Origin of the sequence: Marinitoga sp. 38H-ov, assembly GCF_011057715.1 — a bacterium.
In the GTDB taxonomy this organism is placed as follows: domain Bacteria; phylum Thermotogota; class Thermotogae; order Petrotogales; family Petrotogaceae; genus Marinitoga.
Genome location: NZ_LNGH01000053.1, coordinates 1 through 108883, shown reverse-complemented (window position 1 = coordinate 108883; position 108883 = coordinate 1). Strand labels below are relative to the sequence as shown.

The following is a 108883-nucleotide window of genomic DNA, read 5'->3' as shown; positions in this document are numbered from 1 at the left end:
AGCCTAGGCTTCCTTTTTTGTTGGGGTGGCATGTGGGATTTGAACCCACGACATCCTGATCCACAGTCAGGCGTTCTACCACTGAACTAATGCCACCATCACTAAAAAAAAAGGTGGCGCGCCCAGAGGGATTCGAACCCCCAACCCTTGGATTAGAAATCCAATGCTCTATCCTATTGAGCTATGGGCGCTGGAGCGGCCGACGAGACTCGAACTCGCAACCCCTGGCTTGGAAGGCCAGTGTTCTACCAATTGAACTACAGCCGCACATCTAAGGTCGCCACCTTCTGGTCGGAGCGACTGGGGTCGAACCAGCGACCTCCGGTTCCCAAGACCGGCGCGCTACCAACTGCGCTACGCTCCGACTCATTCGCTGTCCGAGAATTATAATACCATAAAAAAGATTACTAGTCAAGTAAAAAAATATTTCAAGATTTTTACAAATTAAATTTTTTCTAATTCCTTTATTATCTTTTGTAAAACATCAGGTTCTTCATAAAATGATATCATTTCTCCATCTTTTGTAGTAATAGTTAGACAAAAGGTTTCTAAATAAGGTTTATGCAATGTTCTTATACGTCTATTAGGTAAAAATAAATCTTGCATTTTTACATAATAAATATCTTGTTTCCCCTTAATATCATAAAGATTATATTCTTCAATATTTGTTTTTGAAATAATTTGTTTATAATAATCTCCATTTGGCATTTTAAATGAAAAAGCAATGTTTTTTTCACCAATAGCAAATACTGAAGGTAATAATTTCCCAGCTTCTTCTAAGGAAGTTATCTCACCTCTACCAAAGAATAAATGGTAAAACTTCCAATTATTCTTATTATATTTATTTAAGGTTATATAATCTTTTAAAATATCCACTTTATTTTCTTCATTTGCAGCTACTAAAAAAACACCAGAAACAACTAAAAGATAAAATAATACAAAGAAATTGGTAAATCCAAAAATCATTGCAATAGCTTCACTTGCTATTATAGTCCCTGCAAGAAATGAAAAAACTCTTTTACCTTTTGATTTTAATATTTGATAAAAAATAATAAAAGCTATTAAAGAAATTCCAAAAAACAACCATCCTTTTATAACTACTTGCATTAATGGGATTAATCCAAAAATAACAGATAATACCAAATAATTCATAGTCACACCTACTTTCCAACACAAAAATTTCCAAAAATATTATCCAATAATGTTTCTGTATAGTCTTCTCCTGTTAATTCGTTTAATCCTTCTATAGCTTTTCTAACATCAAACATTATAGCATCATTGGTTAACCCTAAATTTATTCCTTCTATTGCATTAGAAATTGAATCAATAGCTTTCTTGACAGCATTTTTTTGTCTTTCATTTGTTAAAGTTAATTCATTTGTTATAACCAAATTTTTTAGCTTATCGTATATTTTATCTTCTAAATTTTTTATATTCCCTTTTGAAGCAGATATTTTTACTATATCATAATTCCACGGTATTTCAAATTTATTTTCAACATCTGTTTTATTTACAACTATTATTATTTCCTTATCACTATACTTCTTAATTCTTTCATATATTTCAATATCATAATCTTCTATACCTGTTGAATTATCTAATACAAATAATATTAATTTTGATTCTTCTATCGCTTTCAAAGATCTTTCTACACCTATTTTTTCTACTACATCATCCGTTTCCCTTATCCCAGCTGTATCTATAGATCTTATAAAAATACCTCTTATATTTAAATTTTCTTCTATTGTATCTCTAGTTGTTCCTGGAATATTTGTTACTATAGCCCTATCTTTTCTTAGTAAAGCATTTAAAAGCGTTGATTTGCCAGCATTAGGCTTTCCAACTATAGCCATTTTTATACCTTCAATGGCTGATATTCCGTTATCTGCATTTTCATATAAATATATTAAATCTTCTTTTATATTATTTAATGAATTTAAAAATTCGAAATTATCAACCTCGAAATCCTCTGGATAATCCATCTCAACTTCAATTCTAGAAGCAATATTAAATAATTCTTTTTTCAGTGAATTTATTTGTTCAGAAAGTTTCCCTTCCATTTGATTTGCAGCGGCTTTTAATGCATAATCAGAATTAGCATGAATTAACTCATTAATTGCTTCTGCTTTTACTAAATCCATTTTTTTATTCATAACTGCTCTTTTTGAAAATTCCCCAGGCAATGCTTCTCTTATACCTTTTGATAAAATTAAATTCAATATCTTTTTTGTGACTAAGATACCTCCGTGGCCAAATATTTCAAGCATATCTTCACCTGTAAAACTTTTTGGCCCTTTATGATATACCCATGTAACTTCATCGACTATTTCATTTTTTTCTTTTATCCAACTATAATACATTTTTTTAGGTTCTGGATTTGTTATATCAAACATATCATTAATTAATTCTTTTGTTTTATCTCCCGTAATTCTAATTACAGATATTGCACCAGTACCTAATGGCGATGATATAGCTGCAATTGTATCAAAAATCATATAATCACCCCATTTTACTTTTTTTCATATTATATCATTAAAAAATATCACAAAATATAATTTTTGATGAAGATATTGTTTGACAGAAATTATATGTATTTGTTATAATACATTAATTTAAATATTTTGAAACATAAAGGGGGAATCTAGATGATAGATGGAAAAAAAATTAGATTAAGGGGGTATTCAAAAAAAGATTTAAAAGATGTTTTAGAATATATTAATGACTATGAAATTAGGAAATTTACAACTCCTGGAATCCCTTTTCCATTTAGAATAGAAGATGAAGAAAAATGGTATGAAAACAATAACCCTTTTGATAATGGAAAATATAGTTTTGCTATAGAAAGGATTGAAGATAATAAATATATAGGCGGATGCGGAATAAACGAAATTGATTGGAAAAATTCTGTTGCTACGGTTGGAATTTTTTTAGGAAAACCTTTTTTAAATAATGGATATGGAACAGAGGCTATGGAGTTATTAGTCAATTTTATATTTAATGAAATGAATATTAATAAAATAAAATTATATGTATTTGAATTTAATAAGAGAGCTATTAAATCATATGAAAAGATAGGATTTAAAGTTGAAGGAGTTTTAAGAGAAGAAATTTTCAGAGAAGGAAAATATCATGATGAAATAATCATGGGAATTTTAAGAAAAGAATGGAAAACTCGCGACTAAATTGTCGCGAGCTAATGTATTCTTTTTTCCATTTCTATTTGTTTCAAGAATGGTGAAAACTCTTTCTTTTTTAAGATATTATAAAGCGGATCATTCTCTGGTAAAGATACCATAGTTACACTTTTAAAATTCATAAATGCTAGTCTATTTAAAAAATCTTGAACTATTTCTTCATACTTAGATTCATCAATTATCGGAGAAATATCGACAATAAAAGCTCCTTCTTTTGTTGTGCCCCAAACAACATACCCTATTGTAAACCCTTTATTTGTTATTCTTTCCATCTGATACCTATCTCTAGACAATTCCAAAGTTTTAGGCTCTCTTTGCCAATTAGGATTTCTTCCAACATAATGCAAAGCTTCTACAGCCCTATCATGAATATATTTACAATCTGTCTGAATATAGTTAAATTTAGGTTCTTCTATCTTTTCCAAATATTTAACAAAACTTTCTAATATTCTTTTCTCTTTAAATCCATGTTTATTGTAGAACTTTTTTGCACTTTTTTCTTCATCTACAACTTCCAAAATAATTTTAGTAATCCCTCTCCATTTCATTTTTTCAGTTGTATAATATAATAATTCTGATCCATATCCCTTTAATCTATATTCTTTTAAAAAACCAAATGCATCTATCCTTCCCCTTGCCCCTCTTATAGATACAAGAGAAAAACCTATTGGATTCCCAGATTCATATACTATATAAGAATCATCTAAAGATATTGAATTTTCTCTAACATCATATTCAAAAGATGTTATAGTCCAGTTAATAGGGACTGAATAATCTTTAAATGTATTATTTACTAAATCTACAATTGTTACCATGGGAACCTCACTAGCTTTTTTGAATTCCATAAAATCCCCCTCCTAAAGATACATTATAGATAGCCTTATATAAATTATAACACAATTTTTTCTTAAAGTTCATAATTATTTTTATACTAATATCAATAAATTCAATTAACCTTAAATTAATATTAATGGAATATATCCCTAATATTATTTGTAGCAAAAATTCTGTATAATTAAAATAATAAATAAAAAAATAAATAGAGAGGAGAGAATATTTTGAAAAAGAACTGGAGGGTCTTTTGGGACTCTGATAGTCCTTTATTTATAGAAAATCAAAAACTAGCTAGGAAACTAGCTAATGAAACTGGACTATCAGAATTTTTAATAAAATTACTTATTGCGAGAGATATTAAGACAAAAGAAGATATAGAAGAATTTTTATATCCCGATGAATCTTCAATAATTGATCCATTCCTATTAAAAGATATGGATAAAACTGTAGATATTCTAATTGATATTAAAAACAAAAAAGAAAAATTAGTTGTATATGGAGATTATGATGCTGACGGCGTAACCGCAGCCGCCGTTCTATATCAAGGTTTTAAGGCGCTAGGTTGGGATGTTGAAGCATATATCCCAAATAGAATTGATGAAGGATATAGTTTAAATACAGAGGCTATTGATGAATTATATGAAAAAGGATATAAAAACATTATTACCGTTGACTGTGGTACAACTTCTTTAAAAGAAGTTGCCCACGCAAAAGAAAAAGGCATGAAGATTATAGTAACAGATCATCACGAAACACAGGATGTATTACCGAATGCAGATGCCGTTGTAAACCCTAAAAGAAAAGATGATAATTATCCATTTAATGGTTTATCAGGCGTTGGTGTTGCCTTTAAAGTACTTTTAGCTGTTCATAACACTTTAAAAAATACTTCATTTGATCCTTTCTCTTTGGTAGACCTTGTAGCTTTGGGGACTATTGCCGATATTGTTCCGTTAAGATCAGAAAATAGATATTTTGTAAAAAAAGGATTAGATAAGATAAGAACTAATCCTAATCCAGCTTTAAGGTATTTAATGAAAGAAATAGGAATTGTTCCAGAAGATGTAAAATCATATGTTGTAGCATATAAAATTGCTCCAAAAATAAATGCCGCTGGTAGAATGGCTGATGCCATGAAAGCTTTTGAATTATTAATGACAGAAGACAATAAAAATTTAGATAAAAAAGTGAAACAATTACTTGATTTAAACACAGAAAGACAAAAACATGAAAGAAGAATATATAAATCAGCATTGAGTTTAATGGATATAAATCCTGATTTTCATGATAAAAAGGTTATTGTTTTAAGTGGTCAGGATTGGCATTTAGGCGTATTGGGAATTGTAGCTTCTAAATTATCAAATAAGTTTAATAAGCCCGTATTACTAGTTTCAACAACAAATGATGACGATACTGGTAAAGGATCAGCAAGAAGTCCTCAAGGAATTAGTTTAATTGAATTAATGAAAAATTTATCGCAAAAAGATGAAAATTTCTTTAAAGAATATGGCGGACATGAATTAGCCGCTGGTTTTACTATAGATTCCGATAGAATTGAATACTTAAGAGATGAAATAAATAGGGTTTATTATAATGTATATGGCGATAAGGAACCTGAAGCGGAAATTGAAATTGACATGGAAATTGAAAATCTTTGGAATTCATTTTTTGATGATATTTCTGCTTTAGAACCATATGGTTATAAAAATCCAGAACCAACATTTTTAATAAAAAATGTAAATTTAGAAAAAGTAAAAATATTTGGTGCTGAAGATGAAAATATAGCTGCTATAGCAAAAACAGAAAAAGGTATGATATTTGAAGTTGTTGGATATAGTGTATTAGCTAATAGAAAAGATAATTTAACTGGAAATGTGAAGTGTAATCTTGTTGGTAATTTTAGAATAGAAAGAACATTCTATAGCAATCAAAAAATTTTAAAATTCTATATTAAAGATATTGAATTCATAGGAGATTCATTAACAGAAAAAGGTAATTCAGGTAATATATTAATATCTTTACACGCTAAAGATAATGTTCATCATTTAGCAAATTATAAGTATAAAATATTATTAGATATGATTGAACAAAATAAAACTGCTATATTTGCTCCTTTAAAAATTAAGAATACATTATTAATAGAAAAAATTAAAAACAAGATTTCAAAAGGAGAAAATTTAATAATTATAGGCGCTTCTCATTTATTGCTAGAATATACATATAAAATAATTAATCAATATATATCTTCTGATAGCATTTATTATAATAAAAAATCAAAAATAGAAAATACTATTTTAAAAAGTAAAAAAGTTATATTAGTTACTGTACCAGCTTATATTCAAAATATTCAAAGATTAAATGATTTTTCAAATAATATATTAATAGATGAACCAATATATTCATTTTCTCATCCAACTATAGCTAATATAACAGAGTATATTCAATTAAGGAAAATAGTTAGATCTAAAAATTATAACATAAATATATTTGGAACATTTTATGATGAAAGTATAAAAGAGTTTTTAAAAATGAGTGGATATAGAGTAGCGAATGTAAACTCCAATGTACCTCCTTTTGAAGTAATTAACGAAGTTAATTCAAACAAATTGTCTTTAATAAAAGATTATCTATACAATTCGAAAAACCTTAATATATTTGTAAATAGTATTGAACCATATAAAAACCTTAAAAATTATATATCAAGCACTTATGAATACTCAGAAGATTTCATTTTATATTACTCTCATATGCATACATTTTTTGAAAAAATTAATATTAGAGAATTAAATAAAAAAGGACCATCAAGAATATTAATTTCTGAATTTACTAATGATGGTATATCTTTAGAACAGAAAGATAGGCAGTCAATAATAATGTTATATGATGTTCCAAAAACACGACTTGAATTATTAGATTTAATTTCATCTTGGCCACATAACAAAAAAGATAATATAATTTTTGTTATGGCATATAATAATGATTTTTCTACAAAATTTATGTATGATTTTTCAAGAATATATCCATCAACAGAAATGCTTAAGAAAGTATATGAAATAATTAAAGAAAATAACAACATAAATATTAATACTATTTCTAAAGAATACTTTAATAATGACATAGAATTTACAAAGAATATAGTTGATGAACTAATAAATTCTGGAATAGTAATAAATACATCTGATGGATTAAAAACAATGGATGACTTTAGATTAGATTTAATACATAAAAATGTAAAATCAAAGGAAAGTATATTAGATAAATGGATAATAAAAAATTCCATTAGATTTTTTACAAATTTCAAATCAAGAAGTTTAATTTCATTACTAAACAATCAAATTGCGGAGGTAAAATAATGAAAAAAACAACTAAAGATTTAAACATGTATATTAAAGTAGAACAAAAGCATTTGGTTAAAGTGTTGGATAATTTAAGAAAAAATAAAATTTTTTCAAAATTCTTTCCTCTAGGTGGATTCCCTATAATCGCTGTGTCGGAAGAAGATATAAAAGATGTTGAATCTATATTAAAAGATATGAATATTGACTATGAAACAAAAAAAACTAAGACTGATATTATTGAGGAGATGTTGAAATTTTGAATTACATTGGTCTAGATTATGGTTTAAGTAAAACCGGCATTGCTACAAGTAACTCAATAATAAAAGTTGCTACTGTAAAAGATACAGTAAGAACTGATAAGATTATAAACTATTTGAAAAATATATATAAAGATGAAGATATTTTTGTAGTAGGTCTCCCTATATCAATGTCTGGAAGATATTCAAAACAGACATACGAAACCATTGAATTTTCTATTAATTTAAAAAAAATATTTAATTCAAAAGTTTTTCTTATTGACGAAAGATTAACTACACAACAAAGTTATTCATTGACAAAGAGTTTTTTAAATTCTAAAAAGGCTAAAAAAGCTAAAGATCAAAATAGTGCTCTTTTTATACTTCAAAGATTTTTAAACAATCAAAATTTAGCCATAGAATTAATAGAAAAAAAGGAATATAAATTAGAAAATATTGACTCTAATTCTATTTTAATTAATAATTTGATAATAAAAAATAGTAATATATATAATAAAGCTGATATTTTAGCTATAGACCCTTATATATTTTGGTGGTACTATAAGAGAAATAAAACATCTACTGCATTAAAAGAAGATTTAAATTATGAATATGATTTTATTATTTCAAATGATGATATAAATATAAAATATAATAATTTAATAAAATTAAATAATGATTAGGGTGATTATATGCCAAAAACTTTCTGGTTTATTATTTCTTATCTAATTTTTTTCTTAGTATTATTAAAAACATTCCCTACTATTATAGGAAGTTTAATTGTCGCTCTATTTTTTACAATTTTAATTGATGTAATAGCTAGTTACTTAGAGAAATTAAAGATTTCTAGAAAAATCTCTGCTCCCTTATCTTCTTTAATATTTTATGGAACATTGGTATATGTGCTATATAGCATAATACCAATTACTATAGAAGAAGGGAAAAAAGCTTTTGATACAGTAACAAAAATTGATTTAAATGTAATACCTGGTAAGGCCGGTGAAGTAGTTAATACTTTTTTAGATACTACAAATAACTATTTAAATGATATAATAGTTCAAATAGCAACGTATATTGCATCGAATATTTCTAATTTTATTACTGTAGGATTACTACTTATAGTTGCATCTGCATATATAGCTATAGCAAGTAAAAATTTGTTTAATTCAATCGATAAATTTTTTCCAAACTCAGAAATAAAGAAAACAAAAAGATTTCTATTAACAACATATATAGATTTAAGAAAGTTTGTTTCAGGGCAAATTATAACTGCATTTTTTGTTGGTTTGATAACTTGGTTTTTATCTTTAATATTAGGGTTCCCTTATGCAGTCTTCCTTGGAATTTTAGCAGGAATAACAGATTTCATCCCTTATTTAGGTGTTGTTATTACAGCTTTACCTTTGACTCTATTAGGTTTTACTAATTTTGGATTATCTGGAATAATTAAAGCTATTGTTATACTAGTTATAGCTAATCAAATAGAAACTTGGATATTATCTCCAAGAATTTCTGGTGGAAAAGTAAATTTAAATTGGTTTTTAGTTCTAATATCTTTATTAATTTTTGGACAGGTATTTGGTGTCGTAGGTGTTTTGATTACTATACCTCTTCTAATTATAATTAGAAACATCTGGAATATATTTATTTATCCATATCTAAAAAATATATAAAAAAAGCAGCCTTTTTGGCTGCTAAATGTTAAACAGGGGGAATTACTTAATTTTCCTATATGTGGTTATTATTCTGTTTTATTGGCATTTATTTAAATTTATCGTTATTATACTATATTTTTTGAAGTTTGTCAACTGAAGGGAGAATCATATGAAAACTAGTGAATGGCTAAAAAAATATAATATATTTTTAAAAAAAAGTCTTGGTCAAAACTTTCTTTCAACACAAGAATACGCTAAAAAAATCGTACAAAAATCTGATATTTCTAAAGATGATATTGTTATTGAAATAGGACCTGGAGCTGGTACATTAACCGAAGCTTTGGCTCAATCTGGAGCAAATATTTTTGCTTTTGAAATAGATGAAAGATTAAAACCTCTTCTAGAAGAAAGATTTAAAAATTTTAATAATGTGCACATTCAATTTATTGATTTTTTAAAAGCTGATTTGTCTAATTTTAATAACCCAAAATATGTTGCAAATATTCCATATTATATTACATCTCCAATTTTAGAAAAAATATTTATGGAAACACCGGATTTTCAATTAGCTACCTTGATGGTTCAAAAAGAATATGGTAATAGAATGATAGCAACTTCTGGAAAAGATTATAGTCCTTTAAGTATATTTGTACAATTTTTTTGTAATGTTGAAAAAATTATTACAGTTCCTCCTCATGCTTTTATACCTAATCCAAAGGTTGATTCAGTTGTTATTAAATTAACTCCAAAAGAAAATATTCCTGATATAGATAAGAATAAATTCTTTAAATTTATTCATATTGCATTTTCTCAAAGAAGAAAAACTATAAAAAATAATTTAAAAGGAATATTTGGTGAAAATACAGATGAAATATTAAAAAAATGTTCTATAGATCCTAAAACACGTCCTGAAAATTTATCTATTGATAAATTTATCGATCTTTTTTCATATTGGAATATATAGTTTTTAATTTTCTATTTATATTTTCTTTATTGATTTTATCCATTTTTTTTGTTAAAATATTCTTAGTCCTAAATTTAATTATGCCCTCATAGTTCAACGGATAGAACGGCGGATTCCTAATCCGCAAATGGAGGTTCGATTCCTCCTGGGGGCACCATAATAATCCGGGAGTACCCCGGATTTTTTGTTATTATAAAAAATTGTTATAATATATAATGAGGTGAATACAATGTGGTATCCTGGACATATTAAAAAGGCTAAAAGTAAAATTAAAACTTATTTAAAAACAGTTCAAGGAATTTTAGAACTAGTAGATGCTAGAGCGCCATATGCTAGTAGGGCATATGAATTTGAAGATTTATTCAAAAACAAAGATAGAATAATATTATTTAATAAAGTAGATATTGCGGATGAAAAAAATTTGATTTTTTGGGAAAATTATTATAAGAGTAAGGGATATAAAGTTTTAAAAACATCATTAAAAAATGTTAGTATTAGAAGTTTTTTAACTAAAGTTGTATATAAGTCTTTTCCAAAAAAATTCAGTGAATTAAGGGTCATGGTTGCTGGTATTCCAAATGTTGGAAAATCAACTCTAATTAATAGTATTAAAGGGAAAAAATCATTAAGAGTAGGAAATACACCAGGTGTAACTAGAGGTGTTCAATGGATTAGTGTAAATGATCAATTTATGTTATTAGATACTCCTGGAATATTATATAGCGAAATATATAATAAAAAGATATTGTATAAACTAATTCTTATTGGTTCCCTAAAACCCGAAGAAGATGAAAAAGAATTTGCAATAGAATATGGATTTAATTTCTTCAAGGAAAAATATCCAGAAATAATAAAAAATGCTTTGAAATCAAATGAAATCCCTGAAGATTATTTGGCTTTTATAGAACTTTTTGCAAAAAAAAGAAATTTTATTGCGTCTGGAAATTCATATGATACAGAACGAGCTATGAATATATTTTTAAAAGAATTATCTGATGGAAAATATGGAAAAATTGTATATGATTTTCCTGAAGATTATGATATGTTAAAGTGAGTGATAATTATTCTAAATGGTATTTTTAATACAAATTTTCTTAAAGAATTTATTAAAACAAAAAATATTAAAACATTACTTGCCTTAATTGAGGCAATAGATAAGGATATTATTCAATTAAAAATTGATAATAATAAACGAATAATTATTGAAAATCCAAATTTAAATCTTAAACCTGGAGATTATATTAACATTATTGATGAAAAACAAGAAAGCACAATTCATGTCAAAGAATTATTAAGTATTATAGAAAACAATAATATAGAAAATATTATTAATTTTAATTTATTTGATGAACCAATTCAAATGAATTTAAATGGTAGTTTAAATATGCCAAAAATAAAAAATTTTATTATATGGCTTAGTAAATTTATTAAAAATATAAAACAATATGAATTACCAAAAATCAATAAAAGCTTTAAAAGCTTTATAAAACTATATATTAAAGAAGTAGCAGATAAAATTATAGAAAATACAAATTTAAAAGTTCCAGATCCTAAAAATAGTTCCGAAATTATAATTAAACTATTTGTTAAACCAGACAAACTTGAATCACCCGAAAATATTTCTAAAAATAATATTGATATAGAAGAAAAAAAATTAGATAACATAAAAATGGAGGTTAAAAAATTAGACGTTAATAAATTAAACGTTAGTAAATTAAATGTTAAAGATTCAAATGTTAATAATTTAGATATTAAAGATTTAGAGGATACAAAACCACTTTTTAAAAAAGCTATTGACGCATATAAAAGATTTTCTCAAATAGAAAGTATACCTCAACAAAATTTTATATTTTTTCAAATATTTAATATTCCTATTTTTATTAATATCAGTGATATATTAGAGCAAAACATGCAAAAAAAAGTTAAAAGAATTTCATTTTCTTTCATATCAAATTTATTTGGTTTAATAAATACTATTATCTATGAAAAAAACAATTCTATATCTCTAATATTTAATATTGAAAATAATATTGATATTTTTAAAGAAAATTTAGATGAATTATTAAATTCCATTAAATCAGAGGGTATAAAAATTGAAGTTTTACAATTACACTCTTTAACTGATGAAATAATCTTAAATAAGAAGGGATTATATGGATAAAAAAGTTGTTGCTATAAAATATAAAGAATTTGAAGATGATGTTCCAATTGTCATTGCAAAAGGCGTAGGAAAGATTGCCGATAAAATACTTGAAATTGCTAGGGAAAATAAAATACCTATAACAAAAAATACAAAAGTTGTAAATGACTTATACTCTTTAGATATTCCTTCAGAAATACCAGAAGATATGTATTTTATAATTGCAAAAATAATTGCCCATGTTATGAAATTAGATGCGAGGTGAAATTATGGGGTTAAAATATGCTATTGTTTATTTAGATTTAAAACCAGAATATGCAAAATTATATAATTTACCAATTAAAATGCCAATTTTAGTTGATGATATGAAAAAAGTTACAAATAATAATAAATTGCCATTAGATGTTATTTTGAGAGGTTTAGAAGCTCAATATGAAGTATCTAAAGATGAATATTATAAAAGCTATTTAGTATATTTCTACTATGAAGCTTTTAAAAACTTTTTAAATAAAAATGATTTTGAAAATGCCAATTTTTATTTAAATAAAGCTAAAACTATTGGTGGAGAAGATTATAGATTCCATTTTTACAGAGCATTATTATTAAAAAAAAGTTCCCAAGACGAATTAGCAGAAATAGAATTAAAAGAATCTTTAGTTAAAAACCCAAACTTCTATCTTGGCCATTTCGAGTTAGGGAATTTGATGTTTGAAAGGAAATTATATGACGAAGCTTTAGAATCTTATAAAAATGCTATGGAATTAAATCCAGAATTTGTAATCCCGCATTTAAAAATAGCCGATATTTATATTGAAAATGGTTTATTTCCAGAAGCAATAGAAGAATTAAATGAAATACTAAAAAAGGACCCTAACTTTTCTGCTGCTTATGTAAGATTAGGTATATTATTTAATCAATTACAAAGATATGAAGATGCTATGTATATACAAGAAAAAGGTTTATCTAAAGACCCGGAAAATTACGAATTATTATACAACATTGCTTTTACTTATTCAAAACTAGGCAAACATATAGAGGCTACAAAAAAACTCGAAAAGGCTGCTAAGATATATGAAAAAGATTTTATTTTACATGAATTAGCTATATCTTATAAAAATATTGGTGAATATTTAAAAGCATTTGAAACAGCTAAGAAAGCATTTGAAATATCAACTGAAGAAAATAAAAATTTAATATTATTATTTCTTGTAAAATTATCAGCCATTATTGGTGATTTAAAAGAAACTGAACATTATATTAATTTGTTAAAAGACACTGAATTTGAAATATCTGCAAAAACATTTTATATGTTTTCATTATTATCAAATGATAATATTGAAATTGCAAAAAAAATAGCTATTGAATTAAATAATTATGGAATATATGGCAATTTACATTTAGTTATAGATAATTTAGATTCTTATCTAAATTACTTAGAATCTATATCAGATAATAATTATACAGAGGCTTTAATAGAGTCTTTTGACGAATATGGTGATATAGACAAATTAGGATTATACAGAAATTTAAAGAAAAATAACATAGATTTAATAGAATTAATTAAAGATGAAATTAATGAAAAAGTTGATGGAATCGAACTTATTTTAAACGCCTTATTATTAAGTGGTATAGATTATGGCCTATCTGAAAGAGTTTCCACATTATTGTCTAAATTCATTTGGAAAGATGGAAAAGGTTTGTTAATATCAAGATTTTTACTAAGATATTATCAAGATAGAGTATTTGGTAATTTTAGCTCATTAGATGTATTTGTAAATGATATAATTGAAGAAATGAAAGATTTACATTTTGAATTATCTAGATTAATCTCTGAATATGATATAAATATTATAGATTTTGATGAATTATTAGATTATAACACTAATTCATTTGAAGATGTTATTAAGGTTTTATTATCTTATATGCATATAAACCCAACCCTTGATGAAATTGAAAATTCTAATTTTTATGATTTTAAAACTAAAAATATTCTATTATGGGCTTCTAAACTGGATAAATTAATATTATTATTAAAATAACAGGGAGGATTTTATATGAAAAAATATTTTATATTTTCATTATTTCTATTATTTCTTTTAATTGGTTGTACAATTAAAGAAGATCAAAAACCAATTATACAATTAATTGAACCATCATCTAGCTTAATTAGCGAACCGTTTAACCTAAAGTTTAAGATCTCTGATGACATTTATTTAAAAAATTGGGAAATATCTATAGATAATCAAATTATAAGCGCATTAAAATTTGATAGAATAAAAGAAAATGAAATTGAAGTTAGTTCTATAAAACCATATAATATTGATAATATTCCAGATGGCGATGCGTTAAATATAATAATAAGCGCTGAAGATAATATTGGAAATAAAACTACACTAAAAAAAGAAATCAAAATCGGAAGATTACCTAAAATAAAATTATTACCAGAAGAAAGCATATATGATACAGTAGAAGGAACATTTAATATTATTGCTAATATTAAAGATATTGATGTTTTAAATAAAGAAGATTTATATAGTTATACTTTATCAATTTCAAAAAATGATGATTTTGTATATTTATTTAATTCTGATGATAGTGTAAAAACTGATGTTAATAACAAAGAAGCGACTATTACAACTGATGAATTCAAAGCTTCCAATTATAGCATTAATGATATTTTAACATTAAATATTACTGCAACTGATAGAGCATCAAATACTGCATATTATGAAAAAAAGATTAAGATAGGTGGATATCCTCCAGAAATAAATTTAATTGAGCCTAATAAATATTCAAGTAATTCTACAAATTTAATAATAATTGCAGAAATTTCAGATGACGTTGAAATAACAGATATTAATTTAAAAGTAAATAATATAGATAAAACCATTGATAGTAATTTTTATATAGATTCTTTAGATTCAACAAGCTTATCATATAATAATTTTAAAGAAAAATCTTATTTAAAAAAGGTATATTTAAAAAATGATAATATAACATTAGAAGACACAAATTATATTGAAATAATTTCAAAGGATCGTGCAGGAAATACAACAACTAGAGGTTTTATTGTTACATATGAAAATAAATCTTTTAAAATAACAAAAGCGTGGTGATATTATAAAAAAGGGATTTATTATATTATTATTAATATTTTCAATTAGTATTTTTGGTGAAATAAACAATATTTACCCTTCAAATAATCAGTATAATCTTTCACCAACAGGATTTGTTTTGAAATGGGAGATTTCAGATAATAAAAAATATACATATGATTTGTATTTAGGGGAGACTAATCCTCCCCAATTGTTTGGTTCAAATATTCCTTCTAATATTTATCCATTAAAGCTGTTAAAACCTTCAACTACGTATTATTGGAAAGTTGTTGCAAAAGAGAGGATAAATAAATACGAAAGTCCAATTTGGTCCTTTACAACAAGAGATTATTATAATGGTGAATTAATTTGGGTTTCTATAATAAAAAATTCACAAAAAATCCTTTATTCAGATAATTATGTTATTAATGCATATGATAATAACATAGATATATATAATCCATATAGAGATATTGTATATAATTTAAAAACAGATTTTAAAGACATACTTGTAAATAATGATTTGTTATATATTTTAAAAAATAATTCTATTGAAATATATAACTTTAAAAGCGGCAAAACTGTAAAAAGTATTACTCTCAATAAATCATATGAAAATATATATTTAAAAAAAGACAATTTAATATTATACTCAAAAAATTCAATTGATGTATATGATAATAATTACAAAGAGATTTTAAATTTAAACTTCGACAATACTATTAAAAATCTTTATTTATTAAACAACTTTTTTATTGTTAATTTAGATAATAAAATTATTATTTTTGACTATTCTGGAAAAACAATAAAAGAATATAAAATATCAGCTAATCTTATTGGTTTAAATTCTAATTTTATGTTGTTAAAAATAAGTGATGTATTATATGTACTATCGTATGATAATCAAATGTATAAAATAGATGATAATGTAAAATATGCCCACTTAAATGATAATTTTATTTTTATAGAAAAAGATCAAAAATTAATTATATACAATATTAATACCAAAAAAAGAAATACTATATATTTAGATTTTACTTTTAATAAGGCTTTATTCTTTGAAAATAATATCATTTTAATTGGCGATAAAATATATTGTATAGATTATAGCGGAAACATATTATGGAAACAAGATTTTAACGCTCAAACTATTAAATCAAACATAATAACTACAGATAGAAATACTATTATTTTCTCATTAAATGATGGAACTTACAATAAAATAATAGAATTATTTGAAAATGATTTAATCGATGTTTCAATCAACTTAAAAAGTTTAGATTTGAAATTTGAAAACAATATAATACCTGTTATTAAAGATACCAAATTACCTACTCCTATACTTTTAAATCCAAAAAACAATGAAAAAATTTCTAATTTTACTACTACTTTAAGTTGGACATTACCTGAATATGACAATGAGTCAGTTACTTTTGAAATTCAATTAAAAGCAATAACTAATGGTATTATGAAAAATATATTATTAAACAATATTAAAAAAAATAATATATTAATACAATTAGAACCAAACACAAAATATTTTTGGAAGGTTATAGCTATTGAAAATAATCAAAGAACTGAAAGCAACTGGAGTACATTTTTTACAGATGATTTGTCTTTTGTCTTTAAAAGAATAAAAATAACAAACGCTCAAATGATAGCCAATGCAAAAATTGTTAATGATATTATATATTTTACAGGATATACTCAAAAAGAAAACAGTTTAAATCTATTATATGGACAAATTAATACTAATTTCTTGAATTTAAAAGCATGGGATTTTTCTAATAATAAATATGGGCAAGCAATAGACATAACAAATGAAGGCACTATTTTAATTGGCGGATTTTCTGCGGAAAATGAAATACGCGGAGATATGTTATTATACTCATTAACTTCTGATGGGAAGGTTATTTGGAACTCAGAAAGTGGTGGTTCTAAAAGAGATTCTATAAACGATATATTATATGATGATAACTATTTATATTATATTGGTACTATTGGCACTGATAATATGGAAACAAATATACAATTTGCAAAATATAATTTGAATGGATATAGAATTTGGTCAAGAGATTTTGGAGGTTATGAATTAGAGTTTGGAAGTAAAGTTAAAAGAATTGACAAATATTCATTTGTATTATTAGGTACCACTAAATCCTTTGGCGAAGGTGGCTATGACTATTATATTATCAAAACAAATGAATTGGGTCAAAAAATTTGGGATTTGACAATAGGAACTTCTAAAGATGATTTTGCATCTGATATATTAATTCTAACGAAAAATGAATATATTATTTTAGGAACATCTTTTGGAGATACATTACAACCTTTAATTTCAAAGATTGATAGTAACGGATATAAGATTTTTGAAAAAACAATTCCTTTTGTAAATGATGTGAATTTAATAAAGGCTGTATTATATAAAAATTATATATATTCTGTTGGTTGGTTTAGATATAATAACTCCATACAAAGAACTGGTATAATAACCAAATTTGATATAAATGGTAACTTAATCTTTGCTAAAACTTTTGATATAGATAATCAAGACACTGTATTTACAGATTTAATTATAAAAGATAATAAATTCTTTTTAATAGGTTTTTCTGAATATCCAGAACCAAATTCTAGAGATATAATTCTCATTCAAACAAATGAAGATTATATATTAAATAATTTTAAAGAGGCTAAGTGAGGTTATATGAAAAGATCATTTATATTTATAATTATTCTTATTAGTTCATTATACATAAATTCAATTTCTCCTTTAATGACAACATTTCAAGAAACATTTAATGTTACTATATCTCAATCATCTGCACTTCCTTTTACAAATACTATTGGAAATATAATATTTGCTACTATTGCTGGATTTATTATTTCTACTATAGGATTGAGAAATAGTTTAATTTCATCATTTTTTTTCTTGATATTAAGTATATTAATTTTTATTTTTTCAAATAATTTTTTAGGTTTAATTCTTGCTATGTTTTTTGTTGGAGGTGGTTTGGGGCAAGTTTTTTCTGTTACTACTTCCATGTATGATCATTTAGATGAAAAATTACAGAATTATGGTTTATTTCATGCATTTTTTGGTTTAGGTGGAATAATCGGTCCTTTACTAGTTTCTCTTTTTTTAAAGTTTAATTTGAGTTATAGAAATTTATTTAGCACTTATTTAATATTAATATCATTGCTATTATTATATATATTTATAACTAAAAAACCTGAAAATATAAAATATGAATCTTTTTCATTATCTGAAAGTTTTATATTAATAAAAAAAAGAATTGTTATTATCTCATTAATAATGCTTATGTTATATGCAGGGTCTGAGATTGGAAGTATTACTTGGGCCGCTAATTTATTTAAAAATTCTTTTAATTTCACAAAAGAATCTTCTGCTATATTTATTAGTTTATTTTGGTTATTTTTTACTTTTGGTAGAGTAATTTCAGATAAATTATTTTATTTTTTCAAAGAAAAAACATCATTTTATTTGCCAATAATATCTTCTATTACATTATTAATATTATTTTTTTTGAAAATACCTTTTATATTTGCTATATACGGATTATTCTTGGGCCCCATTTTCCCAGCAACACAAAAATATTTAAATGCTCATTTATCTCATAGAGAAGTGGGATTAATATCAGGACTTGTATTTGCAGGAACTGGAATTGGTTCTATGATTATCACAACAACAATGGGATTTATTGCTGATTATAATGTTATAGCCAGTTATTTTTTACCATGTTCTATACTAATATTAATTGGTATGCTATCATTAATAAGAGAAGGTAAGTAAATTATTTAATTGATTTTAATTAATGAAAGGGGACATTTTATGGGGAATAATTTATTTAATAGTAAAGATATAAAAAAGATTTCATTCTTAAGTAGTTTGAATATTCATCCAAAAGATCGAGTTTTTGCTTTTGTTAAAACAAATATAGTAAAAAATGAATATGAAAGTTATATCTATTTATCTTCATTTTCTGGTAAATACAAAAAATTTGTTAAAGGAAAAAATCCATTATGGTCTCCTAACGGAAAATTACTTTTATTTATAGACAAAAAAAATAAAGATTTTAAAGGTCAAGAATTATATTTAATACCATATGATGGTGGAGAGCCTTATCTTTTAACAAAAATAAAAAATGGAAATTATATAGATATTAAATGGTCTGAAGACTCAAAAGGAATTTATGCTATAAAGAAAATTGAGGAAGAAAAAGATTCTGATGTTAGAGAAATTGAAAATTTACCCATTTGGCAAAATGGTGGATCTTTTATTGAAAGATTTAAATATTCTTTAGTATATACTAATATTAATGGAAAAGAAAGAGAAATTAAACCACCAAAAGATAATTTTGAGCCATTAGCTATTTCATTATATAAAAATAAATTGACTGTTATTGTATGGAGGGATAGAGTAAAATATCCTGCAGAAACAGAAATATATGTATATGATTTGAATAAAAAACAATGGAAAGAAATTCCTCTTTCTTACAAAAAGGTTTATTGGCTTGAATGGGTTGATGATAAACATTTTATATTTTTAGGGCATGATGGAAAATATGGTTTAAATACAAATATTCATTTATACTATTATAAGAGTAAAAATAATATTATAGATTTATTCAATAATTTAGATCTTTCTTTTGGTAACTCATTAAATTCCGATGTTAGATTTGGTTCAACAAGAAAAATAAAATTAATAAATAACTCTATTTATTTTGTAGTTACAGAAAAGGAAAGAGCTCCATTATATAAGGTTACAATTGATGGAAAATTAGAAAAAATATTAAAAGATGGTTCATGTGAAGATTTTGATATAAATGATGAAAATATTATATACATTAACCAAGACTTCTTAAATTTACCAGAAATTTATTTCTATAACAAAAATAAAAAGTTGACAAAATTCAATGAAAAAATAATTAAGAACTATACTATAAAACCACCGTATTATTTAAAGATTAAAAGCGAGGATAACAAGGATTTAGATGTATGGTATTTACCACCATATACAGAAGAAAATAAAGGAACAATACTCGAAATACATGGTGGTCCAAAAACTGCATATGGTGATTCTTTTATGTTTGAATTTCATCTTTTGGCTTCAAATGGATATGGCGTAATATTTACAAATCCACATGGAAGCGAAGGGTATGGTAATGAATTTGCGGATATTAGGGGAAAATACGGAACTATTGATTATAGAGATTTAATGAAAGCAGTAGATTCAATAGTAGAAAAATTCAATTTAGATAAAAACAAATTAGGAGTTACTGGCGGTTCATATGGTGGATATATGACAAACTGGATAGTGACACAAACTAATAAATTTAAAGCCGCTGTATCCCAAAGATCTATTTCTAATTGGTATAGTATGTATGGAACCACTGATATTGGATATTACTTTGTTACTGATCAAATTGGAGGACATCCTTGGGAAAATAAAGAAAAGTATATAGAATCATCGCCATTATTTCATGTAGATAAAGCTAATACTCCATTATTATTAATTCATTCATTAAAAGATTACAGATGTTGGGTTCCAGAAGCGTTACAATTTTATACCGCATTAAAGGTTCGTGGAGTAAAAACAAAATTAGCATTATTCCCAGATGAAAATCATGAATTATCTAGAAATGGAAAACCTGATCATAGAATTAAAAGATACAATTTAATAATAGAATGGTTTAATGATAATATAAAATGAGGCCAAGGCCTCATTTTATATTAATATCATAGATATTCCTAAAAATATAAAAGATATAAAAAAGATAGTGTCTCTAAATCTCCAATTAAATTCCTTATACCTTGTTCTTCCTTCCCAACCATTATAACATCTTGCTTCCATAGCAACACTAAGATCATCAGCTCTTCTTAAAGCAGATACCAATAATGGTACAATTATTGCAACTAACCCCTTTAATCTTCCAGATATTTTTCTGGAATCAAAATTTGCCCCTCTACTCATTTGCGCTTTAAAAATTCTTTCAGCTTCACTCGCCATAACAGGTATAAATCTAATAGCAATAGTCATAACCATAGATAATTCATGTGCAAATGACCTTTTTACTCTAAACCAAATTAAAACATCTTCCATAGCATTAGCTAATAATGTTGGAGAAGTTGTCAATGTTAATACAGATGACAGCATAATTGCAAAAAATAATCTAAATGTTATTATTGCAGCATTAGATAAACCTGTATCTGTTATCTTTATAAACCAAAGTTGGTAAATAACATTCCCTTCATAATTAAATAATTGAACAACAAAAGCAAATAAAATTAACATCCACATTGATTTTATTGATTTACCGTACATTCTTAGTCCAACTCGAGATAATATCATTAATACAAGAGTATAAAATGACATTAAAGCAACATCATAAAAACTATTTATTGTAAAAGCAAAACCAGCTAAAAAGAATAATCCTATCAACTTTGCTCTTGGATCTAATGAATGCATTATAGATTTTTTTTCAATATATCTTCCAATTGCAATATTTTCTGCAAACATTTCACACCACCAATTTAATTTTTTATTCTATTATATATTATACTATCTAATTTTTAATTATGTTAAAAAATAATTTCATATTAAAAAATGTGGAGCATTTGCTCCACATTAATTTTCCTTTGATTTTAATTCTTCTATCTTTTTTTCAATTTCTTCTAGTTCTTTATTTATTTTTTCCCATTCCTTCTCTAAATTTTCATCATGTTCATGTGGCCCCATATATTTTTTTATAGCTTCTTTCTCAATTTCTAAAACTCTTTTTCTTCCTAATAATTCTTCTAAATCCATATTATCCCCCCTTTGAATTGTGAAAATATAATTATATAATATCAACTTTCACACTTCTATTTTACCATTTTGTTTCAAAAAAATCAAATATCTTTATTAATCATTTTTTTAATTATACTTTTTTAATTGAGAAAATAATAGGTTAATAAACTCCTTTCTATCAACTTTTAATGCCCATTTAGAATTTGGCTCTTTCAAATGCCAGTAATCAACAACAGTTTCACCATATGTTAACTCACCTTTTGTTTCTACTTGTGCATAATATTCTTCAAACTCAAATATTTCTGGTTTAATTAAATATGCAATTGTACATGGATCATGCAATGGTGCTCCTTCAATTTTAAATATATCATAATATGTTTGATGAAAAAATTCTAATAATACTCCCATTTTTGATACTATTTCTGATTCAAATTTTTGCATTTCTTTTATTTCATCCATATATATTTTTGCTTGATGAGTTACATCAAGTGGAAATACTGTTAAATTAAATCCTGCATTAAATACTATTTGAGCAGCTTCTGGGTCGGCATAAATATTAAATTCTGCTCTTGGAGTTGTATTTCCAAATTTTATTCCACCACCCATAATGACTAATTCTTTAACCAAAGGAATTAAGTCAGGATAATTTAATGCAAATTTTGCTATGTTTGTTAATGGTCCTACGGCAACTAATGTAATTTCATTTGGATTGCTATACACATTTTCTGCAATAAATTCAAGATAATTTTTATTTTCTAATTCTTTTTTAGGCTCAGGTAAATTCGCCCCTTCTAATCCACTTTCTCCATGAATATTTGGAGCTACTATTTGCTCTCTTAATAACGGCTTACTTGAACCAGCAAAAACTGGAACATTTATATTAGCCATTTCTGCTAAAATTAATGCATTTTTTGCAGTATTTTTTAAATAAGAATTTCCAGCTACTGCTATTATCCCTAATAATTCAATTTCTTCTGCAATACCTGCTAATAATATTGCAACCGCATCATCGTGACCAGGATCACAATCTAAAATAACTTTTCTTTTCACAATATCACCTCATATTTTTAAGTTTTCTATTTCACTTTCTAAATGTTTTAAAAAGTTCAAATCATAATTATATTTAATATTCTCAAATTTTTTAATTGGCAATATCCGCATTAATGAATTACTCAAAAACGCATAATCAAAATTTTTTATTTCTTTGCTTTCTATTATAACCTCTTTTGTATTAAAATTCTCAATGAGTATTCTTCTAATAATTCCATTTAATAATCCGCAATCTATTTTAGGTGTATATATTTCATTGTTTTTAACAAAATAAATATTAGAAATAGTCCCTTCAGTTATTTCATTTTTTTCATTCAAAAATATTGCTTCATCCTTATTTAATTTTATAGCTCTTTCTAATTCCAATATATTCATTACATAATTATTTGATTTTACATAATTTAATGGATTCTTGCTATATTTTTTTGTTTTGGCGAATATTACATCATATCCCTTATTTTTTACTTCTTCTAAATATATTCTATTATTAGAAGATATTATAATATCATATGTTTCTTTGTTTTTCAAAATACTTATCTTTAAACTTCCATTATCAATTTTATTTTTTCTAATAACTTCATTTGATATATCATATAATTCTTCTAGATGCATATCAAAATTTATATTTAGCAAATTACATCCATTAATAAGTCTTTCATAATGGTATTTAAAAAATTCTAATTTACTTTTATTTACTTTCAATGTTTCAAATATACCTTGACCAAACATTAACCCTTCATTAATTTTATATGGTATTTCATTATTATAATATTTTCCATTAAAATATATCATTTCATTCTTAACCCCTCTATTAAAGCTTTTCCTTTTGATAATGATTCATCGTATTCATCTTCAGCATTAGAATCCCAAACAATTCCACCACCGAAATTAGCATAAGCTTTCTTATCTTTGCAAATTATCGTTCTAATTACAATATTTAAATCCATTGAATTATCAAACCCTATATATCCAATTGTTCCTGTATATATTCCCCTTTTATTTGGCTCCAATTCTTCTATTATTTCCATAGCCCTAATTTTAGGAGCTCCAGTTATTGAACCTCCTGGAAATGTTGCCATAATTAGATCAATAGCATCTTTTTCATCCTTTAATTCTCCAACAACGGTAGATACTAGATGATAAACCGTTGCATATTCTTCTAATGTGAAAAGTTCAGGTACCTTTACGCTTCCTGGTATACATACTTTTGATAAGTCGTTTCTTTCTAAATCAACTATCATTAATAATTCTGCCTTATCTTTTGTACTATGCATTAAATCTTTTTTATTTTTTTCATCTATTTTTTGGTTTCCAGTTCTAGGTCTTGTACCCTTTATTGGTCTTGTTTCAACATATTTGTTCTTTAATAAAATAAATCTTTCCGGAGAGCTAGATACAATTTGAAAGTCTCCTGTATCTATATATGCAGCAAAAGGGGCTGGATTAATCTGTCTTAAATCTAAAAACAATTCATCAGGAGATTTTATTAAATCTGCTTCTATTCTTTGAGTAAAATTAATTTGATAAACATCACCTTGATAAATATATTCTTTTACTTTTGCTATAGAATTCATATAGTATTCTTTACTCATATTAAATTTAATATTTATATCTGCTAAATTATTTTTTTCTTGTGAGATATATTTTTTTGAATTAAAAACTATATTTTTTATTTCATTATGTTTTTTTTCATCTTGACTAGATAAATATAATTCATCATTATTATGATCATATATTAAAACAGAATCATAGAAAGGAAAATAAATATCATATATTCCAATATCATCTATTGCTTTTGATTCAATGTTTTCAATATATTTATTACTATCATATGAAATAAAACCCATTGCTCCACCAATAAACGGAAATGTAGTATTATTTGTTGCTTCATATTTTTTTATTAACTCTTTCAAATCTATAAATGGATTTTTTGAGTAATATTCTTTAATTTCATTATTATATTCTATAATAACCTTATTATCCTTTGCTTTAAATATTAAAAATGGATTTACTCCTAAAAAAGAATATTTTCCTAATCTTTTTTTATCTTTTTGACTATCTAAAAAAACTATATGTTTTTTATCTATTATAGAATTAAAAATATCCACTAAATTAATCGATGTATTTAATTTTTCTATCATAATATCTCCTTCCTATAATTTTTAGCAAAAGATAAGAAGTTTTTTAACATATCAAGTCCATGCTCTGTTAAAACAGCTTCTGGATGAAATTGAACACTTTCTATTGGATATTTCTTATGTTTAATCCCCATTATTTCACCATCGATTGATTCAGCTGTAATCTCTAAATCTTCTGGAAAATTCTCTTTAGAAACTATAAGAGAATGGTATCTTGTTACATTTAAAGGATTTTTTAATCCTTTAAATACACCATTATTATTGTGAATTATCGGAAATACCTTACCATGAATAGGTTCTTTGGCTTTAATAATTTTAGCGCCAAAACTTTGCGCAATAGTTTGATGCCCTAAGCATACACCAAAAATAGGTATTTTTTCCTTAAATTCTCTTATTATTTCTAAAGATATACCAGCCTCATTTGGTGTTTTAGGACCAGGCGAAATAACAATCATATCAGGATTTAATCTTTCAATATCTCTTATTGTTATCTTATCATTCCTATACACCAAAACCTCTTCTTTTAGCATATTTAAGTAATGAACAAGATTATATGTAAAAGAATCATAATTGTCAATCATTAATATCATAACTTCACCTCAACTTCTATAATACTTTCTTATTAAGAATTATTGTTATTATACAAATTATATCATATATTATATTTATACATGTAAGTTAAAAAAGTAAATAATCTAACATAATAAAAAGTTAATAAATTCCGCAGAGGATCTACTAATTAGTGGTTGAAAGTGAAGCAGAAACATCTAACCCTCATAACTTGATCTGGTCAATACCAAAAGAACAGAAATTGATTTTTATTATTTATATATATAATTTTTAACTTAATTAATATATCATACAATATAATAATTAAGTAAATTTATTTAATTTTGGAAATATAAAATTAATAGCAATTTAATTACAATTTTATTTACTTTCTTTTTTTTTGATAAAATGATAATTGAATTATAAATATATAAAATAAAAAAGCTTTTTTTATGCGTTGTGAAAATATTATCAATATTCTTCTTAAATTTCTTTATACTTATAATAAAAATTTAAGTATTGAAAAAAAGTTATTACCTTGATATAAAAGATTCTAACAATATATTTCCAATTTATGTTTAAAGAAAAAGATGGTTACTTAATTTGTATAAATGGGGGAAATTGCTATGTATAATACGAAAAACCCTAAAAATTTATTTAAAATTATTATTTATCTAATATTAGGAATATTATCAGTATATTTTTTAATAACATTTATATATAACACATATTTTAATCCACTACTTATATTAAAAAAATATTATGATACAATGTTTTATGCTAGAATATATTACCTTAACGTCCTTAATGACAATACATTATCTTCTAATACTATAAATGATTCCCTTAAAGCTTATTTAAACAAAATGATAGAAGAAAGAAAAAAATATGTTTTAGATCCAAAAACATCAGAGAAACTTATGAAAGAATATTATATACATTTAGATGATGATGCTATATCCATAGATACAAAAAGTTTAAATATAAAAAAAGTAAATAATGGATATATTGTACATATTATAAATGGTGATTTAGTATCCTATGATTTAGATTCTAAAGGTAATATAATAAAAAGAGTAATAAAGAAAGAAAAACTCAGAAAAATAAAATATCCTGAAAATAAAGAAATAACCTTTTATATCGTAAGAACATGGAAAGGATTAAAAATTGATTGGATAAAATCCGTTTATAATTACTCTAAAAATGTAGATTAAAAAGTAAAATAATTCCTATGAAAGTAAGGAACTATAAAATTAATCATGAGTTTATTTTTTGTTTTTAGTGAAATAAAATGTTTTAAAATGGTTTTAGAATTAAATAATCATTCAGTATTTAAACTATCATCTAGTTTTAGAACAATTGGTCTAAATCTTTTAAATTAGGATTGGGCGGGATGAATATTCAACAGAAATTACAAAAATATATTATGTATCAATTTCCACTGGTACTTATTATATAAATCATTCTCCATAACATTATTTGTATTGGAGATTAAGATAGGAGGGGTAATATGAAAAAGAGAGTTTAGTGGGATTTATCATGAGTGTATTTTTTATTTTAACTTTTGCAGCTTATAACGTTTTAATTCCTTCTGCTAATAAATTTATTAAAACCATGGAAGTAGAAAATTATAAAATTAAGTTTTTATACTCAAAAGAAATTGAAAAATATATAAGTATCGATAAGGTTGCATATAATAAAAATGGAAATATTATATTGTTTGAAAATAAGGGGAGAAATAATTTATATGTATCTAATTTAGATGATTTAGCTAAATGGAATGCTATTACATTAGATAATTCCCCAATACTTTCATATGATTCAACTTTTCATTTTGTAACAAATGACAATTCTGTAGTATTTTTTTATAATAATCAAAAAAATAATAGCTTAGAAATTTATCAATACTCTTTATCTGAAAAGGATTGGAAATTGATAAAATCTTATTCAGACTCATCATATTTCGATACATATCCATTAAAAATCAATAATAATTTCTTATCTTTTGTTATACAAAATAAAAATGAGTTAGAATTTCATATTATAAATACAAACAACAAAGAAGATATTATTATAAAAAGAATTTTATTGGCGGAGATAACTTGGATATAAATACAAAAGGAGATGTTGTCCTTATAAGTAACATCAAACTTGAATACTTTAATAATAAAACTAAAGCAATAAAAGAAATAAATTTAAATAATGCTTATCCAGAGATAATAACAAATCCACCATATTTTGTAACCTTTATAAGTGATAGTGATATTGCTATATACAGCAATAATAAATTAATAATACTTGATACCGAAAATTGGAAAATAAAAGATGTTATATATGAAATTCCGGAAAATATCATTGGTTTAACTGGACTGAATGATGGTAGTATTTTAGTAAATCTTTATGCATATAAAGGAGAATAACATAAAGATTATCATTATAAAATTTATATCCTTTTTTATATTTTGAAAAAGAATATTCTTTAACTAGTTTTAAATATAGTGAGAAAAAATTTTGAAACATCATCAATAGAAAATTTGATGAATATCTTCAAATATTTCATAAGGGGTATAATTAATATATCAAAACTTAAAAAGAAAAAATAACTCTCTTGAAATAAAAGAAAAATAATGATATAATCAGAAATGATATAATTAAAATGAAAAGTGAATAAAAAAGATCCGCAGGGGAGCTACTAATCCGTAGCTGAGATTGAGGTGGAAGCCTCTAACCCTCATAACTTGATCCGGATAATACCGGCGAAAGGAGCGGAGCAGAGATAAAAATAATCAATCTCCTGCTTCGTGCAGGAGATTTTTTTATAACAGGGGGTGATTTCTTGAGAGTATATATAAACGGTAAAGCAATGGAGTGTAAAAGTAGTACATTAAATGAATTACTAGAAGAACTCTCTTTCAGTAATAAACCTGTTGTTGTAGTAAAAAACGGCGAGATTATCTCAATCAAGAATTATTCTGAACATCGTTTATCTGAAAATGATAAAATCGAAATCATTACCGTAGTGGGAGGTGGTTGATATTAATTTTTATGGTGAAGAAATCAACAATCTTTTTTTCATGGGAACAGGAAAATTTCGAGATTACAATGTTATGAAAAAAGCCATAGAAGAAGCAAAAATAGAAGTTGTTACTGTTGCTATGCGTAGAGCTTCATATAGTAATATGAATGAAAGTATTTTAGATTATATCAATGTAAAAAAAATTATGGTGAATACTTCGGGTGCAAGAAATGCTGAAGAAGCATTATTGATTGCTAAAGCAGGAAAAGAACTTATGAAAACAGATTGGGTAAAAATAGAAATAATAAATGATACAAAATACTTAATGCCTGATAACCAAGAAACAATTAAAGCATGTAAATTACTTACAGATAACGGATTTAAGGTATTTCCATATATGTACCCAGATATATATGATGCAAGAAAAATGATAGAAAATGGAGCAGAAGTACTAATGCCATTAGGCGCCCCTATAGGTACAAATAAAGGTTTTACAACTAAAGAATTAGTGAAAATATTATTAAATGAATTTGATGCAAAAATAATAATAGATGCTGGTATAGGAAAACCTTCTCACGTTTCCGAAGCAATGGAAATTGGATGCCATGCAGTTTTAGCAAATACTGCAGTTTCTATAGCCGATGATCCCATTAAAATGGTAAAGGCTTTCTCATTAGCAGCACAAGCTGGACATTTAGCATATTTATCAGGTATTCCAGAAGAAAATGATTTTGCAGAAGCATCTTCGCCATTGTTCGACTATATAGGAAGAGATTAAAATGTTCTCAAAGTATGTTGATAACATTTCAAAATACATAAAAAATGAAATTAAGAATAAACACAGTGTGAATTTAAATAAAGAGTTTTTCCTCATAAATGATATCTTTGGATTATTAGAAAATTCAGATCTTCGAACAATGGCGAAGAAAGTAATAAAGAATAATAAGAAATATTTTGGAAATAATATTTTTCTATATGCCCCATTATATATATCTAATTATTGTATAAATGGTTGCAAATACTGTGGTTTTAAGGCTTTAAATAAAATCGATAGAAGAAAACTAAATTATGATGAAATAGAAAAAGAACTTATCTATTTAAAAAATACAGGCATTGATCATATATTAATTTTAACTGGCGAAGATCCAATTAATAGCGATTTTGAGTATTTAAATTATACCATAATAATGGCTAAAAAATATTTTAAAGAAATATCAATAGAAACATACTCATTAAGTCAAAAAGAATATGAAATATTAATAAATTCTGGTTTAATTGGAGTCACATTATATCAAGAAACATATGATAAAGAAAATTATAAAAAATATCATTTATTTGGACCTAAAAGCGATTATTATAAAAGGCTTGAGACTATAGAGTATGCTATAAAAGCTGGTGTTAGAGAAATAAATATTGGCGCATTATTAGGTTTAAGCAATCCTGATTATGAAATAATAATGCTTGCTCATCATATGAATTACTTATTAAAAGAATATCCAGAAGTGGAATATTCTATATCATTTCCAAGAATTAAAAACGCATATAATGTAAAAAATGAATTTTTCACAATTAAAGACAAGCGTTTAATTCATTATATTTTAGCTCTAAAGTTAATTTTTCCAAGGATACATATCAATATATCAACTAGAGAAAATAAAGAGTTTAGAAATGCTGTGCTTGGCTTTGCAACAAAGATGTCTGTGGCATCCGCTACAAATGTTGGTGGTTATACATTATATAAAAATTCAACAAAACAATTTGAAACAGATGATAATAGAACTTTCGAAGAGTTTTTTGACTACATTAAAAAAAGAGGATATTATCCTACTACTGTAAATTGGTTTTAAGGAGGAAATAATATGACACAATTGGAATATGCAAAAAAAGGAATTATTACAGATGAAATGAAAATCGCTGCAAAATATGAAAATATATCGCCTGAAATATTAATGGGAAAAATTGCAAAAGGTAAGGTTGTCCTACCTAAAAATAAAAAGCATAATTTTAAAAATATTAGAGCTATAGGTGAAGGATTAAAAACAAAAGTAAATATAAACCTTGGAACATCTCAAGGATATAGCACTTTAGAAGAAGAAATAGAAAAATTAAAAATTTCAGAAAAATATGGCGCTGATTCTATAATGGATTTATCCACTTGGGGAGATTTAAGTTATATAAGAAGGGAAATTGTGAAAAATTCCAATATTATGGTAGGTACTGTACCTGTATATGACGCAGCCACAAAAGCTATACAAAAACAAAAAAGAGTTATAGATTTTGAAGTTGGTGATTTTCTTCAAATGGTAAAAGATCATGCAGAAGACGGTGTCGATTTCATGACAATACATGCAGGTATTACTAAAACCACTATTGAAAAATTAAGAAATTCTAATAGATTAACAAAAATAGTTTCCAGAGGTGGATCTATTATAGTTGGGTGGATGATAAAAAATCATCGAGAAAATCCATTCTATGAATTCTATGATGAAATATTAGACATATGTAAAGAATACGATATTACAATAAGTCTTGGAGATGGAATGAGACCAGGTTCTTTGCACGATGCTACTGATGATTTACAATTCGAAGAATTGTTGAGATTAGGAGAATTAGTAAAAAGAGCAAGAAATCATGGCGTTCAAGTTATGGTTGAAGGTCCCGGGCATATGCCTATAGATGAAATAGAAGCTAATGTAATATTGCAAAAAAAAGTATGTGATGGCGCACCTTTTTACGTTTTGGGACCAATAGTAACTGATATAGCTCCTGGATATGATCATATAACTTCTTCAATTGGTGGCGCTATTGCTGCTTCTAAAGGAGCTGACTTTTTATGTGCAGTAACTCCTGCTGAACATTTAAGACTTCCTACTTTAGAAGATATAAAAGAAGGATTAATAGCGACAAAAATAGCTGCTCATTCAGCAGATATAGCTAAAAATAGAATTCATATGGAAATTGACAATGAAATGAGCAAATCAAGAAAAGAATTTAACTGGGATAATCAATTTAAATTGGCATTAGATGGAGAAAAAGCAAAAAAATATTACAATGAAAGAAAAGGTGCAGAATCAAATATGTGTTCAATGTGTGGTCAATTATGTGCTTTAAGAATAACAGAAGAGTATTTAGAAAAATCCGAAATTCTATTTATTGAATAGGGGGAATAACAATGTTAATATTTTCAGGATTTGATCCATCTGGTGGTGCTGGTATATTACAAGATATTACTATAATGAAACTATTTAAAATAAATCCTAAAGCTATAATTTCCGCTTATACTATTCAAAATGAAAATATTTGTAAAAACATAGAATTTAGAGATAACTTTGAAGAATTTAAATTATTTGATAATTTTTCAACAATTAAAGTTGGAATGGCAAATGCAAAACAACTTAAATTATTAAGAAATAAATATAATAATGCAAAAATAATCTGGAACCCTGTAATAAAAACATCATCTGGCTATGAAGCGATATCTCCTGAAGAAGTAATTGAAGGAGCTAAATATGCAGATTTAGTAATAATGAATTCAAAAGAATATGAATTAACAAAAATAGAAAAAAATGTAATTATTACTGGTGGTCATAAAAATTTAGATAATATTGAAGTTTTATATAATAACAATAAATTTTATTCTAAAAAGTATGATAAAGATATACATGGTACTGGATGCGTATTTTCATCATTAATTTCTGCTCATATTTACATGAATTACACTGTTGAAGAATCTATAAAATCTTCATTATATTATATGGATAATTTAGTTAATATATCCAAAGAACATTTAGAAACTGAAACTTTAGCATATAATTTTCATAAGAGTTATATATTAGAGGAATTATGGCATGTAAAAAATAAAATTATAGAATTAGGGAAATATACCATTCCTGAAGTTGGACAAAATATTGTTTTTGCTTTACCAAATGCACAAAATGAATTTGAAGTAGGAAAATTCCCAGGAAGAATACATAAATTAGGCGATGAAGTAAATTTTATACATGAACCTGGTTTTTTTGGTAAAAGCCATATGGCTAGAGCTGTTATCGCTACAATGAAATATTTTCCCTGGATAAGATCTGCAATGAATATAAAATATGAAAAAAAATATATAGAAAAAGCAAAAGAAAAAGGTTACAAAACATTTTATTTAGATAGAAATCAAGAACCTGTTGAAATTCAAACCAAAGAAGGCCATTCCATCCCTTATGGATTATCAAATATATATGATATTACAAAAGAACCTATAGATTTTGTATGGGATGATGGCTTTTATGGAAAAGAAGCTATGATAAGAGTTTTTGGAAGAAATCCTCAAGAAGTTATAGAAAAAGTAAAGGATGTGGTTTTATCTGATTGATACTATTTTTTTTGATCGACAAATAAAATGTATTGGTTTAGAAAATACAAAAAAATTAATTAATTATACTGTATATACCAAAAACCCTTTAGCAAATAAAATTTTAAAAAATTGTGGCGTAAATATTAATAAAAACGGGAAAATAAAAGATATTAAATTATATAAAAACATTAAATTAGTTGATAATTTTCAAGGAGAACAAAATATACCTGAAGATTTAGCAGGAGCATTAATTGCTCAATTAGTTATTTCAGAATATCTATTTGGAGTAAATTCAATAAAAATACCTATTCCTTTAAATAAAAAAATAAAAATAAAAAAATGTGCTGTTGTTGGAGCTGGAGGTTTAGGTAATCCTGTTTCGTATGTTCTTAATAAAAATAAAGTATCTTTTATTGTAATTGATGATGATATTGTAGACCATACTAACTTAGCAAGACAGTTTTTATTTAATAAAAATGATATTGGAAAATATAAATCTAAGACTTTAGAAAAAAAATTAAGATATTGCATAAAAAGCATAGTTACTAAAATAGATGAAAAAAATATTGATATTTTAGATGATTACGATAATATTTTTATTTGTGTAGATGATATTGATAGTAGATATTTAATAACAGATTATGCTTTAAGAAAAGGAAAAAACGTTATCAATGCTGGTGTTGAAGGCCAAACTGGTATTATATTTAAAAATTTTGATTTAGAAAAATATATTTTAAGAAATAATTATTCAAATACTATTAATGGTATCACTCCGCCAATAGTTGCTTTAACAGGAATTTTACAAGCATATGCCGTAAACATAAATAAATCCATAATACATATGGATTTTTATACAGGAAGAGGATTTTTTATTTGAGGTGCTTTAAGCACCTCCTTTTTTATAACTCAATATACTAAAAAAACTAGGCCTGTATTTGCAGACCTAGTTTTTTAGTATATTAAACTCATATTTTTGGGTAAGTTTATATGTATAATATCCAAGTATTACTTTTAATGAATCAAATAGTACAAATGGTAAAAATCCTATTTTAATTGCTTTTATTAAAGATAGATCAAGATTAATCATTAATCCCGAAACACCAAATATATATATAATTAAAATAGCCAAAAATCCATTAATAATATTTTCAAAAGGCAAAAATGCAACTAATGTAGCTAATAAAAATCCTATTATATATCCTCCAGTTGGACCAAAAATTACAGAAATACCTCCGGAAAATCCTGCAAAAACAGGCAATCCCAAAGCTCCTAATAATACATAAATTAATATAGCCTTCCAAGCATCTTTTTTTAGGAAATATATCGTCAATATAACTCCGAAAACTTGAAGAGTAAAAGGTACTCCAAAAGGTGTTGGAATTTTAATCCATGATGTAACAATTAAAAAAGCTGTAAATAACCCTAATAAAGATACCTTGTTTTTCATACTTTCCCTCCTAAATATCCCTATTTTTCTTATTCTTAGCCTTATTCCAAGCATAAAAGGCTAAGGCACCTACTGTAATTATAAACGGCATAGATTGCGTAACTTCATATGGGATATTTAAGAATTGTAAAGAAAACGATAATGCTTCTGAAAATCCAAATAATAATGATCCCAGTGCTACACCATATGCGGACGTACCGCCTAATGCTTGGGCTGCCAATGCAATAAACCCTCTACCTGATGTCATATCTCTTGCAAACCACTCGACGTATCCCATTGATAAGAATATTCCACCCAAACTTGCAAGCATCCCACTAATTATTAAAGCTGTATATTGTGTTTTAAATACAGAAATACCTACTGAACGAGCAGCATCTGGAGATTCGCCTACAGATCTAATTCTTAAACCAAGAGGAGTTCTATATAACATATACTGGATTAAAAATACTAAAATTATAGCTATATAAGTTAGAATATGATGACCACTTAAAATATCTCCTAATATTGGTATATCTTTTAATATTGGTATATCTATACTTGGTAAAACCAATGATTTTAACGATGCAGATGATCCTTTATCTCCTGTAAGCAAATATAATGCATATATAGTTCCACCACTAGCAAAAATATTTAATGCAATAGCTGCCATAATTATATCCGTTTTTAATTTTAATGAGAAATACGCTAAAATAGTTGACATTATTATTCCAGTTATTAAAGCACCTATTACTGATAACCATAGACTATGGGTAAAACCACTAATAATTACACCAACAAATGCAGAAAATAACATTGTACCTTCAAGAGCAATATTTGGAGTTCCCGCTAATTCTGCAACTAAAGCACCTAAAGCTGCTAATAATATTGGTGTTGTAACCCTTATTCCTGCCGCCACAAATTCCCATGATAATATAGAACTTAATACATTATTCATTTGCATCACCACCAGCTATTGCTTCCTCTGTACTTCTAGCTTCCTTTTCTATGGCTCTTTGTCTCATTTGTGATAAGAATGCTTCTGCTGTTACTAATAATATAATTGTTGCTTGTAGTATAGATACCATTTCTGGTGGAATATTCGTGTATCTACCCATGGTTTTAGCACCAACTCTAATGTAAGAAAGGAATAATGCTGCTATAGGAACATAAATAGGATTATTTCTAGCAAGTGTAGCTATAATTATTCCATCCCAACCATATCCTGGTGAATATAACCATACAAATCTTCCATAATATCCTAATAGTTCAATTATTCCAGCAGTTCCCGCTATTGCCCCACTTAATAAATGAACTTGGAAAAATGTTTTTTGTGTGTTTATTCCAGAATAATATGCAAAATGCTTATTATTACCTATCAATCTCACTTTATAACCCCAAGTTGTTTTTTTCATAACAAACCATAATGCAAAACTAAGCGCTAATGCAATTAAAATACCGCTATGCCATCTATACCTTGAATTTAATAAAAATAATGTTGCTGAATCAGAAAATTTCAAAGATACTAATTGTCCAGCATTAGGATCTCTTAAAAATGTTTTGATTATAAATAGGCCCATATATAATGCAACATAATTAAGCATTAAAGAGGTAACAACTTCTGATGCATTCCATTTTGATTTCAAATAACCAGGTATAGCAGACCAACCAGCACCAACTAAAGATGCCAGTAATATTACTACAATTGGTGTTATTATTGGTATTGATGGGAAATAAATTGCTGCCCCAGTTGCAATTGCTGCTCCTAAAAACAATTGACCTTCAGCACCAATATTAAAATGTTTTGCAGTAAATATCAAAGATACTGCTAACCCAGTTATTATAATGGGAACACTTTCATTTATCCATTGTATAAACCCTCTTAAATTAAATATCCATTCACCTCTTCTTTCTTTAAGAATAGGTGAAAGCAAAAATGTTTTAAAAGATTCATTTGCCTCTTTAAAAGCTATTTTCATTTTTTCTGCAAAAACCATACTACCTTCTGGATATACCGTAACTAATATTAAAATATATCCTAAAAACAATGCAATACCTATAGCTATAGCTGTTCTATATATCTCATATCTCTTCATATTAAATCACCCATTTCTTCTTTAGACATTTTTTTAATTCCAAGCATATATTCACCTAAAATTTCTTCATTAATCTTTTTAACATCCTCAAAATGAGCAACAAATTCCCCATGATATATAACTAATATTCTATCTGACACCTCTAATAGTTCTGTTAAATCAGAGGATACTAATAATACTGCAACATTATTATCTCTTTCTTTAACTAGACGTCTTCTAATAAAATCTGCAGCTGCAATGTCTATACCTCTAGTTGGTTGATCCGCTACTATTATTTTTGAATTAGCTGTAAATTCTCTAGCAACAACCACTTTTTGAATATTTCCACCTGATAACATCTTTACTGCTGTCTTAGGTCCATCTGTACGTATATCAAATTCCTTAATCATTTTTTCTGCATTTTCTGTAATTTTATTATATTTTAATACTCCTTTTTTAGAATATGGTTCTTTTTCAAATCTATCACTAATTAAATTTTCTTCTATAGAATCTTCTTTTGAAACGCCGTATAACATTCTATCTGCTGGTATAAAACTCATGCCGGTTTTTCTAAATTCATGCGGATTATCTGCATCCATCATATTTTTTCCAAATATGAAGATTTCTCCTTTTTCTGGTTTGTCCATTCCTGTAATAATATCTACTAATTCCGTTTGTCCATTTCCTTCAACACCTGCAATTCCAAGTATTTCTCCTTCTCTTAATTTTAAATTTATACCCTTAAGCATTTTAACTCCATCAAATCTTGTATACTCAAGGTTTTTAGCCTCTAAAACAATATCTCCAGGTTCTGCAGGTTTTTTATCTATTTCAATATCAACATCTCTTCCAACCATCATTCTTGACATATCTTTTTCAGTTATATCTTTTACTTCAGCTTCTCCAATTGTTTTCCCTCGTCTTAATACTGTAATTCTATCAGCAATTTCCTTAACCTCATTCAATTTATGTGTAATAAATATAACTGTTTTCCCAGCTTTAGTTAAATTCTTTAAAGCCTTAAATAATTCTACTGTTTCTTGTGGGGTTAATACAGCTGTTGGTTCATCTAAAATAATTAAATCTGCACCTCTAACCAATGTTTTTATTATTTCAACCCGTTGTTTCATACCAACACTAATATCTTTAACCTTTTCATTCAATGGTACTGGCAATCCATATTTATTCATTTCTTTCTCCACAAATTCAATAGACTTTTTTAAATCTATTGATAATCCTTTTCGTGGTTCCATACCAAGAACAATATTTTCAACAACTGTTAATGATGGTACTAACATAAAATGTTGATGCACCATCCCTATCCTTAATTCTATAGCTTTATACGGCGAATTAATATGTACTAACTCTCCGTTGTAATAAATTTCACCTTCTGTAGGTTTTTCAAAACCAAATAATATTTTCATTAAAGTACTTTTCCCAGCACCATTTTCACCTAATAATGCGTGAATTTCACCTTTTTTCACCCTTAAATTTACACCTTTATTTGCAGTAACACCATTTGGATATACTTTCCAAATATTCTTCATTTCAAGAACAAATTCACTCATTTTATCACCTTTCTTTACAGGTATTATTTAAAATAGGGGCTAATAGCCCCCATTATTTTTTACATTATATTATTTATATGTTATTATGGTCTTACAGAATCTCTAATTTTATTTAATTCTTCGTTACTCATTCCATATGCTGTTGGAACTTCTATATCTCCTCTAATAATAGCTAATTCTAAATCCTTTAATTGAACTAATACCCAAGGATCAACTTTCATAATTTCTTTGAAGTATTTATTATCTGCTAATCCAACGCCTCTTTCTTTTAATCCTAATGCTTCTGCTTTACCTAATGGCATTTTACCTTCCATATATAATTTTATAGCTCTGAATAATGAATAATCTACATTTTTCATCATTGATGTTAATGTGTGCTTTACTATATCCATATCTTTTTCTTCATATAACAATTGCATATCAGAATCAACACCTATACCCCATCTATCCATTTCTTTTGCTGCTGCTAAAACGCCATTTCCTGTTTCACCCGCAACTGCAAATACAACATCTGCACCTTGTCTGTACATTGATAATGTGAATTCTTTACCTTTTGCTGGGTCATTCCATGCACCTACATATGAGATTAAAACTTTCATTTCTGGATCAATATATTTTGCACCTTCAATATATCCAACTAAGAAATCGTTAATAACAGGAATATCCATACCTCCTAAGAAACCTATTATCTTTTTATCTGGAACAGAATATTTAAATTCATTTGATTTTGATACTAATGCTGCTAATGCACCTGCTAAGAACGATCCTTCATTTTGTTTATATGTAATAGAATATACATTATCCAAATTTCCTTGTGAATAATCAACTGCATCATCAAATATTACATAATTTTGATCTGGATATAATGGTGCTATTCTTTGTATTAATTCAACCATTTGCCATGTACCTACAATTATTAAATCATATTCACCAAGATCTGAAATATCTTCTAATGTTGGTTCCCATTCTGCAGGATTATACCCCATTTCAATAATCTTTGTTTCTGCTCCTAATTGTTCTTCAGCCATTTTCATTCCTCTTGCTGCGGAATCAAAGAATGATTTATCACCTAATGTACCATTAATTAATAATGCTACTTTTACCTTACCAAATAATGATAAAGATAATATAATTACCAATAATACTACTAACAACTTTTTCATATAAACCCCTCCTTTTTTGTATATGTTAATTCTACTACAAATTTATATTTTTTACAATATTCCTAATCAACAAATAAATCCACATATTCTTGTTTATTAACGTCTACCAATCCATTATTTGTAATTTTTAAATTCGGAATAACTGCTAATTGTAAAAAGGATAATGTCATAAATGTAGCATCAACTGCACCTAGTTTTTTTACGTTTTCTTCTAATAATTCTAAATCCTCAACTACATCTTCTAATTCTTTATCTGTCATTAATCCTGCTATAGGAAGAGGTAACTTTGATAATATTTTACCATTATCAACTACAACCATTCCACCATTCATTTTTTCTATTTCTTTAGCAGCTAAATACATATCTTCATCATTTGTTCCAATTATTCCTATATTATGTGAATCATGTCCTATACTTGAACCAATAGCTCCACTTTTTAAACCAAAACCATGAACAAAACCCAAAGAATAATTTGTACCTGTATGTCTTTCAAATATTGCAATTTTTATTATATCTCTTTCTATATCAGAAACAACAAAACCATTTTCTATTTTTGGTTCTAAAATTAATTCGTCTGTTAATAATGATCCTTCAAATATTTTTATTACCCTTATTTTATTTCCTTTATTCTTTATTTTTAAATCATTAGCAGAAAATTCTGGTAAAACTACTTTACCAAATTTTTTAGGAATATCATTATATACACCTTTCATATCTTCAACAAATTTTCCATCTTTAACAACTAATTTAGAATCTTTAAATACCATCCTTATATTCATTTTTTTCAAATCATCAACTACTAAAATATCAGCCTTATAACCAGGTGCTATTGCTCCCATACTTCTTAGATTATAATATCTTGCTGTATTAATTGTTGCCATTCTAATAGCTATAATAGGGTCTATTCCTTTTTCAATACTTCTTCTTACTAAATAATCTATATCTCCTTCATTTAATATGTCTAAAGGCTCCCTGTCATCAGTACAAAATGAAAAACTATGATGATTCATTTCGTTAACTGCTTCAATTAGTGCATCGAGATTTTTTGCAGCTGTACCTTCTCTTATAAACACTTGCATACCTTTACTAATTTTCTCTAATGCTTCTTCTTTTGTTGTACATTCATGATCAGATCTAATAAACGCGTCTATATATGCATTTAATTCTTTTCCTCTAACTCCAGGTGCATGCCCATCTATTTTCTTATACATATGTCTTAATATTTCTATTTTAGTTAATAATTCAGGATCCCTATTTAACACCCCAGGAAAGTTCATTACCTCTCCCAATGCAATAATTCTATTTGGGTATGAATCAACAAAACCAACTATATCTTCAGGACCAAGCCTAGCTCCTGATATTTCCATATTTGTTGCAGGAACAGCCGAAGGAATTGCTATATATACATTTAAAGGTATTCCTTCAGTTGATTTAATCATATACTCTAGTCCATCTAGTCCCAGCACATTGGATATTTCATGCGGGTCGGCTATTACTGTAGTTGTTCCCCTTAATAATACTGCTTTGGCAAATTGTCTTGGAGATAACATAGAACTTTCTATATGTAAATGAGCATTTATAAACCCAGGTAAAACATATTTGCCTTCTAAATTAATTATTTCTTTTCCTTCATTATAATCACCAATTCCTGCAATTCTTTTTCTAAATAATGCAATATTTGTTTCTTCAATTTCTCCTGTAAAAACATTTACAAGCTTTGCGTTTTTTAATAATATATCCGGTTTCTCCTCCCCCAGCGCCACAGGAATAATATCTTTTATTTTCATCCAATCCCCCCTAAATATATATTATATTTGTGATATAATCTTAACATATATTATACATCAAATGGAGGTTATTAAAAAATGAAAATATTAGGAGTTATTTTAGCTGCTGGACTTTCTAGTAGATTTAAGGGAAATAAATTGCTATTTAATTATAATGGGAAACCTCTTTTACAATGGACAATTGATTTATTAAATTCCTATAATTTTGATAAAATAATAGTTGTAAATGATAAATGGAAAAATAATTTTGAATTATATGATTTTAAAATAGTTATTAACAATGACTATATAAACGGAATTTCTTCTTCTGTTAAAACTGCTATAAAATATGCTTTAAAAAATAGTTATGATTATGTGTTAATATTTCTTGGAGATATGCCTCTTGTAAAAAAAGAAATTGTTGATATGATTTTAAATGTTAAAAGCAATAAGCTTATAATTGCTCCATATTATAATAATAAAAAGGGATTTCCAACTTTAGTGAAAAAAGAATTATTTGAAGATATATTAAATCTTGAAGGGGATTCGGGAATTAAACAAATTATAAAAAAACATCCAGAATATGTTGAAAAAATCAACGTTAATACACCTGAAGTAACAATAGACTTTGATTATAGATTGGAGGGATAATATGGATGATAAAATTAGAGAAAAATTAATGTTATTTCAAAAATATGAAATAACCGAATATTACGTATATAAAAATTTAGCCAAAAGAATTAAAGGAGATAATGGAAATATATTAGAAAGTATATCAAAAGATGAGATTAAACATTATAATATAATAAAAAAATATACAAATAAAGATATTAAACCAAATAAATTTTTAGTATTCTGGTATGTGTTATTATCCTATATATTTGGATTAACTTTTGCCCTAAATGCAATGGAAAAAGGAGAGGAAAAAGCTCAAATTGCTTATGATGATGTGAAAGAAATAATTCCAGAATTTAATGAAATAATAGAAGATGAAAATAACCATGAGAAAAAATTATTGAGTTTAATTGATGAAGAAAAAATTCAATATGTTAGTTCTATGGTATTAGGATTAAATGATGCATTAGTTGAATTAACAGGAACATTAGCGGGTTTAACCTTTGCATTTCAAAATTCTCGTCTTGTTGCATTATCCGGATTAATTACAGGAATTGCCGCATCATTTTCAATGGCAGCATCAGAATATTTGTCTCAAAGAGCAGAAAAAGATGCTACAAATCCATTAAAAGCATCCATTTATACAGGAATAGCATATATTATTACTGTAATTTTACTTGTTGCTCCGTATTTTATATTTTCCAATCCAATGATTTCATTATTGTTCACTATAATAAATGCTATTATTGTAATAATATTCTTTTCATTTTTTGTTTCTGTTGTTCAAGAAAAAACATTTAAATATTATTTTTTAGAAATGATTACTATTAGCTTTAGCGTTATGATTATTTCATTTGTAATAGGTTTAATCGCAAGAAAATTATTCAATATTGATATTTTATAATTTATATATAATAATAAATGCGGGGAAAATCCCCGCATTATTTATGTTATTATCCTATTAATTCTATTAATCCCAAACTTCCATCTTTTCGCTTATAAACAACATTAACCTCTTCTGTATCAGAATTTCTGAATACAAAAAATTCATGACCTAATAATTCTAATTGCATAATAGCTTCTTCAAGAGAATACATATTTAAATCAAAACGTTTTCTTTTATCAATTTTGTTTAAAATGTCATCTTCATCAACATACTCTACATTTAATTCCTTTAAAGGATTGGGGGATACGTGATTTTGTAATTTTTCTTTAAATTTCTTTAGTTTTCTCTCATATGCATCCGATACCCTATCAATAACTTCATATAAATCTGTTCCTCTTTCTTCAACCTTCATAATATTTCCTTTTAGATGTGATGTTACTTCAACTTTAAATAATTCTCTGTCTTTTTCTACCCTAACATCTGTACTCATTAATAATTCATCGTGTTTTTTAAATACCCTATCAATTTTTTCCATTCTTTTTTCTAAATAATCTTCTAATGCTGCAGTTAATTCTATATTCTTTGTGAATAACTTATATTCCATATAAACACCCCCTTTAGATGTTCCCTATTATAATAATAGCACTTTTTTTCAAAAAAGTCAAACTTTCTTAATCTTTTCATAATGTAATCAATAGTTTTTTAAATGTAAAAAACTACTTGATGAAATATAATTATATATTATTTAATATTATTAAAGATTGAAAAATTATTATAGAAAATCTGAAAATTATTTCGTGACCATCCTGAATTTTCATCTTTAATAGGAATAGAAGATATACCTTCATTTCAAATAATTTCGTATAGGACTAATAAATTGAATTTTAGAAAAATTAATAATGCTTTGATTAATTAGATATATAAAAAATGGAAAAGAATTTGGTAAAAAACTTTATTTATCTTTAGATGTCAAGAATGATTTTGTTTTTGATTTTACTTTAGGCATCTTTTCATGAATCAAAATTCTTTGATGATTATTTCAATAAAATCTTTTTCTAAGATTTTATTAGATGCAGCATATGATTCATACGATATTTTTCTAAAATAAAATCTTCTGGTTCTATTCCTGTTATTGATTAGAATATGAGAAATACTAAATATCATGAATCATATAATATGTTATGAAATCTTTTAGAACAGTATTTAAGGATGATTATAAATTATGTTGGGAAATAGAACTCGTAAATGGCATTATGGATACATGAACTGAGTATGTTTAGTATGTTAGAAATAGAAATTATTTAACTTTTGCTGGTATTGTTGTTTTATTATTAATTCTTCTCTTTAATCTTTTCCATGGTTATAATTTAAAAAAGATTTCTAATTTTTTCGGTCCTTAGACTTTTTGGACAGCCTAATATATATATTTTTATTTCACTTGTGTTTATTTTAAGTTATTATTTAATAGAAACTTTTCAAACACCTTATTTATTAAAGCTTTTTACTTTTAGTTTTTTTATCAAATACTCTCTCTTATTATATATGATATTTAAAAAGATATATATTTAATATCTGGAATACACTCAATAATTAACTATTTTGCATTTAAGGAGGCTTTTTAATGAAGAAAAAAATTGGAGAAAACTATAATAATTTTGTTGTAATAGATGAAAATAATGTCATATTATTAAATAATAATAAAATTTTAAAACTTCTTTTATTATGGTTTTAGAAAATTTAATTTTACTAAAAAATTAAATAAGAAAAAAAGGGACTCCAAAGAGTCCCTTTTTCATTAATGTCCTAATGCTCTTGGATCCAAAGCATCCCTTATAGCATCACCAAATAAATTAAATGCAAGAACTGTAATGAATATAAATAATCCTGGTAATAATAACCATGGATAATTTGTTAAAGCTGTGATATTTTGTGCTTGAGATAACATAAGTCCCCAACTAGCTGAGGGTTCTCTAATACCTAACCCTAAGAAACTCAATCCAGCTTCACCAAGTATATATCCTGGTATTGATAATGTAGCAGAAACAATAACATATGTTGCTGTATTAGGTAATAAATGTTTCCATATAATTTTTCTTGATGGATAACCTAAAGCAACAGCTGCTTGAATAAATTCTGTTTCTTTTAAACCGAGTGTCATACCTCTAATAACCCTTGTCATACCAGGCCATCCAATAAAAGATAATATAACTATAATTAAAATATATTTTATTGATGGTGATAATTCAGAAGGTAATATAGCACTTAATGATACTAATAAATAGAAACTTGGAATAGACATTAATATTTCTGTAAATCTCATTAATATCTCATCAATCCAACCACCAAAGTATCCAGCTACTCCACCTAGCATTAAACCAATTGTAAATGTAATAGCAATACCTAATAAACCAATTGTCAATGAAACTCTACTACCAAATAATAATCTACTAATCATATCTCTACCGAACTTATCTGCACCCCATAAGTAGATAATACCGTCTTTAGATGCATAATCCTCTGCAAAATATGGTAATTTACTTTTTTCAACACCAAATAAATGAATATTTCCAGGAATAAATCCTAACCATTTATATTCCCAACCTTTAGTAAAGAATTTAAGGTTAAATTTCTTCAAATTAACTCCTAAAATGTTTTCTGGGTAAAATTCATAGAAATCATCTTCTGTTTCAACTTCAATTACATCTAAAGAAACATATTTTCTAAATTCTTTAATATCTTCTGGTTTTAAATTATATCTTTCTAAATTTGATTTTGTCTTATAATTTTCTTCAAAATAGAAAGTTGAAGCTATACCTCTATCCTCTACAGATAATAATACATTTTCACCTTTTAATAAAGGTATTTGATCAATATTTAAAAACCCTTCTTCATTTTTATTTATAATCTTATCTTTAATTCCTAATTCTTCAAAAGTTACTAATGGTTCTGTTTTTGATTCTGTTAAAATATTGTACTCTTTTCCATCATTTGTCACAGCAATTGTATTATAGCTCAATACAAATTGATAATTTGTAACTGTAGATTCATAATCTGGGTTATATTCTCCTACTTTTAATGTTGTCTCTACACCTGAAAAATCATCGTATACTTTAAAATTATCAAAATAAGTTGCTTCCTTATATGTACTTTGGAAAGTTACTGGATCTTTAACTCTTTTGTATAAATAAACATGAGGCCCTGCAAGTTTTCCTGTTTCATCTTTCCAAAAAACTTTCATTGGAGGAGCATATTTAAATTGTATATGTTGAACCCTATAATCCATTGGTGAAAGAAAATCTGCAAATAATGCAAAAATATATAATATAAGTAATATCCACATAGCAACAAGACCAAATTTATGTCTTTTTAACGCTCTCCATACTAATTGAGGGGTAGATAAAAATTGTTTTTCAAAAACATCTTGTTGTTGTTGTTCATTTTTAATTTCTTCAGCCATTATTTTCCCTCCATTATCCTAATCTCAAACGAACTCTTGGATCAACTGCTGCTAATAATATATCTGCAATTAAATTACCAACAACTAATAATACAGAAGCTAACATAATATCAGCCATTATAACAAAAATATCTTGTTGTAATAATGCTTCAATGATTAATTGTCCCATACCTGGCCATCCAAATACGTTTTCTGTTAAAACAGCTCCACCTAAAAGACCTGATATGGAAAATCCTAAAGCTGTTATTATTGGGTTTATAGCATTTCTTAAGGCGTGTTTATATATAACAACATTTTCAGGCATACCTTTTGCTCTTGCAAATTCAACATAATCTTGTTTTAATTCATCAAGTAATTGACCTCTCATAATTCTCATTGTACCAGCAAGACCCGATGTACCTAAAGTAATCATTGGACCAAGTACATGCCATACAATATCTAGAAATTTCTTCCATACAGGGAATGAATCATAATCTAATGATATGTATCCACCAACAGGGAAATATTTTCCTCCGGTTTTTGCTGCAAAAAATAAAAATAATAACGCAAAGAAGAAATTAGGAATTGATAATCCTATAAATCCAATAACTGCTACTATTTGATCACCTAAACTATATTGATGCAATGCTGCATATATACCCAGCGGGATACCTATCCCCCAGGTAAAAATGAATGTTGTAATACTTAATAATAATGTTGCTCCAACTCTTCTCCAAATTAAATCCCATACAGGAACTTGATATGTGAATGATTGTCCCCATTCACCTTGAAGCATATTTTTTAACCATAAAAAGTATTGAACAACTGGTGATTTATCAAGACCAAAGTTTTTTTCTAATAATTTTACTTGTTCTGCATCTACTGCAGGATTTAGCCTATATGAATCTAAAAAATCACCAGGAGCTAAGGATATAATCATAAATGAAACAATAGATACTCCCAGTAGAACGGGAATAGATAGAATAATCCTTCTAAGGATATACTTTAACATCCATAATACCTCCTCAATTTAATTTGAAAGGGAGTGGAGAAAACTCCACATTCCCCCACTCCCAATTAAAATAAAATTAATTATTGATCTTTCCAGATATTCCATCCTGCCCATAATACGCCTGCTGCTGGGTTTGGTTCTGGGTTGTATATATGAACTGTATTTTTGTAAGCTATTAAATAATTTTGTGCAACTGTATATACTAATACTTGATGTTCTGCAACTAACATTTGGAATTCATCAAATAATTTTCTTAATTCATCCTTATCTACAGCTGTAACTTGTAATCTCATAATTTCATCTATTCTCTTTTCATATTCTGGTACCATGTAATCTGCTTTTAATGCATCATCGTACATATCTGGTTTTACTTCTGGTGAATAATTCCAGAAATGTAATCCACCGTCTAATCTCCATACATTCCATCCTGATGCTGGATCAACTGAACCTGTTAAACCAATAATAATTGCTTCCCAATCACCTGTTGAAACTAATTTTCCAACTAATGAATTAAATTGCATTGGTGCGAAGTTAACTTCAATTCCTAATTTTGATAAGTTTTCTTTTAAGATATTACCAATTTCTTCCCTAACATTATTACCTGCATTTGTTGTTAATTCAAATTTAACTTGATTTCCATCTGCATCATATAATTTTCCACCTTTTAATACAAAGCCACCATCTTTTAATTCTCTCTTTGCTCTTGCTAAAGAATATCTGAATCCTAAGTTTTCTACTTCTGGATTATAGAATCCTGATGATGGTGATACTGGACCGTATAATGCAGCACCTAAACCATTATATAATACATCAATTAATGTTTGTTTATCAATAGCATAAGCAATAGCTCTTCTAAAGTGATCATTTCTAAACCATTTTCTCTTTACAGGATCTTTTGCGTTAAAGTTAAATGTTACAAAGTTTGATCCTAAGTTTGGTCCACCTTGTTTTACTATCCAACCTTTTTCTTCTGCCATTGCTCTAATTTCTGGGAATTCTTCAGCTGTTGGAGAATAAATATCTGTTTCTCCAGCTTCGAACTTTAATCTACCTGTATTTAAGTCTTTAACGATTATGTATATAATTTGATCTAAATATGGTAATTGAACACCATTTTTATCTTTTCTATAATAGTAAGGGTTCTTTTCTAATACAACTCTAACGCCTTCTTTATATTCTTTTAATACAAATGGACCTGAACCAACTACTTTATCTAATTCTGCTAATGACCAAGCTTCTTGGAATTTACCTTCGTTATAATATGGTTCTAATACATGTTTTGGTAATATTTCTGTCCATCCAATTGATTCATGACCTCTTCTGAATTTTGAGTTATAAATAAATTGTACTGTATAATCATCTACCCTAACTATTGATGGTAATTCATCATTTGAATCCATATAACCAGCATTTCCATTTGCTGTCATATTTTCATCAAACCATATTTTTTCAAATGACCAAATAACATCATCAACTGTTAATGGTTCACCATCTGACCATTTTAAACCTTTTCTTAAAACATATGTATATACTGTTTTTCCATCTTCTGTAACTTTAGCAGAAAATTCTTTTGCTAATCCTGGTAATTCTGCTAAACCTTTGTTAGAAGAATGTACTAATGTGTCTAATACCCATCCGATAATATCTGTAGATGATGTTTCTTGTGCCCATGCTGGATTCATTGTTTTTGGACCGGATGTTGTGTCTAAAAACAATGTACCCCCTGGTTTTCCAGCAACGTCTTCAATTGCCCAATCTACTTCTTCAGCAAATACTGCTAATGCTGAAACAAAAACTAATAATAAGACTAAAAACTTCTTCATACTACTCCCTCCCTTGAATTTAAGATTTTGGTTCAAATTTATAACAACCTACATAATGATTTTTTTCTACTTCATAATATTCTGGATATTTTTTAGAACATGGTTCAAATGCATATTTACATCTTGGTGAGAAGAAACATCCATTTGGTCTATTAATTGGAGAAGGAACTTGTCCTTTTATAATAAATTGCTTTCTGTCTCTTCTCTTTTTTGGATCAGGAACTGGAGCTGCATTTAATAATGCTTCAGTATATGGATGTTTAAAGTTGTCAAAAATTTCATCAGAGTCACCATATTCAACCATTCTTCCTAAATACATAATACCAACATAATTAGAAATAAATCTAACAACACCAAGATCATGAGAAATAAATAAATAACCTGCGTTTAATTCTGATTGTAAATCTTTTAATAATTTAATAATTTGTGCTTGAACTGAAACATCTAATGCTGATGTAGGTTCGTCAAGAATTATCAAATCTGGTTTTAATATAGCAGCTCTAGCTACAGCAATTCTTTGTCTTTGTCCTCCTGAGAATTGATGTGGATATCTGTCAACATGATATTTTTTAAGACCAACATTTACAAGTATTTCTTTAACTATATCAAAAGCATCATTTTTATTCTTAGCTATACCGTGAAATAATAATGGTTCTGATAATATTGCACCAACTGTCATTCTAGGGTTCAAAGATGATGTTGGATCTTGGAAAACAATTTGTACCTTTCTTCTAAAGTGCATTCTCTTTTCTTTTAAATCAGATAGCATGTAATCAATAAACTTTGATTCTCCATTTTTGATCAAATATTCAAAATATGGTTTTTTATAATCTGGTAATTCATTTAAAAATTCTGATTCTGATTTTTTCTTTATTCCATTATTTAAAATATCAATATAATGATTTTTTAAATATTCTTTAGCTTCTGATCTTTTTAAAAATAGATAACTTGTATCTTTGTCATCTATAAATATTTCTCCATCAGTTTGATTATATAATCTTAAAATTGTTTTACCAATTGTTGTTTTACCACAACCCGATTCTCCAACAAGCCCATATGTTTCGCCTTTATCCAATTCAAAACTAACATCATCAACAGCCTTTACATATCCAACAGTTTTTTCAACTATAAATCCGTGTTTTATAGGAAAATATTTTTTTAAATTATTAACTCTTAAAAGCATTATTTATCTCCCTCCATTTCTACGTCCATTGGGTTCCAACATCTTATATAATGTCCTTGTTCAACTTCTTTAAATGGTGCTAATTCTTTTCTACATCTATCTGTTGCTTTAGGGCATCTAGGTAAAAACGGACATAGTTCTGGAGGATCTAACATTATTGGTGGTTGTCCTGGAATTGGTTCTAACTCCTCTTTTTTAGCATCATGTCTTGGAATACAATTTAATAACATATGTGTATAAGGATGCAATGGCTTTTCAAAAATAGTATTCACATCAGCTAATTCCATTTGCATTCCACCATACATAACCATAACTTTATCTGCTATCTCAGCTACAACAGATAAATCATGTGTTATATAAATCATTGCCGTATTAAATTCATTTTGCAAATCTTTCATTAATTCTAATATCTGTGCTTGAATAGTAACATCAAGTGCTGTTGTTGGTTCATCAGCTATTAATAATTCTGGATTACATGATAAACCTATAGCGATAACAATTCTTTGTCTTTGTCCTCCTGAAAATTGGAAAGGATAGTCATCTATTCTTTCCTCAGCATTTGGAATTCCAACTTTCCTTAATAATTCTATAGCTCTTTTTCTTGCTTCTTCTTCAGAAACATTTTGATGATACATTATTGTTTCTATCATTTGATCAGCTACAGTATACATTGGATTTAAAGATGTCATTGGATCTTGGAAAATCATAGCAACATGTTTTCCCCTTATTCTAGTAAATTGATTGTATGGTAATTTTGTTAAATCAATATATTCCTTTTTCCCATCTTTACTGAATTCATCAGTGTAAAATAAAATTTTACCTTCAGGAATATATCCTGGTTTTTTTATTAATCCCATTATAGTTTTCATAGTAACACTTTTTCCAGAACCTGTTTCACCAACAACACCTAAAGACTCATTCTTATTTAAAGTAAAAGAAACTCCGTTTACTGCCTTAACTGTTCCTTCAGCTATGTCGAAATAGGTTTTTAAGTTTTCTACTATAAGAACTGGCTCAGACAACTCTATCACCTCATAATTAAATTTAATTATTGAATATTTTCACTTAATATATTATAATTATTTTACACCATAATGTCAAGTATTAAAAAACGATTTTAATTCACAATAATGAAAAATTTTTCACGGAGGTTGTTAATAAATGAGATTGGACAAGTTTTTAAAGGTAAATAAAATAATTAAAAGAAGAACTATTGCTAATGAATTAGCTAAAGCCGGAAAAATAACAAAAAATAACAATACACTAAAACCTTCATATGAGGTGAAATCCGGGGATATAATTAACATTACATTATACAATAAAAAAATTATTTTTAAAATTACAGATGACTATAAAATTGAAATATTAGAAGAAATAAATATTAATAATAACGTCTAATAGTTCTTAAACCCATCCCATAATTTTTTTAAACGTTGTTTTATTTTATTCTCAAATCCTATATCATATGGTTTATATATTTGAGTATTTTTTATTTTTTCTGGTAAATAATAATCTTTTATAAACCCATTATAATCATGTGGGTATTTATAATCTTTACCATATCCTTTTGTTTTCATCCATTTAGTAACCGGATTTCTAAGTTTCATAGGTATTTCAAAATCAATATTAATATATTGTTTAGCTGTCATATATGCATTTAAGGAAGAATTGGATTTTGGTGCTGAAGATAAATAAATTGTTGCTTCTGTTAATGGATATAAACATTCTGGATATCCTATTTCTTTTGTTGCTAAAAATGCAGAAACAGCAATATTTAACGCTATAGGATCTGCAAGTCCAATATCCTCGGATGCTAGTATCATTAATCGTCTCGCTATATATAATGGATCTTCTCCATTTTCTAACATATATGCTAAATAAAATACAGCTGCATCTGGATCACTACCTCTAACACTTTTTATAAAAGCTGATATAGCATCATATTTATCCTCTTTTGAATAGCCAAAAGAGGATAATATTTCTTTAAATGAATCAGGCTCTATTTCTTTTATTCCTATATCAATTAATGCCTCAATTGTATTTATTATTCTTCTTATGTCATAACCAAAATATGTTTTTAAATGAATATTTAAATTTTTAGAAAATGAAACATTCTGAAATTTCTTTTCTATTATATTTAATAATTCTTCTATATCTTCCTCATTTAAAGGGGAAATTTCAAAAGTCAATATTCTTGATAATAACGCTGGGTTTATGGAAAAAGAAGGATTCTCTGTAGTAGAACCTATTAAAATCAAATCTCCTTTTTCTACATGTAACAGCAATACATCTTGTTCAGCTTTATTTAATCTATGAATTTCATCAACAAATAAAACTATTTGTTTTTTAAAAAGAGGTGTTTCTGATTGAGCAATAATAGTTTTAAGAGTTTTTGCTCCTTCCAATGCTCCAGAAATTTTATGAATTTCATACCTATTAGTATCTAATTCATTTAGAAAAGCTGATATTATAGTAGTTTTACCGGACCCTGGTGGCCCGTAAATTACAAATGATTTAATTTTATCTTTTATTATCCAATTTCTTAAAATACCTTTTAATTTTTGATTTCCAATTACTTCATTTAATTTTTTTGGCCTTAATGATTCGTATAATGGAATATACAATTTATCACCTTATTCTGTTACAATTACACCTATACCAAATAAATCAGGACCAGAATGAACTAATAATGTACTTGAAACCTTCCCCATAATAACTTCTAAGGTATGCTCTAAATTACCAACTTTTTCAAAAAAATCTCTCTGAACTTTTTCAAATTCTTTTGTAGTTCCGCTAATATAAACAGCCGCTATATTTTTCCTATTATCAACAAACTTATTAAATTCCTCAAACACTTTATCAAATGATTTCTTAAAACCTCTTACTTTTGATACAGAATAATAAATCCCCTCATCACTTATAGATATTATAGGCTTTATATTTAACATTTCACCTATTTTTGCAGAAACTTTCCCTATTCTACCACCTTTTGCTAAGTATTTTAACGTTGGAATAGCAAAAAATACTTTTGCTTTATTTATGTTTTCATTACACCATTTAACTATTTCATCAAATACTTTACCTTCTTCAATCATTTTAATTGCATTATAAGCTACAAGTCCTGCACCTATTGAAATATTTTTTGTATCAATATTTTCTATTTTTACATCTGGATATTTTTCTTTTAATGTATTTGAAGTTAATCTAAAAAGATTAAAAGTGCCGCTCATCTTACTTGAAATATTAAAGGTAATTATTCTTTTTATACCTTCACTAATTAATTCCTCAAAAGCTTTTATCACTGAATCAGGCTTAGGTAATGATGTGGTTACTTCACTATCATCAAGTCTTTTAATTAAAAATTCTTCTGTTATAGAACCCTCTTCATATTCTTTTCCGTCAATAATTATTCTTAATGGTACTACTTTTATATTATATTTTTCTATTATATTTTTAGGTAAATCTGTACCAGAATCTACTATAATACCTATTTTTTCCATACTATCATCCTCCAATTATAATTTCAAGACACCAATACCTATTAAATCTTGACCAGTGTGAACTGATAATGTACTAGAAACCTTACCTTTAAATATCTCTAAAGTATTGCCTAATATTTTTAATTTTTCTACAAAATTATCTTGCATAATTTTCACTTTCTCATTATTCCCACTTATAACAACACCAGCTATAAATTTATTATCTCCTATATATTTTAACACCTCTTTATACAATGCTTCTACTGATTTATTATACCCCCTTATTTTTGATACTGTATAATAAACACCTTCATCATCAACTGAAATAATAGGTTTTAAATTTAATAATTGTCCCATCATGGCAGATACCTTTCCTATCCTTCCACCACGTGCAAGATACTTCAATGTTGGTATTACATAAAATACTGTAGAATTTTTTATATCTCTTTTTATATTATCAACAATTTCTTTTAAATCCATACCTTGTTCTATATATTGTAAAGCTCTATATACTACTAATCCTGAGCCTATTGAAATATTTAAAGTATCTATATTTATTATTTTTACATCTTTAATGCTTTCTGATATCATTTTAAACAAATTATATGTACCACTTAAATTCTTTGATATATTAAAGGTTAATATATCATTATATCCATCATTTATCATCTCTTCTATTGCAATTTTTATATTCTCTGGTTTCGGTAATGATGTTTTAACATTTCCATCTATATGTTCAAATAAAAAATCTTCCGAAAATGTTCCCTCATCGTATTCAACACCATCAATTATAGTTCTCAACGGAACTACTTTAAGATTATCATATTTTTCTAATATATTTAAAGGGATGTCACAGCCTGAATCTACAATTACTCCTATTTTCCCCATTTATTCTCCCCCTTTTTCTTTTTGATATTAATATTATAGCACAATTTTTATCTTTTTTGGTGTATAATATAATAAAAGGAAGAAGGAGGATATTTATGTACGTAAAATTATGGACAAAGAGGGCCTTTGAAAAATTAAGTATTGAAAACACCATAGACGACGCAATAAAAATGTTTTTTGAAAAAGATATTGATATTATTTTACTTACAAGAAAAAATGGAACTCTTCTTTCTGCAATCAGAAAAGAGGATATTGCTGTTTTACGAGAATACGATAGCGATGATTTATTAATAGATGTATTTGAACCTATAGAAGATTTTTTATATGAAGATGATTTAGTTGAAGATGTATTATTAACAATGTTAGAAACTAATTATAAGATATTACCAGTAGTTGATTATGATATGAAACCTATAGGAATTTTTGGAATTAATGAATTGCTAAAAGCAATGGTAAATATTACTGCGTTAGATGAACCAGGAACGAAAGTTATTATAACTTTACATGATAAACCTGGCGAAGTAAAAAAGGTTGTTGAAACTATAAGCAATAACAATTTAAATATTTTATCAATGACAACATGTAAAATAAATTCATTTAAAAGAATGTTATCAATAAAACTATCCTTAAAGGATGTTAATGCTATATCCTCTATCTTAGATAATAATAATATTGAATATGATGGAATATATGAAGAAGCATAGGAGGTAAAAATATGAACTTTAAAGTAATTTTAGATGGCGGATTATTAACTATAACTGGTAGAGTACACGGTACATTCTCTTCTGTATTTTTACTAGAAAATAATACTAGAAAAATACTAATTGATCCAAGTCATATACATGTTATTCAAGATATAGAAGCTAATTTAGAAATTGCACCAGAAGATATAACAGATATTGTTTTAACTCATGTGCATTTGGATCATGCATATAATTCTATGTTTTTCCCAAATGCAACAATAAGAATACATGAAAATTATTTAGGAAAAGATTATAGAAAATTTGGCCCACTAATAGGACAAGCATATCAACAAATGATTAATTCTTGGAATAACCGCGTAGAAACATTTAAAGATGGCGAGATTTTATTTGATTCTATAAAGGTTATATACACCCCATATCATTCAAAAGAGCATGTTTCTCTATATATTGAAAGTGAAAATATGGGTAAAATATTCCTGCCAGGCGATATTTGTATGACAAAAATTGATTTTTATGACATTATGAGAAATTTAAGAACTGATAAGGTTGCAGAAATAGTAAAAGAATGGTCAGAAAAATCTGATTATGTTATTTTCACTCATGATACACCTTATAAAATGAGATAGGTGGTGAAATTATGAATATTACTTTTATTTCATATGAGGTTGCTCCTTTAGCAAAGGTTGGAGGATTAGGAGATGTTGTTGGAACTTTACCGAAATTTTTACAAAACAAAGTAGATAACATAAATATAATAATGCCTTTTCACAAAATTGTTGAAAAAAACATAGAAAAATATAATTTACCTTTAGAAAAAGTATATGATGAACTTTATCCTTTTAGTCATTCATTAAAATATCCTTTTTCGGTATATAAATCTGTATTACCAAATACAAATATTCCAGTCTACTTAATAAAAAACGATAATCTTTTTTCAACTGAAGAAATATATGAATATCCTCATCCTGAACATCAAACATCTTACTTTTGTGATGCCTCTTTAACGTTTGTAAAAACAGCTCTTCCAGATATAGATATTATACATATTAATGATTGGCAAACATCATTAATTCCTGTTTATCTAAGAAATAATTATAGAGATGATGAAATTTTAAATAAAAAAACTACTGTTTTAACTATTCATAACTTAGGTTATCAAGGGATATTCTCTCCTGATACACTTAATGTTGCAGGATTACCTGGATACTTATATAATATTGATGCTTTAGAATTTTTTGGACAAATTAATTTCTTAAAAGGTGGAATTTTATTTAGTGATATTTTAAATACAGTAAGCAGAACATATGCTGAAGAAATTCAAACTGAAGAATATGGATATAAACTTGATGGCGTACTAAAAATTAGAAATGAAGATTTATACGGCATTTTAAATGGTATTGATTATGAAATTTTTAATCCAGAAACAGATAAATTAATTCCATATAATTTCAACATTAAAAACTTAGAAAATAAAACAAAAAATAAATTATATTTACAAGAAAAATTAAATTTACCTCAAAATAAAGAAATACCTGTTATAAGTTTTATAGGTAGAATTGTTGAACAAAAAGGTATTGATTTAATCTCAGAAATAATAGATTATCTAACTTTATTGGATATTCAAATTATTATTTTAGGAACTGGTGAAAAAAAATATGAAGAATTATTACTTAAATATCAAAATAAATACCCTGATAAACTATCTATAAATATTAAATTTGATTTAGATTTAGCTCAACTTATTTATGCTGGTAGTGATATGTTCATAATGCCTTCCAAATATGAACCATGCGGATTGGGACAAATGTATTCAATGAGATATGGAACTATTCCAATAGTAAGATACACTGGTGGTTTAGCCGATACTGTAAAAGAATTTTATTGTAATACTAATGAGGGTACTGGATTTGGTTTTTACGAATATACTTCATCTAATTTATTAATCTCTGTATTAAAAGCTCTTAATGTATATTTTAGAAATCAAGAATGTTGGAATACACTAGTTAAAAATGCAATGAAAACTGATTTTTCATGGGATAAATCGGCAGATGAATATATATTATTATACAAAAGATCAATCAATAAGAAAAATTATTAGGAGGATAAAATGCCTGAATATAGAAAAGATCCTATTACAAATCGATGGGTTATTATATCCTCTGAAAGATCCAATAGACCAATAGAAAAAATTATTCCTAATGTAGAAAAATTTGACTTTTGTCCATTTGATCAAGGAAATGAAAACCTAACTCCACCAGAAGTTTTAGCCTTTAAACCAGAAAAATCTAAACCAAATGATGAAAATTGGTGGCTAAGAGTTGTTCCAAATAAATTCCCAGCTGTAACAAAAGATATTCCTCCAAATTTAAATAGCAATGGAATATATTTTTCAGTTGATGGATATGGTTATCACGAGGTTATAATAGAAACACCTAATCATGATTCGAAAATTGCTTATATGAATTATTCTGAAGTAGAAGAAATTGTATGGGCATATTTAAATAGATTTAATGATATAAAAAAAGATAAAAAAATCAAATATATTCAAATTTTTAAAAATTATGGAAGAAGTGCTGGCGCATCTTTATCTCATCCTCACTCACAATTAATTGCAACTCCCATAATTCCTATTTTTATTGAAGATGAAATTAAAGGTGCAAAAAAATTCTATAATATTAAAAACAAATGTATTTTTTGTTCTATAATTGAGCAGGAAAAAAATGAAAATATAAGAATTGTTGAAGAAAACGATACATTTTTATCTCTTGAACCTTTTGCTCCTAGATTTCCATATGAAACATGGATAATTCAAAAAAAACATAATTCAAATTTTGGTAGTATTAATTCAAAAGATGTTAAGGATTTTTCTTCTATACTTAAAAATACATTATTAAGGTTAAACGTATTATTAGGCGATATACCATATAACTATATGATTCACACATCACCCTTTGATATTTTAAACAATTCATATTATCATTGGCATTTAGAAATTATTCCTAGATTAACAAATGCTGCAGGTTTTGAGTGGGGATCAGGATTTTTTATTAATTCTGTTTCACCAGAAGTTGCCGCTAGAAACTTAAAAATTTTAGAGGAGGGATTATTATGAAAAAACTTTTAACATTTTCATTTATAGTATTATTAGTATTTACATCATTTTCTGCTTTTTATGTGCGACCATTTTTTAAAACTGTTGAAGAAAATGGACAAGATTATTTAGCATATTCTATAACAGGTGTTTTTGAAAATGATAACTTCGGTATTGGTTTAGGACTTAATGCTTATCAAGAAGAAATAGGCGGAAGCTTATTCTATGGGACACCTGGTACTGATCCTTCAACAAATGTACTTTCGGGATTAACTTTGAACTTAGTAAAATTAAGAGTAGGCCCTTTATACTTTAGATATGGTATGTCATATCCAAAAACTATAGGTTTAGGTATGTTGGTTTTTAACTACAACAATGATTATAGAAATGCTTTAGACTTAGGTTTAATTTTACCAATGGCAAGAATAGAAGTGCATGCTCCATATTCTTTAGATTCATTAATGCCATTCTCATATAGTCAATCAGCACATTTATATTATGGAATTTTAAAAACAAAAGTTGGATTTATTAATTTAGAAGCATTTGCTGGAAAACCTATGGCTAAGAATGAAGTTGAACCATTAAGAGATGATCTATTAGGTAGTGTATCTGCATATATTGGCGGGAACGCATTAAAATTAGGTGGAGAAATTGGTTATATATCTTCAACATTCGATTCTACCACATTAACTGGTTATGGCGCAGGTGCTGGCGGAATATTAAATTTAGGTATTATTACATTAAAAGCATTGCCTGTAGTTTTACAAATGCCATATTATAAGCTTGGATTTGTAAATTCTCAATACGAAGAAAATTTAATGGACAATACAAAATATGATGAATTAAAAAATTATAATGATACAAGATTAGGAGGTATTGGAGAATTAGAATTTTCTTTAGGAAATATTTTAAGAGCTAGTGCAAGATTAAACTATGATTTAACCACAGAATTCGAAGTTCAAAATCCAGAATTAAATGGTTCATTACAAGCTAGAATTCCTTCAGAACAATTCCCATTATTAATTGTAGGAAAATATTATAAGGATATGGAAAGTTTAGATGAATTATCTTCATTATTCGATACAAATACAAATGCTGAAATTTCTTTTGGATATCCTATTTCAAATGGTTTATTCATGCTATATACAAAATATTATGACAATATAAACAATGAATTTAAGGACAAAATAGAATTTTCTGTTATTGCTGATTTTTAATAATTAATTTAATTTATTATAAAATATACGGGATTAATCGTTTATTATTACCGATTAATCCCGTATATTACATTTAGTTGAATTTTTTTAATTTTTTAAAAAATGATATAATGAAAATAGATTTTTATTATTGATTTTCGAAACCGTTTGCAAAAAAAGGAGGGTGTTAGGATGAAAAAAGTATTAGTTTTATCTTTAGTATTATTAATTGCTATTATGGGATTAAGTGTTAAAATTACAATGGCTGCTGGTGCTGTCGGTAAAGAATTAGAAGTATTAATGAATCAAATCAAGATGTTCAATAAAATTTATCCCGATATTGAAGTTCAATTATTACCTATGCCAAATAGTTCAACTGCAAGACATGATTTATACGTTACATATTTAGGAGCTATGACATCTGATCCAGATATTTTAATGATAGATGTTATTTGGCCTGCTGAATTTGCTCCATTTGTTGCAGATTTAACTGATGATTATGATTATTTTGAATTAGATCAATTCTTACCTGGTACAGTTAAATCCGGGACAGTTCAAGGAAGAATAGTTGCAATACCTTGGTTCACAGATGCAGGATTATTGTATTATAGAAAAGATTTATTAGAAAAATATGGTTATGATGTTCCACAAACATGGGAAGAATTAAAAACAGTAGCTTCTGATATTGCATCAAAAGAAAAGATTAATGGTATGTTATTTCAATTAGCTCAATATGAAGGTTTGGTATGTGATGTTGCAGAATTTGTACATTCATACGGTGCAGATTTCTTAGATGCTAATGGAAATGTTATTATAGGTGATGCTGATAATCATGCTAGATTAGTAAAAGCATTAACAACTTTAAAGAGCTTTATTGACGACGGCGTTGCTCCAAAAGGTGTTTTAACTTATATGGAAGAAGAAACAAGAAGACCTTTCCAAAATGGTGAATCAGTATTCTTAAGGAACTGGCCATATGTTTGGTCATTAGCAAATGATGCTAATCAATCAAAAATTGCTGGTAAAATTGGCGTTGCTCCATTACCAAAGGGAGATATTGAAAACGGAAGACATTCAGCTACATTAGGTGGATGGATGTTAGCAATTAACAATTATTCATCAGATGCTGAAAAAGATGCTGCAAAGAAATTTGTAAAATTCTTAACCTCATATGATCAACAATTATATAAAGCTATAAATGCTGGTCAAAATCCAACAAGAAAAGCTGTTTACTCAGATCCAAAAATCAAAGAAGCCGCTCCATTTATGGTTGAATTATATAATGTGTTTATAAATGCAGAACCAAGACCAATTACCCCTGTTTATACAGAAGTATCAGATGCAATACAAAGACATATTCATGACTTCTTAATAGGTAAAAAAGACGTAGAAAAAGCTTTAAAAGATTTAGAATCAGAATTAAAGATGATAATTGGTCAATAAGCCGGGGGATTTTCCTCCGGTTTATTTTTAAAAAACCTATTAGGTTTAATAGGAGGTGTGCTCTTGAGTACCAAAATAAAAATTAATTATAAAAAAAAGGATATATGGCTAGGTTTTTGGCTTATTTTGCCAGCAATGCTAGCTATACTTATTACAGCTTTTTTTCCATTATTAAAAACATTCTGGGATAGTTTATTTTCTTTTGGATTGAGACCTGGTATTGTAAAAAGATTTGTTGGATTAGATAATTATGCAAGATTATTAAATGATACTAGATTTATGACAAGTTTAATTAATACCCTTATTTTTACAGCTATTTCTGTTTCTTTAGAATTCGTACTAGGTTTAGCAACCGCTTTAATCTTAAATGCTGATTTTGCATTAAGAGGTGTGGTAAGAGCTGCTATTTTAATACCATGGGCTATCCCTACATCAGTTTCCTCACAAATGTGGAAGTGGATGTACAATGATCAATATGGTATTATATCTCAAATTTTGTATAATTTAGGGTGGTTAGCTCCAGGAACTCCAATATTGAGCAATAAATGGTCATCAATGTTTGCAATTTTAGCAGTTGACGTATGGAAAACAGCTCCATTTATGGCACTATTATTATTAGCTGGATTACAAACTATTCCATCAGAATTGTATGAAGCATCAAGAATTGATGGAGCTTCAAAATGGAAACAATTTACAAAAATAACATTACCTATATTAAGTCCTACTATAGCTGTTGCTTTAATATTTAGAACACTTGATGCATTAAGAGTATTTGATATATTCTACATTATGAATAAGTCTGTTGAAACATTAGCTGTTTATAACAGACATATTTTAATGGATAGAGCATTTACTGGTGCTTGGTTTGGATATGGTTCTGCCATATCAGTTGTTATTTTCTTAATAATTAGTATTTTTGCTATAATCTACATTAGATCATTAAACTTAAGGTTTGAATGATCTAAAGGAGGATTAGAATATGAATTACAAAACTAAAAAAAGAATTGAAAAAATTATCTTGTACACTTTTGTTATTATCATGCTTATATTTTATGTTTTTCCTTTTTATTATGCTATAATTTCATCTGTTACTCCAAATTCAGAGCTATTTTCTAAAAGTATTAAACTTTTTCCAAAAAGCCCAACTTTTAAAAACTATATTTTAGTTTTTACAGAAAGACCGTTCCATCAAAATATTTTAAATTCTGTAATTGTAGCTGGTGCAACTACTATATTATCTTTAATTTTTGGAGCATTTGCTGGATATGCTGTTGCAAGATTAAGAATGCCTGGTAAAGTAGCTATAATGTCATTGATATTAGCAGTAAGTATGTTTCCACAAGTATCTATTTTAGGTGCTTTATTTCAAATTTTAAGAAATATGAAATTAATAAATACATATCCTGGTTTGATTTTACCATATATAGCTTTAAATTTGCCATTAACTACTTGGATATTACATAATTTCTTTAAAGATATTCCTATATCTATTGAAGAATCCGCTGCTATTGATGGTTGTTCTAAATTTATGACATTATGGAAAATTATAATTCCATTGTCTGCTCCTGGCCTTGTTACAACAGGATTATTAACTTTCATTGCAGCATGGAATGAATTTATGTTCGCTTTAACTTTTATGCAATTACCAGAAAAATATACCGTTCCTGTGGCTATAGCTATGTTCTCTGGTAAAACATTTTATGAATTACCGTGGGGGCAACTAATGGCTGCAGCAGTAATAGTTACTGTTCCACTTGTAGCATTAGTTTTAATATTCCAAAATAAAATTGTAGCTGGTTTAACAGCTGGAGCTGTAAAAGGCTAAAAAAATCCCCGATTTATAATCGGGGATTTACATTTCTCTAATTGAACCTAATGTTCTAATATTAGATTGTTTCCTAAATATCATTCTATATATTGCTGATTGTAATCTTTCGGGCAAATCAAAAAACTTAGCTTCATATTCTATATTAAATAATCCTTTTTTCTTTGATAATATAGTTGCTGGAATAAAAACAGTTTCTCCATTCTGATCAATATATAGCATAACTACATCATCTTTCTTGAATATATCATTTTCAATATCTACTGAAAAAATAATACCTTCTGCACTAAATACTTTACATCTTGCAATTTTCATTTTTGATTTAATAATATTAAATATTATAGGTGTTAATTTTTCTTTTAATAATGGAGTTATTTCATTTTTTAATCCTAAATAAAATTCAAAATTCCAAAATACCTTTAACTTTGATTTTTTCGTTTCTTTTCTTTCCAGAATCTTTAATACATAACCATATGGATTTTTTAGAATAACTTGAGCCTTAGCTATTAATGGAAAATCTTTAGTAGTTATTTTTATCTTTAAAATAGAACCAATATTTATTTGTTCTATAGTTCTTACGTTTACATATATTGTATCTGATATAACCTTCTCAATAGTTCCAGTTAATTCTATTAATTCTTCTCCTAACCCCTCATATCTTAAATTTATTGTTTTCGATTTTAATGTCAACCCTAAGTATTTCCCATTATCAAATTCTGTATAGTAAATTTTAAGTGCTTCTATAGCAGCGTTTGCTACATTTTTATCATATAATTTCCCAGCGTTTTTTTCCAAAAATTCAACAATACTTTCAATCCTATTTTTACCGGATAACACTATATTTTCATCAATATAATTTGCTATTATTAAAATATTATCTTCAATAGTTAAATCTTTTTTCTTAAAATATCCTGTTCCAGACATATTTTCATGATGATTAATTGCTAATTCAACATATGGATTCATTAAAACATTTCCAAAAAACATTTCTTCTAATCTTTTTAAATGTACACTTATCAATGGATCTTTTGCATCTTCATCCTGAGAATAAAATGTTTCTTCTAATGTTTTTTCAGAAAACCATATATATCCAATATCATGTATAAAAGAGGCTATTTGTAATTTATATAAACTATCTTCACCTATACCTAATAAACTTCCAATAATATTTGTTAAATCAGCAACTCTCATAGAATGTTCATACAAAATCTCAGAATGATTTTGTAATAGCATCAAATAATTCTTTACAAATGCGTTTATAGAATACTTAGAATATTTATCAAAATATACAGCATCAATATTTTTTTCAAATACCGATAAAAATCTCAAAAAAACATCTCTGTTATCAATTTTTATTTCATCGACAGAAATTATGTATAAAAAACCATAATTTTTCTCTTTTTCTGGCAAAAGAAATGTTTTTATATTATATCTATCTAATCTATTATTTATTAAAAAAGTAAATTCATTTGAAAATGATACTTTAAAATTTGATTCTCTTTTCTCTTCAAATACATCATACATTTTTTGAGGAACTTCAAATACAACATCTTCAGAATATTCTAAATATTCTTTATTTAAATTATCAAATGTAAATATATTTAAAAAACTTGTTCCTTCTAAATTTACAGCAAGACCTATAAATACTTCTTTATTTTGAAATAATGTTCTTGAAAAAATATTTATAGATCTTTTTATTATCTCCAAATTAAAAATTTCCATCACCCCATTTATTTTGCTGGTATTTGTAATATAAAATCTGTATTTTCTTTATTTGTTTTTTGTAGAAAATCTATATGATAATTACTCAACATAGTTGAAGAAATATTAATTGCTTTTTTCAACTCTCTATTATTTATTTCTGATGAATTTATTTTAGTTTCAATCTTTAAATAATAATAACTTTCCTCGTGATATAATTCAACATTAAATTTTCTATTAGACGTATATTTCAATACAGACACAACTATATTCATTAAAGAATTAAAAAGTATCTTTCTTGATCCATATATTGTTGCATTATATTTAATTCTTGTAGTAAAACTAATATCCGGGTTAAGAAATTTGATTTTATTTTCTACTTCTTTAACAACATTTGATATATCAATTAATTCAATTGATTCATTATTATAAAAATTTGATTTATATCTCTCAACCGCTTCCTTGATTCTATTTATAGATTTTTTTAATTCATTTGAAATTTCTGGGTTTGTAGATTCAAAGAAAAAGGTTATTAAATTTATCCCTGTAATTGCACTATTTATTTCTTGAATTAAATCCCAAGACATAAAATTCATCAATAATGTTTCTTTTGCAAGATCAGAATACTCACTTAAAACTTTATTTAATTCCTCTACATGTTTTATAACTGTCATTTTCATCATAAAAGATTTTAGTTTATTTACTATATCTTCATCTTTACTATATTCCACATCAAATTTATAATACAAATTTTTAATTTTTATTGTATTTTCATCTGGTTCATCTACTGTTTCAATATTAATTTTAATTTTATATTTTCTTCTGATTTCATTAATTGTTTCATTTATAAAATCTATAACCGTATTTGCAGTTGAATATTTTTCTACTATCAACTCAAAAACATTTAAATATTTTTTAAATCTCTCTCTTTCATCATGAACTTCTTCTAGTAAAATAATATTATATATTGATGGCATAAGAAAAATTTTATTATCGTTTAATTTTTTTAAGTCGTCTAAAGTAAATTTAACAGATTTTCTATTTAAATTCATAACTCCAATTAATTTATTCTTAAAATACATAGGAAATACTATTGAAGATATAGTATCCTTTTTTTTAGGTAAGATCCCTTTTTTTTCAAGATCTTCATTATTAATAATTATTGGATTTTTAGAATTAATAAACATCTCATCTATTTTTCCCGGTTTTATATTATTAATATCAATTTCTAAATTTTTCATTATTTTAAAAATAATATTTTTATCATCATCAAATATAATTAAAGATCCCGAATCAGCTTTTAAAGTCTCTAATGTTTTATTGAATATTAAGTTTATATAATCATTAAATTCTTCAAAATTAAGATTAGATATAAAACTCATATTAACACCTCAAAGAAGTCCTAAAGTTTTCTTCCACCTTTTTACTCTTTCAACATTTTCTTTTACTAATTTAATCATATTTTCAGGTTCAAAAGGCTTTTCTACAAAATCTGTTGCTCCTAAAGTTAATGCATGTAAAACATAGTCTGGACTTGAATATGCTGTCATCATAATAACTGTTGTTAATGGTGATAATTTTTTTGCTTTTCTTAATACTTCAATACCGTCTAAATCTTCCATTATAATATCAAGCAATATTACATCATATTCTGTATTTTTTATTAATTCTATTGCCTTATTCCCACCTTCAGCTACATCTACATTATACTTTTCACTTTCCAAAACCTTTTTTAATACCGTTCTAATAACATTATCATCATCTACTACTAATATTTTGCCCATAATCATTCCTCCTTGAAAAATTTATTAAGTTTAATAAATTTTATAAATTCATCTGTTAGTATAGGATCAAATTGCTTACCTTTGTTATTAATAAGCTCATTAATTGCTTCTTCAACTGATAAAGCGTCCCTATATGGTCTTGCTGTTGTCATTGCATCAAAAGCATCCACAATTGTTATTATTCTTGATTCCAAAGGTATCTCTTTATCAGATAATCCATCTGGATAACCTTTTCCATCACATCTTTCATGATGATGCCTAATTATTTTCCCTATTTTTTCAAAACCCTTAAAGGTCTTTACTAATTCCTCTCCTCTAACAGGATGTTCTTTTATTTTTTCAAATTCTTCATTATTTAATCTTTCTTTTTTTAATAATATACTTTGAGGAATTGATAATTTACCTATATCATGCAAGGTACTTGCAACGAAAATATCATTAATAATATCTTCTCTTCCAATTATTTTTGCAAGTGTGGTAGCATAATATGAAACTCTTTCAGAATGGCCTTTTGTATATGGATCATAAAAATCAACAGCCTTTAAAAAGGCAAATGCCGTGTTTTTTAAAAATTTATTTTGTTCATTATACAATATTTTTGAAACTAAAAATGTTGAAGCTATTTTCCCCATAACATTAATTAAATCTTTTTCAGTTTTTTTTATATCTCTATCTTTTAAATCTAATATTATATATCCATGTAATTCGAATGTTTTCAATGGAATTATTAAACTCTTATTAGACTTTATTATCTTTTCTTTTAACACATTATAATTTTTTATATAATTACAGTAAAAGTTATTTATCTCTTTTATCTCATTAAATTCTTTAGTTATTATAGCAGTATCTAATAATAATTTTTTGCTATGCCCTAAAGTCGCTACAAATCTAAAAAAATCCCCTTCTTTTTCCAAAACACATCCATATGAAATTTGTGGTATTAATTCTACAAAATAAGATAACAATTTTCCAAAAAATGATTCCATTGATATATCCATAGATATATTTGTAATTAAATCTGTTACTCTAACAAATCTATTATTCAATTCTTCCAGTTCATTATATGATTGTTCTAATTGTTTATAGGCTTCTTCTAATTCATCTTTTAATGCCATTAATTCTTCATAACTCTTATCCATTTCTCAATCCAACTTTCTCAATAACTTCATTCGCTATCATATAAGATGGTAAAACTATATTTGCACCACCTAATCTAATGGCTTCAGCTGGCATTCCAAAAACAACTGCTGTTTCTTCGGATTCTGCTATAGTATAACCATTATTTTCTTTTATTTTTACCATTGCCTTTGCACCATCATCGCCCATACCTGTCATTAACACACCTATAGTTTTATTATTAAAATGTTCTAAAACAGATTCCATTAAAATATCCGCTGATGGCATGAATATAGTTCTTGGTGTTTTTGATAACATTATCTTAAGGCCATTTAATCCTTTTCTTAATTTTAAATGATAACCGCCTTTACCAACATAAACATATCCTGGTTTAACATCCATATCATTTTCCGCTTCAACAACCTTTAATTCGCAACTGTTATTTAACCTTTCTGCATAAGTTTTTGTAAATTTTTCAGGTATATGCTGAACTAAAAAAATTGCTGCATTTAAATTTGCTGGAAATTTCGGCAAAACATCATAAATCTCTCTTGGCCCACCTGTTGAAATACCAATAGTAACTCCATAGAAATCCATTTCAATATTTGTTTCAGTTTCCTTTTTTTCTTTAGGTTGGTATGAAATGTCTTTTTCAGAGAAAAATTCTTTTTTTGCTTCTTCTGATTGTGAAAATATATAAGCTGCATGAATTTTTTTTATCAATTCATCTTTTAGATAATATAAATCATCTGGTTTTTCAATATAATCAAATGCACCTAATTCAAGAGCTTCATATGCTATTATAGATGATTTTTCACCCAGTGACGATACAACAATAACAGGTATATTTTTTTCTTCTAATATATACTGTAACGCCGTTAAACCATCCATATTTGGCATTTTTATATCCATTATTATAACATCAGGGTTTAGTTTATTTGCTTTTTCAACAGCTTCAATTCCATCTCTTGCAACCCCTATTATCCTTAAACTTTTATCTGATTCTATTAATGCTTTTAGAATTTTTCTTGTCAAAGGAGAATCATCTGCAATTAAAACATTTATTTCTGGAATAAGAATCACCTCGATCTCTTTAATTTTATATTTTTAATTTTTTCTTTTCTAATTGTTTTTGTTTCCTCTTTTTCTTTAATAGGTTTATCATTTAAATTATCTGTTCTTGATTTATTAGGTCTTGTTTTATCAGTAATAGTTTTATCAAGTTTTGTTTTATCAATTTTTGAATTATCAGTTTTTGAATTATAAATAGATTCATTTAATCTTTTTAATTCTTCTTTATCAACTATTTTATTTAAATCTATTAATAATACAGATTCATTATTATATTTACCTATACCTTTAATAAATTTATCGCTTGATTTAAATTGAATATATTCCATAGATATTATGTTATTTACAGAATCTACTAAAAACCCTATTAATTGGTTATCTATATTAGAAACTATAACCCTTGAAAATTTATTTTTTATTTCTTCGAATCCTAACCTCTTTTTTAAATCAATTATTGGTAATATATTTCCCCTTAAATTACTTATCCCTCGAACGTATGATGAATAAGGTACTTTTGTTATTTTATTTAACCTATTTATTTCTTTAACTAATTTCAATTCTAATGCATACTTTTCATTATTTATATTAAATAATAAATATTTATCCTTTTTCACTTTATCTTTTTGAACTTTTACACTCTTTTTATTCAAAAATTTAATTTCATCATTCAATACATTATTTATATCTAATATTACAGCAGAAAAATCTTTTGTTTTTATATATCCTTTTAATAAATTTTTATATGGAAATTCTTTTATTTTTTCTACTTCAACTATTCTATGAATTTCTTCTACTATTACACCAATATTATATCCATCAACATCTATAATAGCTATTTTCGTTTTTTTGTTAATTTTCGAATCTATATTATATAATAATTTCTTAAGATCAATTACAGGTATAACTTCTCCTCTTTCAGAAATAATTCCTTTTACACAATCCTGATTAATTGGAACTTTGTTAGGTTCAAAATAATTGATTATTTCAAAAATTTGATTTATTTCAAATCCATATATCTCGCCATTTACTTTAAAAGTAATAATCTTTTTCATTTTAATCTTTTTATTTTGTTTCTTTATTTTTTTTCTATTTATTGTGCTTTGAATTTTTTTGTTATTTACTTCAATTAATTTATTAATGTCTAATAAAAAATATTCATTTTCCCCATTTTTTATAACCGAATTAACATATTTTGATTTTGTTTCTATTTTTTCATCGAATTTGCTTAAAATTCCGTTTATAGAATCAACTAATATTCCTATATTATTATTCAAAATTATAATTTTTGAATTGTAATTACTCTTTAATCCCAGTTTTGTTTTTAAATTAATTACTGGGATAATTTCTCCTCTTAGGTTTATTAAACCTTCAACATAATCAGGAGCTAATGGAATTTTAGTGATTTTTTTTAAATCCACAATTTCTCTTATCTCATTCATTGGAATACAATATTCTTGTTCGTTTAATGAAAATATTATATAATTCATATATACACCCTCATTATAATTGTAGATCATTTGATTGATTCATAATTTCTTTTACAACCTTTAGCATTTCATTTATACCTCTTTCATGTTCAATAGAAGCTTTTGAAGCCTCTTCTATTGAAGCAAAAGATTCTTCAACAGCACTTTGTGACTGTTCTACTGCCTTTTTAGATTGTTCAATAGCTATGACAATTTCTGAAATAGAGTGCGAAACTGTTTTATATTTATTTAATAATTCTTCTATATTTTTTTGAATTTCTTTAATGGCATTAACCGCTGAATTTGCTTCTATTAATTCTGAATATGTCCTTTTTTGATTTTCATATACATTTTCTTCGGATATTTTTATATTTTCATCAATCTCTTCTATCACATTTTTTATAGACTCTAAATTTTCTTCAGAAGTTTTCGATAATTCTCTTATATCATTAGAAACTACATAAAAACCATTACCATACTCACCAGCTCTAGCAGATTCTATAAACCCGTTTACAGCTAACATATTAATTTGAATAGATATTTTTTCAATTTTAGATATACTATTATTTATTAATTTGAAGTTTGTGGATAATTTTTTTATATTTTTATATATTTCCGAAAATCCATCATTTGTGCTATTTATACTATCAATTAAAGTATTTACTTTTGATTTACTTTCTTTTATATTATTTAATATTGTAATTATTGTGTCTTTATCATTTTTATTAATATCCAATAATTCTTTTGATAATTCAGAAAATTTTGAAACTAAATTAATCATATTATCCATTTCTTCAGCGAATACTGAAGAAATTTTTTCTAATTGTTCTAAATGATATTTTATATTCTCAGAACCATTATATGCTTCTTCTATAATACTAAACATTTCATCAATTGATGAGGATAATTGTAATAATGAATCTTTATCTTCAGTAGAGTTTAATATTTTTTCTGAAATATCTACTAAATTTTGAGATGCTTGAGAAATTTGAATAAATGCTTGTTCCTCTTCCTGTAATGCTTTAGATATATCTTCTGATTCTTTTGCAACTTGTTCTGAAAAAGATACAACATTTTCAGCGGAAGCTAAATATTTTTCTGATATTTCAGAAAATTCTTCTATTATTTTTATTTCTTTGTTTACATTATTTTTGATAGCATCAAATGTATTTTTTATATCATTAAATTCCTTATTAATTTCATCGCCTAATTTTCCTTGTTCTTCAAAATATATATTTAATTTTTCAACATCATTTATAACATAATCCATACTACTTTTTAGATTTTTTATGCTTTCCTCAATATTTTTTGCATTTATTTCTGAAGTTTCTGCAAGATTTCTAATTTCATCAGCTACCACAGCAAATCCAACACCATATTCTTCTGCTCTTGCAGCTTCAATTGCCGCATTTAATGACAAAAGATTTGTTTGATCAGCAATTAATAAGACAGAATTGATAATATCTGATATTTTTTGAGATTTTTCCTTTAATTCTAAGATATTGGAATTTGTATCTTTATTAAATTCAATACTTTTATTTACAGAATTAATTAACATATCTACGCTATTTATTGATTGTAATATTTGTACTTGAGATTTATCTGTTTCATATAATATATCTCTTGACTCTTTTTTTATTCCATCAGAATTCTTATTTATTTGATATATTGCAGCTCTAATTTCATGAATAGAATTAGATATTTGTTCTGCTCCAGAACTTATTTGCATCATAGACTTTGATAATTCTTCAACGCTAGAACTTATTTGCTCAACAGCAGCTAATAATTCCTCAGATGAAGATGTTAAATTTTCTGCTATTACTTGCCTTTTTAGTATAGTTTGTCTTTTAGCTCTTTCAATAGCTTTTTGTCTTGCTTCTTCTCTTTTCTTTCTTAATTCTTCATCTTTAATTTTCATTATTCCTGGTGTTTTTTGCGACTCCGGAGAAAGCAATTTTTTTTCTTCCATTTAAATTCCCCCTTATATTAACCAGTTATTTATATTATCTTATAATTATTTATAAAATCTTTATTTATACTCTTTCTATTCACCATAGCATTGGTAATTTTTCCCTTTAAACTTTGTCCCGTATTTAAATCCTCTGCAGTAATTTCTAATAATCCGTTTATATTAAGTGAAAAATTAACCGCTATTCTCGCTTCATTTTTTTTCCATTTTTTAGAAAATTTAAATTCAAAATCACCAAGATTAATCATTTCATCATTTTTCTTCTGTAAAACTTTAATAATAATAGTATCTTGATTATCTTTAGTATTAGTGAAAATTTCTGTTTCCGATGATGGATAATGAATTCCACTTTTTAGTATTTCTATAAAATTACCTTCATCATCTAATACTCCTAAAGAATGAGGTAATATATCTCTAAGTAAAATATTATTTATTTTTCCTTCTAATACCTGAGCATATAATCCTGCTCCTTTAACTACAATCTCTTCAGGGTTTAAATCTGATATTATCTTTTTATCAGGGAAAATCTTTTTTACTAATTCTTTTAAAAAGAATAATCTAGAAGACCCTCCTACAAATATTATTTCATCTATTTCTTCATTAGCAACTTCCAATATTAATTTTTCTATTTTTTCTATTAATCCTTTTGATATACTTAAAAAAATATCTCTATTTATATTTAAGTTTAAATGATATGGTCTATTATTTAAGGTAGCAATATATGGAATGATAATATCAGTATTTTCAACAACAGATAAATCTATTTTAGCGTTTTCAGCATGAATATATAATTGCTGAAGTGCAACTGGATCTACATTTAAATCTATTCCATCTTTTTCTTTTACCGTATTTACAATCCAATTAACTAATATATTATCGAAATCTATTCCACCTAATTCTGAACTACCTCCCGTTTTTAATACATTAAAAACATCGTCCTTTATTTCCATTAGCGTAATATCAAATGTTCCCCCGCCAAAATCTAAAACTAATATTTTTTTGTTTTCTATATTTATTCCATATCCAATAGCTGCTGCAACTGGTTCATTTAGGAGCTTTACAACATCCAAACCAGCTATAGAAGCCGCTTCTAATACACCGTTTCTTTGATTGTCATCAAAATATGCTGGCACAGTAATTACAGCACTTGAAATTTCTTCATTTACTATATTTTTTAATTTCTTAAAAATAAAACTCGCTATTTCTTCTGCTTTAAATTTTTCATTATTAATAATATACTCTTTACCTTTTCCAAGATCCCTTTTTACATTTAATATAACTTTATCTGGTCTAATATACATTTGAGATTTAGCTAAATCTCCAACTAAAACTTCATTGTTATTTCTAAAAAAAACTATTGAAGGTGTTATTCTACTACCTCTTTCATTAATAAATATTTCAGAATTTGCAATTAAAGAATTCGTTGTACCAAAATCTATTCCAACTATCAAAGTAGTCCCTCCAAATACTCGAGGTTTTCTTTTGCTTCCTTGTTATCGGGATTTGATTCTAAAGATTTTTTTAATAAATCTATTGCTTCTTTTTCAAATCCATTTTCCGCTAAAATAACTGCAGCATTATTTAAAGCTTTTGATTTTATATCTTCATTAGTTTCAGCAGCTTTCAAATAATAATGAAAAGCAAAAAATATATTTCCTTTATCATCGAGTTCTAAAGCCTTTTTAAATAAATTATCGGAATTAAAAAATGTATCTAAACCACGGCCAAGGATTTTCATTTAATCAACTCCTGAATTTCTTTAGCTATCTTTTTTATATCAATTGCTGCTCTTGATTTAGGTGAATATTTATTTATTGGAATTCCATGACTTGATGATTCTATAAGTTTTACATCATTTCTAAGCGCAGTTAATACTTTTTTTTCACCAAAAATCTTATTTAGTTCATCTAATATTTCTTTAGATATTTTTGTTCTTTTATCAACCATAGTTGGAATAACACCTAAGAATTTTAAACTAGGATTTTCTATATTTACCTTATAGTATATTTCCATCATTTGAGATAGCCCAACAAGAGATAGGAAATCACTTTTTACTGGAATTAGTAGGTAATCAGAAGCATTTAAAGCGTTAATTGTTAGTAATCCTAAACTTGGTGGTGTATCAATGAAAATATAATCATATTTATTATGAAAATCTATTAAAAAGTCTTTTAATACAAAATTCCTTTCATTATAATGGGCTAATTCAACTTCTAATGCTGATAAATTTTGATTAGACGGAATAATATCTATATTATGAACATTTAATTTTTTATCCTTATACTTCCCAGTATTTAAATAATCAATAATCATCTCATATATTCCATATTTTACTTCAAATGGATTAATTCCTGCATATACTGTAGAATGTGCCTGAGAATCAAAATCTATTAACAGCGAGTTTTTAAATATATTTGCTAAATTAAATGCTAATGTTGTTTTTCCGCTTCCACCTTTTCTATTTGCAAAAACGATTACTTTTGCCATTATATCACCAATCCAGATGGTTTGAGTATTAATACAATATCTCCATTTCCTAATATTGTTGAACCATATAGAAAGTCATGTTTCAAGTACTCCGGTAATGGTTTTACTAAATATTCATTTTCCTCTAATACTTCATCTACTAACACTGCAGAAATTCCATCATCTATCAATAATAATGACACCAAATCATATTTATATTCTCTATTTAAAATATCATCAAAAGAATATTCTCTGTTTTTTAGTATTCCTTTTAAATCAAAAAAAGGAATTATTTCATCATTATATTCAACAAATAATTTATTAGAATAATTATGTATTTTATCTTTTTTTACCTTAATAATTTTATATACTTCTTCAAATGGTAATATATACCTTTCATTATCAACTAACACCATTATGCCATTTATGTTTAAAATTGAGTTAGGAATTTTTAATGTTATTTTTGTCCCTTGATTTTTTTTAGTTTCTACAAACACTTTTCCATTTAACTTTTCAATATTATTCTTTACTATATCCATACCTACACCACGACCGGAGATTTCAGTCACTTCTTTAGAAGTGCTAAACCCAGACCCAAATATATAATTAATAATTTCTTCATCAGGTATATCTATGTTCCATCCTAATTTTTTAGCTTTTTCTTTTATTTTTTCTATATCAATTCCTCTACCATCATCAATAATTTCTATATATACATATCCACTTTCATAATATGCATTTATCTTTATTAATCCTTCTTCATTTTTACCAATTTTTCTCCTTTCCTCAACTTCTTCAATACCGTGATCAATAGAATTTCTTATAATATGAGTTAAAGGATCTGATATATTTTCTATTAATATTCTATCTAATTCTATATTTTCTCCAGTAAATTCATATATTATTTTCTTGTTTTTTTCTTTAGCCAATTCTCTTATTAATCTTTTGTATTTGTATAATAATTCTTTAATTGGAACCATTTTTAAACTTAAAATTTGATCTTGAATATTAATTGTTATCTTATTTAAATTAGAAAAAACATGAATAAACTCTTTATACAAATCCGGGGATACTTTATATAATTCTTTTAGTAAATATGTTGAAGTATTTTTTACTATTATTAGCTCTCCAACTAAATTCAATATATTATTTATTTTTTTTATGTCTACTCTAAGCGTATCAGAAAATTCTATTTTACTAATTTCATTTGTTTTTTTATTATATAATATATCATCAAATTCTTTTATAGCCTTTTTTAATTCAGTTTTATTATTACTTTCAACATATTTTATTATTTCATTAAATTTATTTGATAATTTTTCATTTCCCATTTTTTTCAATATATTTTTAATAGGTTTTCTCATTCTATTTAATTGAGATAAATTATAATTTTCAGAATTAATTAAATATTCAAAAAATTGATCCTTTAAATTAATTAACATCTTTTTAGTAACTTCATTAATATCTGTTTTCTTTTCTATATTAATATTTTTAGTATTATTTAAAAATTCTTTTACATCTACAACAGTATCATCTTTATATGATTTTAAAATTTTTTTTATCAAATCTAATCCATCATATAATAAATCTATATTCTTATCATCTTTTCCTGATATACTTAAAGATAAATCTTCTAATTTATGTGAAAGCTCCTCTATTTTTTTTGTTTTTTCTACAAATCTCTCAGGAATATCCATAGACAAAAGCAACCTAGATGTTCCTTTAAGACTATGGAACCCTCTCATTATTGAATTTATTAGATTTAAATCACCTGTTTCTTCTAAGTTCACTAAATTAACCTCGATGGTGTTTATACTTTCTTCAGCTTCAGCAAAAAAGTCTCTCATTAATCCATCGATAAACTCTTTATCAAAATGCATTTTCATTTTAATCCACTCCAAGAGCTATTTTAACACTTTCAATTAATGATTCTGGATCTGATGGTTTAACTATGTAAAAATTAGCTCCGACCTCAAATCCTTTCATTTTATTAGTAGATTTATCTAATGTTGTTACTATTATTATTGGTATATCTTTATAATTCTCATCTTCCCTAATCTTTTTTATCATAGTATAACCATCTAAATTAGGCATATTTAAATCTGTTAATATTAAATCTATACCTTCTTCTCTGTATAATACATCTAAAGCTTTTGCGCCATCTTCTGCTTCAATTACTTCAAATCCAGCAGCTTTTAATATACTGGCATGGTAACTTCTTGTCATTTTAGAGTCATCTATTATTAATATTTTATGCATTCACATTACCTCCCTTATTCCATGGTTTTTGGTATAGTATAAAATCATTTGCTTTTACAACTTTAAATGCATTAGTTATTCTATTTATTGATTCAGAATGACCTAAAAATATATATCCACCTTCATTTAAAATTGTATAAAACTTCGTGATTATCTTTTTTCTAATTTCATCAGAAAAATATATGAATACATTTCTGCAGAATATAAAATCATAATTATCATCTAATTTTTCATATGTATTATCTTCGATTAAATTTAAATTAAATATATTAACCTTATTTTTTATAATATCCTTTATTTTATAATTCTCTTTATCTTTTTCAAAATATTTATTTAAATATTCTTTAGGTACATCTCTTACTGCATAATCATTATATATTCCAGCTTTTGCTTTTAATATCATTATAGGATCTATATCAAATGCATCAATTTTATAATTAAATTCTCCATCTAACATTTCTTCTAATATAATGGATAATGTATATGGTTCTTCGCCAGATGCACATCCCGCTGATAATACTTTTATTGTTTTATTATTTTTTCTACTTATTACATCTTTTAATGCATATTCTGCAAAAGATTTCAATTGAGGAAATTCTCTAAAAAAATATGTTTCATTAACTGTTATTTCGCTAATTAATTTTACTAATTCATTTTCTGAATATTCTCCATTTACTAAAAAATTATAGTATGTGTCTGGATCATCTATTCCTATCTTTTTCATTCTTCTAAAAACTCTATTTTTAAAAAAATATAATCTTTTTTCTTCTATATATATTCCTGTTTTTTCATATATATAATCGCGTATTTTTTTGTAACTTTCTACCATGTTTCCATCTCCATTATTGTTTCTTCTATAATCATTTTTATTTCATCTGAAAATTTATTTTTTATTTTTTGGAGAATGTCTTTAAAAGATTTTAACTTTCTTTCGTTTATTATTTCTATTACTGCAATAATACCCTCAGAATTTAATTCATTTATATTTTCTAAAATTATTTTATCTATCTCATCCTGGTCTAATAAGTTTATTAAGGTTAAAATATCATATATATATTCTTTATATTTCAATAATTCTATTAATTCCTTTATTACTTTATTTTTTAATTTTGTATATGGATATATTTTCTTATGATTTTTGTATAGATAATCTAAAAATTCCTTTATTATCAAATGTTTATATTCACAATTCTCAAAAAAATCTATACTCTCAAAAACATTACTTCTTTTAAAAACATATTTTGCAAAAGGAATTATTAGATGTACCTTTTTAAAATCATTTATTTTTTCTTTTACTATATTATCTGATTTATCATCTCCAATTAAAGACAATGTTTCTAATATAGTTGTCAATAAAAATTGATTATTTGTTCTTTGCAATATATTTGCTATTTTTTCAGAATACTCTTTTGCGCCTAATAATCCCAAATATTCAATTGCTGCAATTTGATTATTTATATCTTGATCATCTAAACATTTTGCTATATATTTTATTGCTTCTTTATCATTGGTTCTATACAATCCGTCTAAAGCATATTTTCTAATATCTTTATCTTCATTTTCCAATAGTTTTCCTAAAATATTTATTCTTTTATTTATACTTAAAAGTGATAAAGCAAACTCTTTTAATAGTAATTCTTCATTTAATAATAGTTCTAAAAATATTTCATCAGGCACTTTTTCTAATTCAAGGTGTTTTAAAGTATTTATTATTGCCTCTTGAACCATTAAATCTTTTTCATATTTTAATAAGGAAAATAGATCTTTGGCATATCCGTTCAATTTATTTTCCGCTATATATTCAATTGATATTAATCTATCCTTTATGTTATCTGAAAACAACATTTCTTTAACATTCATAATTTCCCCTCACATATTATTAAATTTTAGTGTTTTTCATTATTATTATATCACATATTCGTATTTCATTATTTCAACTTTATAACATTTTATGCTATAATAATATTGAAGATAATTCTAGAGGTGTTTAAAATGATAAATAAAATTATCGAAAGAGGAATTAAAAAATCCGAGGTCATATTAAAAGAGTTAACTGGAATTGATATTAAAATGTATCCAAATAATTCCAAAGAAATAAAATTAAATGAAATAATAAATAAAAATTACTACATTATGACTCAATCAGCTAAGAGCGAAAATAAAATCTGGAATTTCTATTTCACATTATTATCCTCTGACTTTTTAAAATTTTTAGGTTTAGTAGAAAATTTTAATAATATAGAAAATATTCAGCCAGAAGATGTTTTAGATTCTTTTTTGGAAATTGGGAATATTATTTGTGGAAATGTAATTAGCATTATTGCCGAAAATGAAAAGGATTTATCCTTTACCCCACCTATTTTGCATAAATTCTCAGAAATTAAAAATGATATAATAAATGGTATTACTATAAAATTTGAAATAAAATCTGAAAATATTTCCGGATATCTATTATTTGCATTTAAAGAGGGAGTTAAAAATGAAGATTGATATAAATAGTTTGAGAATTCCAATTGCTATAATTGATAAAGATGGAAATATATTAAATAGCAATTTTTCTTTTGATTCATTTTTCCATGAAAAAAATTTTTTTGATTTAGTTAATCATTCCTATATATCTATGATTAAAAGTTTTATTGAAAATAATTCAACTCTATATTTTTCAGAAAGAAAATCTAAGAAAATATTAAAGAGTGAAAATTATTTTACTATTAATATTCATCCTATTTCCAGCGAAGAATTTATGATAGAACTATATCCCAAAACAAAAGAATACCTAACAGAAATAAATATAAATACAAAACTTAAATACTTATACTCTCTAATAGATTTCTATAATAACTCTTTTACTTTTTTGTTTTCTATACAATATTTGTCAAAAAAAGAATTAGAAGAAAATTTTTTTGATTTAATAAAAAACAATGACTTTATTTCAAAAATATCAAAAAATGAATTTAGTAGTTATTACTTTGAGCTTTTTAATAATGTTTATTATTATGAATTAACATCTAATATACCTTTAAATATTGTACCTTTAGTAAATAATTCTATAGAAGTTTTATCAAAACATATAGAAAATATTTATAACACCTACTCAAAAAGAAACGGCACAAATGTATTTGAATACCTTGAAATTGCTAATAATCTAATTGTAGGAATGTTTCACGAAATAAATAATCCACTATCTATTGTTTTAATGAAGTCTGAAATGCTAAATAATATAATTGATGAAAAATACCAACCTTATGTAAAAAGTATTGTAGAAAATGTATATAGAATAATTGAAATTACAGGTCTATTTAAATCATTAGTAAAAGGCGAAACTTCTCAAACAAAAATTGATTTATATGATGTTTTAAAAGACGTTATAAAATTTATGAGATATAAAGCTCCTTCTAATATTTCTATTAATTTTAATACAACATGTAATCCCCCATTTTATATTAAAGGAAATAAACAGGAGTTAATGATTGTTTTTTCAAACTTGATAGAAAATGCTATAGAAGCTATAGGAGATAGAAAAAATGGATTTATAAATATTAACGTTATGAAACTTTCTACATTTTATAATGTTACTATTGAGGACAACGGCGAGGGGATTCCTAAAGAAAATATTAAACGTATTTTCGAACCATTTTTCACTACTAAATCAAAACATGGTATGGGATACGGTTTGTTCTTTGTATATAATATATGTTTAAAACATAAAATAGAAATTAATGTCGAAAGCGAAGTAAACAAAGGAACTAAATTTATATTAAAAATTCCTAAAATAAAGGAGGAATAAGTTATGGCTTGGAAAGTTTTAATCGTTGACGATGAACCCGGTATAAGAGAAGTATTAAAGGATTATATTGAAATGAATTTTGAAAATACAAAAATTGAAACAGCTGAAAATGCCGATATAGCTTTAAAAAAAATAAATGAAGAACAGTTTCATATTATATTATTGGATATAGTAATGCCTGGACTTGATTCTTTTGAGTTTTTAAGAAAAGTAAAGGATTTAAACTCATTAATTCAAGTTATAATGATAACTGGTAATTCTACAATGGAAAGAGTTCTTGAAGCTATTGAAGCTGGTGCTGATGACTACCTATTAAAACCTTTTTCTACAACAGAAATAGAAAATATTATAAAATGCTATTTTTCAAAAATCGAAAGATGGAGAAATGCTTTTAGAAATTCATTTTAGGAGAAAACCACTATTGGTTTTCTCCTAAAAATTTAACGAATATTTCAACAATCATAGGATCAAATTGTGTGCCTTTATTATCTTTTAATACATTAATAGCTTTTTCTCGAGATAAATTCTTTCTATAGGATTTTTCTTCTAACATTTCAGAAAAAGAATCTGCCACTGATATTATTCTAGATTCTATAGGTATTTCTTCTCCTTTTAAACCTTCAGGATATCCTTTTCCATCATATCTCTCATGATGATATTTTACAATCCTTGCTAATTTTTCATCTTCTAAATATTTCATAATTATATCATAACCTATAATTGTGTGCCTTTTTACAATTTCATATTCTTCTGGAGTTAAAGTTGTTGTTTTTACTAAAATATTTGGCGGAATACCTATTTTTCCAATATCATGCATTAAAGATGCACAATATAAATTATCTAATTTTTCCTTTGAAAAACCCATTTCCTTTCCTATTATATTTGCATAATAGGCTGTTTTTTCTGAATGCTTCATCTTATATACACCGTTTAAATCACTTAAATTAACAAATGTTCTTATAACTTTCTTTGTAAATTCTTTTGAACTTTTTAAATTTTCCTTTAACTCAGAAAAAGAATGAATTAATTTTTCTAAACTCTCATTAATATTATAAACATTAAATAATTCATAATTTTCATCTTTTTCTATTTTTAATAATATATATATATTATCCTCAAATTTTGTTTGAACAAAATATCCATCAAGTTCAATAAACTCTATTATATTGTTTTTTATTTCTTTTATACTTAATTCCTTCAAAGTTAAATAACCAAATCCTATTTTTTCTTTTATTTTTACTTTTTTATTTTTCTTTTCAACTAATAACGCTTTTTCTACAAAAGGAATTATTTTTACCAATGTATTAAAAACATTTATAATCAAACTTTCATCATCTTTTATGCTTCTTGTAATTTTATTCATATTGTTGATTATATCTAATGTATTTTCATACATTCTTTGCATTTTTTTATTTATTTCTAATAATTGATAATTTTTTATTTTTAATTCTTTATTTAATTCAATTATCTTATCCTTTTCTATTTTATTTTTTAAAAATATTTTGGCAAGATTTCCAAATAATTTCAATGTTTCTTTGGAGTCTTCAGAAAAAGTTTTTTGACTTTCTTTTGCTATGTCCAAAGAAAATTGTATCCAAAGATTATCATTTATTTTTAAATGATAGGCCATGGTACTTTTAATTGGTATGGTAGCTTTCTTTAAAGTTTCATATACATATTTATGCATTAATTTTTTTCTATACTCTAAAACATCATTATATATAATAACATTTCCGTCAATTAGATCATCATTTTTTATTTTAAATGACATCTTTTTTAAAATATTATTATCATGACCTATTGCAGCTAACCAATTCCAAGAATCATTATTAATTAATATTAAAGATCCATAATCAGCTTCAGGAATTATACTTATAGCTGTTTTTAATAATTCATTATAGAAATCATCCATATTATATGTTTCATTTGATATGGATTCTAATAATGATATTAATTTAGGAATATTATCTATAACATTTTGGCTTAATTCAAAGTGCATATTTATCACTCCATATGTAAATTTTTTATCTCTCTATATTTTGCTACTTTTAAAATCTCTTTTACTTTTTTTACCATCTTTTCATCTTCATCATTTAAATCTTCATTATTTCCCATTTTAACCAAAATCCTATCTAAATCATTATAACTAATACCCATTGCATATTCATCTGTTATACCTGGAATTAAATCCGGTGATGGTGATTTGTTTATTATTTTTTCAGGTATTTTTAATTCCCTTGCTAAATTAAATACTTGAGTTTTATATAAATGCATTATTGGTTCAATATCTACAGAATCATCACCATATTTTACATAAAATCCTGTTTTTAATTCTGTTTTATTTGTAGTTCCAATAACAGCATAATTTATTTGTTCCGCATAAAAATATAATAGCACCATTCTTATTCTATGTTTTATCCTATAATATGCTATCCCTTTTAAAAATTCTGTATCTCCTTGATTTTTCAAATCATTTATATAACTTCTTTTTTCAAATTCTTTTTTTGCATACTTTTCTTGTATCTTTCTTGGTATAAAAAATGTAGGTGGTTCTAAAGAATATACTCCTATCTTTCTTAAAATCGGCGATATTTTTATAATCCTATAATCAATTTCTAAAAAATCACATACTATCTTTGCATCTTCAATTGTTTCTGGTGATGAATCTCTTTCTGGTAATATTAATCCTTTTACTCTTTCTTTACCCAATGCATTAACACATAATTTCCCAACAACAGCAGAATCTATTCCACCGCTTATTCCTATCATTGCTCCATTATATCCATAATCTCTTATCTTTTCTTTTATAAACTGTTCTATTTCTTTTATCATAATATCGCCCCTATATAATTATATCGCATGTTACAAAAAAATATTCTATATACTATAATATGTTATAATTAAATAAATTATAATAAGAAGGTGATATTATGAGCATGCTTGATGTTGTTGGTCCTGTAATGGTTGGTCCGTCAAGTTCTCATACTCTTGGAGCATTAAAAATTGCAAGATTTGCATATAAACTTATTGAAGGAATACCAGAAGAAGTAGAATTTTATTTACATGGTTCCTTTGCAAAAACTTATTTGGGACATGGTACAGACAGAGCTTTAATTGCTGGTATTTTGGGATTAAGAGAATACGATTATGATATAAAAAATGCATATAATTTGGCAAAAAATTATAATCTAAAATTTTCTTTTATAGAAACAGATCTTGGTGATGTTAATCCCAATACCGTGCTTATTAGATTAAAAAAAGATAATAAAATAAATGAAGTACAAGGAGCATCTATTGGAGGAGGGGCTATAAAAATAACAAAAATAAATGGTGTAGATTGTGATTTATCAGGTGATTATAATACATTAATTATAGTCAACAAAGATATAAAAGGAGCATTAGAAAACATTTTAAGAATTATTAGTGTTAATGTTGCAAATTTATATTTAAAAAGAACCAATATTCTTGAAGGTAGAGCTCTGACAATTTTAGAATTAGATGAAAAACCTTCTAATTTAAATGAATTAAATAAATTAGAATGTGTAATTAAATATTTTTACGTTGGAAGTGATAATGATGACATTTGAAAATCTCTTAGAAATTTGGCGGGAGACTAATATACCTTTTGAAGAAGTTATATTAACAGAAGAAATGGTTGAAACGGGTATGGATCCTGTTATTATTAAAAATAATATGAAGAGATTAGTTGAAGTAATGATTACTGAAGCTGAAAAAAATTATGGAAAAAAACATGAAAGTTTAACTGGATTAACTGGAGAAAATGCTCCAAAATTATTAAATTACTCTCCAAAACTATTAAGTGAATTTAATTATGTTGCAACATTAACAGCTTTATCCACTGCAGAAAACAATGCTTCAATGGGAAGAATTGTTGCATGTCCAACTGCTGGTTCATGTGGAGTTGTACCTGCAATATTATATGCATTAAAAAAAGTTAAAAATGCTTCTTTTGATGATTTAGTTTCTTCATTTATAGTAGCTGGGGCAATTGGTAATGTTGTTGCAAAAAAAGCTACAATTTCAGGTGCAGCAGGAGGATGTCAAGCGGAAATCGGAACCGCTACAGCTATGGCTTCAGCTGCTTTAACATACTATTTTTCTAAAGATGCCGAAAAATGTGGTCATGCAGCATCTTTAGCTTTAAAATCATTAATGGGGCTTGTTTGTGATCCTGTCGGAGGTTTTGTAGAAATTCCATGTGTAAAAAGAAACGCATCTGCAGCAAATGTTGCCATTGCTACAGCTGAAATGGCATTGTCTGGAATCGAAAGCGTAATACCTTTTGATGAGGTTGTTGATGCAATGTATAGAGTAGGTAAAATGATGCATGAAGATTTAAGAGAAACAGGAAATGGAGGAATCGCAGTTACTCCTACAGCTAAAAAACTAGTTAATGATATTAAAAAAAGATGGATTTAATGAAAGTGGTACAATTAACTAATATGACTCTAATATTCTACTGGAGCAATATTGGTTAATTTTGATTTTTATATTCTTTTTGAAAAAAACACCCCATACTTTTATTCTTCAAGGGGTGTTTTTTTTATTGTTTCATTTTTTGGTTCAAAGTACTGGATTTTTAATTTATTTTTTGCATCATTATATCCCATTTCTATTAATTTTTCTGAATAACTCGGTGAAAAATTTAATGGAAAAGGCACTGAGTCTGATGGTCTAATAATTATTATATTCTTTTTTGTTTTTAATATTGAATATATTACCCAATCAGTAGGTAAATCTATTACAGGAAAAACTGCAATAACTTTATCATAACCATATCTATCCGCTAATAATGCTGGATATGTATTAGAAAAAACTCCGCCATCCGTATATTTTTTACCCTCTATTTCAATTGTTCCAAATAATGGATAACTTGCACTTGCAAAAATATAATCTAGCATTTTACCTTTCATTTCTTCCTTTTTTATAAAAAGAGGTTTAAAGTCGGTTATATTAAACGTTAAAATTCCAAAATCATAATTTGAATTTAGTATTAATTCTTCTGAAATTATATTTTTTAAAAATTCATATAATGGTGATGGATCTAAAATAAAAGGATTTAATTTATCTTGATGATCTTTTGTATTTAAATCATATACATCTTTATCATCTATACTTTTCCATAACTCTTCTACTTCATTTAATTTTCCCATAACAAAACCTGCACCATTTAAGGCGCCTGCTGACACTCCAAACACGCCATCAATCTTTATACTATTTTCCTCTATATATTTTAACACTCCTATTTCATATGCTCCGGCTGCTCCCCCGCCACCAAGCACTAATAATGTTTTTGAAAAAAGTGTTATTTGAAATAATATTATTAATAATATCGTTATATTTTTTATTTTATCACCCCTATGTATTGATTATATCATATGTATATTATTTATTATATTTTTTATATATCTATTAAAAATATCTATTTCATAATTAATTAAATCATTTGATTTTAAATATTGCAAATTAGTATTTTTAAATGTATGTTCTATAACCTGTACCATAAATGAATCTAAATCTTTTCTTGCAATAGTTAAACTTATTCCATTTATTGTTATTGACCCTTTTTCTGTTATAGCCCATTTTTCACTGGGTGATTTAAATCTCATCCAATAAGTATCTTGTGATTTTCTTAAAGATAAAAATGCAATTGTTCCATCAACATGCCCAGATACTATATGTCCTCCCAAAAAATCAGAAGCTCTTAATGCTCTCTCTAAATTAACATATTTATTATTATAATATTTTAAATTTGTCTTATTAATTGTTTCTTCACCTAGTGAAAAATAAAGATAATTTTCTTCAATATTTTCAACGGTTAAACACACACCATTTATAGCTATGCTTTCGCCAATACTTACATTATCAAAAGGGTTTTGTATAATAACTTTATTTTTTTTCATTTTCATTTTTCCTATTTTTTGAATTATTCCTGTAAACATTGTTTCAACTCCCAATAAATATTATCTTCTATTTTTTTCATTTTAATTGTTTTTAATTTTATAGATTTATCTATACTATCTATAGTTATATTTTTAAATGGAGATATTCCATTACCAATAATTTTTGGCGAATAAAAAATATGTAATTTATCAGCTATTTTACTTTTTAAAAATAAAGATAATACCGATGATCCACCTTCAACAAGAATACTATCTATTCCTTTTTTATATAAAATATTCATTATGTTATTAATATTTGTTTCTTTTATTATTTCTGTGTTTTGAGGAATATTTTTTATATCTCTTCCGGTAAAAATAATATTTTTCCCTTCTTCATTAAATATATTTAAGTTTTTATTTTCAAAAATCCCGTCTTTATCCAGAATTATTCTAATGGGATTTCTTCCATTTTTTATTCTACAAGTTAATTTTGGATTATCTATTATCAAAGTATTTGCTCCTATTAAAATAGAGGAGTAGTATTTTCTAAGTTTATGAGTTAAATTTCTAGATTTTTCATTTGATATCCATTTTGAATCAAAAGTATTTGTTGCTATATATCCATCTAAAGTCATGGCAAATTTTAAAGCTATATATGGTCTTTTTTTAGTTATATATGTAATAAATATTTCATTTAACTCTTTTATTTTTTCTTCTAATATTCCATATTCAACTTTTATACCAGCATCTTTTAAAATTTTTTTACCATTTCCATTTACTAAAGGATTTGGATCTAACATTCCAATAATAACTTTTTTAAAACCTTCTCTAATTAATCTATATGCACATGGCGGAGTTTTACCATAATGAGAACACGGTTCGAGAGTTACGTACATTGTTGCCCCTTTTATATTAATATTCTTTCTTTTAGCTTTTTCTATTGCTACAATTTCAGCGTGTCTTCCACCATAATACTCATGATATCCTTTTGAAATTATTTTTCCTTTTTTTACAATAACAGCGCCTACTAAAGGATTCGGATTTACTTTCCCAATACCTTTTTTTGCTTCATTTATGGCAATTTGCATAAAATATTCATGATTCATGATATCCTTCCTTTAATTTCTTATTTAAATTTGCCATTTCTATTGCTGCCATTGCTGCTTCAAATCCTTTATTTCCAGCCTTTGCACCTGATCTATCTATACTTTGCTCCAATGTTTCAGAAGTGATTACTCCAAATGTTATCGGAATATCTGATTCTAGATTTATTTGAGCAATCCCTTTTGAAACTTCATTAGCAACTACTTCAAAATGATATGTTTCTCCTCTTATTACTACTCCTAATGCTATTATGGCGTCATAATCTTTTTTTATCAATTTTTTAGTTATAAACGGAATTTCGAATGCTCCAGGAACTTTAAGAATATCTATATTATTTTCATCAACATTATGCCTCTTTAATGCATCTAATGCGCCCTCTAATAATTTTTCTGAGAAAAAAGAATTAAATCTTGATACTACAATACCAAATTTAAGCCCTTTACCATCGTATATTCCTTCAATAATTTTCATATTATTCCCTCCTATATTTTAATATTGTGATTCATTTTTTCTTTTTTTATTTTTAAATAAAATTTATTTTCTAATGTAATTTCTCCTTGATGTTCTTCATACTTTATAACTTGTATTCCATACTTTCTTAATTGATTAACCTTATCTGGATTATTTGTCATAAGTATAATTTTTTGTATATTTAATGATTTTAAAATTTGTGCAGCTATAGCATAATCCCTATTATCTATAGGCATTCCAATCTCCAAATTAGCCTGTACTGTATCAAATCCTTTATCTTGTAATTCATATGCTTTAATTTTATTTGTAATACCTATATCTCTTCCTTCTTGTCTTAAATATATTATCATTCCGCTTCCAATGTCATTTATTTTTTTCATTGCCCTATGCAGTTGGCTTCCGCAATCACATTTTTTTGAAGTTAATACATCTCCAGTTACACATTCAGAATGAATTCTTATTAATACCGGTTCTTTTTTTAAATCCCCTTTATATATAGCAAAATGTTCTTTTCCATCTAAATTGTTTTCAAACCCTATTATATTAAAGTCTCCGTATTTTGTAGGTAACTTAGCTTTTGATACAGGTTTTACAAAGAGTTTCTCAATAATAACCTTATTATATATATCCTCTATATTTATTAATGGTATTTTATATTTTTTAGATAATTCTTGTATAAATTTATAATTATGCGAATTTCCATTTTCGTCTAATATTTCAATTAATATAGAAAATGGTTTTAAATTCAATAATTTCATTAACTCTACTGATGCTTCTGTATGCCCTTTACGATTATTAATACCTATGCTTCCTAATAATTGTACATGTCCCGGATATTTAAAATCGGTAATATCTAAATTATTAGAAAATTCTTTAATAGTTTTTGCTCTTTCTTTAGCAGATATACCTGTTTTTGTATCTTTATAATCAATAGTAATAAAATAATTGGTATTTAATTTATCATAATTATTAGACGGTAATTTAAAAAAACCTTTATTTATTAAGTATTTTTCCTCTGCAGCTAAACATAATAGCCCCTTTCCTTTTGAAATAAAAAAATTAATTATTTCCTCATTTGCCATTTGGGCAGGAAAAACGAAATCTGCTTCTATCTCTTTTTTTTCATCCCAAATAATTACAGGTTTGTTCAAATTAAAAGTTTCTAAAATATAGTCCATAATAATACCTCCTAAAAATAAAATTGCCCTGGATTTCTCCAGGGCAATTATTTATCTAATAAAATAAATACACTTATTCCAATATTTTTCTCCTCCCATCCAGACTTTAACTGTCGGCTCTGGAATTTCACCAGATCAACCTTAAATAAGGTTCGCGGGCTATAACCGCCGGTCGGGAATTTCACCCTGCCCCGGAGAATATTTACTTTTATAATATTATATCATATTTTCTTTATTATTTCTCGTTTTTTAAAAAATTAGGCAATAATATCAATGTAAACATTGATGCACTAATCATTCCTACCCACATTATAATTGATAGATTTGTGTGGAATGTAAATGGTGAAAAATTTAAAACGGATAATCCAAGGGCTAATCCTATAGCATTAGCTAATATTGGTTTTTGAACTACATTAAATGTTTCTTCAATTGGATTTTCACTTCTGGTTTTATAATACTTATATGTTCCTATCATATGAATTGCATAATCAACACCAACACCTATTGTAATGTTAGCCATTAATGCACTTTGTATATTTAATGGAATTTTAAATAATGTCATTGCACCAAACTCTACAATAAGAGCACCAAATAGTGGTAATATTCCATAAAATGATATTTTTATATTTCGTATCATAATAAATATTGAGATAAATACAAGAATTAAACTAATAATAATACTTTTTAATTGACTATTTAAAACAGTTGTATTCATTTCATTAAATACATATGGCATACCCGATACCTTTATATCAGTAAAAAGTCCTGTATTTTTTAAATTATCAACTTTTTTTTGTACTTCTTCTAATGTATTTTGTGAATTAGTTGTAATTATTCCTAAAAAGCTTTTTCCCTTAACTAAATCAAATAATGGTACTGATGGATTATTTTTTATTGCATTTTTTATTATTAATACTTGAATTGAATTTGGATAAGCTTTAAAGTTGAAAAATTCTTTACCCATAATCTCTAAAAATAGCTGTGGATAATTAAACATTGAAACATTTAATTCTTTTTCTAATTTTTTCATTTCTTCTAAATAAACCTTATCTAAAGGATCTTTTATAGTTTGAAAATCAACCATAATTGGAATATTAAAGTCAAATATTGTTGTTAATTTTTCATAATCTTTTCTAACTTTAGTATAATTTTTAAACATACTTATTTGATCAAATTTTATTGTTATTGACGGTATTAATAATGCAAATATTAAAATTATTATTATATATGTAAATACGCCTTTTTTATTCCAAAGACTTTTTACAAAAGATGCATCAAACATATGAGCTCTTTTTCTTTCTAATTTAACATTACCTGCTATAATTACAGGCAATACATATAATGTTGCTATTCCAGCAAACCCAATACCAAATGAAGTCCAAATTCCCATTTCCCTCATCATGTTTGAATTTATAAAAATCATAGAAATAAATCCTATTATTGTTGTAATAGTTGTCATTATCATTGCTATACCTGTACTTTTTAATGTTTCAACAACTGCTTTTTTCCTATCAAGTCCTTTTTCTATATATTCTATATAATGAGTTAAAAAGTGCATACCATCAGCACTACCCATTATTATAGTAAATATTGGAACCAATACGCTAGCAATACTTAATTCTCTACCAGACCATCCCATTAATCCCAAAGTCCATAATGCACCTAACCCAGCAGGTATAACAGAAAATAGTGCTAATTTTTTTGATCCTAACTGTAGAGAAAAAATTATTAACATTGTCAAGAATGCAAATGGAGGTAAAAATATTACTATACTTAATAAATAATCAAATAGTTTTTTTGTAAAGAACAATGTACCCCCACTATAATGAGTAACTGCCATTAATTTTTCTTCAATTTGATCTACAACTTTAAAATCTTCACTTTTCAATGGAATTGTAAGTAAAGAATAGTATTTACCATCCTTTTCTTTAAAAAATTTATCTTTAAACAATGATATTTGAGAAATTTTATTTAAAAAATTTTCATTGATATCTTCTGGATTTTTAATATTATATCCTGGAAATGATTGTGGGTATAAACTTGATATAAAATTTATTCCTTCTATGCTTTCTAAATCTCTTTGCAAAGACCATAATTTTCTGTATAATTCTAAATCTTCTAAAGGATTGTTTTCTGTTTCTAACATTACAATTAATTGATCTGATAAATCATATTTTTTTTCTATTATTGAATAACTATCTAAATATTCTGAATCCGCAGGCAAAAAAGTTTTTAAATCCACATTAAGTCTAATTTGAAATAAACCTATTAATGCAGTGATATTAATTAATGCTAATAATATCAATAGTTTTTTTCTGTTTTTAAATATAATTTCTACATATCTTTCCATTAACTCATCTCCTTACTTCTTTAATTTTTTTAATGCTCCGTATAAATAAATATCTGCTATATAATCTGGATAAATTTCATAGAATTCATCATTAAATTTTGCTCCTGTAATTTGTGTAGCTATATCTTTTAATAAAAAGTGTGAAAAAATCATACCGCTTAATGCTGGACCTATTATTTCATACTTAATTTCTCCATTAAATCCTTTGAATTCATCTAAAAATATCTTTTTTAATATTATATTTTTCATTTTTTCTGCCCTATATTCTATTAATTCAGTGTTATCATCTGGAATCTGAGTCATTATTATTTTAAACATTTTTTCGTTTTTTCTTAATGCATATACTAAAGATTTTATACCCATTCTTATTCTTTCCTCAAATTCCTGTTCTTCAACATTAGATAAATATACTTCCATTTGAGAAAAAAATAATTCCATAATTTCTTTTAATATACCGTTTTTTGATCCAAAGTAATAATTTATCATAGACGGGCTAACTTCAGCTTTTTTTGCTATTTCTCTAACTCCAGTTGCTTCAAAACCTTTTCTATAAAATAGTTCTATAGATGCATTTAATATTTTTTCTTTTAAAATAATATCACCCCTTAAAACGAACGTTCGATCTATTTTATTATAACTCTTTTAATTTATTTTGTCAACAAAATAAGAGGCCCAAAGGCCTCTATAATTTAGATAAATTTGAAATAAACTCAGAAAGAACTTCTAATTGTAAATTTACAAGTGTCATATCTTTCTCTTCTTTTAATTTTAATAATATGCATGTATTTTCATCAATTGTGGTTAATTCAAAATATTCTCCAGATATTTCATTAAATTTAATAAAATTAATACCATCTTTTCTATACATATCTTTTATAGAAATTTCTCTAATAATTGAATTTTCATACCCTACATAATTTATTATCTTAAACTTATCTTTTTTCATTTCAATAATTAATGCCTTTTCAATAAAAGGAACATTAAATACTATATACCTTAATATCTCATCTGAATACATTATTTTTCTGCCATTATTTAAAAATAATATTATTAAATTTAATAATACATTCTTAAAATTCTTTATTCTAGAAAAAAATTCTTCCTTTAATTTAATAATTTTTTCCCTTTCTATATTAGCATTTTTTATATATTCTTTTATTTCTTCATTTTTTATTTTAAATTTAATAAATATATAAGCTATATTGGCAAATATTTTTATTACTTCTTTGGATTTATCTGAAAAAACTTTTTCGCTTTTTTCTGAAATATCTAATGAAAAAATTAAATAATTTTTATCTTGTAATTTTAATGTATAAACTATTGATTCTTTAATAGGTTTTAATGATTTTAATAATAAATTATATTCATATTCAGAAAAATAATTTTTCATTTTATAAATTACATTACCTTCTATTATATTTCCATTAATTCTTTCTAATTCTTTAATATCTAAATTTTTAAGAAAATGAGCTGTTTTAGTTAGTTTTTTTACGTCATGTCCAACTGCAGCTAACCAATTTAATACCTTTTTATCTGGAAAAATTAATATTAATGAAGCATAGTCTGCTTCATTAGTAAAATCTAATGCTAAAAGTAATACTTTTTCAAAAAAAGCATCTATATCTTCCACATGATCATATGTATCTTCTAATAATTTTACTAATTCGGGCAACTTATTTAAGTGAATTTCAGACATTTTAATCACCAATTTAGATAATTTATGTATAAATATTATATCATATTTTAAATATTTTGTAAACCTTTCGACATATATTAATAATACCGCTTCTAATGAAGCGGTATTATTCTGCTTTTAAAGATGCTAATGCTAATGATGCTAATTTGGATTCAGCAGTATCTGCTCTTGAAACTATTACAATTGGTGCTTTTGCACCTAGTACAAGACCCGCTATTTTTCCATTAGCTAAATATATTGCAGACTTACCCAGTACATTACCCGCATGTATATCTGGAACTACTAATATATCGGCATGACCTGCTACATCACTATCTATTTTTTTAATTTTTGCAGCCATTTCACTTAATGCATTATCCAAAGCTAAAGGTCCATCAACAGTACATCCCTTTATTTGACCTCTTTTATTCATTTGAGTTATTATCGCTGCATCTAATGTTTCTGGCATATCTGGATTTACTACTTCAACAGCAGCTAATAATGCAACTTTAGGGTTATCTATTCCCATTGAATGGGCTAATTCTACTGCATTATTTATAATAGCTACTTTTTGATCTAATGTTGGTTTTATTATCATACCACCATCTGTAACTAATTTTAATGATTCTAATGCCTCTGTTTCTATAATTGCAACATGGCTCAATACACTACCAGTTCTTAAACCCCATTCCTTGTTTAAAACTGCTTTTAACAATTTTGATGTTTTAATAAGCCCTTTCATTACTATATCTGCTGCACCAGAAGAAACTAGTCTAACTCCTTGTTCTGCTGCTTCTTCTTCTGTTTTTGCATCAATAATATCAAATTCTCTTCCTAATTCTTTTAAATTCTCTTCTATAATATCTTTATTACCTACTAAAACCGGTTCTACAAAACCTTCATCATATGCCGCCGCAACAGCTTTTAATGCTTCTTTATCTTCCGCACCTACTACTACTACTCTCTTTTTACTTACAGTTTTTGCTTTTTCTATTACTTCTCTTAATGTTTTCAATTTAATTCCCCCTTTACATATCTCCAATATATAAATTAATGTTTTCTATACTTGGACCTAATTTAGTGGCACTATCTGTAATTACATAACTACTAATATCTGTTGATTCTATTGTTACCCCGGAATATAATACCGCAATCTCTAAATCTTTTAAAGGTAATTTGATCTTATTAAAAATAAACTTTCCATCTTTATTGGTTAATGTAGAATATAATAATTCAGATGAATCTTTCGTTATAATAGCTACTGGTCTATATACTTTAGGGTTTTTATTTTCTTCATTATCATATACATATCCCGTTATTGTCCTATAATCAGCTGTAGTATCTGCTACCATCCATGTTCTAAAATTAGGATTAAATTTATCATTACTTAATGAAGTTGCTAAATCTAAATCAATTATAACATTATAATCTCTTCCAATATTAAAATTTGATGATAATTCCAATTCTATTTCTGTTGAATCAGAAGTTATTTCTTTATTCCCTAAATCAATAGTTGAATCAAGAGTTATCATTATTTTTGAATTTTTAAATATATTTTCATCAATAACTTTTATATTTTTTAATTCACTTAAAACACCAGCTAGTGATAGAAAATCTACCTCTTTATTTTCTAATAATATTATATTTGTAGAATCACTAGAAAATTCTATTTCTTTTACCAATATTTCCGCTTTAGCTATATCAGTGTTTGGCGAATCTGTTAAATAAAAGGTTATTTTAGAATAATCTTTAGCCGTATTTGAATTAAAACAGCTATTCAATATTAATATTAATATTAATATTATAACCAATTTATTTATTATTTTTTTCATTTTACACCTCCTTAATTTTAAACACTACTATTTTTGTCTCATTTATTCCTTCAATATGAAATTCTTCTTCTACCCTTATAATAGGAATATCAAATAAATCTATAAATTCATCTACAAAACTAATAGGGAAATCTATGAAATTTGTTTTGTAATGCATTGGAATTATTATTTTGGGTTTTAATATATCTACTATTTCCTTTGCTTGTTTTGCATCAATAGTATAATATCCACCTACAGGAATCATTATTATATCAATGTCTTCTAATTCTTTTAATGTATCTTTATCTGGAATATGACCTAAATCGCCACAATGAGCTAATTTTATACCGTCTGAAAATTCAAATTTAAATATAATATTTTCTCCTCTTTCATGACCATGTGTTTTATCATGGTATGTTTTAAGTCCTGTTATTTCGAGATTATTTAATATATGATTTCCAGGTGTATTAATTAGTACAAATTTATTTTTAAATAAATGATGTGCATTATGATCAAAATGTTGATGGCTTTCTGTTATAATGTCTGGTTGATAATTTGGTATAGGATAACCCACATTTTTATTAAACGGATCCATTAATATTTTTATACCATTTTCCACCCCAAAACACGAATGACCAAACCATTTAATTATCATCACTTCACCCCCCATATAAATTATATTAAACTAAATATAATAGCGAGAAATAATATTAAAACGATTATTACATTTGCATACTTGTTATATATAGTTTGCTTCGTTTCTAAAGGAATATAATAATTTTGACTTGCATATGTTTTAATTGGTAATGTGTCTACTATTCTTCCATATTTATCAATAACACCTGTTATACCAGTATTTGATACTTGTACAAATGTTCTCCTATTTTCTGCTGCTCTAAATACACTTTTTGAAAAATGCTGAATTAATGCTGTTTTATGACTAAACCATCCATCATTTGTTATTGCTATTAAGAACTGTGCTCCATTTTTTACAAAATTTCTGGAAACTTCTGGAAAATATGTTTCAAAACATATTTGAACACTAAATTTATTATCTAATACAGTATATTCGTTTCCCTGTGTGTAGTAATTTACTAATTTAAAGAATGAAAAAATTTTGAATATATTTTCATATGGTAAAAATTCCGCAAATGGCATTAATTTTATTTTATTATATATCTTTTCAATTTCGCCATTTTTATTTAAATATATTGCACTATTATAATATTCTTTTTTTTCAAGATCAACTGTTGGAAATCCAATTATCCAATTTTTTTCTGATAATTTTACAGCCTCTTGAATTATTCTAAATATCTCTGTATCTCTAATATCTCTAATAAACACAGCTTCTGGTAATATTAATAAATCTGTATTATCATTATTTTCTTGTAAATAATTAGAAATTTCTACATATGAACTCCATGTGTTATCTGAATATTTTACTTCTTGAGGAACATTTGTTTGAAAAACGCTAACTTTCATAGCATTATCATTTGTTTTTACAAATGGCAATTTCTCAGCTATTGTGAAATTAATTAAGTATATAATACCTATAATAACAATAGCATATTTTCTTTTTTCTCTAGTAAATGCTAGTATTGAATTAACTATTAATATTAAAATACTTAAACCTATTGTTCCTGTAAAAGGTAATATTTGTAATAATCCTGTATGTAAATATAATGCGTCTGACAAGTTACCTCCAGTAAAGGCTAAATCTCCAAATTGTTTTAAAATTTCTGCTGATGCGTATGAAAATGTAGAAAATAATACTAATGATTTCAAATTTATTACTCTAGATTTTCTAAAGTATAATTCTCCCAAAAGCCATATTATATAATATGGAATTGTTAAAATAAGTATCATTAAAAGGAAGGATAAAATACCTATATACCCAGGAAAAGAATTTATTACTTCCGGAATGTTTTTTGATAATACTGGTATTTCCCACCATAACGTGGTAAACATTAATGAATATGCATATAGAAAAACCTTTAATAACCTTTCAAATGTTCCTTTTGACTTTGAAAATGAATACAAAAACGGAGCAACAGAAAACCAGATTAAAAATGAAAAAAGATTTCCAGGCATAGCAAGACCTGTTAAAATACCAGAAAATATTGGTAATATATAATTCAATTTATCACTCCCCGATATACTTAAAATCTATTGCATGAAAGGTTGATAATCTTTCATTTTTTGATTTTTTCCACACCACTTTAATTGGTGCAGCAAATTCCGGCTGTAATTTACCTTTTTCTACCCAATACCTTGATTCTTCATTTCCGTATATTCCTGGATTAACGCTTACTACTAATTCAATAGGTCTGTCTATAATATGTACTTCATCTATACTACTTTCACTTTCTAGTATTTCTATTATTTCATCATATATTTCTTTTGGTGGATATGGCTTTATGTTTATTAAAGCTATATTCTTTGATAATGGTCCTATTATTTTTACATTAGCAATTTCCCTTTTATAATCATATCTATCTAAAACATCATGAATTATCTCATTTGCAAAAGATACTGCTCTTCCATGATAATCCATATTAACTAATAATTTTAATAGATGCTTTAATTTGCATCCTTCCCTATGTGCGTTTTCGCCAACTTTTCTAATATTTAAATTATATTTTTTTACTATCGCTCTTAATTCATCCTTAGTTAAACCTATTATTGGAGAATATAGGTTATTCATTACTTTTATACAGGTTTTTCCCCATGAATCAGATTGATTTGCACCTGTTGCTACTAAATTATCCTTTGCTACACTTTTAACTCCTTCCATTTTTAATGTTTTTGTACATTGATTACAATTAGGACCTTTTTTCATAATTTCATATTGTGCTTGATGTTTATCAGCAAATTCTATTTCAAGACCTAATTCATCTGCTGTTTTTAATACTGCTTCTATGCTTTTTGAGTATGCAAAGGGACCAAATAATACATTTACTAATTTTACCTTTTCTGGCCCTAATGCTTCTTTTGCTAAAAATGCAGCTATTGTACTGTCCATACCTCCAGAAAAAGCTATATATAATATATTATCTCCTACTATACTTTTTATTTCCGCTTTTATTTGTTCTATTTTTAAGTTTAAACTTCCATCCAATGTATTAATATCTCATCACTCCTTATCTCTAATTCTGCGTATTTACCCTCACAAAAAGCCCCTGGATTAATACATCTAACCCCATTAATTAAACTATCGTCTTTTCTATGAGAATGTCCATATAATAATATATCTATTTTTTCAAATCTTTTTACTAATTTAGTTGGATCACCCCAACCTTCCTGATGCCCGTGAATCATTCCAATTTCAAAATTCCCTAACCTGATTATCCTTTTTTCGGGTAATGTGAATTTTACTTCATAATCATCCATATTACCATAAACTCCATAAAATATGGGTTTTTGTGATTTAAAATAATACAGCAAATTTTCCTCTACAAAATCACCCATTGCTAATATATAATCATATTTATCAAAATCTATTTTTTCTAAATATTCATATTTACTTCTTGTTGGTATATGAATATCTGATATTAAAAGGCATTTCATTTTATCACCTCAATTTATTATACCAAATATTTTTTAATATTTTTATACAAAATTAAAAATCTAATTTCCAAAAAATTTTTATTATACCTCTTGATTAAAATAAAAATTTAAAGTATAATATACTTTGAGACGCACCTGTAGCTCAATTGGATAGAGCGTCGGACTTCGGATCCGCAGGTTGGGGGTTCAACTCCCTCCAGGTGCGCCAATTCCACCAATATATGTAGAAATAGTAGTAAAAAAAGGGAGGTAAGATCTATGGCAGAAGTAGAAGTATTGAAAGTTGCTGCAAATTCAAAACCTGTTGCTATCGCAGGAGCATTAGCTGCAATTATTAGGGAAAAGGGGAAAGCAGAAATTCAAGCTATTGGGGCAGGAGCTGTAAATCAAGCTGTTAAGGCAGTTGCTATCGCTAGAGGATACGTTGCTCCAAGTGGAATTGATTTAGTATGTATTCCAGCTTTTGTAGATGTTAAAATCGAAAGCGAAGAAAGAACAGCTATTAAATTTGTAGTTCAACCAAGAGCATAATAAAAAGGGCGAAATCGCCCTTTTTATTTTTATATTGCATTTTCTTCGTATAAGAATTTAGTTATTTTTGTTATTGTTTCAAACACTTCATTTTCTTCTTTTTCTATGTTTGTATCTCTTGAAATTGTTAATAAATATTTTAGAGAACCATTTTTAAAATATGGCACTATATATTTAATATAAAATACATCATAATATGCTTTTTGTTCTTCTGTAAACTTAAATACTGTGCAATTTTGTCCTTTATTGAGTACATCTAACATATGGTCAAAAAATTCTAACTCTTCAGGAATATTTAAACTTCCAAATTTCATTATTAACTTTAAATCTTCATATGAATATAATCCTACAGTAGAGAAAAACATTTCCGATATACTGCTTAATAAGGTCTCTAAAAAATCTTCTTCTTTCATTTTTTTCCCTAATGTTTTTACTATATTTTCTATACCTGATAATTGATATGATAATCTATCTATAATGCTCTCAAGTCTATATTTTTCAAATAATTCTTCTTCTTTTTCAAATAATAGACCTAGATATTTTATTAAAATACTATCTTGTAAATTTCCATCAAACAATATATATGTATTAAATGGGAACTTTAATACTTTAACATTATTTAATTTCACCAATAATTCTTCTAAAGTATCATAAGCTAACTTTTCAGGGATATATCCTTTAGAATCTAATACAACCCATTGATTTCCTTCGGATCTAACAATAATAACTTTCTCACTTTTAGACTCTTCTTTAATTAAATCCCCCAATAGGTTATAAAAAGATGGTGTTCCTAAATATGCAGCCAATTGAAAAATTAAATATTTATTTTCCATTTATAATCCCCCTTTAAATATTAATTCCATCAAAATTATCGTATAAAATATTAATAAAACTACTTATATTATTTACCTTTTCTAAAATCTCTTTTGTATTAATTAAGAAACTTTGTATAGAAGCACTAATTTCTTGAGCGGTTGCAGCACTTTCTTCTGATATTGCTAATAAACTTTCAATATTTTGTGTAGTGCTTTCCAAATTCTTTTCTTCATTCTCTAATCTTTCAATTAAATCATTTATTTCTAAAGCTATATTAGATATTTCATCACTAGCTTTTTTATTATCTTGAGAATTTTTATTTAGTTCTTCTGATTGTTTTTTCATTTCTTCAAATTCTGTTGATATTTGTTTTGTTAAGCCACCTATACCTTGAGTTACTGAATTTAAGAATTCTGAAATATTATTAGCAGATTTTTTTGATTCTTCTGCTAATTTTCTTATTTCATCTGCAACAACAGCAAAACCTTTACCTGCATCTCCAGCTCTTGCTGCTTCAATAGCAGCATTCAATGCTAAAAGATTCGTTTGTTCTGCTATGCTCATTACTGTTTCTACAATTTCCCTTATTTGTTCAGCTTCTTTTTGTAATTCATTTGCTGATTTTACTAAAACATTAAATCTATTACTCATTTCTAAAATTCCTGAAGAAGATTTTTCAACATTCTTAGAAGATTCTGTTATCATTTTCACTGAATTGTTCAATGATTTAACCATTTGTCTTTCCTTGCTTACTATTTCTGATAAGATTTCTACATTGGAATTAATAGCTTCTGATACCATTTCTGTATCAGAGCTAATCTGCATAGATGTATCAGCAACTTGTTGGGCTAATTCTCTCATTGTATCAATTAATTCAATAGAATTTTCTGCTGATTGACTCATTTCTTTTACAGAACTTTCTATTTCTTGAAAATCACCAGTAACTCCCATTAGAATTTCTCTCATTGTATCATTTAGTTCTAAAAAATTATCAGTAATATCTATAATTTCTTTTGCGCCTTTTACTTTAACAGGATAATCAAAGTTTTTCTTCTTATAATTATCTATTATTTCATTAATTATTTTTTGTCCTTTCCTATAATCCAATATACCCATATATGATAACAAAGAAAAAATTATACCCGTAACTAATGCAGCTATTAAATTATTTTCTATATAATTAAAAGACAACCACGAAATTAAAAATACTACTATTGGCATTAATATAGTAAAAACAGCTTGCATAGATTTAAATAATCCTAATGAAAATAAATTAAATATAGGCATTTTTTCTACTTTTACATATGGTTTTTCTGATTTGATTCTTACTTTTAAATAATTTAATCCATCTTCATTACCTTTATCTAAAATTTCAACATCTATTTTTTCGTTAAAGTAGTCTGAAACACCTTGAATTAATCCTAGGAAATAATCTGAAAACTCTCTTTTAGATTTATATGTTAAAAAAGCTTCTTTAGAATTTATTGGTTCATATATTATTCTAGGTGGAATTAAACCTTTTAATCTTCTAGTTAATAATAAATGTGTCATATCCATTGCAGCTAAAAAAGATAATGCTCCATCTTTTTTAAAGAAAAATGGATACCATTTTGAAAATGTATTTATATTTTCTCTACCAGTTTTTTTCATTAATTCTGATCTTGTAATATTTAATTCTTCGGATATTTCTTTTATTATTTTTTCTAATAATACTTCATCAAAGTTTTCTAACGGAGAACTCATTTCTTTTGTATTTACTCCGTTTTTACTTATTATTTCTTCAATTTTTTCTTCTCCAAATATTTTTTTCCATGTATTTATCCATGTAAATACTAGCATTTTTTTCAAAATATCACCTTCCATTATATGTTATAATATTATTGTTCGGGGAGTAGCGCAGGTGGTAGCGCATCAAATTCGGGATTTGAGGGTCGCCGGTTCAAATCCGGTCTCCCCGACCATATTTATCTTTTATAACCTGTTATATTTCTTAAAAAATCATGTCTTTTCTTTTTATCTTCTTCGCTTTCTACACCTAATGGTGTTTGGCCATCAATAACCCCAATTACTCCTCTACCTAAATCAGTTTCGGCTACTAATACTTGTAATGGATTGGCCGTTGCTGCAAAAATATTTACTATCTCTTGCACTTGTTTTAATCTAGATAATATATTTATAGGATACCCATTTCTAATTACTAATACAAAGAAATGACCTGCACCTACATTTTTCGCATTTTCAATTGCTACATTTATTAATTCTTCATCATTTCCATCATATCTAATTAATCTTGGACCACTTGCTTCATTAAAAGCTATTCCAAATTTCATACCGGGCACTGTAGTTACTACTGTTTCATATATATCTTCAACTGTTTTTATAAAATGTGATTGACCAACTATTACATTACAATCTGATGGAAATTTAATATCAACTGCTTTTATATCCATCAATTTCACCTCCATTTATTTTATCCCATATTTTTCTTATTTCATCATTATATTTTTCAAAAACTTCTAATATCTTGGGATTAAAATGTTCCGGTTTTACTCTATCATCTCCACTTGTTATTATTTTTAATGCTAATTCATGAGTAAATTCCTCTTTATATGATCTTTTTGATCTTAAAGCATCATATATATCTACAATTTTAACTATAGCTGCCTCAATAGGTATTTGATCTCCTTTTAATCCAAATGGATATCCGCTACCATCAAAATTTTCATGATGATATAATGCGATATTTAATGCTAGCTCAAAATAATTATCGTTATCTAATAATTTTTTTGCATATATTGTATGTTTTTTCATTTCTTCCCATTCCTCAGAAGTTAATTTCCCCTCTTTGTTTAAGATTTTATTAGGAACATATATTTTACCTATATCATGCAAAGGAGCAAATTTTTTAATTTTTTCTACTTCTTTTTCGCCATATCCAATTTTTTTAGCTAAAAATGATGATATTTCACCAACCCTATATATATGTTTCCCTGTAATGTCATCATAGCCTTCTGCAACAGAAGCTAATTTCTCTGCAAATTTAAAATATATATCCTGAATTTTATCTAATTCTAATTTCTTTTCGAAAAATATTTTTGATATACTGTTAAAGGCTTTAAAAACATTTATACTATTCTCAGAAAAATCATCTTTATTTGTTTCTATAGAAATTAGAAGACTAAATTTTTCTGAATAATTAACATATGACATAGCTTTATGGAATGATTTTGTTCCTTCTTTTAATAAATTATATGTATATTCATCTAAAATATTCTTATTTATATTAAATAATTCTTTGTATGTAGTTATTTTTATACCATTATAATTCTTAAAGAATTTGCTATCTACTTCTATCTTTATTTTTTTCAATTTATTAATATCGTGACCTATTGCTGTTACATATATCCAATTATTATTCTCTAAAATAGAAATACTTCCTGTTTCAGCTTCAGGTATGGTATCAATTAGATTTTTTAATAATATCTTATAGTATTCTTCTAAACTTAAATCTTTTTCATCTATTTTAGTTATTAAGCTTATTATATTAATAAACATGTTATTAATAGATTCAAGACTATTATACATTTTCTTTATTTCATCTGTTGCTAATTTAAAATTAAAAGAAGATGCTATTATTGTACTTGTAAGAACATTAAAGCTTTCAACAATTGAATTAATTTCATATATATTACATTTATTATTTAAATATATAGTTTTATCTTTCGCATTATAATTAAAATTTTGCATTGCATTTTCAACTTTTTCTATTGGGATAATAAAATTCTTATCTATATATTTTCTTGTGAAATTATATAATAAAATATATAAAATAGATAATATTATAAGAACTGATATACCTTTTTTTATATATTTATTATTTATATGTTTAATATCATATTTATACAATAAATAAATGTCTTTATTTACTTTTTTACGAATATATAAAAATCCCATATTTTCCATTGAATATTTTCCATAATTATTATTATCATAACTGTATATAATTTCCCCATTTTCCTTTACCAAATAAATATTATTTATATCAATCTTTTTATATTTTAATAATATATCAAAAATAACATTTGATTTTAAGTCTATACCTAATATACCATTATTTACATGTTTTGAAATTGTTATTACAGGTATGGTTTTTTCCACATCTGAATATGAATATGTTATAGCAGTACCATTTTCAAGAGCTTCTATATACCATTTCTTTTCTTTAGGATTAAAATTAGTTGGAATATTTATTTGAGGATAAATAGATATATTTCCATCATCTTTTACAAAATATATATATTCTATATTATCATAAAATTTATATACACTTTCAAAATCATCTATTTCTACATTATTTAATAATCTAATTGCGTTATCAATTATAATATTTATTTCTAATACAACATTATTTAGCTCATTTTCAAGTTTGAGCTTTTCTTCTTCTATCTCTGCTTTATAACTTATTCCTATTATTATAACTATTAATATAAAAATAGTTATAGTAATATATAATCTTATGGTTTTTATAATATCTTTTATTTTTTTTGGCTTCATAATTTTCACCATTTTTTTCTTTTATTAAAATTATATCATATTTTAAATAAAAATTGGCTTCCAAAAGGAAGCCAAAAAATTATTCTTCTATTTTCTTATATACAAACCACCAGTCATATCCTTCATAATTCTTTAATCTATCCTTTGCAGAGTTTATATCTGATGCAGGAGGAACAATAACCTTATCTCCAATTAACTCATTATTTGGCCAATTTGCTGGCATGGCTGCTTTTGATTTATCTGCTAATTGAAGTGCTTTAATAGCTCTTAAAATTTCATCAAGATTTCTTCCTAATTCTGGTGGATAATAAATAATTGCTCTAACTATCCCATTAGGATCTACAATAAATACTGCTCTTACGGTATTTGTTGATGATGCGTGAATTAATCCTAATCTTTCAGCTACCTTTCCTCTATCATCTGCAATAACAGGATATTGAATTTCTACTCCCATTTTTTCTTTGATCCAGTTTATCCAACTAATATGTGAAAAAACTTGATCAATACTTAATCCTATTAATTCTGTATTTAATTTCTTAAATTCATCATATCTTTTTTGAAAACCTACAAATTCTGTTGTACAGACAGGTGTAAAATCTGCAGGATGGCTAAATAATACAAACCATTTTCCTTTAAATGCTTCTGGTAATTTCATTTTTCCTTGTGTTGTAACTACTTCTAATTCAGGGAATTTTTCACCAATTAAGGGAATTCTATTTTCCATTATCCCACCTCCATATTATATAATTTAAATTATTATATATTTGTATTTGTTACATTTTTATGATATCATAATTTTTAGACAATGTCAATAATTATATGTTAAACGTTTTTTTCGTATTATTGAAAACTAGTTATTATTGAATTTTTATTTAATGATTCTAGATTAGGTTATATGATATAATATTAATAAATAAAATATAATAATGGAGGAGATATTATGGATTTAACTGGAGGTCAAATTTTTACATATGGTGCTTTAGCTAGTTTAATTGCTGGTAGTGCAACTGCAATAGGAGCTTTGCCTATTTTCTTTTTAAAAAAACAATTATCAGAAAAACAACTTGATATGGCATTAGGATTTGCTGCAGGAGTTATGCTTGCAGCTACAATGTTTTCTTTAATTGTACCAGCTATTGACTTAGGTGGAATAACCATCACTGCAATAGGTATTATAGTTGGTGCAGTTATTTTAGAATTAATGGATACTTTTGCACCACATGAACATTTTTTAAAAGGACATGAAGGACCAGATATGGCTCTTGTAAAAAAGGTTTGGTTATTTGTTATAGCAATTACTTTACATAATTTCCCTGAAGGTATGGCTGTTGGAGTTAGTTTTGGCGGCGGAACTACAGAAATGATTAAAAATGGTATTGTTGTTGCTACTGCTATTGGAATACAAAATATTCCAGAAGGAACAGCTACTGCAGTCTCATTTTTAAAAGCCGGATATTCGAAAAAACAAGCTTTTTGGTATTCTGCCTTCTCAGGATGGGTTGAACCTCTTGGCGGTATTGTAGGTGCTGCTTTTATTGTTTTAATGAGACCAGCTTTGCCATTTTTCCTAGCATTAGCTGCAGGAGCTATGTTATATGTCATAAGTGATGAGATTATTCCTGAAACACACTCACATGGTTATGAAAGAGCTGCAACTTTTTCTTTGATTGTTGGTTTTTTGGTAATGATGATTCTTGATAACGCTTTAGGATGATAAGGAGAAACAATATGGCAAAGGAAAATTATAAGATTAAAAGACTTGGCCAAGTGTTTACTCCAGAAAACGTAGCAAAAAAAATGATTAATTTAATTAAAAATGGCAATAGAATATTAGAACCATCCTGCGGGGATGGTGTTTTTATTCGTTTGCTTAAAAACAAAAATATTATTGGAATAGAAAAGGATTTTGAAAACCCTAATTGCTTAAAAATGGATTTCTTTGATTATCCCATAACCGAAAAATTTGATACTATCATAGGAAATCCTCCTTATGTTGCTTTTAAAGATATTTTAAAAACCACAAAGAAAAAACTACCTATGGATGTATTTGATAAACGATCAAATTTATTTTTATTTTTCATCTACAAATCATTTTTACATTTGACAGATAATGGTGAAATTATATTTATTACTCCTAGAGATTTTTTTAGTTTAACCTCGGCGATAAACTTAAATAATTTACTATATGACAATGGGACAATAACTGATGTTATTGAATTCGGAGATGAAAGAATTTTTGGTTATAAATATTCTCCAAATGTTGTTATCTGGAGATATGAAAAAAATAATTTTAATAGGAAAATGAATTATAATGGTGAAGTTAAATACTTTTATAACATAGAAGGACATTATTTGTTTTTAAAAAATAAGAATTATACAGTTAAACTTAAAGATATTGCATATGTTAAAGTAGGAGGAGCAAGTGGAGCAGATAATATTTTTACACATGAAAGTGGTAATGTTGATGTTGTTTGTTCATATACTAAAAGAACTGGAAAAACAAAGAAAATGATTTTTAATATTATTAATGATCATTTGGTAAAAAATAAAAATAAACTAATGAAAAGAAAAATTAGAAAGTTCAATGAAGAAAATTGGTATAAATGGGGAAGAGATTTCTATATTTCTAATAAGCCTAGAGTATATGTAAACGCTAGAACACGAGATACTAAACCTTTCTTTCTACATGATTCTATCTATTATGATGGAAGCATTTTAGGAATATTTCCCAAAAAAATTATTGACATTGTTAAATTTAAAGATATGTTAAATAATGTAGATTGGGAAGATTTAGGGTTTGTTTGTGATGGAAGATATATTTTTAATCAAAGAAAATTAGAAAATACATTATTACCCCGTTCTTTTGAAAAATTTATATAAAAATATATTTTCTAATAATATTTTTTATTTTGATTTTAAAATTAAATATGTTATAATTAGTATAACGAATTAAATTTTAGGGGTGGTTAAAATGGAATATAGAAAACTTGGAAAAGCTGGTATTAAGGTAAGTGAATTATCTTTTGGATCTTGGCTTACATTTGGTAATCAATTAGACGCTGCAAATGTTAAAGCATGTATGAGAGAAGCTTTTAATCATGGAGTTAACTTTTTTGATAATGCTGAAGCATATGCAAATGGATTATCTGAATCATTAATGGGTATTGCTTTAAAAGAATATAGAAGAACAGATTTGGTAATTTCTACTAAGATTTTTTGGGGTGGAAATGGCCCTAATGATACAGGATTATCAAGAAAGCATATTTTAGAAGGTACTTGGGAATCATTAAAAAGATTACAACTAGATTATGTTGATTTAATTTTCTGTCACAGACCTGATCCAGAAACACCTATTGAAGAAACTGTTTTAGCTATGGATTATGTTGTGAGAAATGGTTTAGCAATGTATTGGGGAACATCTGAGTGGAGTGCTGAACAGCTTGAAGCTGCTTTTAAGGCAGCTAAAGAATTAAATTGTATTCCGCCTACTATGGAACAACCACAATATAATATGTTTGTAAGGGAAAAAGTAGAAAAAGAATTTAAACCATTATATGAAAAATATGGTCTTGGATTAACTACATGGAGTCCTTTAGCAAGCGGATTATTAACAGGGAAATATAATAATGGTATTCCTGAAGATAGTAGATTAGCTAAATTTAAAAATTTAGCACAACATATGAAAGAAAATGGATTATTTTCAGAAGGAAATTTAGAAAAAGTTAGAAAATTAAGTACTATCGCTAAAGATTTAAATATTTCTATGTCTCAACTTGCATTAGCCTGGTTATTAAAAAATCCTAATGTTTCTACTGTTATCACTGGTGCAAGTAGAGTAGAACAAGTTAGAGAAAATATGAAAGCTGTTGAAATTAAAGAAAAACTAACTGATGAAATTATGATAGAAATTGAAAAAATATTAAATAATAATCCATTAAATAATAGTAAATTATAATTAGGAGAGCTTATGCTCTCCTATTATTATCATCAAGAATTCATAATCGATATTATGAGATATGTTTTGCAAATAAATGAGAGAATGTATTTTTGAATAATTTTAATTTTTTAAGTTTAAAAGTTATTTTTAACACATGAATGAGTTTAACCCAAAATATTACTTATTCTTAAAACAACATAATAAAAAATAATTCCCGTTATTATTCTATAGTTTATTAAATAAAACCCCCTGTCTTTTGACAGGGGGGAAAATAAAAAGAGGGGCGCTACCTACTCTCGCATGGATTGCCCATACTACCATCGGCCCAGATATGCTTAACGGTCGGGTTCGGCATGGATCCGCGTGTTTCCATATCTGGTATCTGCACCCCTCAATACTCATTCACATGTGCATAGTTACTTAATAAGGTCA

General features: G+C 26.0%; 102 protein-coding genes, 7 tRNA genes, 1 rRNA gene and 2 riboswitches. Of the genes, 46 read left to right on the top strand and 64 right to left on the bottom strand.

All coding sequences use genetic code 11. The annotated features are described in order from the left end of the window. Positions 1-21 precede the first annotated feature (21 nt). The 6 genes from AS160_RS10480 to mnmE form a co-directional block, all read right to left on the bottom strand. Positions 22-96, bottom strand: a tRNA-His gene (locus AS160_RS10480). Positions 97-114: 18 nt separating this feature from the next. After that, positions 115-191, bottom strand: a tRNA-Arg gene (locus AS160_RS10475). Next, positions 192-267, bottom strand: a tRNA-Gly gene (locus AS160_RS10470). A 21-nt stretch (positions 268-288) separates the two neighbouring features. Then, positions 289-364: transfer RNA gene (locus AS160_RS10465), tRNA-Pro, on the bottom strand. An 80-nt stretch (positions 365-444) separates the two neighbouring features. Continuing rightward, positions 445-1152: a hypothetical protein gene (locus tag AS160_RS10460; RefSeq protein WP_165148707.1), complete on the bottom strand. Its 708-nt coding sequence runs from the start codon at positions 1150-1152 to the stop codon at positions 445-447. Positions 1153-1160: 8 nt separating this feature from the next. Continuing rightward, a complete protein-coding gene (gene mnmE, locus AS160_RS10455) occupies positions 1161-2495 on the bottom strand; it encodes a tRNA uridine-5-carboxymethylaminomethyl(34) synthesis GTPase MnmE (RefSeq protein ID WP_165148704.1) in 1335 nt (444 codons plus the stop codon). 150 nt (positions 2496-2645) lie between these two features. Here mnmE and AS160_RS10450 point away from each other — a divergent pair, with 150 nt between their 5' ends. Next, positions 2646-3182 carry a GNAT family protein gene (locus tag AS160_RS10450; RefSeq protein WP_165148701.1) on the top strand — a complete coding sequence of 179 codons (537 nt, stop codon included), beginning with the start codon at positions 2646-2648 and terminating at the stop codon, positions 3180-3182. Between the two features lie 11 nt (positions 3183-3193). On the opposite strand, the gene AS160_RS10445 is transcribed toward AS160_RS10450, so the two are convergent. Further along, entirely contained in the window at positions 3194-4039 is an 846-nt protein-coding gene (locus tag AS160_RS10445) for a GNAT family N-acetyltransferase (protein WP_165148698.1), read from the bottom strand. 213 nt (positions 4040-4252) lie between these two features. On the opposite strand from AS160_RS10445, the gene recJ reads away from it, so the two are divergent. The 14 genes from recJ to AS160_RS10375 all read left to right on the top strand — a co-directional run bounded on the left by recJ (position 4253) and on the right by AS160_RS10375 (position 21187). Then, positions 4253-7381 (top strand): single-stranded-DNA-specific exonuclease RecJ, encoded by a 3129-nt coding sequence (gene recJ, locus AS160_RS10440; protein ID WP_165148695.1) that lies wholly within the window; start codon positions 4253-4255, stop codon positions 7379-7381. After that, positions 7381-7626, top strand: a complete 246-nt coding sequence (locus tag AS160_RS10435; RefSeq protein ID WP_165148692.1) for a hypothetical protein — start codon at positions 7381-7383, stop codon at positions 7624-7626. Before recJ ends, AS160_RS10435 begins: the two co-directional genes overlap by 1 nt. After that, positions 7623-8285, top strand: coding sequence for a Holliday junction resolvase RuvX (ruvX, locus tag AS160_RS10430; protein WP_165148689.1), 663 nt, complete (start codon positions 7623-7625; stop codon positions 8283-8285). The genes AS160_RS10435 and ruvX overlap by 4 nt, the downstream gene beginning before the upstream one ends. 9 nt (positions 8286-8294) lie before the next feature. After that, positions 8295-9275 carry an AI-2E family transporter gene (locus tag AS160_RS10425; protein ID WP_165148686.1) on the top strand — a complete coding sequence of 327 codons (981 nt, stop codon included), beginning with the start codon at positions 8295-8297 and terminating at the stop codon, positions 9273-9275. Positions 9276-9426: 151 nt separating this feature from the next. Next, positions 9427-10221: a 16S rRNA (adenine(1518)-N(6)/adenine(1519)-N(6))-dimethyltransferase RsmA gene (rsmA, locus tag AS160_RS10420; RefSeq protein WP_165148683.1), complete on the top strand. Its 795-nt coding sequence runs from the start codon at positions 9427-9429 to the stop codon at positions 10219-10221. Positions 10222-10303: 82 nt separating this feature from the next. Further along, positions 10304-10378, top strand: a tRNA-Arg gene (locus AS160_RS10415). A gap of 72 nt (positions 10379-10450) precedes the next feature. Next, complete coding sequence (ylqF, locus tag AS160_RS10410; RefSeq protein WP_165148680.1) at positions 10451-11275, top strand: ribosome biogenesis GTPase YlqF; 825 nt, start codon at positions 10451-10453, stop codon at positions 11273-11275. Further along, on the top strand, positions 11276-12382 hold the full coding sequence (locus AS160_RS10405) for a hypothetical protein (protein WP_165148677.1): 1107 nt from the start codon (positions 11276-11278) through the stop codon (positions 12380-12382). Further along, positions 12375-12626, top strand: a complete 252-nt coding sequence (locus AS160_RS10400; protein ID WP_165148674.1) for an EscU/YscU/HrcU family type III secretion system export apparatus switch protein — start codon at positions 12375-12377, stop codon at positions 12624-12626. Before AS160_RS10405 ends, AS160_RS10400 begins: the two co-directional genes overlap by 8 nt. A 4-nt stretch (positions 12627-12630) precedes the next feature. After that, the gene (locus AS160_RS10395; protein ID WP_165148671.1) at positions 12631-14400 is read left to right on the top strand and encodes a tetratricopeptide repeat protein; all 1770 of its coding nucleotides are present in this window, start codon (positions 12631-12633) and stop codon (positions 14398-14400) included. Positions 14401-14415: 15 nt separating this feature from the next. Continuing rightward, positions 14416-15477, top strand: a complete 1062-nt coding sequence (locus tag AS160_RS10390) for a hypothetical protein (RefSeq protein ID WP_165148668.1) — start codon at positions 14416-14418, stop codon at positions 15475-15477. A gap of 118 nt (positions 15478-15595) precedes the next feature. Continuing rightward, a complete protein-coding gene (locus tag AS160_RS10385) occupies positions 15596-18154 on the top strand; it encodes a fibronectin type III domain-containing protein (protein WP_165148666.1) in 2559 nt (852 codons plus the stop codon). A 6-nt stretch (positions 18155-18160) separates the two neighbouring features. Further along, positions 18161-19267 carry an MFS transporter gene (locus tag AS160_RS10380; RefSeq protein ID WP_165148664.1) on the top strand — a complete coding sequence of 369 codons (1107 nt, stop codon included), beginning with the start codon at positions 18161-18163 and terminating at the stop codon, positions 19265-19267. A gap of 39 nt (positions 19268-19306) precedes the next feature. Then, positions 19307-21187: a S9 family peptidase gene (locus AS160_RS10375; protein ID WP_165148662.1), complete on the top strand. Its 1881-nt coding sequence runs from the start codon at positions 19307-19309 to the stop codon at positions 21185-21187. Between the two features lie 15 nt (positions 21188-21202). Here AS160_RS10375 and AS160_RS10370 read toward each other — a convergent pair whose 3' ends face one another. The 6 genes from AS160_RS10370 to AS160_RS10345 form a co-directional block, all read right to left on the bottom strand. Then, complete coding sequence (locus tag AS160_RS10370; RefSeq protein ID WP_165148660.1) at positions 21203-21994, bottom strand: energy-coupling factor transporter transmembrane component T; 792 nt, start codon at positions 21992-21994, stop codon at positions 21203-21205. A gap of 108 nt (positions 21995-22102) precedes the next feature. Next, positions 22103-22282, bottom strand: a complete 180-nt coding sequence (locus AS160_RS10365) for a hypothetical protein (protein WP_165148658.1) — start codon at positions 22280-22282, stop codon at positions 22103-22105. Between the two features lie 108 nt (positions 22283-22390). Further along, positions 22391-23314, bottom strand: a complete 924-nt coding sequence (locus tag AS160_RS10360) for a nucleoside hydrolase (protein WP_165148656.1) — start codon at positions 23312-23314, stop codon at positions 22391-22393. Positions 23315-23323: 9 nt separating this feature from the next. Further along, positions 23324-24106 (bottom strand): aminotransferase class IV, encoded by a 783-nt coding sequence (locus tag AS160_RS10355; protein ID WP_165148654.1) that lies wholly within the window; start codon positions 24104-24106, stop codon positions 23324-23326. Next, entirely contained in the window at positions 24103-25455 is a 1353-nt protein-coding gene (pabB, locus tag AS160_RS10350) for an aminodeoxychorismate synthase component I (protein WP_206528178.1), read from the bottom strand. Before pabB ends, AS160_RS10355 begins: the two co-directional genes overlap by 4 nt. After that, positions 25452-26042 (bottom strand): aminodeoxychorismate/anthranilate synthase component II, encoded by a 591-nt coding sequence (locus tag AS160_RS10345; protein WP_165148651.1) that lies wholly within the window; start codon positions 26040-26042, stop codon positions 25452-25454. The genes pabB and AS160_RS10345 overlap by 4 nt, the downstream gene beginning before the upstream one ends. A 585-nt stretch (positions 26043-26627) precedes the next feature. On the opposite strand from AS160_RS10345, the gene AS160_RS10340 reads away from it, so the two are divergent. From AS160_RS10340 to AS160_RS10300, 9 genes are all read left to right on the top strand, one after another. Next, positions 26628-27215 carry a hypothetical protein gene (locus AS160_RS10340; protein ID WP_165148649.1) on the top strand — a complete coding sequence of 196 codons (588 nt, stop codon included), beginning with the start codon at positions 26628-26630 and terminating at the stop codon, positions 27213-27215. Between the two features lie 325 nt (positions 27216-27540). After that, on the top strand, positions 27541-28113 hold the full coding sequence (locus tag AS160_RS10335; protein ID WP_165148647.1) for a hypothetical protein: 573 nt from the start codon (positions 27541-27543) through the stop codon (positions 28111-28113). Next, positions 28104-28421, top strand: coding sequence for a hypothetical protein (locus AS160_RS10330; RefSeq protein ID WP_165148645.1), 318 nt, complete (start codon positions 28104-28106; stop codon positions 28419-28421). The genes AS160_RS10335 and AS160_RS10330 overlap by 10 nt, the downstream gene beginning before the upstream one ends. Before the next feature lie 252 nt (positions 28422-28673). Then, positions 28674-28783: riboswitch (TPP riboswitch) on the top strand. A gap of 54 nt (positions 28784-28837) precedes the next feature. After that, on the top strand, positions 28838-29035 hold the full coding sequence (gene thiS, locus AS160_RS10325; protein WP_165148643.1) for a sulfur carrier protein ThiS: 198 nt from the start codon (positions 28838-28840) through the stop codon (positions 29033-29035). Beyond that, complete coding sequence (locus AS160_RS10320; protein WP_165148641.1) at positions 29028-29795, top strand: thiazole synthase; 768 nt, start codon at positions 29028-29030, stop codon at positions 29793-29795. Before thiS ends, AS160_RS10320 begins: the two co-directional genes overlap by 8 nt. 1 nt (position 29796) lies before the next feature. Continuing rightward, the gene (gene thiH, locus AS160_RS10315; RefSeq protein ID WP_165148639.1) at positions 29797-30864 is read left to right on the top strand and encodes a 2-iminoacetate synthase ThiH; all 1068 of its coding nucleotides are present in this window, start codon (positions 29797-29799) and stop codon (positions 30862-30864) included. Positions 30865-30876: 12 nt separating this feature from the next. Then, a complete protein-coding gene (thiC, locus tag AS160_RS10310) occupies positions 30877-32178 on the top strand; it encodes a phosphomethylpyrimidine synthase ThiC (protein ID WP_165148637.1) in 1302 nt (433 codons plus the stop codon). Positions 32179-32189: 11 nt separating this feature from the next. Continuing rightward, a complete protein-coding gene (locus tag AS160_RS10305; RefSeq protein ID WP_165148635.1) occupies positions 32190-33377 on the top strand; it encodes a thiamine-phosphate synthase family protein in 1188 nt (395 codons plus the stop codon). Then, positions 33358-34236, top strand: coding sequence for a ThiF family adenylyltransferase (locus AS160_RS10300; RefSeq protein ID WP_165148633.1), 879 nt, complete (start codon positions 33358-33360; stop codon positions 34234-34236). The genes AS160_RS10305 and AS160_RS10300 overlap by 20 nt, the downstream gene beginning before the upstream one ends. Positions 34237-34302: 66 nt before the next feature. Here AS160_RS10300 and AS160_RS10295 read toward each other — a convergent pair whose 3' ends face one another. From AS160_RS10295 to ade, 6 genes are all read right to left on the bottom strand, one after another. After that, the gene (locus AS160_RS10295; RefSeq protein ID WP_165148631.1) at positions 34303-34806 is read right to left on the bottom strand and encodes a biotin transporter BioY; all 504 of its coding nucleotides are present in this window, start codon (positions 34804-34806) and stop codon (positions 34303-34305) included. Positions 34807-34816: 10 nt separating this feature from the next. Beyond that, positions 34817-35740 carry an ABC transporter permease gene (locus AS160_RS10290; RefSeq protein WP_165148628.1) on the bottom strand — a complete coding sequence of 308 codons (924 nt, stop codon included), beginning with the start codon at positions 35738-35740 and terminating at the stop codon, positions 34817-34819. After that, positions 35733-36878: an ABC transporter permease gene (locus AS160_RS10285; protein ID WP_165148625.1), complete on the bottom strand. Its 1146-nt coding sequence runs from the start codon at positions 36876-36878 to the stop codon at positions 35733-35735. The genes AS160_RS10290 and AS160_RS10285 overlap by 8 nt, the downstream gene beginning before the upstream one ends. Next, complete coding sequence (locus AS160_RS10280) at positions 36875-38425, bottom strand: ABC transporter ATP-binding protein (protein WP_165148622.1); 1551 nt, start codon at positions 38423-38425, stop codon at positions 36875-36877. Before AS160_RS10280 ends, AS160_RS10285 begins: the two co-directional genes overlap by 4 nt. Positions 38426-38508: 83 nt before the next feature. Then, the gene (locus AS160_RS10275; RefSeq protein WP_165148619.1) at positions 38509-39588 is read right to left on the bottom strand and encodes a BMP family ABC transporter substrate-binding protein; all 1080 of its coding nucleotides are present in this window, start codon (positions 39586-39588) and stop codon (positions 38509-38511) included. 62 nt (positions 39589-39650) lie between these two features. Continuing rightward, a complete protein-coding gene (gene ade, locus AS160_RS10270; protein ID WP_165148616.1) occupies positions 39651-41375 on the bottom strand; it encodes an adenine deaminase in 1725 nt (574 codons plus the stop codon). 78 nt (positions 41376-41453) lie between these two features. Between ade and AS160_RS10265 the strand changes: the two genes are divergently transcribed. Continuing rightward, positions 41454-42005, top strand: coding sequence for a nucleotidyltransferase family protein (locus AS160_RS10265; RefSeq protein WP_165148613.1), 552 nt, complete (start codon positions 41454-41456; stop codon positions 42003-42005). Position 42006: 1 nt separating this feature from the next. Beyond that, positions 42007-42873 carry a VIT1/CCC1 transporter family protein gene (locus AS160_RS10260; protein ID WP_165148610.1) on the top strand — a complete coding sequence of 289 codons (867 nt, stop codon included), beginning with the start codon at positions 42007-42009 and terminating at the stop codon, positions 42871-42873. 49 nt (positions 42874-42922) lie between these two features. Here the strand turns inward: AS160_RS10260 and raiA are convergent, their stop codons facing one another. From raiA to AS160_RS10230, 6 genes are all read right to left on the bottom strand, one after another. After that, positions 42923-43459, bottom strand: coding sequence for a ribosome-associated translation inhibitor RaiA (gene raiA / locus AS160_RS10255; protein WP_165148607.1), 537 nt, complete (start codon positions 43457-43459; stop codon positions 42923-42925). Between the two features lie 1191 nt (positions 43460-44650). Further along, positions 44651-46312 (bottom strand): ABC transporter permease, encoded by a 1662-nt coding sequence (locus tag AS160_RS10250; protein ID WP_165148604.1) that lies wholly within the window; start codon positions 46310-46312, stop codon positions 44651-44653. A gap of 13 nt (positions 46313-46325) precedes the next feature. After that, on the bottom strand, positions 46326-47303 hold the full coding sequence (locus tag AS160_RS10245; protein ID WP_165148601.1) for an ABC transporter permease: 978 nt from the start codon (positions 47301-47303) through the stop codon (positions 46326-46328). Between the two features lie 80 nt (positions 47304-47383). Next, positions 47384-49126, bottom strand: a complete 1743-nt coding sequence (locus AS160_RS10240; protein WP_165148598.1) for an ABC transporter substrate-binding protein — start codon at positions 49124-49126, stop codon at positions 47384-47386. A 19-nt stretch (positions 49127-49145) separates the two neighbouring features. Further along, positions 49146-50309 carry an ABC transporter ATP-binding protein gene (locus AS160_RS10235; protein ID WP_165148595.1) on the bottom strand — a complete coding sequence of 388 codons (1164 nt, stop codon included), beginning with the start codon at positions 50307-50309 and terminating at the stop codon, positions 49146-49148. Next, a complete protein-coding gene (locus tag AS160_RS10230) occupies positions 50309-51331 on the bottom strand; it encodes an ABC transporter ATP-binding protein (protein ID WP_165148592.1) in 1023 nt (340 codons plus the stop codon). Before AS160_RS10230 ends, AS160_RS10235 begins: the two co-directional genes overlap by 1 nt. A gap of 139 nt (positions 51332-51470) precedes the next feature. Between AS160_RS10230 and AS160_RS10225 the strand changes: the two genes are divergently transcribed. Continuing rightward, the gene (locus AS160_RS10225) at positions 51471-51707 is read left to right on the top strand and encodes a S4 domain-containing protein (RefSeq protein WP_165148589.1); all 237 of its coding nucleotides are present in this window, start codon (positions 51471-51473) and stop codon (positions 51705-51707) included. Here the strand turns inward: AS160_RS10225 and AS160_RS10220 are convergent. From AS160_RS10220 to AS160_RS10210, 3 genes are read right to left on the bottom strand one after another with little or no spacing between them, the layout of a single operon-like run. Continuing rightward, positions 51704-52933 (bottom strand): replication-associated recombination protein A, encoded by a 1230-nt coding sequence (locus tag AS160_RS10220; protein ID WP_165148586.1) that lies wholly within the window; start codon positions 52931-52933, stop codon positions 51704-51706. The two genes, AS160_RS10225 and AS160_RS10220, sit on opposite strands and share 4 nt — an antisense overlap. A 9-nt stretch (positions 52934-52942) precedes the next feature. Further along, entirely contained in the window at positions 52943-53809 is an 867-nt protein-coding gene (locus tag AS160_RS10215; protein ID WP_165148583.1) for a DegV family protein, read from the bottom strand. A 15-nt stretch (positions 53810-53824) separates the two neighbouring features. Next, entirely contained in the window at positions 53825-54676 is an 852-nt protein-coding gene (locus AS160_RS10210) for a DegV family protein (protein ID WP_165148580.1), read from the bottom strand. Between the two features lie 95 nt (positions 54677-54771). Here AS160_RS10210 and AS160_RS10205 point away from each other — a divergent pair, with 95 nt between their 5' ends. The 8 genes from AS160_RS10205 (at position 54772) to AS160_RS10170 (ending at position 62935) form a co-directional block, all read left to right on the top strand. After that, a complete protein-coding gene (locus AS160_RS10205) occupies positions 54772-55380 on the top strand; it encodes a CBS domain-containing protein (protein WP_165148577.1) in 609 nt (202 codons plus the stop codon). Between the two features lie 11 nt (positions 55381-55391). Further along, entirely contained in the window at positions 55392-56006 is a 615-nt protein-coding gene (locus AS160_RS10200) for an MBL fold metallo-hydrolase (RefSeq protein WP_165148574.1), read from the top strand. Positions 56007-56017: 11 nt separating this feature from the next. Continuing rightward, positions 56018-57478: a glycogen/starch synthase gene (locus AS160_RS10195; RefSeq protein ID WP_165148571.1), complete on the top strand. Its 1461-nt coding sequence runs from the start codon at positions 56018-56020 to the stop codon at positions 57476-57478. A gap of 9 nt (positions 57479-57487) precedes the next feature. Further along, positions 57488-58492 (top strand): galactose-1-phosphate uridylyltransferase, encoded by a 1005-nt coding sequence (galT, locus tag AS160_RS10190; protein ID WP_165148568.1) that lies wholly within the window; start codon positions 57488-57490, stop codon positions 58490-58492. Next, positions 58489-59688 (top strand): hypothetical protein, encoded by a 1200-nt coding sequence (locus AS160_RS10185; protein ID WP_165148565.1) that lies wholly within the window; start codon positions 58489-58491, stop codon positions 59686-59688. Before galT ends, AS160_RS10185 begins: the two co-directional genes overlap by 4 nt. Before the next feature lie 171 nt (positions 59689-59859). Next, a complete protein-coding gene (locus AS160_RS10180; protein WP_165148562.1) occupies positions 59860-61110 on the top strand; it encodes an ABC transporter substrate-binding protein in 1251 nt (416 codons plus the stop codon). Between the two features lie 135 nt (positions 61111-61245). Further along, positions 61246-62070 (top strand): sugar ABC transporter permease, encoded by an 825-nt coding sequence (locus AS160_RS10175; RefSeq protein ID WP_165148722.1) that lies wholly within the window; start codon positions 61246-61248, stop codon positions 62068-62070. 19 nt (positions 62071-62089) lie between these two features. Next, positions 62090-62935, top strand: coding sequence for a carbohydrate ABC transporter permease (locus AS160_RS10170; RefSeq protein ID WP_165148559.1), 846 nt, complete (start codon positions 62090-62092; stop codon positions 62933-62935). Between the two features lie 27 nt (positions 62936-62962). Here AS160_RS10170 and AS160_RS10165 read toward each other — a convergent pair whose 3' ends face one another. The 14 genes from AS160_RS10165 to AS160_RS10100 are packed head-to-tail and all read right to left on the bottom strand — an operon-like array spanning position 62963 to position 78627. After that, positions 62963-64657, bottom strand: a complete 1695-nt coding sequence (locus tag AS160_RS10165) for an HD domain-containing phosphohydrolase (protein WP_165148556.1) — start codon at positions 64655-64657, stop codon at positions 62963-62965. A gap of 8 nt (positions 64658-64665) precedes the next feature. Then, on the bottom strand, positions 64666-66018 hold the full coding sequence (locus AS160_RS10160) for a HAMP domain-containing histidine kinase (protein ID WP_165148553.1): 1353 nt from the start codon (positions 66016-66018) through the stop codon (positions 64666-64668). A 9-nt stretch (positions 66019-66027) separates the two neighbouring features. Next, positions 66028-66420, bottom strand: coding sequence for a response regulator (locus AS160_RS10155; RefSeq protein WP_165148550.1), 393 nt, complete (start codon positions 66418-66420; stop codon positions 66028-66030). A gap of 2 nt (positions 66421-66422) precedes the next feature. Then, positions 66423-67559, bottom strand: a complete 1137-nt coding sequence (locus AS160_RS10150) for an HD-GYP domain-containing protein (RefSeq protein ID WP_165148547.1) — start codon at positions 67557-67559, stop codon at positions 66423-66425. Next, on the bottom strand, positions 67552-68619 hold the full coding sequence (cheB, locus tag AS160_RS10145) for a chemotaxis-specific protein-glutamate methyltransferase CheB (RefSeq protein ID WP_206528177.1): 1068 nt from the start codon (positions 68617-68619) through the stop codon (positions 67552-67554). The genes AS160_RS10150 and cheB overlap by 8 nt, the downstream gene beginning before the upstream one ends. Continuing rightward, the gene (locus AS160_RS10140) at positions 68616-70094 is read right to left on the bottom strand and encodes a chemotaxis protein CheW (protein WP_165148544.1); all 1479 of its coding nucleotides are present in this window, start codon (positions 70092-70094) and stop codon (positions 68616-68618) included. The genes cheB and AS160_RS10140 overlap by 4 nt, the downstream gene beginning before the upstream one ends. Positions 70095-70107: 13 nt before the next feature. Next, positions 70108-72042, bottom strand: a complete 1935-nt coding sequence (locus AS160_RS10135) for a methyl-accepting chemotaxis protein (protein WP_165148541.1) — start codon at positions 72040-72042, stop codon at positions 70108-70110. 29 nt (positions 72043-72071) lie between these two features. Continuing rightward, positions 72072-73493: an Hsp70 family protein gene (locus tag AS160_RS10130; protein ID WP_165148538.1), complete on the bottom strand. Its 1422-nt coding sequence runs from the start codon at positions 73491-73493 to the stop codon at positions 72072-72074. Next, on the bottom strand, positions 73490-73780 hold the full coding sequence (locus AS160_RS10125) for a hypothetical protein (protein ID WP_165148535.1): 291 nt from the start codon (positions 73778-73780) through the stop codon (positions 73490-73492). Before AS160_RS10125 ends, AS160_RS10130 begins: the two co-directional genes overlap by 4 nt. Continuing rightward, the gene (locus AS160_RS10120; RefSeq protein ID WP_165148532.1) at positions 73777-74529 is read right to left on the bottom strand and encodes a ParA family protein; all 753 of its coding nucleotides are present in this window, start codon (positions 74527-74529) and stop codon (positions 73777-73779) included. Before AS160_RS10120 ends, AS160_RS10125 begins: the two co-directional genes overlap by 4 nt. Beyond that, the gene (locus AS160_RS10115) at positions 74529-76394 is read right to left on the bottom strand and encodes an ATP-binding protein (protein ID WP_165148529.1); all 1866 of its coding nucleotides are present in this window, start codon (positions 76392-76394) and stop codon (positions 74529-74531) included. Before AS160_RS10115 ends, AS160_RS10120 begins: the two co-directional genes overlap by 1 nt. 1 nt (position 76395) lies before the next feature. After that, the gene (locus AS160_RS10110) at positions 76396-76767 is read right to left on the bottom strand and encodes a response regulator (protein WP_165148526.1); all 372 of its coding nucleotides are present in this window, start codon (positions 76765-76767) and stop codon (positions 76396-76398) included. Continuing rightward, positions 76760-77596 (bottom strand): protein-glutamate O-methyltransferase CheR, encoded by an 837-nt coding sequence (locus tag AS160_RS10105; RefSeq protein WP_165148523.1) that lies wholly within the window; start codon positions 77594-77596, stop codon positions 76760-76762. Before AS160_RS10105 ends, AS160_RS10110 begins: the two co-directional genes overlap by 8 nt. Then, on the bottom strand, positions 77590-78627 hold the full coding sequence (locus tag AS160_RS10100) for a HEAT repeat domain-containing protein (RefSeq protein ID WP_165148520.1): 1038 nt from the start codon (positions 78625-78627) through the stop codon (positions 77590-77592). Before AS160_RS10100 ends, AS160_RS10105 begins: the two co-directional genes overlap by 7 nt. A 132-nt stretch (positions 78628-78759) precedes the next feature. Between AS160_RS10100 and AS160_RS10095 the strand changes: the two genes are divergently transcribed. Genes AS160_RS10095 through AS160_RS10085 form a run of 3 tightly spaced genes read left to right on the top strand, consistent with a single transcriptional unit; the run spans position 78760 to position 80962 of the window. Further along, entirely contained in the window at positions 78760-79257 is a 498-nt protein-coding gene (locus AS160_RS10095; RefSeq protein WP_165148517.1) for a chemotaxis protein CheX, read from the top strand. Continuing rightward, on the top strand, positions 79247-80554 hold the full coding sequence (locus AS160_RS10090; RefSeq protein ID WP_165148514.1) for a HAMP domain-containing sensor histidine kinase: 1308 nt from the start codon (positions 79247-79249) through the stop codon (positions 80552-80554). The genes AS160_RS10095 and AS160_RS10090 overlap by 11 nt, the downstream gene beginning before the upstream one ends. Before the next feature lie 3 nt (positions 80555-80557). Continuing rightward, the gene (locus tag AS160_RS10085; protein ID WP_165148511.1) at positions 80558-80962 is read left to right on the top strand and encodes a response regulator; all 405 of its coding nucleotides are present in this window, start codon (positions 80558-80560) and stop codon (positions 80960-80962) included. 10 nt (positions 80963-80972) lie between these two features. On the opposite strand, the gene AS160_RS10080 is transcribed toward AS160_RS10085, so the two are convergent. Together AS160_RS10080 and nadE are read right to left on the bottom strand one after the other, a co-directional pair. Next, a complete protein-coding gene (locus AS160_RS10080; RefSeq protein ID WP_165148508.1) occupies positions 80973-82553 on the bottom strand; it encodes an HD-GYP domain-containing protein in 1581 nt (526 codons plus the stop codon). Positions 82554-82558: 5 nt separating this feature from the next. Continuing rightward, positions 82559-83386: an NAD(+) synthase gene (gene nadE / locus AS160_RS10075; protein ID WP_165148505.1), complete on the bottom strand. Its 828-nt coding sequence runs from the start codon at positions 83384-83386 to the stop codon at positions 82559-82561. Positions 83387-83484: 98 nt separating this feature from the next. Here nadE and sdaAB point away from each other — a divergent pair, with 98 nt between their 5' ends. Both sdaAB and sdaAA read left to right on the top strand, forming a co-directional pair. Then, complete coding sequence (sdaAB, locus tag AS160_RS10070; RefSeq protein ID WP_165148502.1) at positions 83485-84141, top strand: L-serine ammonia-lyase, iron-sulfur-dependent subunit beta; 657 nt, start codon at positions 83485-83487, stop codon at positions 84139-84141. Continuing rightward, on the top strand, positions 84131-84994 hold the full coding sequence (sdaAA, locus tag AS160_RS10065) for an L-serine ammonia-lyase, iron-sulfur-dependent, subunit alpha (RefSeq protein WP_165148499.1): 864 nt from the start codon (positions 84131-84133) through the stop codon (positions 84992-84994). The genes sdaAB and sdaAA overlap by 11 nt, the downstream gene beginning before the upstream one ends. A 101-nt stretch (positions 84995-85095) precedes the next feature. Here sdaAA and AS160_RS10060 read toward each other — a convergent pair whose 3' ends face one another. From AS160_RS10060 to AS160_RS09995, 14 genes are all read right to left on the bottom strand, one after another. Continuing rightward, entirely contained in the window at positions 85096-85857 is a 762-nt protein-coding gene (locus tag AS160_RS10060) for a patatin-like phospholipase family protein (RefSeq protein WP_165148496.1), read from the bottom strand. Between the two features lie 87 nt (positions 85858-85944). Next, positions 85945-86517: a riboflavin synthase gene (locus tag AS160_RS10055; RefSeq protein WP_165148493.1), complete on the bottom strand. Its 573-nt coding sequence runs from the start codon at positions 86515-86517 to the stop codon at positions 85945-85947. Then, a complete protein-coding gene (gene ribD, locus AS160_RS10050) occupies positions 86502-87563 on the bottom strand; it encodes a bifunctional diaminohydroxyphosphoribosylaminopyrimidine deaminase/5-amino-6-(5-phosphoribosylamino)uracil reductase RibD (RefSeq protein WP_165148490.1) in 1062 nt (353 codons plus the stop codon). Before ribD ends, AS160_RS10055 begins: the two co-directional genes overlap by 16 nt. Beyond that, on the bottom strand, positions 87553-88032 hold the full coding sequence (ribE, locus tag AS160_RS10045; protein WP_165148487.1) for a 6,7-dimethyl-8-ribityllumazine synthase: 480 nt from the start codon (positions 88030-88032) through the stop codon (positions 87553-87555). Before ribE ends, ribD begins: the two co-directional genes overlap by 11 nt. Positions 88033-88043: 11 nt before the next feature. Continuing rightward, the gene (locus AS160_RS10040; RefSeq protein ID WP_165148484.1) at positions 88044-89210 is read right to left on the bottom strand and encodes a bifunctional 3,4-dihydroxy-2-butanone-4-phosphate synthase/GTP cyclohydrolase II; all 1167 of its coding nucleotides are present in this window, start codon (positions 89208-89210) and stop codon (positions 88044-88046) included. An 83-nt stretch (positions 89211-89293) separates the two neighbouring features. After that, positions 89294-89413, bottom strand: a riboswitch (FMN riboswitch). 32 nt (positions 89414-89445) lie between these two features. Beyond that, complete coding sequence (locus AS160_RS10035; RefSeq protein ID WP_165148481.1) at positions 89446-91560, bottom strand: MMPL family transporter; 2115 nt, start codon at positions 91558-91560, stop codon at positions 89446-89448. Positions 91561-91572: 12 nt separating this feature from the next. Further along, a complete protein-coding gene (locus AS160_RS10030; protein ID WP_277601315.1) occupies positions 91573-92139 on the bottom strand; it encodes a TetR family transcriptional regulator in 567 nt (188 codons plus the stop codon). Between the two features lie 103 nt (positions 92140-92242). After that, a complete protein-coding gene (locus tag AS160_RS10025) occupies positions 92243-93256 on the bottom strand; it encodes a hypothetical protein (RefSeq protein WP_165148478.1) in 1014 nt (337 codons plus the stop codon). Between the two features lie 106 nt (positions 93257-93362). After that, on the bottom strand, positions 93363-94250 hold the full coding sequence (locus AS160_RS10020; RefSeq protein ID WP_165148475.1) for a bifunctional enoyl-CoA hydratase/phosphate acetyltransferase: 888 nt from the start codon (positions 94248-94250) through the stop codon (positions 93363-93365). A gap of 13 nt (positions 94251-94263) precedes the next feature. Next, positions 94264-95067 carry a DUF4382 domain-containing protein gene (locus AS160_RS10015; RefSeq protein WP_165148472.1) on the bottom strand — a complete coding sequence of 268 codons (804 nt, stop codon included), beginning with the start codon at positions 95065-95067 and terminating at the stop codon, positions 94264-94266. 1 nt (position 95068) lies between these two features. Then, the gene (locus AS160_RS10010; RefSeq protein ID WP_165148469.1) at positions 95069-95701 is read right to left on the bottom strand and encodes an MBL fold metallo-hydrolase; all 633 of its coding nucleotides are present in this window, start codon (positions 95699-95701) and stop codon (positions 95069-95071) included. A 20-nt stretch (positions 95702-95721) separates the two neighbouring features. Further along, positions 95722-97185: an apolipoprotein N-acyltransferase gene (lnt, locus tag AS160_RS10005; RefSeq protein WP_165148466.1), complete on the bottom strand. Its 1464-nt coding sequence runs from the start codon at positions 97183-97185 to the stop codon at positions 95722-95724. Positions 97186-97189: 4 nt separating this feature from the next. Next, positions 97190-98164: an ExsB family protein gene (locus tag AS160_RS10000; protein WP_206528176.1), complete on the bottom strand. Its 975-nt coding sequence runs from the start codon at positions 98162-98164 to the stop codon at positions 97190-97192. Continuing rightward, entirely contained in the window at positions 98149-98613 is a 465-nt protein-coding gene (locus AS160_RS09995) for a YfcE family phosphodiesterase (protein WP_165148463.1), read from the bottom strand. Before AS160_RS09995 ends, AS160_RS10000 begins: the two co-directional genes overlap by 16 nt. 131 nt (positions 98614-98744) lie before the next feature. Here AS160_RS09995 and AS160_RS09990 point away from each other — a divergent pair. Beyond that, positions 98745-98821: transfer RNA gene (locus AS160_RS09990), tRNA-Arg, on the top strand. Between the two features lie 50 nt (positions 98822-98871). Beyond that, complete coding sequence (locus AS160_RS09985) at positions 98872-99144, top strand: stage V sporulation protein S (protein WP_165148460.1); 273 nt, start codon at positions 98872-98874, stop codon at positions 99142-99144. Between the two features lie 29 nt (positions 99145-99173). Here AS160_RS09985 and AS160_RS09980 read toward each other — a convergent pair whose 3' ends face one another. Beyond that, positions 99174-99977, bottom strand: a complete 804-nt coding sequence (locus tag AS160_RS09980) for a hypothetical protein (protein WP_165148457.1) — start codon at positions 99975-99977, stop codon at positions 99174-99176. A 13-nt stretch (positions 99978-99990) separates the two neighbouring features. Next, positions 99991-101799 (bottom strand): heme NO-binding domain-containing protein, encoded by a 1809-nt coding sequence (locus tag AS160_RS09975; protein ID WP_241244267.1) that lies wholly within the window; start codon positions 101797-101799, stop codon positions 99991-99993. A gap of 46 nt (positions 101800-101845) precedes the next feature. Here AS160_RS09975 and AS160_RS09970 point away from each other — a divergent pair. After that, a tRNA-Pro gene (locus AS160_RS09970) sits at positions 101846-101921 on the top strand. Positions 101922-101924: 3 nt separating this feature from the next. Here AS160_RS09970 and AS160_RS09965 read toward each other — a convergent pair. The 3 genes from AS160_RS09965 to AS160_RS09955 all read right to left on the bottom strand — a co-directional run bounded on the left by AS160_RS09965 (position 101925) and on the right by AS160_RS09955 (position 105238). Then, positions 101925-102425, bottom strand: coding sequence for an adenosine-specific kinase (locus tag AS160_RS09965; protein ID WP_165148451.1), 501 nt, complete (start codon positions 102423-102425; stop codon positions 101925-101927). Beyond that, complete coding sequence (locus AS160_RS09960) at positions 102391-104514, bottom strand: HD domain-containing phosphohydrolase (RefSeq protein WP_206528174.1); 2124 nt, start codon at positions 104512-104514, stop codon at positions 102391-102393. The genes AS160_RS09965 and AS160_RS09960 overlap by 35 nt, the downstream gene beginning before the upstream one ends. Positions 104515-104593: 79 nt before the next feature. Continuing rightward, complete coding sequence (locus AS160_RS09955; protein WP_165148448.1) at positions 104594-105238, bottom strand: peroxiredoxin; 645 nt, start codon at positions 105236-105238, stop codon at positions 104594-104596. Between the two features lie 216 nt (positions 105239-105454). Between AS160_RS09955 and AS160_RS09950 the strand changes: the two genes are divergently transcribed. The 3 genes from AS160_RS09950 (at position 105455) to AS160_RS09940 (ending at position 108469) form a co-directional block, all read left to right on the top strand. After that, positions 105455-106228, top strand: coding sequence for a ZIP family metal transporter (locus tag AS160_RS09950; RefSeq protein ID WP_165148445.1), 774 nt, complete (start codon positions 105455-105457; stop codon positions 106226-106228). Between the two features lie 14 nt (positions 106229-106242). Then, positions 106243-107394 (top strand): class I SAM-dependent methyltransferase, encoded by a 1152-nt coding sequence (locus AS160_RS09945; RefSeq protein WP_165148442.1) that lies wholly within the window; start codon positions 106243-106245, stop codon positions 107392-107394. A 91-nt stretch (positions 107395-107485) separates the two neighbouring features. Beyond that, positions 107486-108469 (top strand): aldo/keto reductase, encoded by a 984-nt coding sequence (locus AS160_RS09940; RefSeq protein ID WP_165148439.1) that lies wholly within the window; start codon positions 107486-107488, stop codon positions 108467-108469. Between the two features lie 260 nt (positions 108470-108729). Here AS160_RS09940 and rrf read toward each other — a convergent pair. Next, positions 108730-108843, bottom strand: a 5S ribosomal RNA gene (gene rrf / locus AS160_RS09935). Positions 108844-108883: the final 40 nt, after the last annotated feature.

Excerpts from the sequence above, each read along its gene's own strand:
- AS160_RS10090 (WP_165148514.1), top strand. The coding sequence starts at position 79,247 with ATGAAGATTGATATAAATAGTTTGAGAATTCCAATTGCTATAATTGAT.
- AS160_RS10035 (WP_165148481.1), bottom strand. The coding sequence starts at position 91,560 with ATGGAAAGATATGTAGAAATTATATTTAAAAACAGAAAAAAACTATTG.
- AS160_RS10250 (WP_165148604.1), bottom strand. The coding sequence starts at position 46,312 with ATGGCTGAAGAAATTAAAAATGAACAACAACAACAAGATGTTTTTGAA.
- AS160_RS10445 (WP_165148698.1), bottom strand. The coding sequence starts at position 4,039 with ATGGAATTCAAAAAAGCTAGTGAGGTTCCCATGGTAACAATTGTAGAT.
- AS160_RS10245 (WP_165148601.1), bottom strand. The coding sequence starts at position 47,303 with ATGTTAAAGTATATCCTTAGAAGGATTATTCTATCTATTCCCGTTCTA.
- AS160_RS10025 (WP_165148478.1), bottom strand. The coding sequence starts at position 93,256 with ATGTCTGAAATTCACTTAAATAAGTTGCCCGAATTAGTAAAATTATTA.
- ribE (WP_165148487.1), bottom strand. The coding sequence starts at position 88,032 with ATGAAAATTATTGAAGGAATATACGATGGTAAAGGGCTTAAATTTGGT.
- AS160_RS10395 (WP_165148671.1), top strand. The coding sequence starts at position 12,631 with ATGGGGTTAAAATATGCTATTGTTTATTTAGATTTAAAACCAGAATAT.
- nadE (WP_165148505.1), bottom strand. The coding sequence starts at position 83,386 with ATGATAAAAGAAATAGAACAGTTTATAAAAGAAAAGATAAGAGATTAT.
- AS160_RS10260 (WP_165148610.1), top strand. The coding sequence starts at position 42,007 with ATGGATGATAAAATTAGAGAAAAATTAATGTTATTTCAAAAATATGAA.
- AS160_RS10390 (WP_165148668.1), top strand. The coding sequence starts at position 14,416 with ATGAAAAAATATTTTATATTTTCATTATTTCTATTATTTCTTTTAATT.
- AS160_RS10340 (WP_165148649.1), top strand. The coding sequence starts at position 26,628 with ATGTATAATACGAAAAACCCTAAAAATTTATTTAAAATTATTATTTAT.
- AS160_RS10380 (WP_165148664.1), top strand. The coding sequence starts at position 18,161 with ATGAAAAGATCATTTATATTTATAATTATTCTTATTAGTTCATTATAC.
- AS160_RS10180 (WP_165148562.1), top strand. The coding sequence starts at position 59,860 with ATGAAAAAAGTATTAGTTTTATCTTTAGTATTATTAATTGCTATTATG.
- AS160_RS10335 (WP_165148647.1), top strand. The coding sequence starts at position 27,541 with ATGAGTGTATTTTTTATTTTAACTTTTGCAGCTTATAACGTTTTAATT.
- AS160_RS10300 (WP_165148633.1), top strand. The coding sequence starts at position 33,358 with ATGTGGTTTTATCTGATTGATACTATTTTTTTTGATCGACAAATAAAA.
- AS160_RS10160 (WP_165148553.1), bottom strand. The coding sequence starts at position 66,018 with ATGAGTTTTATATCTAATCTTAATTTTGAAGAATTTAATGATTATATA.
- AS160_RS10240 (WP_165148598.1), bottom strand. The coding sequence starts at position 49,126 with ATGAAGAAGTTTTTAGTCTTATTATTAGTTTTTGTTTCAGCATTAGCA.
- AS160_RS10345 (WP_165148651.1), bottom strand. The coding sequence starts at position 26,042 with ATGATATTAATGATTGACAATTATGATTCTTTTACATATAATCTTGTT.
- AS160_RS09940 (WP_165148439.1), top strand. The coding sequence starts at position 107,486 with ATGGAATATAGAAAACTTGGAAAAGCTGGTATTAAGGTAAGTGAATTA.
- AS160_RS10010 (WP_165148469.1), bottom strand. The coding sequence starts at position 95,701 with ATGATAATTAAATGGTTTGGTCATTCGTGTTTTGGGGTGGAAAATGGT.
- AS160_RS09985 (WP_165148460.1), top strand. The coding sequence starts at position 98,872 with ATGGCAGAAGTAGAAGTATTGAAAGTTGCTGCAAATTCAAAACCTGTT.
- AS160_RS09950 (WP_165148445.1), top strand. The coding sequence starts at position 105,455 with ATGGATTTAACTGGAGGTCAAATTTTTACATATGGTGCTTTAGCTAGT.
- AS160_RS10175 (WP_165148722.1), top strand. The coding sequence starts at position 61,246 with ATGCTAGCTATACTTATTACAGCTTTTTTTCCATTATTAAAAACATTC.
- AS160_RS10425 (WP_165148686.1), top strand. The coding sequence starts at position 8,295 with ATGCCAAAAACTTTCTGGTTTATTATTTCTTATCTAATTTTTTTCTTA.
- AS160_RS10280 (WP_165148622.1), bottom strand. The coding sequence starts at position 38,425 with ATGAGTGAATTTGTTCTTGAAATGAAGAATATTTGGAAAGTATATCCA.
- AS160_RS10400 (WP_165148674.1), top strand. The coding sequence starts at position 12,375 with ATGGATAAAAAAGTTGTTGCTATAAAATATAAAGAATTTGAAGATGAT.
- AS160_RS10120 (WP_165148532.1), bottom strand. The coding sequence starts at position 74,529 with ATGGCAAAAGTAATCGTTTTTGCAAATAGAAAAGGTGGAAGCGGAAAA.
- AS160_RS10370 (WP_165148660.1), bottom strand. The coding sequence starts at position 21,994 with ATGTTTGCAGAAAATATTGCAATTGGAAGATATATTGAAAAAAAATCT.
- ribD (WP_165148490.1), bottom strand. The coding sequence starts at position 87,563 with ATGAATCATGAATATTTTATGCAAATTGCCATAAATGAAGCAAAAAAA.
- AS160_RS10200 (WP_165148574.1), top strand. The coding sequence starts at position 55,392 with ATGAACTTTAAAGTAATTTTAGATGGCGGATTATTAACTATAACTGGT.
- AS160_RS10265 (WP_165148613.1), top strand. The coding sequence starts at position 41,454 with ATGAAAATATTAGGAGTTATTTTAGCTGCTGGACTTTCTAGTAGATTT.
- AS160_RS10210 (WP_165148580.1), bottom strand. The coding sequence starts at position 54,676 with ATGGGGAAAATAGGAGTAATTGTAGATTCAGGCTGTGACATCCCTTTA.
- AS160_RS09995 (WP_165148463.1), bottom strand. The coding sequence starts at position 98,613 with ATGAAATGCCTTTTAATATCAGATATTCATATACCAACAAGAAGTAAA.
- AS160_RS10095 (WP_165148517.1), top strand. The coding sequence starts at position 78,760 with ATGATAAATAAAATTATCGAAAGAGGAATTAAAAAATCCGAGGTCATA.
- AS160_RS09980 (WP_165148457.1), bottom strand. The coding sequence starts at position 99,977 with ATGGAAAATAAATATTTAATTTTTCAATTGGCTGCATATTTAGGAACA.
- AS160_RS10170 (WP_165148559.1), top strand. The coding sequence starts at position 62,090 with ATGAATTACAAAACTAAAAAAAGAATTGAAAAAATTATCTTGTACACT.
- AS160_RS10155 (WP_165148550.1), bottom strand. The coding sequence starts at position 66,420 with ATGGGCAAAATATTAGTAGTAGATGATGATAATGTTATTAGAACGGTA.
- AS160_RS09955 (WP_165148448.1), bottom strand. The coding sequence starts at position 105,238 with ATGGAAAATAGAATTCCCTTAATTGGTGAAAAATTCCCTGAATTAGAA.
- AS160_RS09960 (WP_206528174.1), bottom strand. The coding sequence starts at position 104,514 with ATGAAGCCAAAAAAAATAAAAGATATTATAAAAACCATAAGATTATAT.
- AS160_RS09965 (WP_165148451.1), bottom strand. The coding sequence starts at position 102,425 with ATGGAGGTGAAATTGATGGATATAAAAGCAGTTGATATTAAATTTCCA.
- sdaAB (WP_165148502.1), top strand. The coding sequence starts at position 83,485 with ATGAGCATGCTTGATGTTGTTGGTCCTGTAATGGTTGGTCCGTCAAGT.
- AS160_RS10295 (WP_165148631.1), bottom strand. The coding sequence starts at position 34,806 with ATGAAAAACAAGGTATCTTTATTAGGGTTATTTACAGCTTTTTTAATT.
- thiH (WP_165148639.1), top strand. The coding sequence starts at position 29,797 with ATGTTCTCAAAGTATGTTGATAACATTTCAAAATACATAAAAAATGAA.
- AS160_RS10140 (WP_165148544.1), bottom strand. The coding sequence starts at position 70,094 with ATGAATTATATAATATTTTCATTAAACGAACAAGAATATTGTATTCCA.
- AS160_RS10080 (WP_165148508.1), bottom strand. The coding sequence starts at position 82,553 with ATGCACTTTGAATTAAGCCAAAATGTTATAGATAATATTCCTAAATTA.
- AS160_RS10105 (WP_165148523.1), bottom strand. The coding sequence starts at position 77,596 with ATGGTAGAAAGTTACAAAAAAATACGCGATTATATATATGAAAAAACA.
- AS160_RS10225 (WP_165148589.1), top strand. The coding sequence starts at position 51,471 with ATGAGATTGGACAAGTTTTTAAAGGTAAATAAAATAATTAAAAGAAGA.
- AS160_RS10115 (WP_165148529.1), bottom strand. The coding sequence starts at position 76,394 with ATGAAAATGCATTTTGATAAAGAGTTTATCGATGGATTAATGAGAGAC.
- sdaAA (WP_165148499.1), top strand. The coding sequence starts at position 84,131 with ATGACATTTGAAAATCTCTTAGAAATTTGGCGGGAGACTAATATACCT.
- AS160_RS09975 (WP_241244267.1), bottom strand. The coding sequence starts at position 101,799 with ATGCTAGTATTTACATGGATAAATACATGGAAAAAAATATTTGGAGAA.
- AS160_RS10355 (WP_165148654.1), bottom strand. The coding sequence starts at position 24,106 with ATGATATATTTTAATGGAAAATATTATAATAATGAAATACCATATAAA.
- AS160_RS10365 (WP_165148658.1), bottom strand. The coding sequence starts at position 22,282 with ATGGATTTAGAAGAATTATTAGGAAGAAAAAGAGTTTTAGAAATTGAG.
- AS160_RS10055 (WP_165148493.1), bottom strand. The coding sequence starts at position 86,517 with ATGTTTACAGGAATAATTCAAAAAATAGGAAAAATGAAAATGAAAAAA.
- ade (WP_165148616.1), bottom strand. The coding sequence starts at position 41,375 with ATGAAAATAAAAGATATTATTCCTGTGGCGCTGGGGGAGGAGAAACCG.
- AS160_RS10165 (WP_165148556.1), bottom strand. The coding sequence starts at position 64,657 with ATGGAAATTTTTAATTTGGAGATAATAAAAAGATCTATAAATATTTTT.
- AS160_RS10290 (WP_165148628.1), bottom strand. The coding sequence starts at position 35,740 with ATGAATAATGTATTAAGTTCTATATTATCATGGGAATTTGTGGCGGCA.
- AS160_RS10125 (WP_165148535.1), bottom strand. The coding sequence starts at position 73,780 with ATGAAAATCCTTGGCCGTGGTTTAGATACATTTTTTAATTCCGATAAT.
- AS160_RS10235 (WP_165148595.1), bottom strand. The coding sequence starts at position 50,309 with ATGCTTTTAAGAGTTAATAATTTAAAAAAATATTTTCCTATAAAACAC.
- AS160_RS10205 (WP_165148577.1), top strand. The coding sequence starts at position 54,772 with ATGTACGTAAAATTATGGACAAAGAGGGCCTTTGAAAAATTAAGTATT.
- thiC (WP_165148637.1), top strand. The coding sequence starts at position 30,877 with ATGACACAATTGGAATATGCAAAAAAAGGAATTATTACAGATGAAATG.
- AS160_RS10375 (WP_165148662.1), top strand. The coding sequence starts at position 19,307 with ATGGGGAATAATTTATTTAATAGTAAAGATATAAAAAAGATTTCATTC.
- mnmE (WP_165148704.1), bottom strand. The coding sequence starts at position 2,495 with ATGATTTTTGATACAATTGCAGCTATATCATCGCCATTAGGTACTGGT.
- AS160_RS10150 (WP_165148547.1), bottom strand. The coding sequence starts at position 67,559 with ATGGATAAGAGTTATGAAGAATTAATGGCATTAAAAGATGAATTAGAA.
- AS160_RS10015 (WP_165148472.1), bottom strand. The coding sequence starts at position 95,067 with ATGAAAAAAATAATAAATAAATTGGTTATAATATTAATATTAATATTA.
- galT (WP_165148568.1), top strand. The coding sequence starts at position 57,488 with ATGCCTGAATATAGAAAAGATCCTATTACAAATCGATGGGTTATTATA.
- AS160_RS10285 (WP_165148625.1), bottom strand. The coding sequence starts at position 36,878 with ATGAAGAGATATGAGATATATAGAACAGCTATAGCTATAGGTATTGCA.
- AS160_RS10195 (WP_165148571.1), top strand. The coding sequence starts at position 56,018 with ATGAATATTACTTTTATTTCATATGAGGTTGCTCCTTTAGCAAAGGTT.
- AS160_RS10275 (WP_165148619.1), bottom strand. The coding sequence starts at position 39,588 with ATGAAAAAGTTGTTAGTAGTATTATTGGTAATTATATTATCTTTATCA.
- AS160_RS10450 (WP_165148701.1), top strand. The coding sequence starts at position 2,646 with ATGATAGATGGAAAAAAAATTAGATTAAGGGGGTATTCAAAAAAAGAT.
- pabB (WP_206528178.1), bottom strand. The coding sequence starts at position 25,455 with ATGATAGAAAAATTAAATACATCGATTAATTTAGTGGATATTTTTAAT.
- ylqF (WP_165148680.1), top strand. The coding sequence starts at position 10,451 with ATGTGGTATCCTGGACATATTAAAAAGGCTAAAAGTAAAATTAAAACT.
- AS160_RS10100 (WP_165148520.1), bottom strand. The coding sequence starts at position 78,627 with ATGAATGTTAAAGAAATGTTGTTTTCAGATAACATAAAGGATAGATTA.
- AS160_RS10460 (WP_165148707.1), bottom strand. The coding sequence starts at position 1,152 with ATGAATTATTTGGTATTATCTGTTATTTTTGGATTAATCCCATTAATG.
- AS160_RS10305 (WP_165148635.1), top strand. The coding sequence starts at position 32,190 with ATGTTAATATTTTCAGGATTTGATCCATCTGGTGGTGCTGGTATATTA.
- AS160_RS10435 (WP_165148692.1), top strand. The coding sequence starts at position 7,381 with ATGAAAAAAACAACTAAAGATTTAAACATGTATATTAAAGTAGAACAA.
- AS160_RS10135 (WP_165148541.1), bottom strand. The coding sequence starts at position 72,042 with ATGGAAGAAAAAAAATTGCTTTCTCCGGAGTCGCAAAAAACACCAGGA.
- raiA (WP_165148607.1), bottom strand. The coding sequence starts at position 43,459 with ATGGAATATAAGTTATTCACAAAGAATATAGAATTAACTGCAGCATTA.
- AS160_RS10040 (WP_165148484.1), bottom strand. The coding sequence starts at position 89,210 with ATGGACTATATTTTAGAAACTTTTAATTTGAACAAACCTGTAATTATT.
- AS160_RS10085 (WP_165148511.1), top strand. The coding sequence starts at position 80,558 with ATGGCTTGGAAAGTTTTAATCGTTGACGATGAACCCGGTATAAGAGAA.
- AS160_RS10110 (WP_165148526.1), bottom strand. The coding sequence starts at position 76,767 with ATGCATAAAATATTAATAATAGATGACTCTAAAATGACAAGAAGTTAC.
- rsmA (WP_165148683.1), top strand. The coding sequence starts at position 9,427 with ATGAAAACTAGTGAATGGCTAAAAAAATATAATATATTTTTAAAAAAA.
- AS160_RS09945 (WP_165148442.1), top strand. The coding sequence starts at position 106,243 with ATGGCAAAGGAAAATTATAAGATTAAAAGACTTGGCCAAGTGTTTACT.
- AS160_RS10185 (WP_165148565.1), top strand. The coding sequence starts at position 58,489 with ATGAAAAAACTTTTAACATTTTCATTTATAGTATTATTAGTATTTACA.
- AS160_RS10215 (WP_165148583.1), bottom strand. The coding sequence starts at position 53,809 with ATGGAAAAAATAGGTATTATAGTAGATTCTGGTACAGATTTACCTAAA.